The sequence below is a fragment of the Billgrantia zhangzhouensis genome (genome assembly GCF_021404465.1).
Classification (GTDB): domain Bacteria; phylum Pseudomonadota; class Gammaproteobacteria; order Pseudomonadales; family Halomonadaceae; genus Halomonas; species Halomonas zhangzhouensis.
In genome coordinates, this window is record NZ_JABFTT010000003.1 from 111,849 (window position 1) to 227,191 (window position 115,343).

Sequence of the window (115,343 nt, forward strand, 5' to 3'; positions counted from 1 at the left end):
TGCGCTCGATCGAGTTCGCGATGTATCAGTTGAATGCTACGCCAGAGAAGGCGGATCTCACGCCCGAGAATACCCTGGTTATCGTGACCGGCAATTCAAACGGCGGCGGCGCTGCGCTCTACGCTGGCGAGGTCGACGAAGGCGGCCTCATCGATGGCATCGTGGCGGCACAGCCGCAGGTGCAACTCGATCCCGACGAGCGGGTGACGGTCAAGCGGGGCAACACGGTGCGGAAGGGAACGGGACGACCGCTCCTCGACTACTTCACCTATGCGATCCTTTATCAACCCTGCGCCGCTGCGGCGACACCCGACGCGCCCTGGGCGGATCGTGTCATGTTCGCTGAGAACCGCTGCGAAAGCCTGATCGAACGCGGGCTGGTCGAGGCCAAGACAGCCGAGGAGGCAGCGCAGGAGTCGCTTGAGAAGCTTCGCGACTACGGGTGGGAGCCCGAGTCCGACATGCTTCACGCCTCGCACTACGTGATCGCTCCGACAGCGACGGCGATGAAGTATGCGAACTCGCAGGGCCGCTTCGGCGTCGAGGAGCGTCTCTGCGGCTACTCCATCGCTTCGGTGGACGAGGGCGGACATCCGCAGTCGGCGCCGCCCGAGGAACTGGCGCGCATCTTCGCCGTCGCTCCCGGCGGTGCGCCGACCGGCACGATCGACGTGGTGAACGACCGAGATCCGCGCGGGCCGACGCGCGACTTCATCTCTCAATCGCCCAGCACGGGCCTGCTGGACTTCAATCTCGACGGTGCGGTGTGCTTGCGTGAACTCGTGACGGGCGACAGCCCGGAGGCGCGGCGCGTACAGCAGGGTATCGACGAGGTAACCGGAGACGCCGATCTCCACGGCACCCCGACGATCATCGTGCATGGCCGCGCCGATGCGCGGGTACCGATAGGCTTCACCTCGCGCCCTTATCTTGGTCTCAACTCGCTGACCGACGGCGCCGGCAACCTGCACCTCTACGAGCTTACCAATGTCGAGCATTTTAGCGCCGGTCTGCCCGGTTACGCCGAGCGCTTCGTGCCGATCGACCCCTACCACATCGACGCGCTCGAGCTGATGTACGCGCACCTGACGGAGGATGCGCCGCTGCCGCCGAGCCAAGTGGTCCGGCCTGAGGTGACGGCGGACGGCGCCGGAGAGGCGGGTATCGGCCTAGTGTTGCCCACGGTCGCGGCGTCGCCCGATGCCGCAGACGCCATCGAAGTGACGGACGGGCAGGTGACTGTGCCCGATTGAGCCGGAGACCACGCCGCTGCTCGCCGCGAGCGGCGAGCCTATCTGCTCGTCTCCTGTGCCAGTCAGTGGACATCCCTTTCAGCACGGCCACGGCGACGAAGGCGCGCAGTTGCTTGACGCTCGGATTTATTTATAAAGTAAAACAAATATTAAAAACAATTCAATAGTCAAAACATAGCTCACTCTTCATGCTGCTATTTGGGGCAACCCCATGCGCAGCATGACAACAACAAGCCCGCAAAGCCGGGCCCAAAGGAGCCACTCATGAAGCCAACTCTAAAGATGAAAACCCTGCTGACTGCCATGGCAGCCAGCGCTACGCTCGTTACCGCTGCAGCCACCGCTCAGGCCGATGAGCGCCTGCTGATCGGTTCGACCTCCAGTTCGTCGAGCCACTACGGTTACTTTGTCGCCGTCAACCAGATCATCAACAGCCAGGTCGAGGGCGTGAGCGCCTCGGTAGCGGAAACCGGTGCCACCGTCGACAACCTGCGCCGACTGAGCCGCAACCAGATCGACATGGGATTGGTCACCACCAACACCGGCTACCATGCTTACGCTGGCCAGGAGGACTTCGACGGCCGCCCGGTCGACAGTCGCCTGCTGTGGGTCTATACCGTGGCGCCCCAGAACGTGGTGATGCGCCAGGATGCCGATGTCTCGACCCTCGCGGATCTGGAGGGCGTGCGCTTCAACCCGGGCATCACCGGCTCGGCCACCGAGAAGACCACCGAGGCGGTGATGCGTACCCTCGATATCTCGCCCGATTACGTGCGCGGTTCGACCACCGATATCGTCGATGCCATGAAGGATGGCCGGGTGATGGGCTCGGCCAAGTCTGGGGTGGGCAACAAGCTCGATGGTTCGACCATGGACATCGCTACCTTCACGCCGATCAACGTGCTGTCGCTCTCCGAGGCACAGGCCGACACTCTGCGCAGTGAGATGCCCGATCTGGCCGTGGTCGACATTCCCGAGGGCGCGGGGGAGGGCGTTCCGGCCTACACCACCTGGGCCTTCGGCGTGGCCGTGCACGCTCATCCGGACCTCGACGAGGAGACCGCCTACCGGATCGTCAAGGCGGTAATGGAGAACCCCGAGCCCCAGGCCAACGCCTTCTCCGCGGTGCGCGACGCCGACCTGGCGCAGATGACCCTGGAAGTTGGCACTGTGCCGCTGCATGCCGGTGCTGCGCGCTACTTCGAAGAGCAGGGCCTGGATATCCCCGACGCCCTGCAGCCCGTCGAGTAACGGCCCAGAGAGACGATTGCCATGCGCGAGAACATTACCAAGCTGCTGGCCCTCATGTTGGGTGGGCTGATCCTCTACACCTCGGCGACCGGCCCGTTCGAGAGCCTGATCCAGCGGGGCATCTTTCTTGCGCTGGTGATCCTGCTGGGGCTGACGCTCTACCCGTTGGGCGCCGGCAGGCGCTGGCGCCCCCTGGGGCTGGCCTGCGACCTGATACTGGCCACTGGTACGGTGCTGGCCTGCGGCTACGTGGCGATGAACCACGAGCGGATTCTCGTCGAGCTGCCCTGGGCCTCACCACGGGACATGCTGTTCACCGGGGTGCTGGTGGTGGCAGTGCTGGAGCTGTCGCGGCGTGCCATCGGCGTGATCTTCCCGCTACTGGTGCTGGCGGGCCTGGCCTATGCCTGGCTCGGGTCGGCGATACCCGGGCCGCTGGGGCATCGCGGCTTCGATCTCTACTACATCACCGAGACGCTCTATCTCGGCGATCTCGGCGTGTGGGGCATGCTGGTCGGCGTGGCCGCCACTACCATCGCCGCCTTCGTGCTGTTCGGCTGCCTGCTGCTGCACACCGGCGGCGGTCAGACCTTCATGGACCTGGCGCTGCGCATCAGCGGGCGCTCGCCGGGCGGCGCCGCCAAGGTGGCCACCGTGGCCTCGGGACTGTTCGGCATGGTCAGCGGCAGCGCCGTGGCCAACGTAGCGACCACCGGCAACTTCACCATCCCGATGATGAAACGGCTCAAGTACCCGGCGCCCTTCGCTTCGGGAGTGGAGGCGGTGGCTTCCACCGGCGGCCAGATCGCGCCGCCGATCCTGGGGGCGGCGGCCTTCATCATGGCCGAGATCCTCGGCGAGAGTTACCTGCGCATCGCACTCGCCGCGCTGCTGCCGGCGATCCTGTTCTATCTCGGTGTGTTCCTGACCATCCACCTGGTGGCGCAGCGCCGTAATTTGCAGGTGGTGCCCGACGACGAACTGCCCACCTGGCCCGAAGTGCTGCGCCCGGAGCGGATCATTCCGATTTTGGCGGCGCTGGGTGGGCTCTTCTACGGTGTGCTGTCGGGGCGCTCGATCCAGATGGCGGCCTTCTACGGCATTCTGATGACGGTGCTGACCTTCGTTCCTTTCGCCTTGCTGGCGCGCCGGCCGCTGCGCGAGATCGCCGGCAAGCTGCTCTCGGGGCTGATCGATGCCGGCAAGGGCATGGTGATCATCGGCGTGCTGCTGGCCGGGGCCCAGATGTTAGTGGCGATGATCGGCATGACCGGTATCGGCGTGACGCTGGCCAGTCTGATTGTCAACGTGGGCGGGGAGTCGCTGTTTCTGGTGGCCTTCATCGTTGGCGGCGTGTGCCTGATCCTGGGTATGGGCATTCCCACCACGGCGGCCTACGTGCTGGTGGCCTCGGTGTTGGCCCCGGCGCTCACCACCATCGGCGTCGAGCCGCTGATCGCCCATCTGTTCGTGTTCTACTTCGCCACCCTGTCGGTGATCACACCGCCGGTGTGCGTGGCGGTGTTCGTCGCGGCAGGCATTGCCGGTACCAACTGGCTGCCGGCGGCGGGCGAGGCGGTGCGCTTGGCGGCGGCCATCTACGTGATTCCCTTCCTGCTGCTGATCTACCCGGCCCTGGCCGGCTTTGGCAGCGCTTTCGACATCCTGCTGGCCAGCTCCCAGGGCGTGGTATTCGTGCTCGCCTTCGCCTCGCTGATGTCGCGGGTCGCCGTCACCGGTAACCGGCTGCTCGACGTGGCGGGGCTCGGGCTGGTGGTGGGCCTGGCGCTGATTCCCGGCTGGCTGACGACGAGCGCGGCGCTGTTGCTGCTGGTGGCACTCTATGCCCGGCGCCATCAGCGTCTGGCCGCTTCGCCCGCCGCCCCCGGGACTGGTGAGCAGAGGATCGCTGAAAAGAGACCTGACGGGCAGAGCCCCGGTGCCACAGGCATGATGGCCAAGGAGACCCGCTCATGACCTTCCTGCTGGGCAGCGGAGCCGGTTTTTCCGGCGACCGCACCGATGCCGCCATTCCCGTGGTGAGAGAGCTGATTCGCCGTGGCCAGCCCGCCGCGCTGATCTTCGAGACCCTGGGCGAACGCACCCTGGCGGCAGCCCACCGTGCCATGCGCGACGACCCGGCAGCGGGCTACGAGCCATTGTTGGAAGAGCTGCTCACACCGGTGCTGGACGACTGCCTGAAGCATGGCATTGCCATTCTCGGCAACTTCGGCGCGGCCAACCCGGACGGCGCCTGCCGCGTGGTGGCCGAGCTGGCCGCCCGCAGCGAGCGAGGCGGGGCGAGCATCGGCCGGGTGCATGGCGATGACATCCGCGCCCGCCTTGGTGAACTGGACCTGCAGCGCTGGGAGGCGGAGAGTCGTGAGCTGCCTGGCGAGGAGGCGCTGATTTCGGCCAACGTCTATCTCGGTGCTGCTCCCCTGGTCGAGGCACTGGAGTTCGGCGCTGAGGTGGTGGTTTCCGGTCGGGTAGCTGACCCGGCGTTGTTCCTGGCGCCGCTGGTGCATCACTTCGGCTGGGCCTGGAACGACTGGGACCGCCTGGCCGCCGGTATGATGGCCGGCCACCTGGGCGAGTGCGGTGCCCAGGTCACCGGTGGGTATTTCGCCGATCCAGGCGTAAAGGACGTTCCCGGTCTGGCCACGGTGGGCTACCCCATCATCGAGGTGGAAGAAGATGGCACCCTGGTGGTGACCAAGCCTGCCGGTACCGGCGGCATGGTCACTGCGCGCACGGTCAAGGAGCAACTGCTCTACGAGGTGCACGACCCGGCCAACTATTTGACCCCCGATGTGGTGGTGGATCTTTCCTCCGTGCGGGTGGAGGAGCTCGGCCCCGACCGGGTAGCGGTGAGTGGCATTCGCGGCAAGCCGGCGCCGCAGCGTCTCAAGACCACCGTCTGCTACGAGGGCGGCTGGCAGGGCGAGGCAGAGATCTCCTACGCTGGACCCAACGCCCTGGCCCGGGCGCAGCTAGCTGCCGAGGTGCTGCGCGAGCGGCTGACGTTCCGTGCACCGCCGGAGCTGCGTTCGCGGCTGGACATCGTCGGACATGCCAGCGTGTTCGACAGCGATGCCGGCGACCTTCAACGCAGGTTGCTGACCGCGGCCGGCGGCGACTACCGCCTGAGGTTGGCCGCCGAGCACGCCGAGCGGCGCTGGGTGGAGCGGGCCACCCAAGAGCTGCTGGCGCTCTACTGCGCCGGTCCGGCCGGTGGCGGCGGGGTGCGCCGCCAGTTCCAGCGGCGGGTGTGCACGGCCTCCTACTTGGTGAAGCGCAGCGACGTGGAAGCCTTCGCCACCCTGTTCGATGCCACTCTTTTCGAGACGAAGATGGTCAACGAGAGGAGAGTTGCTCATGCCGCACGCTGAAGTGAACGTGCCCGCAAGCCCAGCCAAGGGACACGCCGTACCACTGCATCGCCTGGCCCATGCCCGCGCTGGCGACAAGGGCGACCGGCTCAACCTGGTGCTGTTCGCCTTCGAGCCGCATCACTATGAAACGCTGGTGGAACAGGTCACCGAGGAGCGGGTGCTGGCGCTTTTCGCCCATCGTGGGGCGAGCCGGGTGCGCCGTTACCTGATGCCGGGTCTGGCCGGCATGAACCTGGTGATCGACGACGTGCTGCAGGGAGGGGTCAACGGCGCTTTGAACCTGGATGGGCACGGCAAGACACTCTCCTACCTGCTGCTGGGCATGAGCGTGGTGGTCGATGAGGCATGAGGTTCTGCTGAAGAGAACGGCCCCTGCCCGGGTTCGCATGACTTCGTCATGGGAACCCGGGCAGGGGCCGTTGTTGGGTCCGAGCACTCGGCCAACTAGTGCCGATAGGGGGACGCATCGGCTGTGGCTTGAGCCGACGCTGCCCGTGGGCGGCGGCCGAGCGCTAGACGCTCAGCGCAGCGAGAGCGCGCCGGCGCCGGTATCCTCTCCCACAGCATCGCGATAGGCCTGTGCCTCAACGGCCTCCACCTCGTCGCTGAAGCGCACCAGCAGCGTACAGGAGGCCAGCACCAGCACGATCAGGCCGAGGTAGAACAGTCCCTGCTGGTAGGTGATCGCTTCACTACGGAACAGGAAGGCGGCGGCTACCGCTCCCACGCTGCCGCCGGCGCCGACGATGCCGGCCACCGCGCCGAGGGCCTTCTTGTTGATGAACGGCACCACGCCGTAGGTGGCTCCCTCGGCCATCTGCACGAACAGGCTGAACACCAGCATGATGCCGATGGCATACGAGAGCACGTGCATCTGCGAGAAGGCGACCAGGGCGATGCCCTCGCAGATTAGCGCGATGAACAACCAGCGCACGCGGCCCTTGAGCCCACCGTTGCGGGCGAAGAGGTCGGAGAACACGCCGCCCAGGGTGCGGGCGAAGACGTTCATCAGCCCGAACAGGCCGGCGATGATGCCGGCGGTGGCCAGCGTCAGGTCGAAGTTGTCGAAGAAGTAGATGGCGGCGATGTTGTTGATGGTCAACTCGACGCCGAAGCAGATCGCATAGACCACGAACAGCGCCCACACGCGGATGTCCTTGGCGGCGGACATGAAGCTTTTGCCGGCACTGTTCTCGCCGTTGGCGGGGGGCAGCTCGCCGCGTGCACGCAGTTCGCTGAAGTTGCCGTTCGGCGCGTCCTGGGTGAACAGCCAGTAGCCGATACCGGTGACGAACATCACCACGCCCGGCACCACCATGGCCAGCCGCCAGCCCAGTGTCTCGCTGACGCCGAGCATCAGCAGGCCGGAGAAGATCAGCGGCATCACGATCTGGGTAGTGCCACCGCCCAGGTTGCCCCAGCCGGCACTGGTGGCGTTGGCGGTGCCCACCACGTTGGGGGCGAACATCATGGTGGTGTGGTACTGGGTAATGACGAAGGAGGCACCGATGGCGCCGATCGCCAGGCGCGCCAGCAGGAAGGTCTCGAAGCTGTTGGCGAAACCGATGCTCATCACCGGGATCGAGCCCAGCAGCAGCAGACCGGTATAGGTCTTGCGCGGGCCGAGGCGGTCGCACAGCACGCCGATCAGCAGCCGCACGATCACGGTGATGGCCACCGAAGCAATGATGGTGTTGCCGATCTGGGTCTGGGTCAGGGCCAGGTCCTCGCGTACCACCGCCATCAGCGGGGCAATGCCGAACCAGCCGAAGAAACAGATGTGGAAGGCGAACCAGGAGAAGTGGAAGGCTCGCATCTGCGGGGTGCGCAGGCTCAAGAGACGAATGCGGTTCGCCTTGTTGAGAATTTCCATGGAGTGACCTCATACGGATTGTCGATACAGGTGTTCGCCCTTCTCCGTTGAAGGTCAGGTCTGACGCACTCGTACTTCCTCAGGAAGCCTGGTCCACGCCTACCCAGCAGTTGATATATATCAAGCAATTCGTTTGCCACGTTTTTTGTTTCTTCTTTTAAAACACTGTGTTGTGGCTAAGTTGATGGTTCGCGACCAAGCTGGGTGAGTGGGAGGGTATGGCAAGAATGGTGCAATGCCGCAGAGAAATGCCCCCTGCTGGTGCTGCACGGGGCATGAACAGGCTCGAGGGGCCGGGAATGAAACGAAGCGAACTCAGTTCATGGCCCACTGGGCCGGCTCGTGATCGCAGCTGAGAAAGGCGGAGGTTGCCAGCCACTCGGGGTCGGGGTAATAGACGAACAGGTAGTGATCTTCCTTGATGCTGTCGATCAGCGGATAGGTCACTTCCTGGCGTACCGCAGGGCAGCCGTGGCTGCGGCCCAGCCGGCCGGTCTGGCGAATGAAGGCTTCGCTGACGTAGTCGGCGCCATGGATGACGATAGCGCGCTGGTAGGCCAGGTCGTTGACACCCGATTCCAGCCCTTCCAGGCGCAGCGAGTAACCGTTGCGGCCGTAGTAGCTGTTCATGGTGCGAAACAATCCCAAGCTCGACTGGTAGCTCTCGGGGGTGTTGGAGAAGATCGTAGCCTCGGCGTCGCCCGAGCCACGGCCATGGGAAACCAGCTCCTCGAACAGCAGTTGCTCTTGTGCCAGGTCGAAGACCCACAGGCGCGGCTCGGTGGAGGGGAGTGAGTAGTCGATGACGGCCAGCCGCTCGGCACCGGGTTCGGCACAGGCCAGCGCGCTGGCGGCCAGTTGCAGGACCTGCGGGTCGGCGCGGGGGGCGAGGCGTGTCAGGGTCTGGCCCAGCGGGTGAGTGGCTGCGGGAAAGAGCTTGGCCTGGGCCAGGAAGTCGCCGGCCTGGGCGGTGGCGGGAAGGGTGGTGGGCAGGGTAGCCAACAGGGAAACGGCCATCGGGAGCGAAAGTCGCAGGGACGGTAGAAAGCGCATGACATGCCTATGACGTAAGTACCGCAGGCGGTGGGCGCCGCGCGCGGCAGGTAAGCGTAAACGAGATGAACGGACCCGGCTGGCTTGCAGTCGTGTGCCAGGCACTATTATGAAGAGAGAGGTCAGGAAGGCCAGACCGGCTATCAACGGAGCAGGAGCGAAAGATGCGGTGTATTGCACGGACGGGAATGCTGATGATGCTGCTTGGCTTGGCGCCGATGGCCTGGTCGGAGCTGCAGGGCGAGGCAAGGCCGGAGGGGGAGTCTGGTGTGGCACAGGCGTTGATGCGCCAGGTGGCTACCGAGGAGCCGCGCCTGCAGGGCTTCTATGCCCAGCGCGACTACCGCCCAGCATGGCAGGATGCCGACACCGTGGCGGCATTCACCTCGGCGCTGCATGGCCTCGAGAGCGATGGGCTCCATCCACAGGACTATCGCCCGGATGAGCTGAGATCCCGGTACCGTGCGATCCAGGAGGATGGCGCCAGTGTGGCGGCGCAGGCGCAATACGATCTATTCGCCACCCGGATGCTGTTCACGGCGCTGACCCACCTGCAGCGGGGCAAGGTGGATCCCGAGGCGCTCGAAACCCATTGGGAAGTGCCGGTAGCGGAACCCGACTTCTCTCTCGGTGCGGTGTCCCGCGCAGTGGATCAACAGCGATTCGAAGCGCTGTTCGATGAGGTGAGGCCGGATTTCGTCCCCTACGAGCGGCTGCGCTCGGGGCTGGCACGCTATCGTCATCTCGAGCGGCTCGGCGGCTGGCTGCGCTTGCCGGCGCGCGAGCAGGCGCTGCGTCCGGGCGATGTCGATGATGATGTTGCGCTGTTACGCGAGCGCTTGTCGGCGATAGGCGAACTCGAGCTGATGGCTGTCAATACCGACGCCTTTCCTGACGCTGAAGTCGAGGCTCCCGATGCGCGTCGCTACGATGCCGGACTCGAGGCTGCGGTGAAGCGCTTTCAGCGCCGGCACTTGCTGGAGCCGGATGGTATTGTCGGGCGTCAGACCCTGGAGGCACTCAACGTCCCGGTTGAGCGGCGCATCGATCAGATCCGCCTCAACATGGAGCGCGCCCGCTGGCTGTTGCACGGGCTGCCGGACGCCTTCGTGCTGGTCGATATCGCTGGCTACCGGCTCAGTTATTTCCGGCCCGATGGCGAAGTCTGGCGCTCACGTATCGTGGTGGGCCGACCCTATCGGCGTACACCCTCGTTGCGCTCCGACATCACCCACATGACCGTCAACCCCACCTGGACGATTCCGCCCACCATCCTGCGCCAGGACGTGCTGCCCGCTGTGCGCCGTGACCTTGGCTATTTGTGGCGGGAGCGAATTCAGGTACTGAGCCCTTCCGGACAGCCCCTCGACCCCTGGCGGGTCGATTGGGACAATCCCGGCAACATCGTACTGCGGCAGGCTCCCGGAGCGCAGAATGCCTTGGGACAGCTCGCCATTCGTTTTCCCAACGACCACATGGTCTATCTCCACGACACCCCGGCTCAGGGGCTTTTCTCCCGCGAACAGCGGGCCTTCAGCTCCGGCTGCATCCGCGTCGAGAACATTCGTGAGTTGGCTCAATTGCTGTTCGAGGACACTCGCAGCGAGCATGACATCGAGGCACGCATCGATAGCGGTGAAACGCGCAACGTCTCGCTTGCCAACCGAATGCCGGTCATCATCCATTACTGGACGGTAAACCCGGACGATGACGGCGAGTTCTCGTTCCGCCCCGACATCTACGAACGTGACGACGCCCTGCTGCGGGAACTGGATCGCCCACTGGTGTTGTGAGCCAACGGGCGGGGGAAGAAAGCCCCGGCCACTTCCTGTGGCCGGGGCCGTAGCTAAGCCAGGCGCGCCCCGCAGCGCGGACAGACTTCGCCGGGACTTTCGCTTACACCGGGAGCGGTGCTGGAAGCCGCAACGGCTTCAGTCTTGGGGGCGAAACGTTCCGGGTTGATCGGCACCAGCTTGCCGCGTTCCCAGCGCAGGCCGATGTCCTTGAGCATGCGTGGGTCGCAGTCGCGGAGCAGGGCATCACGCTGGCGATTGGCGTAGAAGCTGCGTACGGCGCGAAGCAGGCGACGGATAGTGCGTAGTGCTGTCATGGTCTCGGTCTCCTTGAGTGGAGGCCGGGAACTTGTGCGCGACAGGCGGGAAAAGTGCTATCCAGGCTTGGCCGCGACAAGTGCCGCGGCCAGCGTCCTTCAAATGTCGTCGTTTCGACGGCCGGCCCACGGCAACAGCAAACGGGTACGCATCGCGTTAATGAATACGCGATGTTGCCGATTTGCCTGATTGCCTAGAAGTAGCCAGCGCATGAGGAACGCGTCTCGATTGAGGGATTGGGATTGTGCCGCATCGACGATGCGACTCTTTTCTTATAGACAAACGCTCAACAAGCGTCAACGGATGAATGGCGCTAGCGCGAGAAACTGCGCATGAGGCGGCTTTCGTACAGAACCTATCGATAGCCCTCGGCCTGCAGCCGAAACAATCTCGCATAGCGGCCGTTCTGGGCCATCAGGCTGTCGTGGTCACCGCGCTCGATGACTTCGCCGTCGTCGATCACGAGGATCTGGTCGGCGGCGTATCCATGGCCGCGGCGGGTTCGTCCAGCACCAGCAGGAGTGCCCGACGGCTGTAGCGAAAGACGCCGAAGAAGGCAGTCAGGCGATTGCTGTTGGCTGGCGGGGAGGGGCAAGGACGAGACGGCGCATGGACTGGGTGAATAGCTCCGTTCGAGAAACGACGCCCTGCTCGGGAGCAGGGCGTCGTGTGCATGCAGCGGTAAGGTCCGAGCTGGCTCAGTCGTCGTCGCTTTCGGCGTCGGCTGAGGTCTGGGCCACCACCGGGCCGGTCTGGCCGGAGCGCAGTGCGGCAAGCAGCGGCTCCGCTTCGCGCTGGAAGGCGACCAGCCGCTCGCCTTCGAGGCTCTGGCTTTCCGGCAGCTCGACCTTCATGGCATCGACGGCGTTGTTGTTGACGATCACTTCGTAGTGGAGATGCGGGCCGGTACTGCGGCCGGTATTGCCCGACAGCGCGATACGCTCACCCATCGAGACGCGATCGCCACGGTTCACCATTGCACGTGAAAGGTGTAGGTAGCGCGTGCGATAGCCGTTGTCATGGCGTACCACGATATAGCGGCCCGCCACCGGGTGGTTGCCGACCTTCTCGACACGACCGTCGGCCGGGGCGATGACCGGGGTACCGATGGGCATGGCCCAGTCAGTGCCGCGGTGCGGGCTGACGCGGCCAGTCACCGGATGCACTCGGCGGGGGTTGAAGCCGGAACTCATGCGGTAGCTGCCCTCGAACGGGTAGCGGCTGAAGGCGGGATCGAGGCTCTGGCCGTCCGGCGTGTAGAAGTTGTTGTCGGCACTGTTGCGCACCAGCGTGAGGTCCATGCGGGCGCCCTGGTACTGGATGGCCAGCACGCGGGAGTCGAAGCTCGCCCCGTCGATGATGTCGGACTCGATCAGCACCTGAAACTCATCGCCGCGACGGGTGTCGCGGCGAAAATCGAGTTTTTTCTCCAGCAGGCGCGAGACCTGGGCGACCTCGGTGCTGGAGAGACCGGTCGCCTGGGCGGAACGAGCGAAGCTGCCGCTTACGCTACCGGCGAACAGCCGCTGGGTGGCTTCGCCGGCACGCTCGATGGTGGCGACGTCGAAACTGTCCTCGTCGCGCTCGAGCATGAAGCCCTCGCGTGCATTCTTCATGATGCGCAGGGCCAGCAGACGTTCCTGCTCGTCGAGCTGATACTCGAAGGTATTACCGACCCGCCAATGGGTCAGTAGACGCTTGTCGGGCATGCTGTCGAGCAGGCGCATGGCCTCGCTGTAGCCCAGGCCGAGTTCGTTCTGGGCAAGCACGGCGAAGGTGTCGCCCTGCTGCACGGTATAGGTGCGCCATTCCGGCACGTAGGGTTCGGCGGCGGCAATCTCGTGATCGAAGTGGATCGGGCTGTCTTCGAACAGCGCCAGCTCTTCGTCCGGGAAATCCTCGTAGGACGTCGCGTTGGCGGCCAGCGCTTCGTCGTCGGTATACGTGTCTTCGAGCATGCCGCTGGCCAGGGTGCCGATCACCAGGGCCATATGCAGTGCCCCCGAATCCAGTTCCGTTGCCAGTACGATGTTGCTGTCGTCCAACCCGGTAGCGGTATCGAACTCGGCAGCGATAGCGGTCGGAGGCTCGGTCGTTTGCTCGGCCTGGGCCATGCTTACGCCGGAGAGGTCGACGATTTCACTGGGCTTGAGCTGAGAGAGAGGGATGTAGTCGCGGGTGGAGTCGATGGCCTGGGTGGCGATTTCGATGGCATCGGCGACGGAGTAGCGTTCGCTGTTGAGAGCGGGGAGGCCGGGTTGGGCCTCGGGCGACAGGGGGAAGAGTACGGTTTGGGGAACTTGCCCCTGACGCTGGGTATTCTCGACGAGGGTAACGATCTTTTGCGTGCCCAGCACGGTCACCATCGTGGCGACGGGTAGCAGTAGCAACTTATGCGTGCGAGGCAGCGAATGGAGGATTCGCAACATTTGTATCGGCCATAAAAAAAGATGACAAGAATATAAAAAGGCACGGGAACCTTAACCCATGATATATGGCCTGCCTAGACTGTACGCACATACAGCAAGACGAACCCAGAACTTCTCTTCCTTGGTTCTGGGCCGTCGCTATATTGTCGAACACTGTTCAACAATGATGTATTGAACGTGGAAAAGGGAAATTAGACAACCCCTTTTTTGGTAATGTTCTGTGGCGGGTGATCAGCCGGTAAAAGTGCCGTTGCGATAATCGCGCAGTGCTTGTTCGATCTCGCCCATGTGATTCATCACGAAGGGGCCGTAGTGGGCTATCGGCTCGCGATGGGGCGTACCCGCGAGCAGCAGACACTGCGCACCTTCGCGGCTGGATAGGCGTAGCGTGTCTCCCGAACCCAGCCGGGCCAGTTGGCCGGCCATGACGTCGGCATCATCGACCTGCAGCGTACCCTCGAAGACATAGACGGCTAGCGTCTCGCTGCCGGCCGCGAGGGTCAGTTCGCCGCCGGCTTCGATTTGCGCATGGGCCACGGCGCCATCTCCCGCCAGGCTCTCCAGTGGGCCCGAAATGCTGTCGCCCGTCACGGACGACCATATGCCACCGAGGGCGATCAATTCCGCGGTCTCCGCCTTCAGGCGCGGCATTTCGCCGCTGCGCACGTCGCGATAGCGTGGCTCGCTCATCTTTTCCCGTGCCGGCAGGTTGAGCCATAGCTGAAAGCCGTGCAGGCCCTGGCTGTCGGTCAGCGGCATTTCGGAATGCACGATGCCACGGCCGGTATGCATCCACTGGGCGTCGCCGGCCTGAATGGTGCTGCTATGGCCCAAATGGTCCTCATGGGTGATACCGCCATGAATGATGTAAGTCAGCGTCTGGATGCCACGGTGCGGATGCGGCGGAAAGCCGCCGATATAGTCATCGGGTTGGTCGGAGCCGAGTTCGTCGAGCATGAGAAAGGGGTCGAGCTCGCCATCGAAACGGTGAATTCGTTGAATGTGCACGCCATCGCCATCCTGGCTGGGGTGGCTCTGGATCAGGCGTTCGATGCGACGAATGCTGGGGCTGGTGACCATGGTCAGGTCTCCCGAAGTGGATATATCTGGCATTCTAGTCCGCTTTTTTCGAAAATTAAGCGCAACGTTTTGCATTCTTCATTCGAGGAAGTCGAATATGTCTCGTGTCACCCTGGCTCAGTGGCAGATGCTCGCAGCGGTCGTCGACCATGGTGGCTTCGCCCGCGCTGCCGAGGCGATCCACAAGAGTCCTTCCACGCTCAATCACGCCGTGCACAAGCTGGAGGAACAGCTTGGCGTGCGGGTGCTGGCACCGGTAGGGCGCCAGGTGCGGCTGACCGAGGCTGGTGAGATGCTGCTGCGCCGGGCACGCCAACTGATCGAGAGTGCCGAGGCACTGGAGGACGTCGCCGGCCGCCTGGCCGAGGGGCTCGAGGCCGAAGTGGTGTTGTCGATCGATCAGATTTTTCCCACCAATGCCTTGGCGGTGGCGCTGAGCCGCTTCTCCGCCGCTTATCCCTACGTGCGCGTGCAGCTCCACGAAACGGTGCTAAATGGTGGCATCGAGATGCTCTATGACGGCCGCGCCGACCTGGCCATCTCGGGACTGGCGGCGCAGGGCTTTCTCGGCGAGCCGCTAGTGACGATCCGCTTCATTGCGGTGGCCCATCGCGATCATGAACTGCACGGGCTGGAGCGCGAACTCGACCTGCGCGACCTGCAGCGTCATCGACAAATGGTGGTGCGCGACTCGGCGCTGCGTCAGTCGATGGATGCCGGCTGGCTCAAGGCGGAGCAACGCTGGACGGTCAGCCATCTCGAGACCTCCATCGACATGGTTCGGCGCTGCCTGGGGTTTGCCTGGCTGCCCGAGACGCGCATTCATGATGACCTGGCAAGCGGCGTGCTTCGCCCGCTGCCGCTTGCGGCCGGCGGTATTCGTAAAGTTCCCATGCAGATGATCTTTCGCGACCGCGACCGGGCGGGCCCCGCGACCCATGCCATGGCCCGGGCGCTACATGGGGCAGTGGCCAGTACCTGTTCGAACCAGGAGTGACCGTTCGCTTTTTTCGACGTGCAGGGCGGAAAAACTGCGCTTGAGCGATGGGCAGGTCGGTTTACTCTGGTTAGCTACATGACCTGCTACCGGAGAACGTGATGGGCCTGTTAATCGACGGTAAGTGGCACGACCAGTGGTATGACACCAAGAAGCATGGCGGCGAGTTCGTGCGCGAGTCGGCTAAGCTGCGTGACTGGGTGACCTGTGACGGCAGCCCGGGCTCCGATGGGCAACGCGCTGTGCCGGCGAAGGCGGGACGCTTCCACCTCTATGTCTCGCTGGCCTGCCCCTGGGCGCACCGCACCCTGATCATGCGCAAGCTCAAGGGGCTGGAGACGGTCGTTGGCGCCTCATGGGTAAGCCCACTGATGCTCGATCAGGGGTGGACCTACCATGAGGATGAGGGCGCGAGCGGCGATCCGGTCAATGGCGTCGAATACCACCGTGAACTCTATACCCTGACCGACCCGCACTACACTGGCCGGGTCACGGTGCCGGTGTTGTGGGACAAGAAGGAAGAGCGCATCGTCAACAACGAATCGGCCGAGCTGGTGCGTATCTTCAATGATGCCTTCGACGAGATGACCGGTAACCGGCTCGACTTCTACCCCGCAGATCTGCGTAAGACCATCGACGCGGTCAACGAGGACGTCTACGAGCACATCAACAACGGCGTCTACAAGTCGGGCTTCGCCACCGAGCAGGCGGTGTACGAGAAGCATGTGACGGCGCTGTTCGAGGCGCTCGACCGCGTCGAGGCGCGTCTTGCCGAGAACCGTTACCTGGCAGGCGGGTGGCTCACCGAGGCGGATATCCGCCTGTTCACCACTCTGGTTCGCTTCGATGCCGTTTATTACGGTCACTTCAAGTGCAACTTCAGGCGCATCGAGGACTATCCCAACCTCTCGAACTACCTGCGCGAGCTGTACCAGTGGCCGGGCGTGGCCGAGACGGTGAACATGGAGCATATCAAGCGCCACTACTACTACAGCCATGACACCATCAATCCGACGCGCATCGTGCCGAAAGGGCCTCTGCTCGACTTCGGGCGGCCGCACGACCGCGAGCGGCTAGCGGGGCAGGGCGTGCGCAAGAAAGGATAGGGTTTCCGCCGCTCCCCGGGAGCGGCGGTGTCGAGCGTTGCCGCTCGCTCAATAGGCGGCATCCGGTTGGTAGAACTCTTCGACGTTGTCGGCAGTGATCAGGTCGGCAGCCAGGATCACTCGTGACGGCACGCCGTGGTACATGTTGCCGAGGCGCTCCCCCTTCACCCCATGCACGGCCAGGGCAATGGCGGAGGCGATCATGTTGGGGGGATAGGTCACCGTGCCGCGTACCATCGGATGATCGTCGCGAATCATCTCGATGACTCGCTGCGAGCCGCCCCCGCCAACGATCAACTGGATGTCGTCGCGCTCATTCTCCTCCACCGCACGCAGAGCGGCGATCAGCACGTCATCGTCACCGGCCCAGATCGCATCGACGTGCGGGTTGCTGCCGAGCAGGTCCTCGGTCACGCTCAGGGCCCGCTGCGGGTTCCAGTCTGTGGTCTGGGAGTCGAGGATGTTGATGCCGGGGTAGTCGGCCATCACCGTATTGAAAGCGTTGACGCGCTGGGAGTTGATCGGGATCGAGGGACCTTCGAGCACCAGGATGTCACCTTGGCCGCCAAGCGCCTCGGCCATGTAGCGTGCCGCGACCTCGCCGAGCCCGGGATTGTCCCCCGCGAGGAAGACGTCCTGTGCCGGCTCTTCCAGCTCGCGGTCGACCACCACCGTATAGATGCCGGACTCGTAGGCTTCGGCGATCACCTGCTGCAGCGTGGCGGGGTTGTGGGGCAAGATCACCAGCGCGTCGATGTTGCGGATCATCAGGTCTTCTACGTTGGAGACCTGGGCAGTACCCGAACTGGCCGACAGTACCGTGAAGCTGACGTCGCCGTACTGTTCGGCCAGTTCCTCGGTGGCCTGCTGTGCCCACCACAGCAGGCCGGCGGTCCAGCCGTGGTCGGCCGATGGCACGGTCACGCCGATATGGTAGTCGTCGGCGCTGGCGGCAAGCGACGTGCCGGCCAAGGCGGTGACCAGAGCAGCCTGTCTGAGAACGCGTGTTATCGTCATTGTTGTCACTCCGTTTCATCATGGTCGAACGAATGGGCTGGCATACCCAGCGATGACGGCACGGCGGTCTCTTTCGCCGACCGTCGCTTCCAGTCAGCCGGTGCGCCGGTACTGCAGCAGCACCGCCAGCAGGATCACGGCCCCTTTGACCAGCCCCTGCAGGTAGGGCGAGACACCGGTCAGGTTGAGCATGTTGTTGATGATGCCGAGGATCAGCGCGCCGATGACCGTGCCCCAGATCGAGCCGCGCCCGCCGGACAGCGCCGTGCCGCCGATCACCACGGCGGCAATGGCATCGAGTTCGTAGAAATAACCGGCGTCGCTGGGGCTGACCGAGTTGAGCCGTGAACTCAACATGATGGCCGCTATGCCCACGCAGACCCCGGCGATGACGAAGGTACTGAGTACCACCCGCTCGACGCGAATGCCGGAGTAGCGCGCCACCTGTGGGTTGGCGCCCACGGCACAGACGTGGCGACCGTAGGGGGTATGGAACAGCAGAATATGGGCGACGATGGCGAGGCCGAAGAAGGCCCAGACCGGAATCGGCAGGCCGAGGAAGAAGCCGCCTCCGATGTTGGAGAAGAACGGGTTGCGGGTAGTCACTTCGGCGGCGTCGGTGAAGTAGAGCGCCAGCGAGCGGAAGATCGACATGCTGGCCAGCGTCACCACGAAGGCGGCCATTCGCCCTCGGGTAACCAGCAATCCATTGAACAATCCGAATAGCGAACCCGCCACCACCGCGGCCAGCATACCGAGGAGCACGGCCTGGATGGGATCGGCGATGGAGTTGACCACGTAAAGCAGCAACACCCCCACCAGGGCCATCATCGAGCCCACCGATAGGTCGATGCCGCCGGCGATGATCACGAAGGTCATGCCGATGGCGATGATGCCGGTGTAAGAGACCTGGCGCATTACGTTGGTGATGTTGCGTGCGTTGAGAAAGTACTCGCTGGCGAGCGACGAGAGCACGAAGAGAATGAGCAGCGCCAGCAGCGGTGCCAGGATGGTGGCGTTGATCGGCAGCCGGCGCAGTCGCTGTAGGCCCAGTTGTGCCATCGGTTTGGAGTTGGAAGCGTCATTCATCTCAATGTACCTCGGCCCCTGCCTGGCCGCGCTGACGTGCACCGGAGGCGTAGAGCATGATGTCCCGTTCGTTGATCTTGTCGTCGTCGAGTTCGGCGGCGATGCGCCCCTCGCGTATCACTAGCACCCGGTTGCACAGGCCGATGATCTCCTCCAGCTCCGAGGAGATGATCAGCACCGCCTTGCCCTGGTCGGTGAGCGAGCGGATCAGCCGATAGATCTGCTGCTTGGTATTGATGTCGATGCCCCGGGTGGGCTCGTCGAGGATCAGCACCTCGGGGTCGATGTCCAGCAGCTTGGCGAGATACACCTTCTGCTGGTTGCCGCCGCTGAGCAGCTGCACCGGGTCGCTGAGTCGCGCCGCCTTGATCGCCAGGCGTTGCTGGTACTCCTCGGCGCGTCGCCGCTCGGCGCGATGACGGATCAGCCCGCGCACGTAGCGTGGCAGGCTCAGCGCGGTGATGTTCTGCATCACATTGAACGACAGCACCAAGCCCTTGCCCTGGCGGTCTTCCGACAGGTAGGCCAGGCCGTTGGCATGTGCTGCGCGCGGTGAATCGATGGTCAGCGGCTTGCCGTTCAGTTCGATCTCGCCGGCACTCTTGCGCCGTAGCCCCATGATCGTTTCGGCGATCTCGGTGCGCCCCGAGCCGACCAGGCCGGAGAGGCCCAGCACCTCGCCGCAATGAAGGGTGAAGTCGATGTCATGCAGCAGGCTGGGCACGCTCAGGCCCCTCACCCGCAGGGCTGCGGCTCCCGGTGTGGCGCGCTTGTCAGGAAAGAGCTGCGACAGTTCGCGGCCGACCATCTTGCAGGCCATGTCCTCTTCGCTGAGCTTGCCGGTAGGGCACAGGTCGATCTGCTGGCCGTCGCGCAGGATCAATAGCCGGTCGCAGAGCTGCTTGACCTCCTTGAGCTTGTGCGAGATGAACAGTACCGCCACGCCCTTGGCGACCAGTGCGCGCACCACGTTGAACAGCACCGCGACCTCGCGGTCGGTCAGCACCGTGGTGGGTTCGTCGAGGATCACGATGCGTGCCTCGTGAACCAGTACCCGGGCCACCTCGACCATCTGGCGCTCGGCCACGCTGAGCCTTTCGATGGGCAGCTCGGGGTCGAGCTCCACTTCCAGCGAGTGCAGCACTTCGCGGGTGCGCTGGCGCATTCGCGCGCGGTCGAGCAGGCCGCCGCGACGAATCTCCTGGCCCAGGAAGACGTTCTCGTAGACCCGCAGGGTCGAGATCAGGTTGAACTCCTGGGGAATCATCGCCACGCCATGGCGGCGGGCCGTGATCGGGTCGAGTGCGCTGAAGGTCTGTCCGTCGAGGATTATCCGGCCGGCGCTGGGCGTATAGACACCGCTGATGATCTTGAGCAGGGTCGACTTGCCGGCGCCATTCTCGCCGAGGATGCCCACCACCTCGCCGGGAGCGAGGTCGAAGGCGATGTCTTCGAGCACCGTGACCGGTCCGAAGCTCTTGCCGATCCCTCCCAGGCGCAGGATGGGGCGGCTCATGGGGCGCCTCCCGCACCTTGCAAGGCGGTCCAGGCGCCTGCCGCGCGGCTAGAGGCAAGCGTGGCGGCGATGAAGTGCATGCCGTCGACGCCATCCTCCACGCCCGGCAGCCAGGGCGTTTCAGTACCTTCGTTGAGGCCGTCGCTGAGCGCCTGGTAGAGGTTGGCAAAGGCTTCCAGGTAGCCCTCCGGGTGACCACCGGGAATACGAATGCCACGGGCGATGTCGGCGCCGAGCCGGTCGTCGCGGCGCGTCAGGCGCTGGGCCGGGCCGTCGAGCGGGGAGAAGTGGAGCTCGTTGGGCGACTCCTGCGCCCAGCGCAGGCTCGCCTTCTCGCCCACCACGCGGATGCTGAGCCCGTTCTCGAAGCCGGGGGCGGTCTGGCTGGCCCACAGCATGCCCCTGGCGCCGCCGACGAAGCGCAGCAGGGCGTGGACGTTGTCGTCGAGCTCGCGTCCCGGCACGGCGTTGAACAGCTCGGCGCTGACCTCGCTGACGCGCTGACCGCAGATGAACTGGGCCAGGTGGAAGGCGTGCACGCCGATATCGCCCAGGCAGCCCGTCGCCCCGGCCCTGGCCGGATCCAGGCGCCATGCGGCCTGGCGGTTGTCCGGCCCGGGCGCCTCGCTGAGCCACTCCTGGAGGTACTCCACCTGCACGCTGCGAATGCGCCCCAGCTCACCGCGAGCCACCAGCTCGCGGGCATGCTGGACCAGTGGGTAGCCGACGTAGTTATGCGCCAGCACGAAGCGCTTGCCGCTGGCTTCGACGGCGGCCGCCAGTTGCTGCGCCTCGTCCACGCTCAGCGTCATCGGCTTCTCGCAGATCACATGCCTGCCCGCTTCCAGGCAGGCCAACGCCGCCGGGAAGTGCAGGTGGTTGGGCGTGACGATGGCGACGACCTCGGCGCCATCGCTGCGCTCCGCCTCGCCGGCCAGCAGGGCCTGGTAATCGGCATAGCAGCGTGACTCGGCGACGCCCAGCTCACGGGCAGTGGCCCGGTTGCGCTCGAGCTGCGACGAGAAGCTGCCGGCCACCAGCTCGAAGCGATCGTCCATGCGCGCGGCGATGCGATGCACGCCGCCGATCAGCGCGCCCTGGCCGCCGCCGACCATGGCCAGCCGTAGCCGCCGCGTCGTCTCGTTGCATGATGTTGCGTTCATGTCCGGTCTCCTCGGGTCAGTCGAGCCCCAGCAGGGCGCGATTGGCTTGGCGGTCGGTGCCGGCGTCGGCGAAGTCGTCGAAGGCGCGATCGGTCACCCGAATGATGTGCTCGGCAACGAACCGGGCCCCCTCGGCGGCTCCCTGTTCGGGGTGCTTGAGGGCGCACTCCCACTCGATCACCGCCCAGCCTTCGAAGTCGTACTGCGCCAGGCGCGAGAAGATGCCCTTGAAATCAACCTGGCCGTCGCCCAGCGAGCGGAAGCGCCCGGCGCGCTCCACCCAGGAGCTGTAGCCGCCGTAGACGCCTTGCTGGGCGGAGGGGTGGAACTCGGCATCCTTGACATGAAACATGCGGATGCGCCGGTGGTAGCGATCGAGGAAGGCCAGGTGGTCGAGCTGCTGCAGCACCATGTGCGACGGGTCGTAGAGGATGCAGCAGCGCGGGTGCTCGTCGACCGCGGCGAGGAAGCGCTCGAAGGTGATGCCGTCGTGAAGGTCCTCGCCGGGGTGTATTTCGAAGCAGAGGTCGACGCCTTCGCTGTCGCAGACGTCGAGAATCGGCTTCCAGCGCGTGGCCAGTTCGGCGAAACCCTCCTCCACCAGGCCGGCGGGACGCTGCGGGAAGGGATAGAGGAAAGGCCACAGCAGCGCACCGGAGAAAGTGGCCAGCGCATTCAACCCCAGGTTGGCGCTGGCCCGGGCGGCGAGCTTGAGCTGCTCCACGGCCCAAGCCTGGCGCGCCTCGGGGTCGCCGTGCAGCTCGGCCGGCGCGAAGCCGTCGGACAGACTGTCGTAGACCGGATGCACTGCCACCAGTTGCCCCTGCAGGTGGGCGGAAAGCTCGGTGATGACCAAGCCGTGCCCGGCCAGCATGGCCTGGAGTTCCTGGCAGTACTCCTGGCTTTCGGCGGCGCGCTCCAGGTCGAACAGGCGCTTGTCCCAAGTAGGGATCTGAACACCTTGGAAACCCAGCCCGGAGGCCCAATGGGCGATGCCTTCCAGGTTGTCGAAGGGCGGCTCGTCGCCGACGTACTGTGCCAGGAACAGGGCCGGCCCCTTGATGGTTTTCATTGAGCACCTCGCGTGTCGGTCTTGCCGGGCGCGGGCGGAAGCCTGCCGGAAGATGTCTGGTGAATGTAATGGATTACATTGCAGCAGCAAGGTCAACGAGGGTCAAGGCAGTGCCAAGGGTTGTCGAAGCAGCGAATGGAGGCCGCACGGATAGGTGAAATGCGTTGGCTGCGGGCTTGGTTACCCATCAAAACTTGGTAATAGGACGCAGGGTCTTCGACTAAAGAAGGAGGCCTCGAGCCGCTCATGCAGTGCGGCCGAGAGGAGTCGTGGAAGATGCACTGGCCCATGTTCTGGTGTAACGCTTTACATTCCAAGGATAGCCAACTCACAATAAGATGAGCGTGGCGGGACGGTGCCGGCCACGGCGTTACCGCGGCGGGACGACCTCGTTATGCTAAAAGCCAAGCCAGCAGCCAAGCGAACTCTCTCCATGCCCACGATCAAGGACGTCGCCAAGGCGGCAGGCTGTTCCACGGCTACCGTGTCACGGGCGCTGGCCAACCCCGAGAAGGTCACGGAGGCCACCCGGCAGCGTGTGGCGCGTGCCATTGCCGAGGTCGGCTATGCCCCCAATGTAGCGGCACGCAACCTGCGCCGTGCCGAGTCGCGAACGATCGTCACGCTGCTGCCTGACATTTCCAACCCGTTCTTCTCCGAGATTATCAACGGCATGGAGGAGGTGGCTCACCAGGCTGGCTACCAGGTACTGATCGGCGATTGCGAGCGCGACCCGGCCAGGGCCGAGGCTTATTTCAACCTGCTGCCGACCAATCAGGCCGACGGCATCATTCTGCTGACCTCCGACATTCCCCGTGCGCTGGTCAGTCACGCCGACGCCCGTGTGGATTCGCCGCTGGTCATGGCCTGCGAATCCTTCTCCGACATCGACCTGCCGACCGTCGCCATCGACAACTATCAGGCCACTGCCCACGCCATCGATTATCTGGTTTCGCTGGGCCACGAGCGTATCGCCTCTGTCTCCGGCCCTGCCGACAACCCTATTTGTTGCGATCGAACCCTCGGGTATCGAGACACGCTGGCCGCCCGGGGTTTGTCGGGTTCGGCGCGGGTAGTGGAGGGCGACTTCGGTTTTCGCTCGGGCTATCAGCAGGGGCTGGCACTGCTCGAGGACACCGTTGCACGGCCCAGCGCGATCTTCTGCCATAGCGACGAGATGGCCATCGGCGTGCTCAAGGCGGCCCGTCAGCTCGGCATTGGCGTGCCCGAGGCACTCTCGGTGGTGGGCTTCGACAACATCGGCTTCAGCGAGTACTGCGAGCCGGAGCTGACCACCGTCAGCCAGCCCCGTCACGAGATCGGCCAGCAGGCGATGCGCATGCTGTTGAGCATCTTGGCAGGGGAGGGCGTGGTGCGACGGCAGATCCTGAGCACGCAACTCATCGTACGCAAGAGTACCGGGCGGCCGGCCGACTGATCGCTGCGCTATGGCCTGCGTTGCTTCGCCAGCCACCTGTCCAGCGCATTGGCGAACTCGCGCCGGTCGGCCTCGTTGTAGCCCTTGGGGCCGCCGGTATGCTCGCCGCTCGAGCGCAGGGTTTCCATGAAATCCCGCATCTGTACCCTGGCGCGAATGTTGTTCTTGTCGAGGATTTCGCCGCGAGTGGTCATCACCGCTGCGCCCTTGTCGATGGCCACCAGGGCTAGCGGCAGGTCGGAGCTGATCAGCAGGTCGCCGGGCTCGAGGCGGGCCACGATCTCGTTATCGGCGGCATCGAAACCATGGCTCACCGACAGCGACCTGACCCACTTCGAGGGCGGCAGGGGCACGGCGTGATTGGCAACGAACCAGGCCATGGTGGTAGTACGCTCCGCGGCGCGTACGATGATCTCGCGTGCGACCTTCGGGCAGGCATCAGCATCAACCCATAGTGTGGGCATGAGCGCTCCTCATGAGACGGGGGCAGGATAATAGCATGCACCCAGCTTTCACCGATCAATCGATCAGGCCGTGTTCATCATAGAAAGGGAAGGGGCCGGGATAATCGCCAATGAAGCCTTGGTGAGTCACCAGGCCGTGGGTGAAGCTCCACTGGTGCAGCAAATAGCCCGGTGGCTCGAGGTGAAAGCCTGAGGGGCCGCCTGGTTCGAGATCCAGGCTGACCTGGTGAGATACACCGGGACAGCTCATGGCCAGGGTGCCGGCGAAGCGTGTCTGAATCGCGCGATGCAGGTGGCCACAGAGTACCCGCTCCACTTGGGGGTGGCGCGCGATCACCTCCGCCAGAGCCGTCGGCTCGCGCAGGGGCTGACGGTCCATGTGGGTGATGCCGCTGGTAAAAGGATGGTGGTGCAGCATCACCAGGGTGGGAAGCTCGGGCCGCTTCTTCAAGGTCTCGTCAAGCCAGCCTAGGCGTTCGGCGCAGAGTTCGCCATGGGGTAGCCCGGGCACGCTGGAGTCAAGTCCTATCAGCCGCACCGGATGGTCTTCCACGACCCATTGCAGGAAACGAGGGTGCTGAAAAAGATAATCGTGCTGAGCGAAGGCATCGCGCATGGCGGCGCGATCGTCGTGGTTACCGGGAATCAGGTAATAGGGCGCATGGAGCTTCTCCAGCAACGCCTTGCAAGCGGCGTACTCCTCGGGGCGGCCAAAGTCGGTCAGGTCGCCGCTGATCAGTACCAGCTCCGGTGAGGGCGTCAGTGTATTGAGGGTCTCGATGGCCCGCTGCAACGCTCTGGCGGTGTCCACTTGGCGGTAAGAGAGGCGCCCATTGGTCTTGATGTGTGGATCGCTGATCTGGGCAATCAGAAAATGCTTGCTTGAGTTCGGGTCATGCATGGTTTGCCTCCAGGTTCTTGGCCGGACACGCATGACGCTCGGGATGAAACAGGATTTCTGGTGGTAGCAGGAGACCAATGGGCTCATCAGTACGCCACTGGCGGCGCGAAGCGGTCTCAACCTGTAGGAATGTGTTGTTGCCAAGGTCTACCAACAGACGCTGGCTTTGGCCAAGAAAGATGCTCTGTCGCACCTCGCCTCTCAAGTCAGTGTTGCCATCCGCCGCTATCTGAATGTCTTCTGGACGGCAATAGACTGCTTCCACTCCAGTGAGGTGCGGTGCGTGCAGTTCGCCTCCGCTCACACGCAAGCGGTGGTCAGCCAGAGTGGCGTGTACCTCCAGGCGGTTGACGGCGCCTATGAAATCCGCCACGAAGGTGCTGGTAGGGCGATGATAGATTTCCCTGGGTGTGGCGAGTTGGGCGATGCGCCCCGCTTGCATCACGGCGATACGATCGCCCAGAGCCATGGCCTCGGCCTGGTCGTGGGTAACGTAAACGGCAGTAGTACCAAGCTCTCGTAGTAGTTGGCCGATTTCCAGGCGAAGCCGGTCGCGCAGTTTCGCGTCCAGTGCTGCCAGTGGTTCGTCAAACAGCAATACCTTTGGCCGCACAGCAATGGCTCGTGCCAGCGCCACGCGCTGTTTCTGGCCGCCGGAGAGTTCGTGAATGCGCCGCGTGTCGAAGCCCTGGAGATCGACCATGGCCATCACCTCGACCAGCCGTTGGCGGATCGCATCGCGGGACAAGCCTTTGATCCGTAGGCCGTAGGCAATGTTGTCGGCAACGTTCATGTTGGGAAAGAGTGCATAATTTTGAAATACCATGCCTACGTCGCGTTTCTCGATGGGCAGGGCGGTGACATCACGCTCGCCGAAGCGGACGCGACCGCCGGCGTCCGGGCTTTCCAGGCCGCTGATGATGCGAAGGGTGGTGGTCTTGCCGCAACCGGATGGGCCGAGCAGGACCAGGGTTTCGCCAGCGGCGATAGTGAGATTCAGCGGGTGCAGTGCAACCTGGCCGCCGGGAAAGGTACGTCCGCACCCTTCGAGAGTAATGGAGGTGGAAGTCATGGCGTTCTCGAACGATTGGCGAAACGCCCTGCCCATTGGATTACGACAAGTAGAGGCAGGGTCATGGCGAGAAAGATCAGCGTGTAGGCAGAGCCGATTTCCAGCCGCATTGAGGCGTAGCTGTCGGCCAGGCCTACCGGCAAGGTCTTGTTGAGCGGCGTGTGCAGCATCCAGGTGATGTTGAATTCTCCGATGGAGAGCGTCACCACCATCAGCGCTCCGGCGAGTATGCCGCCTACGCAGTTAGGCACCACTACGCCGAGGAAGCGTTGCCTGAAGCCGGCGCCAAGACTGGCGGCGGCCTCCTCCAGCTCAGCCAGCCGGGCGCCACGCATCACTGCCAGCACCGGGCGGATCATGAACGGCAGGGTGAAGAGAACATGCCCGATGAGGATAAACAGCCAGCTCTCGCGGAATCCTCGCATGTGACCGTAGGCCAGCAGCAGGGCCAGCGCCGTCGCCAGCCCTGGTATTGCCACCGGTAGCAGCAATGCCTCCTCGATGGCGTTGGCCCAACGGCGCTTGCTGCGCAGCAAGCCGTATGCCGCGGGCACGCCAAGCAGCACGGTGAAGCACAGGCAGGCCAGGGCGAGCCGGATAGAGAGCCAGATGGTATCGGCGTAGAGTGCCCACACCTCTTGCACCCAGCGTAGTGTCAGGCCGCTCTCCAGGCCGACGAAATAGTTGGCGGTGAGCCCGGCCATGACCGACATGATCACCGGTACGATCATGAACAGGCACACCGTTAGGGTGAAGCCCAACTGCAGGCAGAAGCGTAAGCGGCTCATGCCGGTGCTCCCAGGCTGGTGTCGGCCAGCTTGCGGGACAGGCTCAGCGCCAACCAGGTGATTGCGCCGAGCACTACCGAGAGCGCCGCGGCCATGGCGAAGTTGGCGTAATTGGTAAACTCGCCGTAGATCGTCAGCGGCATGATGCTCATTCTGGTGCCCAAGGTGAAAGCAGTGCCAAAGGCACCCATGCTGGTGGCGAAGCAGATCGCCGCAGTGGAAAGCAGGGCTGGCGCGATGCCGGGTATTATCACATCGCGAGTGACCCGCCAGGGGCTGGCACCCAGTGAGCGTGCGGCCTCCTCCAGGCTGCGGTCCAGGGTTTCACAGGCCGCCATTACGGTAGTGATGACGCGGGGGATGGAAAAGTAGAGATAGCCGACGAATAGACCCGAGAGGGAGTAGGCGAACATCCAGCGCTCGTCGAACAGCCACATGCTGAATTGTGCCAAGGCGCCCTGACGCCCTCCCAGCATGATGACGAGAAAGCCCACCACCACACCGGGAAAGGCCAGCGGGAAGGTGAGAATGGCGACCAATACCGCCTTGCCGGGAAAGGAGTGGCGGGCGAGAAAGAAGCCTGCCACGCCGGCGATCAGAACGGCCAATGCCGAGACTGCCAGCGATATCCCCAGGGTGGTGCCCAGGCTGACGAGGTACTGGCGCTGGGTGAGGATGGCGAAGTAAGCGCTCATACCGCTGGCCCGGTCAAGCTCCGTTCCCATTACCACCAAGCGAGTGAAGGGCAGTAGCCAGAAGGCGCCGAACACCGCCATTGCCGGCGCCAGGGTGAACAGCGCCAGCTTTCGCTGGCGCCGGTTTACCTGCTGGAGCATCAGCGCACCTCGGTCTGATAACGCTCGGAGAAGCCTCGCTGTGCCTCGGCCATGGCGTCGTAATCCACGGTCTTGGCGCGGGCATAGTCGCTGTCGGGGAGGAATACTTCGCGAGCCTCCTCGGAGATGGCGCTTTCGCGCACCGGGCGCAGGTAGGCGTTCGCCCACACCGCTTGTCCCTGATCGGACAGCACGAAGTCCAGCACCGCACGGCCGTTGTCGGGATTGGGACCGTTCTTCACCAGGCTCATCACGTAGGGCACTACCACACTGCCTTCCTCGGGAATCACGAACTCCACGTTCGCACCGTCGCTGTGGCGGGCTCGGTAGGCGTTGAAATCGTAGTCGAGCAAAATGGGAATCTCGCCGGAAAGCACCCGTGCGTAGCTGGTCTGCTGCGGCACGATGGGCTGGTTGTCGGCAAGTTCGTTGAAATAGTCGATAGCCGGAGTGAAGTCATCCATGTCACCGCCGAGAGCCAGGTTGATGGCCACTGCGCCGACATAACCAACGAAGGCACTGGCAGGATCGAGGTAGCCGACCATGCCGCGATATTCGGGCTTGAGCAGGTCGGACCAGGAGGTGGGAACGGGTGCGCCATCGAGAGCATCGACGTTGACCATCAGTCCCATGGTGCCGGAGTGGATAGTGAACCAATGGCCCTCTGGATCTTTGAGTCCATCAGGAATTTCGTCCCAATGCGAGGGCTGGTAGGGCTCGATGACGTCCTCTTCCATGGCTTGGATGCCGAAGCTGACGCCGTAGTAGACGACATCCGCTACGGGATTGTTGCGCTCGGCGACGAGTTGAGCCAGCGATTGGCCGGAGTTCTTGTTGTCCTGCGGCACGTTGATGCCGGTTTCCTGTTGGATCAGACGCAGTTGGGAACCCCAGTCGGCCCACTCCGGGGGGCAGTTGTAGCAGATCGCATTGCCGCTGGCCTGCGCGGCGGAGGAAAGTCCGCTGATGCCTAGCAGGGCGGCAGCCAGCAGGGTATGGCGTAGACGTGGAAAGGTCATGGTGTGTTCCTCTAAGGATCGTAGGGTTCTGGGGCTTGGCGGGATGCCGGAAGTGCGCCGGCGCTTTCGCCCTCACGCAGGACGTGGGGCAGGGGGAGCGGCTGTGGGGTCGCTCCCCGTATCAGGGCAAGCAGGGTGTCCACCGCTACGCGACCGAACTCGGCGCGGGGCTGTACCACGGTGGAGAGCGAGGGATAAAGATGACGACCAAGCTCGATGCCATCGAAGCCCATCACCGACAAGTCTCCTGGCACTGAGCGTCCGCTGCGTCGTAGTTCGCCGATCAGACTGATGGCCAGCAAGTCGTTGGTGCAGAGCACGGCCGTCAGTCCTTCAGTCCCTCCCAAGGCGGGTGCCAGTCGGGATAGGGCGACCTGGGTGTGGCGGGGCATTTCGATCAAGGCAAGAGGCGTGAGGCCAGCGGCCTCCATGGCCTCGCGGTAGCCCTCGTGGCGCAGCCGGGCACGGTCCGATTGCAGTAACGGGCCGCCGATCATGCCGATGCGTCGATGGCCCTGGGCGATGAGGTAGCGGGTCGCGTCGGCCATGGCGGCGCGATTGTCCACCCCAACAGAAGGAAAGCATGGGGCGACGGGAGGGTTGTGCACCAGGAGGCAAGGCGTGCTCTCCCGGCGTAGCTTGACGAGCACCGCGCTGTGGTCCGCCTCGGCCACGGTGAGGGCCAATCCGTCGACCCGTTGACGTAACATCTCCTCGACGATGGCTTCCTCTCGGCCAGGGTCGTAGCCGCTCGTGGTGACGATCAAGGAATAGCCAGCGGCTCGAGCTGCCTCCTCCATGGCCTGCAACTGCTCGGCGAACACCGGGTTGTCGAGGCTGGGGACCATGACGCCGAGCATCCGGGTGGCACGGGTGCGCAACTGTTGTGCCACCTTGTTGGGACGAAATCCGAGAACACGGGCCGCTTCCATCACACGCCGGTGGGTTTCGGGGCGTAGGCTTTCCGGCGAGGAAAAGGCCCGGGCCGCCGTGGCCCGGGAGACCCCTGCTAGTTTTGCCACGCTGAGCAGGTTTGCCATTCACCACCTCATCATATTCGTGAACACAATGAGATCGATCTCATTACGCTACTGACTGACTGTAGATGCACCTAATGACGAAACGATGATGATCGAGTGGCAGTTCGGTGGCAGTCACGCAAGGGCGATAACGCTGGCAAGGCGGCATGCGGCGTGATAGCATGCGCCCTCCTCGCATGTGCTGACCCCGCCATCATGACGATTCGCTCCGTATGCCACGCGTACGAGAGGCAATCACCGAGACGACAGCCATTGCTGCCGCGTCCGAGATGTGAAGATGGAGCGCTACAGGATGCCGCCAATCGGGCGACATCGGCGCAAAAAGGTCGCCACAGCGGTTCGTGTCCAAGGAGACGAGCCGGATGCCAGGTGCGACCGGCGTCCACGTAAAACGTGATCGCTCTGTCTGGGCCAAATCGGTCGGATGACAGGGCTACCGACCATGCCGCATGGCTGTGTCGGGGATGCCTCAATGTGATTGCCGGCGAGTGCCGGCCTACCAAGGTGTGATTGATGACCTCGACTTCTGTCGCCTCGCCGAGCTTCGGCGATCTTGCTCTGCTGCCTGCCGTTCTTGCCGCTGTAGAAACACTGGGTTACGAAACTCCTTCACCAATTCAGGCACAGACCATTCCGGCGCTGCTGGAAGGGCGTGACATGCTGGGCCAGGCCCAGACCGGTACCGGCAAGACCGCGGCCTTTGCCCTGCCGTTGCTGTCGCGTCTCGAGATGACCCGACGTGAGCCCCAGGTGCTGGTGCTGGCGCCGACCCGCGAGCTGGCCCAGCAGGTGGCCGTCTCCTTTACCAAGTACGGCCAGAATTTGCAGGGCCTGGAAGTGGCCACCCTGTGCGGTGGCCAGGAATATCGTGAACAGTTGGGTGCGCTCAAGCGTGGCGCCCAGGTGGTGGTGGGCACGCCGGGTCGGGTGATCGATCACCTCGACCGTGGCAGCCTCAAGCTCGACGGCCTCTCCTCCCTGGTGCTGGACGAAGCCGACGAGATGCTGCGCATGGGCTTTATCGATGACGTCAAGCGCGTGGTCGCCGATACCCCGCAGGATGCCCAGCGCGTGTTCTTCTCCGCCACCCTGCCGGCCGAGATCGAGCGCATCGTCAACCGCTACCTGGTCGATCCGGTCAAGGTCGCCATCGAGTCGCGCACCACCACTGCCGAGAGTATCGAGCAGCGCTTGGTGCGGGTCGACGGCGGTGCCAAGCTGGAAGCGCTGGCGCGTATCCTCGAGGTCGAGCCGGTGGACGCCGCGATCGTCTTCGTGCGTACCCGGGCGGCCTGCACCACGTTGATGGAGCAGCTCTCCACTCGCGGCGTGAACGTGGCCAGCCTCTCCGGCGACCTGGACCAGAGCCTGCGTGAGCGCACCATTCAGCGCCTCAAGCGCGGCAAGATCGACGTGCTGATTGCCACCGACGTGGCCGCCCGCGGCCTCGACGTGCCGCGCATCACCCACGTGATCAACTACGACCTGCCCCAGGACAGCGAGGCCTATACCCACCGTATCGGTCGTACCGGCCGTGCCGGTCGCGAAGGCGTGGCGATCACCTTCGCCGGCTTCCGCGAAGGCCGCAAGATCGGCTGGCTGGAGCAGGCCACCGGACAGCGCATGACCGAGATGGCGCTGCCCGACGAGGCCGCCATCCGCGCTCACCGCGACGAGGTGTTCCACCAGCGCGTCATCGCCGCGCTGACTGCCGGCGCCGACGAGCAGCGTGCACTGGTCGAGCGCCTGGTAAGCGAGGGCTACGACCCCATTGAGCTGGCCTGCGCCTTTGCCGCCCTGGCACGCGCCGACGAGGCACCCATCGGTCGCCTCCAGGCGCCGCGCAAGGAGCGTGCCGACCGCGGTGATCGTTCCCCGCGCGATGGCAAGTCGCCGCGCCGCGATCGTGGTCCGAGCGAGGGCATGACCCGTTACCGTGTCGCCGTCGGTCACAAGGATGGCGTCAAGCCGGGCCAGCTGGTCGGCGCCCTGGCCAACGAGGGTGGCATTGAAGGTTCGCGGATCGGTCGCATCGACATCCGCAATGCCTTCTCGGTGGTGGAGCTGCCGAGTTCGCTGCCGCCGAGCATTCTGGCCAAGATGGCCCGCGCTCGCGTCGCCGGTCGTGCGCTTGAGATCAGCGAAGACAGCGGTGCGCCCGAGCGTGCCCCGCGCCGTCGTCGCGAAGACGGCGATGCGCCGGTGCGTCGCCGCACCAGCGCCTAAGCGCAGCGTTCGCCACTAGCGGCGAACACGATCCAAGCCCAGGTCGGAAAAACCGACCTGGGCTTTTTTGTGTCGGCTTGGCAATTGCCATACTACCATACTAGTATGTTCAGAATTGGCGATGACAAGACGGAGTGGTGCCATGACGACCCCCCTGCAAGCCCTGTGGCAGGAAGCGCGCGACGACGGTTCGGTTCGCCAGAGGCTCTATCGGGTGCTGCGCCAATCGATCATCCGCATGGTGCTGGCCCCCGGCCAGGCCTTGTCGGAGAAGGAGCTGGCCGACACCTTCTCGGTAAGCCGTCAGCCGGTGCGTGAAGCTTTCATCCGGCTGTCGGAGGCGGGATTGGTGGAGGTTCGTCCGCAACGCGGTACCTACGTGGTGCGGATTTCCCGGAAGGCTGTGCTCGAGGCACGCTTCGTGCGCGAGGCGATCGAGGTGGCAGTGGCCCGTGCCGCGGCCGAGGAGGGGGTGGCAGCGTACACCCTGGACGAGTTGCGCGAGCTGATCGAACGCCAGCGCCGCTGTATCGAGCCCAACGATTACGACCGCTTCTTCAAGCTCGACGAGGCCTTCCATCGTTCGCTGTCGCTGGGGGTGGGGCACACTGCGGCATGGCGCGTCACCGAGGAGGTCAAGGCACAGCTCGATCGGGTCCGCTACCTGAGCATTCCCGAGTCGACGCCGATCGCCAAGCTGACCGACCAGCACGCGATGGTCGTCGAGGCCATTGTCGAGCGGGACCCCGAAGCGGCTGGCCGGGCCATGAGTATTCATCAGCGCGAGATTCTGCACTCGCTGCCGGAACTCATGCGTCGCTTCCCAGAGATGTTCGACGGGGACTCCCCAAGGAGCCATCACCATAAATCCATAGCCAGCAAGTACTGAGCAAGACGCCAGACCACTCGAAGTAACAACCACAACACACGTCAGGAGGCTCACATGAAAACCACCGTCATCGCAGCGGCCATCGTTCTGACCGCCAGCGCCAACCTGGCCCACGCGGCCTATCAATTGAATCTTTCCTCGGCGCTCAGCGCCCAGGACCCCATCGTCCAGGCCATGGAGGAAGCCAGCCAGGCCATCGCGGAGCGCTCCGATGGCGAACTCACCGTGCGTGTCTTCCCCAATAGCCAGCTCGGTTCCGACGAGGACGTGGTCGAACAGATTCGTAGCGGCGCCAATGTCGCGGTGCTGATCGATGCCGGGAGGCTTGCGGAGTACCAGCCGGAGCTGGGCATTCTCAGCGCGCCCTACCTGGTCGAGGAACACGCCGACTATGAACGCATCACCTCGTCCGCGCTCTACCAGGATTGGGTCGAGAGCCTGGCCGACAGCAGCGGCCTGCGCTTGCTCAACTACAACTGGTTCCAGGGGTCCCGCCACATGCTGACCCAGAAGCTGGTCGAGACACCCGACGACCTGCGAGGGGTGCGTGTACGCACCATCAACTCACCGGTGTGGCTGCGCACCATCGAATCGATGGGCGCTACACCCACGCCGCTGCCCTGGTCGGAGGTCTACTCCGCGCTGCAACTGGGAGCAATCGACGGCGCCGAGGCGCAGCTCACCGCCGCCGAGGGCCAGAACCTGCATGAGGTGATCACCCACATCGCCTTGACCGGCCATATCCATCTGATGACCGGTCTTGCCACGTCCGAGCAGTGGTACCAGTCGCTGCCGGAAGAGCTGCGCACCATCCTCGACGAGGAGCTACACAATGCGGGGGAGGCCGCCAGCCGGGCTACTGCCGATGCTCAGGATGCCGTGCGCGAGCGCATGGAGGCGGAGGGCGTGACTTTCACCGAGGTGGATGTCGAGCTGTTCCGCGAACGCGTTGCCGGCGTCTACGAGGAGCTTGGCTACGACCAGTACCGTGACCAATTGACCGCGGGAGAGTGAGCCTGACGGCCCTTGTCGCTATGGCGGCAAGGGCTGATCGACTCGCACGTTGTTCCATGGAATCGGCCGGCCGCGTTCCGGCACCGAGGATCTTCGACATGTGGTACTGGTACGACCGACTCGAAGCCTGGCTAGCCGTCGTGCTGCTGGGCGCGACATCCCTGACCCTGCTGGTAAGCTCGACGGCACGCGCCATCGGTCAGCCCTTCGCCGGGGGGGCCGAACTGGCCCAACTGCTGTTCATCTGGACCGCTGTGCTGGGTGCCGATATTACCTTGCGCCATGGCGGGCAGGTGCGTATCGATGCCCTGGCGGTACGCCTGCCGCTGACGCTGCAGCGTCTGGTCACCGGGCTGTGCCTGGTGCTGATGCTGGGGTTTCTGGCCCTGCTCGTGCGTTACGGCTTTCCCCTGGCGCTCTCCAACTGGCAGCGCCCGATGGGGGTGGCCGGGTTGAGCTACGGCTATATCACTCTGGCGCTGCCGGTGGGGGCCAGCCTGATGATCGTTTCCCTGCTGCGTCGCGTGGCGGCCAAGGGCATCGTGCTGAGCCTGGTGCCGGATGACGACAGCGTGGAGGGAGCATCATGACTGCTGCTCTGCTGCTGGGCCTGGGGTTGGTGCTGATGGTCATTGGCATGCCCGTTGCCTTTGCCATCGGTATTGCCGGGTTCACCTACTTCTTTCTGCCCGAGACTTTCCTGCCCACCAACATCGGGGCACAGCGCATCGTCTCTGCTACCCAATCGTTCCCGCTGCTGGCGGTGCCACTGTTCATCTTCATCGGCCACTTGATGAATGCCAGTGGCATCACTCCGCGCTTGATACGGCTCTCCACGCTGCTGGCCGGCTGGATGAGCGGCGGGCTGGCCCAGGCCAGTATCGTGCTCAGTACCTTGATGGGTGGCGTGTCGGGCTCGGCGGTGGCCGATGCCGCCATGCAGTCGCGGGTGCTGGGGAAGGGCATGATCAAGGAGGGCTACAGCCCCGGGTTCTCCGGCGCGGTGCTCTCCATCGGCGGGTTGATCACCGCCACCATTCCGCCGAGTATCGGCCTGATCCTCTACGGCTACCTGGGCGAGGTCTCCATCGGGCGGCTGTTCATCGCCGGCGTGGTGCCAGGCTTTCTGCTGATGGTAGCGTTGATGGTGACGACCTTCTTCGTGGCCAAGCGCCGCGGCTACGCGCCGGTACGCGAGGGGCTGCCGTCGGGCCGAGAGGTGCTCAAGGCCGCACGCAGCAGTATCTGGGCACTGCTGTTTCCGGTGTGGCTGCTGGTGGGCATCCGTTACGGCCTGTTTACCCCCACCGAGGCGGGGGCCTTCGCTGTGGCCTATGCGCTGCTGGTGGGCTGCGTGATCCATCGTGAGATGGGGCTGCGCGAGGTACTCACGGCGATGCATGCCAGCGTGCGCGATATCGGCATGATCATGCTGATCATCATGTTCTCGGGAATCATCGGCTACGTGGTCTCCTTCGAGCGGGTGCCGCAGACCATCGCCGAGCTGACCCTGGGTGTCTTCTCCAGCCAGGCCACGCTGCTGCTGACCCTCGCCGTACTGTTGGTGCTGCTCGGTATGCTGCTCGAGGCCACGGTGGTGGTGATGCTGCTCACGCCGATCCTGGTGCCGGTGATCAAGGCGGCCGGCATCGATCCGGTGCACTTCGGCCTGCTGATGATGACGCTGGTGACCTTCGGCGGCATGACCCCACCGGTGGGGATCTCGATGTACACCGTGTGCGGCATCCTGCGCTGCTCCTTCTTCGATTACAGCCGTGAGCTACTGCCATTTGCCTTGGCGGTATTCGTGGTGGTGCTCGGCATCATCTTCTTCCCCGACATCGTGCTGTTCCTGCCCAACATGCTGATGGGCTGAGCCTGAACGAGCGATAACTATGGAGGGTTCAATGGACTTCACCGACAAGATCGCTTTCATGGGACCGGACTTCCTGCTCAAGAACGAGCCGGCACGCCGGCTCTACCACGAGCATGCCGCGGCCATGCCGATTTGCGATTACCATTCGCACCTGAGCCCAGAGGAAATTGCCGGCGATGTGCGCTTCGACAACCTCACCGAATTGTGGCTCAAGGGCGATCACTACAAGTGGCGGGCAATGCGCATCGCCGGTATAGACGAGCGGCGCATTACGGGTGAAGCAGGTGACCGCGAGCGCTTCCAGGCCTGGGCCGAAACGGTGCCGCACTGCCTCGGCAACCCGCTCTACCACTGGACCCACCTGGAGCTGCGCCACCCGCTGGGTATCGAGAACACGCTGCTCTCACCGGCCACCGCCGAGGAAATCTGGACCACCGCACGCGAGCGGCTGGCCACCCCACAACTGAGCGCCCAGGGTATCCTCGAGCGCTTCAAGGTGCGCACCGTGTGTACCACCGACGACCCGGTGGATGATCTCGCCCTGCACCGGCGGCATGCCGGGAACGGGGCAATGCCCGCCATGCTGCCGACCTTCCGCGCCGACGCCGTGCTCAAGATCGATCAGCCCGACTTCGCTGACTACCTCGGTGAGCTGGAGCGTGCCAGTGGCGTGCCCATCCGCGGCTACGACGATCTGCTCGAGACGCTGTACCAGCGCCTCGAGCACTTCGCCGCCCACGGCTGCTGCCTCTCCGACCACAGCCTGGAGAAACCGGTGTTCGTTCCGCCGCCGAGCGCGGCCGAACTCGACCGGATGATCGATCGCCGCCGCCGTGGCAAAACGCTCAGCGGCGACGAAAGCGCCGCCTTCACTACCGCGGTGCTGCTGTGGCTGGGGCGCGAGTACGCCCGCCGTGGCTGGGTGATGCAGCTCCACCTCGGCGCGCTGCGCAGCCTGAGCCAGCGCGGCTTGGCCGAGATCGGCGCCAACAGTGGCTTCGATGCCATCGGCGACGTCACCTACGCCGAACCGCTGGCGGCGATTCTCGATGCGCTGGACCGCGAGCGGGCGTTGCCTCGTACCGTGGTCTACAACCTCAACCCTCGCGACAACGAGATGCTGGCGAGCCTGGTCGGCTCATTTTCGAGCGACGGCATCCCCGGCAAGCTGCAGTTCGGTGCCGCCTGGTGGTTCAACGACCAGCGCGACGGCATCGAGCGTCAACTCGTGACTCAGATGAACTTCGGCCTGCTGCGCCACTTCGTCGGCATGCTCACCGATTCGCGCAGCCTCTTGTCGTTCTCCCGCCACGACTACTTCCGCCGCATCTTCTGCCAGATGCTCGGTGCGCAGATCCAGCACGGCGAGCTGCCGAACGATCTCGACCGTATCGGCGAGCTGGTACGGGCGGTGTGCTACGACAACGTGCAGCGCTACCTGTTCCAGAGATAACGATAGAGACAACGGCCAACCCCCCATGACTGCGACGGAATACCCATGAAAATCAGCGACGCCTATGTGATCGTCACCTCGCCGGGGCGCAACTTCGTCACCCTCAAGATCGTCACTGAGTCGGGCACCTACGGCATCGGCGACGCCACCCTCAACGGACGCGAGATGGCGGTGGTGGCCTATCTCGAGGAGCACGTGATCCCCGCCCTGATCGGGCGTGACGCCAGCCGCATCGAGGACATCTGGCATTACCTCTACCGTGGGGCCTACTGGCGCCGTGGGCCGGTGACCATGGCGGCGGTGTCGGCGGTGGATCTGGCGCTGTGGGATATCAAGGCCAAGGCGGCGGGCATGCCGCTCTATCAGCTGCTTGGCGGCAAGAGCCGCGAGCGGGTGATGACCTACGCCCATTGTACCGGCAAGGACATCGATAGCTGTCTCATCGAGGTGGAAAAGCATGTCAAGCTCGGCTATCGCGCCGTGCGGGTGCAGGCCGGCGTGCCCGGCATCCCCACCATCTACGGCGTGGCCAAGCGCGAGGGCGAGCGCTACGAGCCGGCGGACGCCGAGCTTCCCGCCGAGCACGTATGGAGTACCGAGAAGTACCTCAACCATGTGCCCAAGCTGTTCGCTGCGGTGCGCGAGCGCTTCGGCGACGAACTGCACGTGCTGCACGACGTGCATCATCGGCTGACGCCCATCGAGGCGGCGCGCCTGGGCAAGATGGTGGAGCCCTACCACCTGTTCTGGCTCGAGGACTGCGTGCCGGCCGAGAACCAGGAGAGCTTTCGCCTGATTCGCCAGCACACCACCACGCCACTGGCGGTGGGGGAGGTGTTCAACTCGATCCACGACTACCGCGAGCTGATCGAGAACCAGTGGATCGACTACATCCGCACACCGCTCTCCCACGGTGGCGGCATCACCCATATGCGGCGGATCGCCGATCTGGCCGGGCTCTACCACGTGCGCACCGGCTTCCATGGGCCGACGGACCTGTCGCCGGTGTGCTTGGGTGCGGCGGTCCACTTCGACACTTGGGTGCCCAACTTCGGCATTCAGGAGCACATGCCCCATACTCCGGAGACCGACGCCGTCTTCCCACACGATTATCGCTTCGAGGATGGCCATTTCCTGGTCGGCGAAGCACCGGGGCACGGCGTCGACATCGACGAGGAACTGGCCAAGCAATACCCCTACAAGCGTGCCAGCCTTCCGGTCAATCGGCTGGAAGACGGCACCTTGTGGCACTGGTGAGGAGAGCGCACCGATGAAAGCCTTTCAGGTCAACGCACCACTGGACTATGCCATCGCCGAAGTCGAGGCGCCCCGTGCTGCTACCGGCGAGGTGCTGGTGAAGGTAGCCTTCGCCGGCATCTGCGGGTCCGACATGCACATCATCCACGGTGACAATGCCTTCGTGCGCTTTCCTCGCATTACCGGGCACGAGTTCGCCGGCACGGTCGAGGCACTCGGTGAGGGCGTCGGAGGGATCGAGATCGGCGCCCGGGTGTGCATCGACCCGGTGGTCAGTTGCGGGCGGTGCTACCCGTGCCGCATCGGCCGCCCCAAACGTGTGCAGGGCGCTGCAGGTAATCGGTGTGCACCGCGACGGCGGCTTCGAGGAGTGGGTCAACGTGCCGGCGGCCAACGTCCACTTGCTGCCCGAGGGCCTGGGGCTGGAAGCCGGCGCGCTGGTGGAACCCTATTCCATCGCGGCCAACGTGCTGGAGCGGATGCAGCCGCTGCGCGGCGACCGCCTGGTGGTCTATGGCGCCGGGGTAATCGGGCTGACTATCCTGCAGATGGCTCGCGCCCTGGGTATCGAGGACATCACCGTCATCGACCTGATCGAGGAGCGCCTGGCCACGGCCCGTGAACTTGGTGCCACGCGCACCTGGCACGGCAAGGAGGATGTCGAGGCCGCGGCGCGTGAGTTGACCGGCGGCGAGGGCATTCCGCTGATCGCCGATGCCGCCTGCGTGCCGGCGCTGCTGCCGCAGATGTTGCGTATCGCCTCGCCGGCGGGGCGTATCGGCCTGCTCGGCTTCAACCCCACCCCCAGCGATCTGGTGCAGTTGGAGGTGATCAAGAAGGAGCTGACCCTGGTCGGCTCGCGGCTCAACAACCGCAAGTTTCCGGAGGTGCTCGAACGCATGGCCTCGGGGCGTCTCGATCCGCTGGCGCTGGTCAGCCACCGCCTGCCCTTCGACGACATGCCCGGGGCCATCGACATGCTCGACCATCATCCTGAAAGGGCTCGCAAGGTGCTGATCGGCATCGGTGCCGACATCCGCGCCTGAGCCAGCTCGACGCAGCAGACATCGCCACGGCGATGCACATAACAGCAATAACCGCTTGAACAGCAGAACAAGGAGCTACGCCATGATCAAACGACTCATTATCGGCGCCGTCCTCGGGACGGCCCTGATGGCCAGCCAAACCGCGCTTGCCGCCGACGTCACCCTGCGCTTCGGCCACCTGGCTAACGAGCAGAACATCTGGCACCAGGCCGCCGTGCGCTTCAAGGAGCTCGTCGAGGAAAATTCGGATGGGCGCATCGAAGTGCAGATATTTCCCAACGAGCAGCTCGGCAACGAGATGGATGTGATCAACAGCATCCAGCTCGGTACCGCCGACATCACCATCACCGGCGAGAGCCTGCAGAACTGGGCGCCCAAGGCGGCGATGATGGCCGTGCCCTATGCGTTCCGCGATGCCGAGCATCTTCGCCAGGCGGTGGAGAGCGAGATCGGCGAGCAGATCGAGGCGCAGATTACCGAGCGTGCCAACCTGGTGCCGCTGGCCTGGTTCGAGCGTGGGCCGCGTGAGCTGACCTCCAACCAGCCGATTCGTCATCCCGACGATCTCGACGGCATTCGCCTGCGCGTACCCAATGTGCCGCTGTTCGTCGACACCTGGGAGGCGCTGGGTGCGCGGCCCACGCCGATGGCCTTCAGCGAGGTGTTTACCGCCCTGCAGCAGAACACCATCCAGGCCCAGGAGAACCCGCTCAGCCTGATCGAGAGCGCCAGCTTCAACGAGGTGCAGGACTACGTGAACCTGACCGGCCACGTACGTAGCTGGATCTACGTGGTGATCGGCCGCAACCGCCTCGAGAGCATGCCCGAAGAGCTGCAGCAGGTCGTGCGCGAGGCGGCCCAGGAAATGCAGGTCTACCAGGCCGAGCTGTTCGAGGAGGACCAGCAGCGCCTGGAGCGTGCCCTGCAGGAGCGTGGCATGGAGTTCATCGAAGTCGACACCGAGGCATTCGCCGAGAAGGCGCGGCCGGCGGTGGAAGCAGCCCTCGACGACGAGCAGCGCGCGCTGTTCGACGCCATCCAGAACCTGTGATCCACCCGGGCGGGTCCGTGCCCGCCCACTCTCCACGGGGTCGACGAGCCCCAGCGAGGAACGCCAATGGATATTACCCCGCAGCGTAGCGATGGCGAGCAAGTGGTGGCTAGCCTCGACGCCCTGTCCGCGGTGCCCAGGCTCGGAGGGCCGCTGGGCCGCGTCATCGGTTGGGTGGACACCTTCTTCGTACTGCTCGCCAATCTGGCCCTGGTAGGGATCGCCGCGACCATGCTGCTGCAGATCTCGGGCCGGCTGTTCCTGCCGTTCACTCTGTCCTGGACCGAGGAGCTGTCACGCTACCTGTTCATCTATATGGTGGCTCTGGCGGCCGGGGTGGCGATACGCCGGCATCGGCACGTCAACGTCGAACTCTTCCATCACCGGCTCGGGCTGCGTACGCGCGCTGCCTACCAGGCGCTGATCTGCCTGCTGGTCGGCGGCTTCGCCCTGATGGTGCTGCCCGCCGCCTGGCAGTTTGCCCAGAACGGCGCCTGGCAGACCTCGCCCACCCTGAGGGTGCCCATGCTCTACATCTTCTTTTCTACCGTGCTGCTGTTCGTCCTGGTGCTGTTCTATAGCGCCGTCGGCCTCGTCGAAGGCCTGGCCGCGGCATGGCGTCCGCCCGTCGACGGCGCCCGCGAGGAGGCATCATGGAAGTGATGGTGCTCTTCGGCGTGTTCCTGTTGCTGCTGGTGCTGGGGCTGCCCATTGCCTTTGCCTTGGGCATCTCGTCGCTCGCCTACCTGCTGCTGGAAGGCATCTCGCTGACCATCGTGCCGCAGCGCATGTATTCGGGTATCGATACCTTCGTGCTGCTTTGCATTCCCGGCTTCGTGCTGGCCGGTAACCTGATGAACGTGGGTAACATTACCGAGCATATCGTGCGCTTCTCCAACGCCGTGGTCGGTCATATCCGCGGTGGCCTGGGCCTGGCCAATGTGGGCGGCTCCATGATCTTCGGCGGTATCTCGGGCACCGCGGTGGCCGATGCTGCCAGCATCGGCTCGGTGATGATCCCCGGCATGGCGCGCTCTGGCTACGACAAGCCGTTCGCTGCCGCCGTCACCGCAGCCTCGTCAACCATTGGCCCGATCATCCCGCCCAGCGTGCCGATGATCATCGTCGGTTCACTGGCCGGCGTCTCGGTGGGGCGCATGTTCCTGGCCGGGGCCGTGCCCGGCCTGCTGTTGGGCGTGGCGATGATGATCACCGTCTACTTGCTGGCGGTGAAGCGCGGCTATCCCAAGGAGCGTCGCGCCACCCTGCGCGAGCTGCTGCGTGAGGGGCGCACGGCGTTCTGGGCGCTGCTGATGACTGTGATCATTCTCTACGGCATCATCGGCGGCTTCTTCACGCCGACTGAGGCATCGATTGTTGCCAGTCTCTATGCGCTGGTGGTGGGCATGTACGTCTACAAGGGGCTGACCTGGCGCAAGTTGCCGGCGATTCTCACCGACACCGTACTGACCTCATCGGCATTGCTGCTGCTGGTGGGCCTGGCCAACCTGTTCGGCTGGATCCTCACCAGTCAGCAGATTCCCCAGACGATCGCTGCCCTGATCATGGCGGTCAGCGACAACCCGATCATTGTGATCCTGATCCTCAACCTGATCCTGCTGTTCGTCGGGGCTTTCATGGAGACCATCGCCGCGCTGATCATCCTGTTCCCGGCGCTGCTCGGTGTGGCCACCGGGGTGGGTATGGACCCGGTGCACTTCGCGGTAATGGCGGTGCTCAACCTGATGATCGGCTTGACCACACCGCCGGTGGGGGTGTGCCTGTTCGTGGTTTCGGGCATCGGCAAGCTACAGATGCTCACCGTGGCCCGTGCCATCCTGCCGTTCCTGGCCTGTAACCTCGTGGTACTGCTATTGGTGGCCTACGTGCCGGCCATCTCGCTATGGCTTCCCGACCTGTTGATGGGGGCAAGATGAACGACGTGACACGCGTGCCTGCCGCTGCGCCGAGCGGGTGCATCAGCATCGTCCACCTGGGATTGGGCGCTTTCCACCGCGCCCACCAGGCGGTCTACCTGGAGCGCTATCGGCAGCGCAGCGGCGACGACGCCTGGGGCGTGAGCAGCGCCAACCTGCGTGGCGGCGTGGCGCTGGTGGATGCCCTGCGCGACGCCGACTATCACTACCATGTCGCCGAATACGCCGACCGTGACCACATCACCCTGCGCGAGATCGGCGTGATCGAGGAGGTCCTGTTCACTGGCCGAGACTCTTCGGGCCAGTGGGGACGCGATCTCACAGCGCTGCTCACACGCCTAGCCTCGCCCGACACGCGGCTCGTCACCCTGACGGTGACCGAGAAGGGCTATTTCCTGAGTCCCGCCGAGGGCACCTTGCTGCGTGACGACCCGCTGATCGCCCATGACATCGAGCATCCCCAGGCACCGCGTACCGTGCCGGGACTCCTGGTCGAGGCACTGGCCCGGCGGCGCAGCGCGGGAATCCCGCCGTTCACGGTACTGTGTTGCGACAACATGCCGAATAACGGCCAGCGCACACGAGCGGCGGTGATGCAGCTTGCCGCCTGTCGCGATGGCGAACTTGCCGCCTGGATCGAGCGCGAGGTGGCGTTCCCGTGCAGCATGGTCGACCGCATCGTGCCGGCCATGACCGCGGCCGACTTCGCCCGCCTGGCCGAGCTGGGCGTCGACGATCCCAATGCCGTAGTGGGCGAGGCCTTCTCTCAATGGGTGGTGGAGGACGACTTCCCCCTCGGCCGACCGGCCTGGGAGTCCGAGGGCGTGGAGATGGTCGCCGACGTGGCGCCGTTCGAAACCATGAAGCTGCGCATGCTCAACGGCAGCCATTCGCTGCTCGCCTACCTGGGCGCGTTGGAGGGTATCGAGACGGTGTTCGACGCGGTGAGCCGCGACGATCTGATGGCACTGCTGCATCGCTACATGCTGCATGAGGCGGCACCGACCTTGGCGATGCCTGCCGGCACCGACCTCGAGGGCTATGCTGAACAGCTGCTCTATCGTTTCGCCAACGACAGCCTGCGTCATCGTCTGCACCAGATCGCCATGGATGGCTCGCAGAAGCTGCCCCAGCGTTGGCTGCACGGCGCCCTGGCGCGGCTAGAAGCGGGAGGCGAGGTACCGTGTATCGCACTTGGTCTTGCGGCATGGATCCGCTACACCGCTGGAAGCGACCTGCACGGTAATGTCCATGCCGTTGACGACCCCATGGCGGACACGTTCGCCTTGCTGCACGAAACCCATGGTGAGGATCATGAAAATCTGGTGCTGGCCTTTCTCGAACTCGATGCCGTGGTTCCCCCGGCGTTGGCCGAGCACTCCGGCTTCGCGGCGGAGGTGGTGTCGGCCTACCGCTGCCTGACGACGCTTGGCCTAGACACCGCGCTTGCGCGACTCGATGCATCCACCTGATAGGGAGAGGTTCGTCATGGAACACACCTGGCGCTGGTTTGGCCCCAGTGATCCGATCACCCTCGACGAGATTCGCCAGACCGGTGCCACCGGCATCGTTACGGCGCTGCACGAAATACCCAACGGCACGGCCTGGCCGCTCGAGGCCATCACCGAGCGCAAGGCGACGATCGAGGCGGCGGGGCTGACCTGGTCGGTGGTGGAGAGCGTGCCGGTACACGAGGCGATCAAGCAGGGCACGCCCGAGCGCGAGCGCTACATCGCTGCCTATCAGGAGACCCTGCGCAACCTGGCGGCGTGCGGTATCGACACCGTCTGCTACAACTTCATGCCGGTGCTCGACTGGACCCGCACCGACCTCGCCTGGCGCCTGCTAGATGGCGGCCTGGCGCTGCGCTTCGATCAGACGGCCTTCGCCGCCTTCGATCTCTACCTGCTCGAGCGCCCCGGCGCCGAGGCCGAGTACACCGAGGCCGAACGGGCCGAGGCCAGGCACTATCTCGATGGCCTCGACGCCGCCGGGCGCGAGGCGCTGATCGATACCATCATCGCCGGCCTGCCGGGGGCCGAAGAGCACTACACTCTGGCGCGCTTCCAAGAGGCGCTGGACGCCTATGCCGACATCGACGCCGAGCGCCTGCGTGAGCATCTTGGCCATTTCCTGCGCGCTATCGTGCCGGTAGCCGAGGAAGCCGGCGTGCGACTCGCCATTCATCCGGACGACCCGCCGCGTCCGCTGTTCGGCCTGCCGCGGGTGGTCTCCACTCCCGAGGATGCCCATTGGCTACTCGATGCGGCGCCGAGCGAGGCCAATGGCCTGACGCTGTGCACCGGCTCCTACGGTGTGCGCGAGGACATCGACCTGGCCGCCATGGCGCGCCGCTTCGGCCCGCGCATCTACTTCGCCCACCTGCGCTCGACCCGGCGCGAGGCCGCCGATCCGCGCACCTTCCACGAGGCGCATCACCTTGGCGGCGACGTCGACATGGTGGCGGTGATCGCTGCCCTAGTGAAGGAGGAGAGGCGCCGCGAACGCGAGGGTGGGCCGCGCCTGCCGCTGCGGCCGGATCATGGCCATCATATCCTCGACGACCAGCGCCGCGACACACGCCCGGGTTATCCGCTCTACGGGCGTCTGAAGGGGCTCGCCGAGCTGCGCGGCGTGGAACTGGCGGTGCGGCGGCTGACGAGCTGAGAGCTGCTGGAGAAAACGACAAGGCCCCCGCCGAACGCTCGGCGGGGGCCTTGTCGTTGCCGGCAGCGCCTCTATTTTCCGGGTGCGGCGACCTGGCCTGTTGTGAGGGCCGCATCGGGAACCTGCTCCATGCGGCGGCGCTCTTCGTTGAGCATTTCCAGCGCCTGTTCGGAGGTCACTCGGGAAGCAGGCGTGAGCAGGCTGACCGCCACCCCTGCGACGAGCGCCACCGATACCGCCGGTATGCTCGGGTTGCCCCAATAGGCGCTCCAGTCTGCGTTGGCGATGATCGCCAGCGACGTCGCCGAGGCGCTGGCCAGGGTGGCGACCGCGCCCTGCCAGTTGTAGCGCGGCCAGAAGCGACCCAGCAGGGCACAGACGAAGAGCCCGGCCATGATAGTGGCGATCATGCGGGTAATGTAGGTGATCACGTTGTCCGACGTCAGGGCGAACGCCAGCGCCAGGCCAATGGTGGCGACCAGGGCAATGCGGGAGAAACGCACCACGTTATGGGCTGAGGGCGCCCGGCCCGTGACCAGCACATAGAGGTCGCGCATCAGCGTGGAGACCCCGGCGATGGCATCCGAGCTGGCGCTGGACATGGTCGCCGAGAGCCCAGCCACCAGCAGCAGCAGGCCGAGCCCAAGGGGCAACACCTCGGTGGCCAGGAAGGGGAAGGCGTAATTGCTGTTCTCGAGGCCGGGATTGAGCGCATGGGTGGCCATGCCGATGATCGCCGGGATGATCGAGAAGCCCAGGTAGAGCACGCCGGTGATCACGAAGGAGCGGCGCACCGAGGAGACCGACTCGCCGGAATAGATGCGCTGGCGAAACGAAGGGGTGGCGAGTACGCCGACGGCGATTACTGCCGCCAGCGACAGCGCCGGCAGGCCGCCAATTGCCCCGATGCCGAGGAAACTGGCCGCACCCGCATTCATTCCGGCGGTCAGCCCCGAGAAGCCGCCGACCTCGACCAGGGCGAGCACGGCCATGAGCAGGAAGCCGGCGAAGAGAATGATCGCCTGCACGGTATCGGTCCACACCACGGCGAAGTAGCCACCGATCACGCAGTAAATGCCGAAGCCCAGTGCCACCAGGACGCGCGCGGTGTTGAGGTCGATGCCCGCCATCCAGGAGAGATAGAGCCCGCCGCCGAGGATATGCGCGCCCAGCCAGCCGATACAGGCGATATAGATCAGCAGCGCCACCAGGTTGCGTACCAGGCGATTGGCGCCCACGTAGTAGGCGAGTTCCTCGCTCATGGTCATGAAGCGAAGCTGGCGCACCGGGGCGAACAGCAGCGCCAACAGCAGCACGCCGACGGCGCCGCCGATGCCATACAGGGCGCCGGCCCAGCCGTTGGCGTAGCCGAACCCCACCGCGCCCATGCTCGAGCCGGTGCCGACCATGGTCGCCACGGTGGAGCCGATGGTGAGGAAGAGCGGAACGCTGCGTCCGCCGAGCAGGAAGTCGTCACCGCTGCCGCGCTTGTGGCGGGAGATCCACCAACCGAAACCGATCATGGCGATGACGTACACCACAAAGGTGCCAAGGAATATCTGACTGTTCATGGTAGCCTCTTATCGTTGTTTGCCCGACCGTTGCCGCGGTCGGGGTAAGCAATGTCACGATCGAAGGCGGGGTGGTCTTGTCTTGTGAGGCCCCGCCGGCGATCCGGTGCCGTGCCCTTGCCGGGGTACGGCACCCCCTTTCTTACATCCGGTCGGCCCGGAAGCACTTCACATCCACCTCCACCTTGCAGTCCACGACCAGGTCCTGGACGCTGCAGATGCGCGCCGGCGGGTTGTCGCCGAACACGTCGCGGAACACCTTGTTGAACGACGAGAAATAGCGGGCATCGGTGAGCACTGCCGTGACGTGCACCACATCCTCCACGCCGTAGCCGGCTTCGCGCATGATCGTCAGGCAGTTGTCGAAGGCGAGCCGGGTCTGCTCGACGATGCCGCCCTCGACCACTTCTCCATCTCGCATCGGTGTCTGGCCGGAAACGTAGAGCCAACCGCCGGCTTCCACGGCGCGGGCGAACGGCAGCTTTTGTCCACCGGTGCCGACGCCGCCTTCGACGCCGTATCGAGTAATGCTCATGAGGATTTCTCCGTAAGGGGGTGGTGGGGGAGGTGTGTGTCGCTGATTCGACTCGTGCGGCGCAGCATGCGCCCGGCGCGCTCGCCGGTAGCCGCTCCCTGGCGATACCCGATGACGCCGTTGACCATGACCATCTCGATGCCCCGTGCCGGGGCGATGGGGGTGTCGTAGTCGGCGATATCGGCGAGGGTTTCGAGGTCGAACAGCGTCAGATCGGCAAAGGCCCCTTCTCGGATCACGCCGCGATCGACGAGGCCGAAGTTGGCGGCTGACAGGCCGGTCATCTTGCGTACCGCTTCGGCCAGGGGCATCAGGCCCAGATCGCGGCTGTAGCGTGCCAGCACCCGGGGAAAGGCGCCCCACAGCCGTGGGTGCGGATGCGGATCGTTGGGCAACCCGTCCGACCCGACCATCGAGAGGGGATGAGCCAGTACCCGGCGCATGTCCTCCTCGCTCATGTTGTGGTAGACCGCCCCGGCCGGCTGCAGGCGCCGCGCTGCGTCCAGCAGGGAGACGTTCCAGTCGGCGGCGATATCAGCAAGCGGCCGGCGAGCCTGCTCGGGGTGCGGCTCGGACCAGGTAATGACGATCTCGATCTCGTCGGTGACCTGCCCCAGATCGAGGGTCGAGGAACCCGCCGTATAGGGGTAGCAGTCACAGTGCGCGCACTGATGGCGGGCCGCCTGTTCGAGCTTTGCCAGGGCATGCGGTGCGCCGCCCCAGTTGCCGGCGCCGGCACACTTCAAATGAGAAATCACCAGCGGCACCCGGCCGTGACGAGCGGTAGCAAAGGCTTCGTCCATGGCCTCGAACAGCCCGGCGAACTCGTCGCGCAAGTGAGTGGTATAGACGCCGCCGGCCTGCCCCACGGCGGTCACCAGCGCTTCCATCTCCGCCGTGGGGGCATGGAAGGCGTTGCGGTAGGCGAGCCCCGAGCTGAGCCCCAGGGCACCTTCATCCAACGCCTGGCGCAGCAGGCGCTCCATCTCGGCAATCTCTGTGCCGCTGGTGGGACGGGCGAAATCGTCCATCACCTGGCTACGCAGACTGGTATGTCCCACCAGGGCGGCGACGTTGACGCTGGGAGTCGCTGCCTCAACCGCCTCGGCATAGGCGGCGAAGCTCGCATAGCGGAAATCCTCGGCCTGACCCAGCAGGTTCATGGGATCGGGCACCTCACCGGCAAGTGCCACGGGGCTGGCGCTGATGCCGCAGTTGCCTACCACCACCGTAGTGACTCCCTGGGAGAGCTTGGGCAGCATCTCGGGAGCGCGGATCACATTGGTGTCGTCGTGGGTGTGTACGTCAATGAAGCCCGGTGCCAAATAACGACCGCTGGCGTCGACCTCGCTGGCGGTTCCGGTCGTGGCACCATCCAGATCGCCCACGGCGACGATACGATCGCCGCATACGGCCACATCGGCCCGAAAGGGGGCGGCGCCTGTACCGTCGACGACCTGGGCATTACGGATCAGCAGATCGTAGCGCATGTCAGTCTCCCAGCGGCTGGCGGTTGTCGCCGCCGCGATGGGCGTCCAGGGTCAGTTTCAGGCGGCGCAGCTTGTCGCGTGAACGCTCGCGGTGACGCAGGGCCAGCTCCAGGGCCAGCACGTCGATGGCGGCGAGCATGGCGTAGCGAGAAGCCGAAGGGTGGTAGATGAAGTCGGTCTCGCGGGCCGCTATCGGCAGCACCACGTCGGCATTCTCCGCCAAGGGTGAGCCCTGGGAAGTGATGGCCACTACCTTGGCGCCGTACTGGCGGGCAATACGTGCCGATTCCACCATTTCCGGCGTATAGCCGGTCACCGAGAGCACCACCACCACATCCTCTGGGTCCAGGGTGGAGGCCACCATGCGCGGCAGCAGGGCCTGGGGGTAGGCGCTGATCGCGTAGCCGAGGCGTACCAGGCGGAACTGAATCTCTTGCGCCAGCATGCTGGAGCCGCCGCCGGCGCCGAAGACGAGAATCTGGCGGGCGCCGTCGAGACGCTCCACGGCGCCGGCCACGTCGGCTTGGGCCATGAGGTCGCGGTTCACCGCCAAGGTTTGGGTGGCGATCTCGTAGACCACCGCAGGGCCGTCTTCGGGAGCCGCCTCCTGGATGAAGCGCCGGCCCGCAGCCAATGCCCGGGTCAGTCGAGTCTTGAGATCGCGTACGTTGCTGCAGCCTACGGCGCGGGCGAAGCGGGTCACGCTGGCATCACTCACGCCGGCCCGGGCGGCGATCTCGCCGATGCTGGCCTCGGTGACGAAGTCGATGTCTGAGAAGATCAGCTCGGCGACTTTCTTTTCAGCCTCACGCAGGCTGGCGAAGTCCGCCGTAATGCGGGAAAGGATATCGATCTCTTGGCTCACCAAAGGGCTCCTGTCTCTTGCCTCGCTTGAAAAGTATGTTAGTTTCTAACTTTTAGTCAAGCATGTGTGAAAATAACTATCAGGTGCGCAGCAAGCGAGCAAGCAAGAGAGACGAGGGGCTACAGGAATGCGTGAAACGGAGAACAGTGTGGTGGCAAAAGAGGCTAACCGGGGTAATGCCGAGCGGGGAGGCGTCGACAAGGGCACCGTCGAGCTGAGGCCCGACCTGCTGAGCGGGGTCAGTCTACCGGCTGCGGTGATCCATGAGGCACCGCTAGCGCACAACCTGGCGTGGATGCAGCGCTTCGCCGAGGCGCATGGCGCTCGCCTGGCGCCGCACGGCAAGACCACCATGACGCCGGCCCTGTTTCGACGTCAGTTGGAGGCGGGGGCGTGGGGCATCACCCTGGCCACCGCGCCCCAGTGCCGCGCTGCCTTCGCCCATGGCGCGCGACGCCTGCTGATGGCCAATCAGCTGGTGGGGCAGGCCAACATGGCCATAGTGGCTGGGTTGCTTGAGGCCGGTGCCGATTTCTACTGCGTGGTGGACGGGGTCGAGAACGTGCGCCAATTGGGGCGCTTCTTCGAGGAGCGGGGGCTGCGCCTGGTAGTGCTGATCGAGCTGGGTGTACCAGGAGGGCGTTGCGGCTGTCGCGACCAGGCGGGCGTGGAGGCACTGGCCGAGGCCATCGCGGCCGAACCGGCACTGGTCCTCGCCGGGCTGGAAGGCTACGAGGGGGTGGTGCACGGTGACGATCCCGCCGCTGCGGTGAGTGCCTATGCCCAGCGCCTGGTCGAGGCCGCCCTGGCGCTGGAATCGGCGGGGCATTTCGAGGTAGACGAGCCCATCGTCACCGCTTCCGGTTCGGCCTGGTATGACCTGATTGCCGAAGCGTTCCAGGATGCCTCGCTGCAGAATCGCTTCGTGCCGGTGCTGCGCCCGGGCTGCTATGTGGTGCACGACCACGGCCTCTACCGTGAAGCCCAGCGCGATGTGCTGGTGCGGCGCCCCGACCTGCAGCATGGGCTCGAGCCGGCGCTGGAAGTGTTTGCCCAGGTGCAATCGCTGCCCGAGCCGGGCCTGGCAATCATCGCCCTGGGCAAGCGAGACATCGGCTTCGACCAGTTGCCGGTGCCCCTGCGCCGCTACCGCGAGGGAGGCGCTGCGAATGCAACGCTCTCCGTCGCGGGATGGCAGGTGACCAAGCTGATGGACCAGCACACCTTCGTGCGCTTGCCCGAAGACGCCGATGATGTCGCCATTGGCGACATCATCGCCTTCGGCGCCTCTCACCCGTGCCTGACTTTCGACAAGTGGCGCCAGCTACTGCTGGTGGATGAGACGCTGGAGGTTAGGGACAGCCTGTCCACCTGTTTCTAGCCGCCTTGAGGCCTTTAGTGCTGCCTCAGCCCTCGCGCTTGCCGTCCACCAGCCGCGAGACCTTCCAGGGGTTGCCGTCACGCAGCGGCTGCGGCAGCAAGCCCTGCGGCAGCGCCTGGTAGCACACCGGGCGCAGGAAGCGGAAGATCGCGGCGCTGCCCACCGAGGTAGTGCGGCTGTCGGAGGTGGCCGGGTAGGGCCCGCCGTGAACCATGGCGTGACACACCTCGACCCCGGTCGGCCAGCCGTTGGCCAGAATACGCCCCGCCTTGCGCTCGAGGATCGGCAGCAGCTGTTTCGCTGCATCGAGGTCGCCGTCGTCCATCTGCAGGGTGGCGGTGAGCTGACCTTCCAGGTGAGCCGCGACGCGCTGCATCTCGCTGACGTCGGCACACTCGATCACCAGCGAGGTGGCACCGAATACCTCTTCCTGCAGCTCGGGCTCGGCGAGGAAGTCCTGGGCGGCGGTGACGAACAGCCCGGCCTGACAGGCATGGGCGGTCTCGCCGACCTGGCCGCGGGCCGCTTCCCTGACGTTGGTGTTCGATGCCAGTCGGTCCACGCCCTGTTCATACGCTGCGTGGATGCCCGGGGTGAGCATGGTCTGGGCGGCGCTCTGTTTGACCGCCTCGCCCGCGGCCTCGACGAAGGCGGCAAGCTCGGAGCCCTTCACCGCGATCACCAGCCCGGGGTTGGTGCAGAACTGGCCGGCGCCCATGTTGAGCGAGGCGACGAAGCCCTCGGCAAGCTTCTCGCCGCGCGCCTTGAGCGCCTCGGGCAGCAGGAACACCGGGTTGATCGAACTCATCTCGGCGTAGATCGGAATCGGCTGAGGGCGGTTCTGGGCGGTTCTCATCAAGGCCGTGCCGCCGCTGCGCGAGCCGGTGAAGCCGACCGCCTGGATGCGCGGATCACTGACCAAGGCCTGGCCGATCTCGCTGCCCGAACCGAACAGCAGCGAGAACACCCCTTCCGGCAAGCCACTTCTCTTGATCGCTTTCTGCACGGCACGACCGACCAGCTCGGAGGTGCCGGGGTGGGCGGAGTGGCCCTTGACGATCACCGGGCAGCCGGCAGCCAGTGCTGAGGCGGTATCGCCGCCGGCCACGGAGAAGGCCAGCGGGAAGTTCGAGGCGCCGAACACAGCGACGGGACCGAGCGGGATATGACGCTGGCGCAGGTCGGCGCGGGGCATCGGCTCGCGCTCGGGCAGGGCCGGGTCGATGCGTACGTCGAGCCACTCGCCGGCGCGCACCACCGAGGCGAACAGACGCAGCTGGCCGCAGGTGCGGCCGCGCTCGCCTTCGAGGCGCGCCCGGGGCAGGCCGGTCTCGGCCATGGCGCGCTCGATCAGCTCGTCGCCGATGGCCTCGATCTCGCTGGCGACCGTCTCGAGAAACGCCGCGCGCTCCTCGAGCGTCGTTTCGCGGTAGGTGCCGAACGCCGCCTCGGCCAACGCACAGGCGCGCTCGACCTCAGCCTGGGTGCCGCCGGCATAGGTGGGTGCGAGCTGCTCGCCGGTAGCGGGGTTGACGGCGTGAATGGGCGTGGAACTGCCGCTGACGGCCTCGCGGCCGATCAGCATCTTGCCTTCCAGGGGCATGACGAACTCCTTGCTGCTCAGAGCGATTTCACTTCGATGGTTGCTTTGCCTGCCTCGAAGCGTAGTGGATTGCGCAGGGGACGACCGAACTCCGGGAGGCTGATTTCGAAGCGGTCGCCATTCTGGGTCTGAATGCCGTCGGCGAAGCTCAGGGTGGCGGTGCCGAAGAAGTGCACGTGAACATCGCCGGGGCGCCGGAAGCCGGCATACTTGAAGTGGTGATGCTCGAGGTTGGCCAGGCTGTGGGCCATGTTGGCTTCACCGGTGAGGAAGGGCTTTTCCCATAGGGGTTCGCCACTGCGCACGATGCGGCTAGTACCTTCCAGATGCTTGGGCAACTCGCCGATCAGAAGTTCCGGGCCGAAGCTGCAGGCGCGCAGCTTGGAGTGGGCGAGCCACAGGTAGTTGAAGCGCTCGGTGACGTGATCGGAGAACTCGTTGCCGATGGCGTAGCCCACGCGCCAGGGCTGGCCGTCGTCGCCGATCACGTAGAGCCCGGCGAGCTCCGGCTCCTCGCCGGCGTCTTCGGCAAAGGCGGGCACCGACAGCGCTGCCTCGGGGGGCACCACGCAGCTGCCGTCGCCCTTATAGAACCACTCCGGCTGGGCGCCGGTCTCGCCGAGGGCGGGTTTGCCGCCTTCCACACCCAGCTTGAACATGCGCATGGAGTCGGTCAGCTCGCTCTCAGCGGCCTGAGCCTTGGCATGCATCGCTGCGCGGGTATCGGCGCTACCCAGATGGGTGAGACCGGTACCGGTCACCAGGCAGTGGGCCGGGTCGGGATGGGTCAGCGGCGGCAGCAGGCGTTTCTCGTCGATCAACTGCTGGTAGTCGGTCAGCGCTTCGCCGAGGCGTGCCTCGACGACCTGAGTGAGCGGCTGGCCGGTGTCGATGGCGATACGCGCCAGGGCGTAGGTGCCGCCGTCGATGGCGATCGGCCGCACCGCGTCAGGGCTTTCCACTACGGCTACCCGCAGGTGGTTCTGGTCGAGATACTGGATCAAGCGCATGCGAGGGTCCCTTAATGGCTTGGAAGCAGTTGCCGCGTAGGGCGGTGAGGTCGGGTAGCCACCGCCCCCGCGCTTTTTGATTGGGGGCGTCGAGATATTGGCTGGGTCAGTCGTTCATGGTGTCTTCGACGATCTGCTGGATCTCGGCAATCAGGTCCTCACCGATGCGCGGCGCCCACTGGTCGTAGACGGGCTGTACCGCATCTTGAAAGGCAGCGATCTGGTCGTCGTCGAGGCGGGTGACTTGCATGCCGCGCTCCTCGAGCTGATCACGGGCCCAGTCGTCGTACTCGGTGGCCAACTGGATCTCGTAGGCTGCTGCCTCCTGAGCCGCTTCCCGTACCAACTCCTGATAGACAGGGTCGAGGCGGTCCCAGGTGCGCTCGGACATCATGATGATGAATGGGGTGTAGACGTGGCGTGTTTCGGAGCCGTAGTCCTGCACCTCGTGGAAATTGGAGGTCAGAATGGTGCTCCAGGGGTTCTCCTGGCCGTCGATGACACCTTGTTCCATGGCCGAGAAGACCTCACCGAAGGCCATTGGCGTGGGATTGGCGCCTAACGCTTCCCAGATGCTCAGTTGGACCGGGTTCTCCATGGTGCGAATGGTCAAGCCACTGACGTCGAGTCCGGCAATATCGTCGGGGGATTCGACCGGCCGCACACTATTGGTCAGCTGGCGGTAGCCGTTCTCATGATAAGCAAAGGCCTTGATGCCGGTACCCTCGAACTTGTCGAGCAGGCCAAGGGCGACATCGCTTTCCAGTACGGCGATTGCCGCTTCACGCGTTGGCAGCAAGAATGGCAGGTCGAAGACGGCGAGTTCCTGGACGTAGGTGGTCGCTGGCGAGGTCGAGGGTATGGTCATGTCCAGCGAGCCGGTCTGGAGCATCTCCATCATCTGCGCATCGTCGCCGAGCTGGCTATTGGGGAAGACATTGACGGTCAGGCGACCTTCGGTTCGTTCGGAGAGAATGTCGCCGAAATACCGGGTGGAAATATAGAGCGGTGAGGTCTCGGCCAGGCCAAGGCCGACGCGTATGGTATGGGAGCCGAGATCCTCGGTGACCACCTCGCCCTCGATGGGAGGCGGGTCAGACAGGTTGGGCGTCGTGGCGTAGACCGGGCTGCTGCCAAGGAGCGTGGCGCCGGCCACTGCCAGAGTAAGCTTCCAGGGGTGGTGCATGTTTGAGTCTCCATGCGCAGTGCCGCTTGGGGTGGTGCTTCCAGCGTCTGTTGGGCTGCGCGGTGCATTCTTGTTGTCGGGTATCACGATAACGACAGGGAGGTTGTTCACCCGGCCTGGGGTAGAATGTCGGACTTATTCTTCATTTGTTCAACATATACTTTTGTATGTATCGACTAGAAAGATGCGGGCAGCGTAAGGTCAGCTATAAAAGGCTAATATTTGCTACCAGCATCCGCCGAGGGTTAAGCGCCAATGGGCCACTTGAGCACGCTGTCACATCGTCAACAGGGGCTGCTACTGACCGGTGGCGGGGCGCTGATCATGGCGCCCGATGCGCTGCTGATAAAGGTTGCAGATCTTCCCGATGCAGAGATCCTCATGTGGCGCGGATTTCTCTCGGCACTGGGTTTCTTGCTGATTGCTTTGGTGCGCTATGGCCGCGGTACCTGGGCGGCCTACCGCCGCTGTGGCTGGACCGGCATCGCCGTGGCGTTGTTGTTCAGCCTTACCACCTGCGGCTTCGTGCTGGGTAACCAATACACCAAGGCGGGTAACGTGCTGATGATCCTGGCCGGCGCACCGTTGATCGCAGCGGCGCTATCCTGGGCGATTCTCAAGGAGCGGCTGCCGCGTCGAACCTGGCTGGCGATCTGGCTGTGCATGGCGGGTATTGCCATGATCGCGCTGGGCGATGCGGGAGCCGGCTCCTGGGTGGGCAACGCCTTCGCCCTGATGGCGGCCACCACCCTGGCCATCAATTTCACGCTATGCCGTACGCGTCCTGGCATCGATATGAGCCCGATGCTGGTTTTCAACGGCCTGATCGTCGGTAGCGTAGCCGGGTTACTGTGGTTCACCGGCAACGAGCCGGCACTGCCGACGACGAATCAGCTCGCCGTGGTGGTCCTGCTGTGCCTGGTCATCGTGCCCTGCGGGGTGACCCTGCTGCAGCGGGGGCCACTCTATCTGCCTGCCGCCGAAGTTGGCCTGTTGCTATTGCTGGAGGTGGTCGTGGGCACCTTGCTGGCCTGGTGGATCCTCGCCGAACAGCCGGCACCGATGGCAATGATCGGCGGCGTCCTGGTGCTCGGCACTTTGTTTGCCAAGGGGTTCTATGAACGCCGGCTGGAGCTGAGGCTGCGTGCAGGCGTCGACCCGGCGTTGCGAGCACCGACAGACCGGTCGAGTGCGTCGTGATTTTCAGGAGACGCATACTTACCTGCTTTTTTCCTTATGTTTCTACCACAAGGCACCGTCATGTCTGATTTCACTATTGGCCTGGTAGGGGTGGGCAAGATCGTTCGCGATCAGCATCTTCCGGCCCTGGCCAAGAGCCGCGATTTTCACTTGGTCGCGACGGCGGATCCTCACGCCCACCACGACTCGGTGCCCGGCTACGCTGCATTGGGCGAGATGCTCGAGGCGCATCCCGAGCTAAAAGCCGTGGCAATCTGCACGCCGACTCACCTGCGCTACTCGCAGGCGCGTATCGCGCTGGAGCAGGGCAGGAGCGTACTGCTGGAGAAGCCGCCTGGGGCGACCCTGAGCGAGGTCGAGGATCTGATCGAACTGGCCGAGCGCCAGGGCTGCACCCTGTTCGCGGCCTGGCACTCGCGCTTCGCCCCGGCCGTGGCGCAGGCCCGCGAGTGGCTGAGGGTGCGGCGCATAGAGCGGGTCGAGATCGACTGGCGGGAAGACGTCCGGGTATGGCATCCCGGTCAGGCCTGGATCTGGGAGCCGGCTGGCATGGGGGTGTTCGACCCCAGCATCAACGCGCTGTCGATTGCCACCGAGATATTGCCGCGCGCCTTTTTCCTGCGCGATGCGCGGCTGTGGGTGCCGAGCAACTGCCAGGCCCCCATCGCCGCAGCGCTGACCTTCAGCGATACCGAGGGCACGCCGATCGTGGCCGACTTCGATTTTCGCCAGCCGAACCCGCCGATCTGGAGCATTCACGTCGAGACCGACGCGGGACGGCTCAGCCTGCTGCAGGGAGGCTGTCGGTTGGAACTCGATGGTCATTGCCTGCTCGACGCCGAGGAGCATGAATACCCGGGACTCTATGCCCGATTCGCCGAGCTGATCCGGGATCAACAAAGCGATGTGGACCTTGCGCCTCTGCGGCATGTGGCGGATGCCTGCCTCGCCGCCTGGCGCGAGCCGACGGAGCCCTTCATCGAATGAGCTAAAGCAGTCCTTGCTGGCGCTGGTGGGCGACCAACTCCCGTACCATGCCCATCAGCGTCGCTGCCCCAGGGGAGGGGCGGCGACGCCTCAGGCTGACCAGGCCGAATGGCTGCACACTGAGCCGTTGATGGAAGGGCAGGATGCGAAAGCGCGTCGGGGCGCACAGCAGCTCGGCCACCTGGCGTGTGGTGGCGGTGATCGTATCCGAGCGGTCGATCAGCGCCAGCGCCACCAGTATGTCGGTGGTATCGACGATCTGCGCCGGGGGTTCGATGGCGTGATAGAGAAACAGCGCGTCGACACGCTGGCGCATCAGCGCCCCTTGCGGCTGTAGCGCCCACGGGTAGGCGGCCATTGCCTCCAGCGTAAGCGGCTCGGCCCCCGACAGGGGGTGACCCTCGCGGCACACGAAGCAGATCTCCTCCTCGCCGATTTCCTCGAACACGAATGGGTCGGTCGAGAACCCGGCCGGTATCCGGGTAATGGCGAAATCCAGCTCACCTTCCAGCAGCCTCGGCACGAGCCGCTTGCTGACGTCGACCTCGACGCTGACCTTGAGCCTGGGGTGGCTACGGTGTACCCGTTCGATGGCGCTGGCCAGCAGGGTCACCGCCGGCGCCATCACCGTGCCGATAGCCACCTTGCCCGCGTTGCCCTCGAACAGGGCGTTCAACTCCTCGCCGGTGTTGTGAAGCTCGGAGAGCATGGCCTGCGCGTGCCGTACCAGCACCTCCCCATACCAGTTCGGTTCCAGACCGCGTGGGTGGCGGTCGAAAAGCCTGACCCTAAGTTGGGTCTCGATATCGCCTAGCAGCTTCGAGGCCGCCGGTTGGCTGATGCCCAACTGGGCAGCCGCGCGATGCAGGTTGCGCTGCTCGTCCAGGGCCAGAAAGAGCTGCAGATGGCGCAACTTTAGTCGTGCCTGCAGGAACCAGTCGTCATCCAGCGTGCGCATGGTGCCTCTCCGCTTCGCTTATTGATAACAATTTATATATCACTCTTTGGTGGATTTTGTATTGGTTGGTTATGTCAGGTCTATCTACTGTAGCGGCTGTATCCGCAACGACTACGTCGCTCCGATAACAACAATTCCAGGATCAAGGAGAAAGATCATGCCACTCACGTACGCCTCGATGCGCAGTAGCGGTGGGCGCCTGTTGCAGAGCGCAGGCGCCGCCATTTTGATGCTGGGCGTGGCCCAGGCGCATGGCAGTGCCGAGGACATTTCCGATGGTGCGACCGAGCGCGGCGTCGACAAATCCGTGTTTGGCCAGCTACCCGACGGTCGCCAGGTCGACGTTTACCGCTTTACCAATGCCAACGGCATCGAGATGCGTGTCACCAACTACGGCGGCATCATCCTCTCGCTGAAGACCCCGGATATCGAAGGCAAATTCGACGACGTCGTTCTGGGTTTCGATTCGCTGGAAGCCTACCTCTCCGATGAATACCGTCAGGCCAATCCCTATTTCGGTGCCCTGATAGGGCGCTATGGCAATCGCATCGCAGGCGGCGAGTTCTCACTGGATGGCGAGACCTACACCCTGGCGACCAACAATGGCAGCAACCACCTGCACGGCGGGGAGCAGGGCTTCGACAGGGTACTATGGCAGGCCGAACCGTTCGAGAGCGAGGAAGGGGCCGGCCTGGTTCTGCGCTATACCAGCGAAGACGGCGAGGAAGGTTATCCGGGCAAACTGGAAACCGAGGTGACCTACACCCTGACCGATGCCAATGAATTTATCGTCGATTACCAGGCGACGACCGACAAGGCGACGCCGGTCAACCTGACCCAGCACAGTTACTTCAATCTCGCGGGAGAGGGCCGCGGCAGCATTCTCGATCATCACCTGACGATCCATGCCGACGCCTTTACCCCGGTGGACGAAACGTTGATCCCCACCGGTGAGATTCGCTCGGTCGAAGGTACGCCCTTCGACTTTACCCAGGCTACCGCGATCGGCGAGCGCATCGAGCAGGATAACGAGCAACTGACGTTCGGCAAGGGCTACGACCACAACTTCGTGCTCGCCGAGCAGACTGCGTCTTCCAGTGAGCCTGTGCTGGCCGCCAGGGTGTGGGAACCAGAGAGCGGGCGCCTGCTGGAGATCACCACTACCGAGCCGGGCATCCAGTTCTACTCGGGTAACTTCCTTGCCGGCGACCTGACGGGCAAGCGGGGCCAAGCCTACGAGCACCGTTCAGGGTTCGCACTGGAGACCCAGCACTACCCCGATTCCCCCAACCAGGCCGACTTCCCCTCGACGATTCTCGAGCCGGGAGAGACCTATCGCTCACGCACGATCTATCGATTCTCCGTCCAGGAGACTGCGGGCTCGTGACGCTGAGTTAGAACGTCAACAACAACATCCGAAGAGACGTAGGAGTACGACATGTCCATGACAAAGACCTTCACTCGCCTGGCTCTTGGCGCCAGCCTGGCGCTCGGCACCGTCGGTGCGGCTCAGGCTGCCGATGAGGACGTCCGCATCGGCTTCATCGTCAAGAAGCCCGAACAGGCGTGGTTCATCAACGAGCAGCAGGCGGCGACGCAAGTCGGCGAGGAACTGGGCTTTCGCGTCGTCCGGCTGGGCGGTGAGGACGGCCAGGGGGTGCTCAGCGCCATCGACAATCTCTACTCACAAGGTGCTCAGGGCTTCGTCATCTGCCCGCCGGACGTACGCCTTGGGCCGGCAGTCATGAACCGTGCCAACCAGTACGGCATGAAAGTGATCACGGTCGACGATCAGTTCGTGGATGGCAACGGCGAGCCGCTCGAGGGTGTGCCGCACCTGGGCATGTCGGGGTACAAGATCGGTCAGCAGGTCGGCGAGGCGATTGCCGCTGAAATGGAGGCGCGTGGCTGGGACCCGCAGGAAGTCGCGGCTCTGCGTATCACCAACAATGAGCTGCCTACCGCCAAGGAGCGCACTGACGGTGCCACCGATGCGCTGATCGAATGGGGTTTCCCCGCCGAGAACGTCTTCGATGCACCCCAGCAGAATACCGACACCAATAGCGCCTTCTCGGCCGCCTCGCCGGTCATCTCCCAGCGCGGTAATTTCGAGCACTGGATCATCTACGCCCTCAACGAGGAGAGCGTGTTGGGTGGTGTCCGTGCCACCGAGCAGTACGGTCTTTCCGCTGACGACGTGATCGGCGTGGGCATCAATGGTTCCGGGGCGGCCTTCGCCGAGTTCTCGCGCAGCAACCCGACGGGGTTCCACGGCACCGTGGCGGTGAGCTCCACCCAGCATGGGCGCCAGACAGCGGAGAACCTCTACCGCTGGATCGTCGAAGGCGAGGAGCCGCCGGCCAACACCGAAACCTCAGGCACCCTGATGACGCGCGACAACTGGCAGGACGTACGCGCCGAACTCGGGCTGTGAACGTGACGGAAGGCGGTGACCGGGAGAGCGGCATGACTGAACCCTATCTTCAATTCGACGGCATCAGCGTGGTCTTTCCCGGCGTGCGGGCACTGGACAAGGTCAGCTTCGGCGCCCGCTCCGGCCAGGTGCATGCGTTGATGGGCGAGAACGGCGCCGGCAAGTCGACCCTGCTCAAGGTACTGAGCGGGATCAATCGTGTCACGGAGGGGGCGCTGTGGATCGGCGGCGAGCGCCATGTGTTCGCCAACGCCCGTGAAGCGCTCAGCCGGGGTATCGCCATCATCTACCAGGAGCTGACCCTGGCCCCCAACATGTCGGTGGCCGAGAACCTCCTTCTCGGCCAGTTGCCGGCTCAGCATGGCTTCATCGACCGGCGCCGGCTGCGTGAGCGGGCAATGCGCATGCTCGAGGAACTCGGAGAGGGCAGCATTCACCCTTCGACCAAGGTGCGTGATCTCTCCATCGGCCAGCAGCAGATGATCGAGATTGGCCGTGCGCTGCTGCGCGACGCCCGCATCATCGCTTTCGACGAGCCCACCAGCAGCCTGTCGGTGCAGGAGACGCGCCAGCTCGAGCGCATCGTCGCCCGGCTGCGCGACGAGGGTCGCGTGGTGCTCTACGTGACCCATCGCATGGAGGAGGTGTTCAAGATGTGCGATGCGGTCACCGTGTTCCGCGACGGCAAGCACATCCGCACCCACGAGAGCCTCGATGCGTTGGATCACGACACCCTGGTCAGCGAGATGGTCGGCCGCGACATCGAGGACGTCTATGGCTATCGGGAGCGCGAGCAGGGCGAAGTGATGCTCGAGATCGAAGGTATCCAAGGCAGGGGACTGAAGGCGCCGGTGAGCTTCGAGGTGAAGCGCGGCGAGGTGTTCGGCCTGTTCGGCCTGGTGGGGGCAGGGCGCAGCGAGCTGATGCGGCTGGTATGCGGCGCCGAGACCGCCAAGGCGGGCGAGGTGCGCTTCCAGGGCACGGCGCGGCGCTTTGCAAGCCCCGGCGAGGCCATCCGCATGGGCATCGCCATGTGCCCCGAGGATCGCAAGTCGCAGGGCATCTTTCCCGTTGCCAGCGTCGCCGACAACCTCAACATCAGCTGTCGACGCTTCTTCAAGCGTTGGGGACTGCTGCGCGATCCGCGGCGTGAGCGGGCCAATGCCGAAGACTACATTCGGCGGCTGAGCATCAAGACCCCGGGGCCGCGCGCACCTATCGGCAAGCTCTCCGGCGGCAATCAGCAGAAGGTGATCCTGGCGCGCTGGCTGGCCGAGAAGATCGATCTGTTCGTGATGGATGAACCCACCCGTGGCATCGACGTCGGCGCGCGTCGCGACATCTATAACCTGCTTTTCGAGCTGACCGAGCAGGGCAAGAGTGTCGTGGTGATCTCAAGCGACCTGGCCGAGGTGAGCTCCATCTGTGATCGCATTGGCGTGATGCGAGACGGTGCGCTGGTCGACATCGTGCCGCGCCGTGAGGCTACCCAGGAACGCCTGCTGGGGCTGGCGCTGCCCGCCTGATTTTCCGAACGATTTTTCGACAAGAGTCATCTGAGGGACTGCCCATGACCACCCACAAATTCGCTGAGGGAGACGGCGGCACGGCCGCGGCACCCCCGCGCCGCGGGCTGCCCAAGCCCCTGCGCACCCTGCTCGACACTTCGGGGCTGATCGCCATCTTCGTGATCCTGTTCATTGCCTTGGCGGTATTCATTCCCGGCTTTCTCACCGGGCGCAACATGGTGGGGCTGCTGCTCTCCATCACCCTGATCGGCACCATCGCCACCACCATGATGATGGTGCTGGCACTGGGCGAGGTCGATCTGTCCGTCGCCTCCATCGTCGCCTTCGCCGGTGTCGTCGCCGCCGTGGTCACCTCGGCCTCGGGCAGCGTAGTGATCGGCGTGCTCGGCGGCGTGCTTGCCGGGGGCGCGGTAGGGACCTTCAACGGCTTCGTGGTGGCCAAGTTCGGCATCAATTCGTTGATCGCCACGCTCGCCGCCATGGAGTTCGTGCGCGGCCTGGCCTACATCACTTCCCGCGGTGATGCGGTGATGATCACGGTGCCCGAGTTCTTCGATCTCGGCAGTGCCTCATTCCTCGGCCTGACCCTGCCGGTGTGGACCATGATCGCCTGCTTCGTGATCTTCGGCGTGCTGCTCAATATGACCGCGTTCGGGCGCAACGTGCTGGCCACCGGCGGCAACGCCGAGGCGGCGGCGTTGGCCGGGGTCAATGTGCGCCGTCTCAAGATCATCGTCTTCGGCCTGCAGGGCGTGGTGGCCGGCATTGCCGGTGTACTGCTCGCCTCGCGCATGGGGCTCGGCGATCCCAATACCTCGATGGGCCTGGAGCTTGCCGTCATTTCTGCCTGCGTGCTGGGCGGCGTGGCGCTTTCCGGCGGCGTGGCCACCATCACCGGCGTGCTGGTGGGCGTGCTGATCATGGGCTGCGTGCAGAACGCCATGGGCCTGCTCAACGTGCCCACCTTTTATCAGTACCTGGTACGCGGCGCGATCCTGCTGTTGGCGGTGATGTTCGATCGCTGGAAGCAGACCCGACGCCAGCGTGCTTGACCCTTCGGTTTCAGGAGACCTCGTATGACCGACCGCAAGCGTCCCTTGCGCAGCGCCCAGTGGTTCGGCACCGCCGACAAGAACGGCTTCATGTACCGCAGCTGGATGAAGAACCAGGGCATCCCGGACCATGAGTTCAAGGGCAAGCCGATCATCGGCATCTGCAACACCTGGTCGGAACTTACGCCCTGCAATGCGCACTTCCGCAAGCTGGCCGAGCACGTCAAGAAGGGAGTGCTCGAAGCGGGGGGCTACCCGGTGGAGTTCCCGGTGTTCTCCAACGGCGAGTCACTGCTGCGGCCCACGGCGATGTTCACCCGCAACCTGGCGAGCATGGACGTGGAGGAGTCGATTCGCGGCAATCCGTTGGATGCGGTGGTACTGCTGGTGGGCTGCGACAAGACCACGCCGGCGCTGTTGATGGGCGCGGCGAGCTGCGACATTCCGGCCATCGTGGTGACCGGCGGGCCGATGCTCAACGGCAAGCACGAGGGCAAGGACATCGGTTCGGGCACCGTGGTCTGGCAACTCTCCGAGCAGGTCAAGGCGGGCAAGATCTCGATTCACGACTTCATGGCCGCCGAGGCCGGCATGTCGCGCTCGGCGGGCACCTGCAACACCATGGGCACGGCCTCGACCATGGCCTGCATGGCCGAGTCGCTGGGCACCTCGCTGCCGCACAACGCGGCAATCCCCGCGGTGGATTCCCGGCGCTACGTGCTGGCGCACCTCTCCGGCAATCGCATCGTCGAGATGGTGGAGGAGGATTTGCGCCTGTCGAAGATCCTGACCAAGCAGGCCTTCGAGAACGCCATCCGCACCAACGCCGCGATCGGTGGCTCGACCAACGCCGTGATTCACCTCAAGGCGATTGCCGGGCGCATCGGCGTTGAACTCGACCTCGACGACTGGAGCCGCGTCGGTCGCGGCACGCCGACCATCGTCGACCTGCAGCCCTCGGGGCGTTTCCTGATGGAGGAGTTCTATTACGCCGGCGGCCTGCCCGCGGTGCTGCGCCGGCTGGGCGAGGCCGACCGCTTGCCGCACAAGGAGGCGCTGACGGTCAACGGCAGGACCCTGTGGGACAACGTCAAGGAAGCGCCGCTCTACAACGACGAGGTGATTCGCCCGCTGGATAAACCCCTGCGCGAGGACGGCGGCATGTGCGTGCTGCGCGGCAACCTGGCACCGCGCGGGGCGGTGCTCAAGCCCTCGGCGGCGAGCCCCGAGCTGATGACCCATCGCGGCAGGGCGGTGGTGTTCGAAGACTTCGACGACTACAAGGCGCGCATCAACGATCCCGCTCTCGAGGTCGATGCCAGCAGCGTACTGGTGATGAAGAACTGTGGGCCGCGCGGCTATCACGGCATGGCCGAGGTCGGCAACATGGGCCTTCCCGCCAAACTGCTGGAGCAGGGCGTGACCGACATGGTGCGCATCTCCGATGCACGCATGAGCGGCACCGCCTATGGCACCGTGGTTTTACACGTGGCGCCGGAGTCCGCCGCCGCCGGGCCGCTTGCCGCGGTGCGCAGTGGCGACTGGATCGAACTTGACTGTGACGCCGGCAAGCTGCACCTGGATATCGGCGACGCCGAGCTCGAGGCGCGTCTGGCCGAGAGCGATCCCACTGCCGCGTCGCGCCGTATCGCCAGCGATGGCGGCTATCGCCAGCTCTACATAGAGCGGGTACTGCAGGCCGACGAGGGCTGCGACTTCGATTTTCTGGTCGGGTGTCGCGGTGCCGAGGTGCCGAGGCATTCGCATTGAACCGGCTGGGAGGAGAGCGACGTATGGTCGACGGTTCGATGATCCAGTGCGTATGGCGGGGCAGGGCGCAACTGGGCGAAGGCCCGCTCTGGTGTGCCGAGCGGGGGGAAGCCGGTCAACTGCTGTTCGTCGACATTCTGGGACGCACCCTGCATGTACACGATTTCGCCAGCGGCAGGACCCGCAGCTGGCCGCTGGATGAGGCGTGCTGCTGGCTGGCACCGCGGGCCGACGGTGACGGCTTCATTGCCGGGCTCGCCTCACGGCTGGTGCACCTGCGTCTCGACGAGAATGGGCCGCGTATCGTCGACGCCTGGGCCACGCCCGAAGAGCCGGCGGGCAACCGCTTCAACGACGCGGCGGTGGACGCCCAGGGGCGTCTCTGGTTCGGTTCGATGCGTGAGAACGAGAAAGAGAGTGGCGAGCCGGGCCAAGGAGCCTTCTATCGCCTCGACGCCGCTGGTCTGCGCCGGGTTGACCATGGCTACGGCGTCGCCAATGGCCCCGCCATCAGCCCCGACGGCAGGACGCTCTATCACAGCGACACGGTGGCCGGCATCGTCTACGCCTTCGATCTCTCGCTGGAAGGGGGGCTTTCCGGCAAGCGCGAGCACCTGCGCTTCCATGGTGCCCAAGGCTATCCGGATGGCATGACCTGCGACGTTGAGGGTGGCCTCTGGGTCGCTCATTGGGGCGGCGGGCGAGTCAGCCGCTTCCTGCCTGACGGCACGCTGGACGAGACCCTGATCCTGCCTGCCTCGCGGGTCACATCCTGCGCCTTTGGCGGCCCCGAGCTGGACCAGCTCTATATCACCACCGCGGCCGATGGCCGTGAACAGGAGGCGCTGGCGGGTAGTCTGTTTCGCGTGGCTCCCGGGATTCGGGGTCTCTCATCGCCGATGTTTGCTGCCTAGTCGGGGGCGAGCCAACTCCCCAACGTCCCATCCCCCGGCTCGATGCCCAGCGCGTCGGCCGTATCCTGCAGCACGTCTCGCGCGGCCTGGAAGGCCTCGCGAGGCTTCCGGGCGCGGATTGCCTCCATCACCAGGCGATGACGTTCGAAGCTCGCCTCGGGGTCGGCGGTGCTGTCGTTCGAGGTTTCCACCAGCATGTGAATCGAGGGACGCAGGATATGCGAGAGCTGGGCCCAGACGATGTTGTGGCTGGCCTTGAAGATGGCCACGTGGAAGGCGACGTCATGATCACTGTAGCGCTGCCGCTCCTCGGCACTCTCGGCGTGCAGGTAGCGGTTCATGCCTTCCAGCGCCTCCTCGATGGCGACCAGATCGAGGGCCTTGGCGCGGCGTGCCGCCGTCATCGCCACATAGGGTTCGACGTCCAGGCGGAAGGCCAGTATCTCGCGCTGGATGCGCGGGTTGGGCGAGGCATAGCGGGTCATCCATTCGGTCACTGACGGGTCGAGGATGTTCCACTCCTCATAGTCGCGCACCTTGGAACCGTGGCCGGAGATTCGCGCGATGATGCCGACATCGACCAATTGACGCAGGTCGCTTCTCACCGCCGAGCGGTTGATGGCGAACTGCTGGCAGAGGTCAATCTCCTTGGGGACGAAGTCGCCGGGCTGATAGCGCCCGGAAAAGATGGCTTCGGCGAGATACTCCGCCACGCTGGGCCGGACAGGTTTGGTGGGGCGCTTGGGTGGCGTCGCAGTCATGGCAGCTCATGTCGATGATTTTGCCGCCTAAAGTGTCATATGTTCAACATACTCGCAATACTGCCTAGGTCGCAACGACAGGGCACGAAATGCGCCCTGTCGTTGCGTCGGTTCTCATCGGACGAGGCCTAGGCTTCGTCTGAAAAGTCGGCGAGCGAAGGCCAGACACTTTCCGGACGAAGCCTAGCGGCGATGGGCTCGCCATTGGCGAATGCCAAAGGTCCAGGGCGGCAGCTTGTCGGAGCGGTCGACGCGATTGACCAGCGCCCCCAGTGCCGGTGTGGCGATGGTCACGCTGTCGCCGATATGGTGGGTGAAGCCCTGGCCCTCGCCGTCGCGATCCTGAATCGGCGAGAACATGGTGCCAAGGAACAGCATGAAGCCGTCCGGGTACTGGTGGTGGGCGCCGACGGTTTGGCGTACCAGATCGAGCGGATCGCGGCTGATCTCGCGCATGTCGCTCTCGCCTTCGAGCAGGAAGCCGTCGTCCTTGCCCTCGATGCGCAGCGTCACGTGAGCCTGGCGCACGCTGTCCAGCGTGAAGCGTTCGTCGAACAGACGGATGAACGGGCCGATGGCGCAGGAGGCGTTGTTGTCCTTGGCCTTGCCCAGCAGCAGGGCGCTGCGGCCCTCGATGTCGCGCAGGTTGACGTCGTTGCCCAGTGTGGCGCCCTTGGCGTGTCCCTTGGCATCCACCGCCAGCACGATTTCCGGCTCGGGGTTGTTCCATTCGGAGGCCGGGTGCAGGCCCACGCGGGCACCAAAGCCCACCGACGAGAACGGTTGCGCCTTGGTGAACACCTCGGCGTCGGGGCCGAGCCCCACCTCCATGTACTGGGACCAGGCGCCGCGCGCCTGCAGCGCCGCCTTGAGGGCCATGGCCTCGTCGGAGCCCGGGGCGATGCGCGACAGATCCTGGCCGATCATCTCGTTGAGTTCGCTGCGCAGCTGGCTGGCCTTGGCGGCGTCGCCGCCGGCCTGCTCCTCGATCACCCGCTCCAGCAGGCTCACGGCGAAGGTCACGCCGCAGGCCTTGATCGCCTGCACGTCGCAGGGGGCGAGCAGGTAGGGGGTGATTTGCGGTTCGGCCAGCGAGTTCTGCAGCAGGGCCGTGGCGGGGCCCAGCGATTCGCCTTCGGCACGCCGCACGAAATCGGCGGCATCGTCGCGGTCGAGCAGGTCGGCCATGCAGTCGCACTGGGCGGAAATGTCGATGACCTCCCCTTGGCGCACCACCACCAGTGCCGGCCCCTCATCGCGCCATACGCGCCCCACCAGCAGGGCCTGCTCCACATCCTGGGGAAGATAAGCGTTCGTCTTGTTGTCGTTCACGTCTCATGCCTCGCGTTTGCCATCGACCAACCGTGACACACCCCAGGGGTTGCCGTCACGCAATGCCTCGGGCAGCAGCCCCTGCGGCAGCGCCTGGTAGCACACCGGGCGCAGGAAACGGAAGATCGCCGCGCTGCCCACCGAGGTGGTGCGCGAGTCGGAGGTGGCCGGGAACGGGCCGCCGTGGACCATGGCGTGACACACCTCGACCCCGGTGGGCCAGCCGTTGGCCAGGATCCGGCCCACCTTGCGCTCGAGGATCGGCAGCAGGGCTTTCGCTGCCTCGAGGTCGGCGTCGTCCATCTGCAGGGTGGCGGTGAGCTGGCCTTCGAGCCGGCTGGTCACGCGCTTCACTTCTTCCAGGCCGGCGCACTCGATCACCAGCGAGGTGGCACCGAATACCTCCTCCTGCAGCTCAGGATCGGCCAGGAAATCCTCGGCTGCGGTGGCGTAGAGCCCCGCCTGGCACGGATGGGCGGATTCGCCCACCTGGCCGCGGGCCACTTCCCTGACCTTACCGTTGCCGGAGAGCCGGCCCACGCCCTGCTCGTAGGCCGCGTGGATGCCCGGGGTGAGCATGGTCTGGGCGGCGCTGCTCTTCACGGCATCGCCCGCCGCCTCGACGAAGGCGTCGAGCTCTGGGCCCTTCACCGCAATGACCAGGCCCGGGTTGGTGCAGAATTGCCCGGCGCCCATGTTGAGCGAGGCGACGAAGCCCTCGGCGAGCTGGGCGCCGCGAGCGCGCAGCGCCTCGGGCAGCAGGAATACCGGGTTGATCGAGCTCATCTCGGCGTAGACCGGGATCGGCTGGGGGCGGGCCTGGGCAGTCCTCATCAAGGCCGTACCGCCGCCACGGGAGCCGGTGAAGCCGACGGCTTGTATGCGCGGATCACTGACCAGAGCCTGGCCGATCTCGTTGCCCGAACCGAACAGCAGCGAGAACACGCCTTCCGGCAAGCCACTTCTCTTGATCGCTTTCTGCACGGCACGACCGACCAGCTCGGAGGTGCCGGGGTGGGCGGAGTGGGCCTTGACGATCACCGGGCAGCCGGCAGCCAGTGCCGAGGCGGTATCGCCGCCGGCCACGGAGAAGGCCAGCGGGAAGTTCGAGGCGCCGAACACAGCGACGGGACCGAGCGGGATATGACGCTGGCGCAGGTCGGCGCGGGGCATCGGCTCGCGCTCGGGCAGGGCCGGGTCAATGCGTACGTCGAGCCACTCGCCGGCACGTACCACCGAGGCGAACAGGCGCAGCTGACCGCAGGTACGGCCGCGCTCGCCCTCGAGGCGTGCCCGGGGCAGGCCGGTCTCGGCCATGGCGCGCTCGATCAGTGCGTCACCGATCGCCTCGATCTCGCTGGCGACCGTCTCGAGAAACGCCGCGCGCTCCTCGAGCGTCGTTTCACGGTAGGTGCCGAACGCCGCCTCGGCCAACGCACAGGCGCGCTCGACCTCGGCCTGGGTGCCGCCGGCATAGGTGGGTGCGAGCTGCTCGCCGGTAGCGGGGTTGACGGCATGAATGGGCGTGGAACTGCCGCTGACGGCCTCGCGACCGATCAGCATCTTGCCTTCCAGGGACATGGTGGGCTCCTACGGTTGTTGTCGATGAATGACTCGGACCGACGGGCGCATTTCCAGACGCCCGGGAGTATCCTGCGCGAGGTGCCGACTAAGTTCAATCTCTTAACTTATATGTTGAGTTGGACTTTGGTCGCAGTGTCCTGGCCGGACAAGGTCGACAGGGCACGAAGTTAACCTTGGATGATCCTGGCCGCCGGAGCAAGAAAGGGAGAGCCAGAGCCTGACACTAGGTCAGGTCGCTCGGACCGTGAATGATGCTGGCCAGAACCTGGGCCGCGGCGCCGCGGGCGGCGATGAAGGTGGAGTCCTCGATCACCCGCAGGGGGACCTGCTGGGTCGTGCCCAACAACCTGTTCTGATTGGCCTTGAAGTAGGCGAGGGCGGGAGACAGCAACGCGTCGCCGAGCCGGGTCAGTGAGCCGCCCAGCACGATTTCCGAGGGGTTTTGGGTATGGTGAAGATTGAGCAGCAGAATGCCCAGCGCTTCGCCGGCCCGACGCAGCGTGACCTGCACGTCGGGGTCATTCAGGCGGGGCAGCAGGGTTTCGATGAGGTCCTGCTCTTCGGCGATGCCCAGCGCGGCCCGGATCGACCAGCCGCTGACCAGGGTTTCGGCACAGCCGCGGTTGCCACAATGGCAGTAGAGGCCGCCGGGTTGCAGCACGGTGTGGCCTATCTCTCCGGCCAGGCCCTGAACGCCGCGGGTCACCAGGGGCAAGTGGCTGCCTTCGACCATGCCACTCCCGATCCCGGTGCCGGCGCTGACGTACATCAGCGATTCGGGGATGTTGCCGGTGCGGAAATAGAGCTCACCGAAGGCGGCCGACTTGGCTTCGTTGTCCATCAGCCAGGTGCCTTCCAGGTGCGGCAGGTGAGGGCGCAGCAGGTCGAGAAAGCGAATGTCGCGCCAGCCCAGGTTGGGCGCCAGGCGTAGTACGGATTTGCCCGGTGCGATGGGGCCTGGTAGTGCGACCCCAAGCCCCAGGCAGTGACGACCCTTCACCGAGGCAGTGCGCATCAGCCCGTGCAGCAGCTCCGCGAGTAGTTCGGCGGTGACCTCCGGCGTGGTGGGAACGAGGTGTTCGTGGTGTGACTCGAGCACCTGGCCGGAGAGGGTGCAGGCGACCAGGCGCAGGCCGTGCACGCCCACTTCGGCGCCGAACAGGACATGGTTGTCGTCATTGAGGTGCAGGGCGCGCCCCGGGCGGCCGCCGCTGCTCTTCTGCAGCTCGCCCTCGCGCAGCCAGCCCTGATGCAGCAGCGACTGTACGCCGGCGCCGACGGTGGCCTTGGTGAGTTGGGCCAAGGTGGCGATGTCGGCCCGGGTGAGTCCGGGAGTACGACGTACCAGTTCGAGGATGGCGCTGCGATTGAGCCGTTTGAGGAAGTGTAGGTCGCCCGCTTTGTGCTGGTAGCTGGTTGACATGTGAATGAAGCCCTGCAATTGGCACATCGGGACGCCGCGGAAAGTGAAAGCCGAACGTGTTTCGTCGCGCATCGATGATGCCATTCGATAGGGAGGCGCGCGAGGTTTCCACCAAGACGTTCACGATGCGGATGTCGTCGGTTGGTTGCAAGATTAAACGAATTCCGATTCATCATCTACGCTCCTATCGGCCGAAGCGTGCCCAACAGTAAGACGTAACTGTTCTTTCCCGGTGAATAAAAAGGGTTTAGACCAACGTCTCATTGTCGCTTTGCAAGGTGATGTTCATTCTCCAATTAGTAAATAGAAAAAACTAAGTGGAGAGAGCATGAACAACGACGCGGCGCGTTACCCCAGCCTCGAGCAGCGGGTGGTCTTCATTACTGGCGGCGGTAGCGGCATCGGCGCTGAACTGACCCGATCCTTTCATCGGCAGGGGGCTCGAGTCGCTTTCGTCGACATCGATGATGCCGCCAGCCAGGCGCTGGTGGAACAGCTCAAGGCGGAAACCGATCGGGCGCCGTATTATCGTCACTGCGACATACGTGATGTCGCGGCCCTGCAAACCGCCATCGCTGACGTCGGTCGGGAGTTGGGGCCCATCCATACCCTGGTCAACAACGCTGCCAACGACGATCGCCATACCTGGCAGGAGGTCGACGTTGCCTATTGGGACGAGCGCATGTCGCTCAATCTAAGGCCGATGTTCTTTGCCGCTCAGGCGGCGGCGCACCAGATGATCGAGGCCGGTGGTGGCGCGATCATCAACTTCGGCTCGATCAGCGTGCAGATGGCCATCCCCGAGTTGTCGACCTATGTCACCGCCAAGGCGGCGGTACATGGCCTGACCCGCAGCCTGGCGCGTGACCTGGGGCGCTACGGCATCCGCGTCAACACCCTGGTGCCCGGCTCGATCCTGACCGAGCGTCAGTTGCAGAAGTGGATCGGCCCCGAAGAGGAGGCATCGATCCAGGCCCATCAGTGCCTGAAGCTGCGGCTCGAGCCCAGGCACATCGCCCCCACCGTCCTGTTCCTGGCCAGCGCTGATAGCGCCGCGATAACGGGCCAGGAGATAGCCGTGGATGGCGGCTGGGGCTGATTTTCATTGCAATGATTTTCTCAAAACAAGAGGTGCACCATGCGCTTACAACACAACAAGGAGCACGCCATGCACATGTCAGAACAACGCTTGCCACTGCCGGCGCGCGGCAGGCGCTGGTTGGCCGCGGCGCTTGCCGTTTCTTCCGGGCTCGCGGCGTTCGCTGCGGCAGCCGATACCACCGTGCGGGTACTGCGGGTCGAGATCAGTGACGTCGAGAAGCAGTACTACGCCGATGTCGTCGCCGAGTACGAGGCGCAGAATCCGGGCGTCAACGTAGTCTTCGAATACATCGCCAACGAGGCCTACAAGACGCGCCTGCCCACCCTGCTGCAATCCAATCAGCGCCCCGACATCTTCTACAGTTGGGGCGGTGAGGGGCTGCGCGACCAGGTCGAGGCCGGCTTCGTGCGCGACCTCACCGAAGAGATGCAGGACGGTTGGCAGGATCTCTACCCCGAGTCGGCCGTGCGCGCCTTCACGCTTGACGATCGCGTCTACGGCGCGCCGCTCTACGCTACCGTAGTGGGCTTCTGGGCCAACACCGCTCTGACCGAACAGGCTGGCGTCGACATCGAAGCCATCGAGACCTGGGAGGACTTGCAGGAGGCGGTGACCACCCTGCGCGAAAGCGGCGTCACCCCCGTCGTGGTGGGTGGCCAGGATGGCTGGCCGATGCACTTCTACTGGGGTTACCTGGCCACGCGCCTGGCCGGCGGCGAGGGCATCGAAATGGCCAAGGAGGGCGCGAACGGTGGCTTCGAGGGCGAGCCCTTCGTGCGCGCCGGCGAGCTGTTGCAGGCGTTCGTCGAACTCAATCCCTTCCAGTCGGGCTTCATGGCGACCTCCTACGAGCGCGCCAGTGCCATGTTTGGTGATGGCGAAGCGGCCCTGCACCTGATGGGCGACTGGGATTACATCCCCTCCAAGGAGCGCTCGATGACGGGCGAGGGCGTGCCCGACGAAGATCTCGAGTTCATTCGCTTTCCCCGGGTGGACGATGGTGTGGGCAACGATGACAGCTTTGGCGGCATGAACGGCTTTGCCGTGACCCGTGACGCCTCCGACGAGGCGGTCGACTTCCTGCGCTTCCTGCTCAATGAGGAGAACCAGCGCGAGGCCGCCCGACTCGGCATCTTCGTGCCGGTAGCTCACGGCTCCGAGGAGGAGCTCGACACGCCCTATGCACGCAAGGTGGCGCAGATCCTCAGCGAGTCGAACTTCCATCAGGTGTTTCTCGACCAGGCGCTGGGTACCTCGGTTGGCGCCACGGTCAACGACATCAGCGGCGACCTGGCCCTGGGCGAGATCACGCCCGAGAAGGCGGCCGCCCAGGTCGAAGAGGCCTGGATGTTCCGCTGAGCCGTTCGCTGGAAACATTCACGAATCCTGAGCCTGCCCGGTGCCGCGCTCACGCTGCGCCGGGTCCCGTTCTCCGAAGGGAAACCCTCATGAGTACCCTGACCCGACCTGCCGTGCACAGGAGAAGCAATGCCGATCGCTTCCGGCAGGGGCTGGCCAGCGGCAAGTTCACCGCCGTGCTGATCCTGCTGCCGCCGGCGCTGATCCTGTTCTCGCTGTTCGTCATCCTGCCGCTGGCCGATGCCGCTTACTATAGCGCCTTCTCCTGGAACGGCTATGGCACGCCGACCAACTTCGTCGGCACCCAGAACTACGAGCGGCTGCTCGACCACTCGGTGTTCCATACCGCGCTGTGGAACACTGCCAAGCTGATTCTCGTCTCCCTGGTCGTTCAGATGCCGCTGGCGCTGGGCCTGGCGCTGCTGGTGTATCGCAAGACACCGACCAACACCCTGTTCCGGCTGGTGTTCTTCCTGCCCTACATTCTCGCCGAGGTGGCCGCCGGGCTGATCTGGAGCTTTGTCTTCGATGGCGACTACGGCATCACCGCCTTCATGTTCCAGGCCTTGGGGCAGGAGTCGGTCTATGTGCTGGCCGACCGCCAGTGGGCCTTTCCGGCCATCATGACGGTAATCGTGTGGAAGTACTTCGGCTTCCACATGATGATATACATCGCCGCGCTGCAGAGCGTACCCAAGGACCTGATCGAGGCGGCCAAGCTCGAAGGGGCCAAGCCGCGCCAGGTGGCCCTGTTCGTACAGATTCCGCTGATCAAGCATGCCATCGTGGTGAGCGGCTTCTTCGCCATCATCGGTTCGCTGCAGATCTTCGACATCATCATCCCGATGACCAACGGCGGGCCGTCCAACTCGACCCATACCATCGTCACCTACCTGTACACCTTCGGTTTGTCGCGGCTCAACATCGGCTTCGGTAGCGCCGCCGCCGTGGTGCTGTTCGTGCTCGCCATCGGCATCGCGCTGTTCTACCAGCGCGCCACGGCGAAGGAGGAGCGCCCATGAGCAGTGCGACCTTCCGCAACACGCTGCGCGTGATCGTATTGATCCTGGTGGCCAGCCTGGTCCTCGGCCCGCTGCTGGCCTCCTTCTTCGGTGGCTTCAAGACCAACGCCGAGCTGCGCACCAATCCGTTGTGGCTGCCTGATGCCTGGAATCCGCAGAACTACGTCGCGATCTTCCTCGACGGCAATTTCTGGCGCTACATGGGCAATTCGTTCTTCATCTCGTCGATGACGGTCTTGCTCACTCTGGTAGTGGGCGCGGCGGCGGCCTACGTGTTCTCGCAGATCCGCTTCTTCGGCTCGAGGATGATCCACTCCTACCTACTGCTGGGGCTGATGTTCCCCTTCGCCGCGGCGATCCTGCCGCTGTTCATCAAGGTGCGCGATCTGGGCCTGCTGGATACCTACTGGGCGGTGATCCTGCCGCAGACCGCCTTCGGCCTGTCGCTGGCGATCCTGCTGTTCAAGGCGTTCTTCGATCAGCTGCCCAAGGAACTGTTCGAGGCCGCCTACGTCGATGGCTGCAGCTACCTGCGCTTCTTTTGGTCGTTCACCCTGCCGCTGTCGACGCCGATCCTGGCCACCGTGGGGGTATTCGTTTTCGTGCAGAGCTGGAACAACTTCCTGCTGCCGCTGGTGGTGCTCAACGACCGCGCCATCTACACCTGGCCGCTCGGCATGATGCAGTTCCAGGGCGAGTACCTGACCCAGTGGAACATGATCCTGGCGTTCGTGACGCTGACCATTACGCCGGCGGTGATCTTCTTCCTCGCCGCGCAGAAATACATCGTGGCCGGGCTGACCGGCGGCTCCGTCAAGGGATGACACCGATGGCCGATAACATCCGCAATCCGATTCTCCCCGGCTTCAATCCCGACCCCTCGATCTGCCGGGTCGGCGAGGACTACTATATCGCCACCTCCACCTTCGAGTGGTACCCGGGCGTGCAGATTCACCATTCGCGGGATCTGGCCAACTGGCAGTTGGTCAGCCGTCCGCTGGCCCGGGCCACCCAGCTCGACATGCGCGGCAATCCCGACTCCTGCGGCATCTGGGCGCCTTGCCTGTCCTATGCCGACGGCCTGTTCTGGCTGATCTACACCGACATGAAGCGCTACGAGGGCAACTTCAAGGATGGCCACAACTACCTGGTCACCGCACCCAGCATCGAGGGTCCCTGGAGCGACCCGGTGTATCTCAACGCCAGCGGCTTCGATCCCTCGTTGTTCCACGACGACGATGGCCGCAAGTGGCTGGTCAACCTCAAGTGGGACTATCGCCAGCGCGAGGGCGGCGACCGCTTCGGCGGCATCCTGCTGCAGGAGTACGACGCCGAGCGCCGACGGCTGGTCGGCCCGATACACAACATCTTTGCCGGCACCGGAATGAAGCTCACCGAGGGGCCGCACCTCTATCGCCGTGACGGCTGGTACCACCTGCTGGTGGCCGAAGGCGGCACCGGCTATGACCACGCCGTGACCATGGCTCGCTCGCGCGAGATCGCCGGCCCTTATGAGGTGCACCCGGACAACCCGGTGCTGACCAGCCGCCACGACCCGGACAACCCATTGCAGCGCGCCGGCCACGCCGACCTGGTGGAAGCGCCCGATGGAGAGACTTTCATGGTGCACCTGTGCGGACGGCCGCTGCCCGGCACGCGCCGCTCGCCGCTGGGGCGCGAGACGGCGATCCAGCGTGTCGAGTGGGGCGAGGATGGCTGGTTGCGCCTGGCTCATGGCGGCAATGCTCCGGCGCTCGAGGTCGCCATCTCTGGTGCTAATACCGGCGTGGAGCAGCGTAGGCCGGCGGCCGACGAAACCTATGAATTCAAGCCCGGTGCGTTGCCGGCGGACTTCCAGTGGCTGCGCACACCCGAGCCCGAGCGGCTGTTCTCGCTCGACGCCCGGCCCGGCTACCTGCGCCTGTTCGGCCGCGAGTCGGTCGGCTCCTGGTTCGAGCAGGCGCTGGTGGCACGGCGCCAGGACAGTTGGCACTGCAGCGCCGAGACCGAACTCGAGTACGAGCCCGACGACATCCAGCAGTTTGCCGGGCTGATCGCCTACTACAACCGCTTCAAGTTCCACTATCTCGCGGTGAGCCTGAACGACGCGGGCGACCGGGTGCTCAGCGTGATGAGCTGCCACGACGAATGGCCCAGCGGGCAGCTCGACATCGCCGAGGCTGGCGTGATGCTCGAGGCCGGCCTGCCGGTGCGCCTCGGCCTCGACATTCGCGAGCGCGAGCTGCAGTTCCGCTTCGCCCAGGGCGACGCCGACTGGCAGTCGATCGGCCCGGTGCTGGACGCCGGCCTGCTCTCGGACGAGGGCAGTGGCCGCGCCCACGGCTACTTTACCGGCAACTTCCTGGGCATGGCGGCCCACGACATCAGCGGACGCGCGACACCGGCCGACTTCGCCGGGTTCCGCTACTGTCGCAACGCCCGCTGATCCCGTTTTTGCCCACAACCAAACAAACAGGCACGCTATGGCTGAAGTAACACTGGTCGAAGTCGAAAAGACCTTCCGTGGCAAGACCACGGTAATTCCCAACCTCAACCTGCAAATCGAAGACGGTTCCTTTACGGTGCTGGTGGGGCCCTCCGGCTGTGGCAAGTCGACCCTGCTGCGCATGATCGCTGGTCTCGAGACGGTAACCCGCGGTGCGATTTCCATTGGCGGGCGCGACGTCACCACCGCCGAGCCCAGTGACCGTGATATCGCCATGGTGTTCCAGTCCTATGCGCTCTACCCGCACATGACGGTAGCGCGCAACATCGACTTCGGCATGCGCCTGGCCAAGGTGCCCGCCGAGGAGCGCCGCGCCAAGGTAGCCGAGGCGGCGCGCCTGCTCAACCTGGAAGAGCTGCTCGAGCGTAAGCCGGCCGAGCTCTCCGGTGGACAGCGCCAGCGTGTGGCCATCGGTCGCGCCATCGTGCGCAACCCCGGTGTGTTCCTGTTCGACGAACCGCTCTCCAACCTCGACGCCGCCTTGCGCAACCGCATGCGCGTGGAGCTGGCCGAGCTGCACCAGCGGCTCGATGCCACCATGGTGTACGTCACCCACGACCAAGTCGAGGCGATGACCCTGGCCGACTGCATCGTGGTGATGAACGCCGGCCAGATTGAGCAGGTCGGTACGCCGATGGCGCTCTACCAGCGTCCCGAGACGCTGTTCGTGGCCGGTTTCATCGGCTCGCCGAAGATGAACCTGATCGAAGGCGACGTGGCCAAGGCCTATGGCGCCACCACGCTCGGCATCCGCCCGGAGCACCTCGAGGTGAGCCATGAGGCAGGGGAGTGGCGCACCCAGGTGCGGGTAGTCGAGATGCTCGGTGCCGATGCCTTCGCCTATGTCGACAGCGAGGCCACCGGCCCGCTCACCGTGCGCCTGCCGGGCGATGCTGAGGTGCGCAGCGGCGATGTGCTCCACCTGACGCCGCGTCATGAGCTGCTGCACGCCTTCGGCAACGATGGACGACGCTTGCCGGATGAGGCACTGGCCAAGCCTCAGGCCAGCATGGCCTGAGCCGGGAGCAGCGCGATGACGACGATCACCCTGGATAACGGCAGGTTGCGACTGGTGGTCAACCCGCGGGTCGGTGGCTCCGTGGTGCGCTTCGACAGGTTGACTGCACACGGCCCCGAGCCGTTGATGCGTCCGGGCAGCGAGGCCGAATGCGACCCTAACCGGCTGGCCATGTATCCGTTGGTGCCATGGTCCAACCGTATCGGCGGAGGCGGTTTCAGGTGGCAAGGTCGCCACTACCCGCTTGCGGCCAATCTGGACGGTGAGCCCCTGCCGATTCACGGCGATGGCTGGCAACGGGCCTGGCAGGTGGAAGAGCAGGGCGCTACGTGGCTGCGGCTTGGCCTGCGCTCGGTGCATCAGCCCCCGTTCGACTACCGGGCGGAGCTGACCTATCGCCTGACGGACGACACGCTCGAGGTGTCCCTCGCCGTGACCCACCTGGGAGAGGCGCCGGCTCCCTACGGGCTGGGCTTGCATCCCTGGTTTCCGCGCAGCGCAGGCGTACGGCTCGTCGCCGCCGCCGAAGGCGTGTGGGAGGTCGATGCCGACCAGCTTCCCACCCGCTGGCGGCAGCTCTCCGCCGCAGAGGCGTGGAACTTCTCCCGTGGCGCCACGCTGCCCGATGGCCGGATCGACAACCTTTTCACCGCTTGGAACGGCCGGGCCGAGCTGAGTTGGCCCGAGCGCGGTGTGACGCTAGAGGTGCGTGCCGATACCTCGCGCTACTTGGTTTTCTCACCGGGGGAGCAGGCGGATTTCTTCTGCTTCGAGCCGGTGTCCCATGACGTCGACGCCCACCGCTTCGCCGACTCTTCCTCCCAGGGCCTTGCTTCCGAAGGGGCGGGCCTGGTGACGCTGGGGGAAGGAGAGTGTTGCGAAGTGCGCTGCCGCTTCCGCTGTCACTCCGCTGACTGAACTCACGTTCGATATCCGCTTTGACGACCAAGGAGACAACACGCATCGCTTAGATACTTAGTTCAGACTTATTACCAATAACAAGCAGCGCCATCATTCACAGGAGCAAAACAATGAACACAATAGCGAAAGCGCCAACTCACTCCATCTACTCCTTCTCCCGCCTGGGCCTGATCGGGCTTGGCTGCCTCGCCTTTGCCAGTGCACAGGCGCAGGAGGTGTCGACCTCCGGCATCGACTTCACCGGCTATGCCCGATCCGGCGTCGGCAACACCGCCGGCGGTGGCGACCAGGCCTGTTTTCGGGCCAACGGTGCGGGGGCAAAGTACCGCCTGGGCAACGAGTGCGAGACCTACGCCGAGCTGGGCCTGGGCGCCACGCTGTTCGAAGAGGGCGACAGGTCGTTCTATTTCAACAGCATGGTGGGCTATTTCTCGAATCAGCTGAACGATTCCGAGGACACCGAGGTCTCCCTCCGGCAGTTGTACGTGCAGGGCAACAACGTGGTCGACGCCCTGCCCGGCGCCACCCTGTGGGCGGGCAAGCGCTTCTACCGCCGCCACGACGTACACATCAACGACTTCTTCTACTGGGACTCCACCGGCCCTGGCGGTGGTATCGAGAACATCGACGTGGGCACCGGCAGGCTGCACCTGGCGTGGATGCGCGCCACGGGCACCGACGATACCGAATACCCCGATGCCGACAACCGCATCTCCAACGACACCCTGGACATTCGCTGGTCGGACATCTCCGTCAATCCCGGCGGCTCCCTGGTGCTGGGCTACAACTACGGTCGTGCCCAGTTGAGCGAAGCCCAGGAGGCCTACTACCAGGGCAGCGAGGCCAAGCGGGGCCACATGGTGACCCTGCAGCATCAACAGGACAACTGGTTCGGTGGCACCAACAAGCTGGCGCTGCAGTATGCCACCGACGGCATCATCAACGCCGGCACCGGCCAGGGGCGCATGAATGCCGGGGTTTCCCCGGACGTGCCCGGCGGCGAGATGTGGCGCGTGATCAATCACGGCAACGTGTGGCTCGCGCCCGACAGGCTCGATCTCCTCTATGCGGCCATCTATGAAGCAAAGCGCTTCGACGACGACTCCGGGGCCACCTGGATGTCGCTCGGCGTGCGTCCGACCTACTACTGGACGAACCACCTGAGCACGGCACTGGAGCTCAGCCATGACTACGTCGATCCCGAGAACGGCGACCCCAGCCGTCGCCTGACCAAGGCCACCCTGGCGCAGCAGTGGTCGGCAGGCGTGGGTGGCTTCGCCCGACCTGTCATTCGTGCCTTCGTTACCTATGCGGACTGGAATGGCGATGCCTTCCAGGCGAATCGCACCAGCCGCTCCATCGATGCGGGCGCGGCGGGCGATGCCATCAACATCGATGACAGCGACGGTGTGACCTTCGGCCTGCAGATGGACGTGTGGTGGTAACGCGCTCTCGGGCCCCTTCATCGCGGGGTTTCTTCCCTTTGGCGCCCTGACGGGCGCCCTTTTTGCGGAGTACTTGTCATGCAGGAACGCAAGGTAATGAGCCGCTCGGCCTATATCTTCATGATCTGCTGCATCGCCGCCATCGGCGGCTTCCTGTTCGGCTTCGACAGTGGCGTCATCAACGGTACGGTCGATGGCTTGCAGGCCGCGTTCGGTTCCGACAGTGTGGGGACCGGCTTCAACGTCGCTTCGATGCTGCTCGGCTGTGCGGTGGGCGCCTTCTTCGCCGGGCGCCTGGCGGACCGCTTCGGTCGCCGCACGTTGCTGATCGTGGCCGCGGTCTTCTTCCTCGTCAGCGCCTGGGGCTCGGGTGTTGCCGGAGGCTCCCTGGAGTTCGTGATCTATCGTGTGCTGGGCGGCATGGCGGTGGGTGCCGCCAGCGTGATGACCCCGGCCTACATCAGCGAGGTGGCGCCTGCCGCCTATCGCGGGCGGCTTGCCACCATTCAGCAGGTGGCGATCATCTCGGGATTGTTCGTGGCCTTTCTCAGCAACTATGTGCTGGCTCACGTGTCGGGCTCGGCGATGGCCGAACTGTGGCTGGGTTTCGCCACCTGGCGCTGGATGTTCTGGATCGAGCTGCTGCCGGCGACGGTGTTCCTGCTGGCGCTGCTGTTCATTCCGGAGAGCCCGCGCTACCTGATCAGCAGCGGCCGACAGGGCGAGGCACGCCGCGTGCTGGGGCTGGTGATGCCCGAAGGGGAAGTGAGCGCCAAGATGGCGGAGATCGACGCCACCCTGGCTCGCGATCACAAGCCACGGCTGCGCGACGTGCTCGACCGTACCACCGGCAAGGTGCACGGCATCGTCTGGGTGGGTATCGGGCTGGCCGTGTTTCAGCAACTGGTGGGCATCAACGTGGTGTTCTACTACGGCGCCGTGCTGTGGCAGTCGGTGGGCTTCTCAGAGGCCGATGCGCTGCTGATCAACGTCATCTCGGGAGCGGTCAGCATCGGCGCCTGCCTGCTCGCCATCGCCCTGATCGACAAGATCGGACGCAAGCCGCTGTTGTGGGCGGGCTCGGTAGGCATGGCCATTACCCTGGCCTGCATGGCCTTCGCCTTCTCCACGGCCACCCTGGTCGATGGCCGCCTGCGCCTCGGCGACGACATGGGCGTATTCGCCTTGCTGGCCGCCAATGCCTACGTGTTCTTCTTCAATGTCTCCTGGGGGCCGGTGATGTGGGTCATGCTCGGTGAGATGTTCCCCAACCAGATGCGTGGCTCGGGCCTTGCCATTGCCGGGCTGTTCCAGTGGCTGGCCAACTTCGGCATCACCATGACCTTCCCCATCATGCTGGCATCGATCGGCCTGGCGGGCGCTTACGGATTCTACGCCCTGTGCGCGGTGGTATCGGTCTTCTTCGTGCTGCGCCTGGTCAAGGAGACGCGGGGCAAGGAACTCGAGGAGATGGCCTATGAATGACGCTGATGGCTCATCTCGTGTATCACTGTCTGCACGACAACCGACACTCAGGCCAAGACGCCGACTCGCATGAGGAATGGACATGACCCAACGCAAGATCACGCCCGACCAGCTGCGCTCGCGCTGGTGGTTCGACAACCCTGAGCACCCGGGCACCACGGCGCTGTGCATCGAACGCTACATGAACTACGGCATCACCCTGGAGGAACTCGCCAGCGGCAAGCCGATCATCGGTATCTGCCAGTCGGGCTCCGACCTGACGCCGTGCAATCGACACCACATCGAGCTGGTGAAGCGGGTCAAGGACGGCATTCGTGCCGCCGGCGGAGTGCCGTTCGAGTTCCCGCTGCATCCGATCCATGAGAACGCACGGCGACCCACCGCCGCGCTCGACCGCAACCTGGCCTACCTGGGCCTGGTCGAGGTGCTGCACGGCTATCCGCTCGACGGCGTGGTGCTCACCACCGGCTGCGACAAGACCACCCCGGCGAGCCTGATGGCGGCGGCCACGGTCAACATTCCCGCCATTGTGCTCTCCGGCGGGCCGATGCTCAACGGCTGGCGCGGGGCCGACCGGGTCGGCTCCGGCACCATCATCTGGGAGCTGCGCAAGCGGCTCGCGGCGGGCGACATCGACTATGCCGAGTTCCTCGCCCGGGCCACCGACTCGGCGCCCTCTGTGGGCCACTGCAACACCATGGGCACCGCTTCGACCATGAACTCCATGGCCGAGGCGCTGGGCATGAGCCTGCCCGGCTCGGCGATGATTCCGGCACCTTACAAGGAGCGCGCGATGGTGGCCTATGACACCGGTGCGCGCATCGTCGACATGGTGTGGGAGGACCTGCGCCCCAGCGACATTCTCATCCGCGAGGCGTTCGAGAACGCCATCGTGGTGTGCTCGGCGCTGGGCGGCTCATCCAACGCACCAATCCATATCAACGCCATCGCCCGCCATTCGGGCATCGAGCTGAGCAACGACGACTGGCAGGCGCTGGGGCATGCGATTCCGCTGCTGGCTAACGTGATGCCCGCCGGGGCCTATCTCTCCGAGGAGTTCTACCGTGCCGGTGGCGTGCCGGCGATAGTCAACGAGCTGCTCGGTGCCGGTAAGCTCCACGGCGAAGTCCTTACCGTCAATGGTCGAACACTCGCCGACAACTGCGCCGGGCGCGAGACGCAGGATCCCGAGGTGATACGCCGCTACGACAATCCGCTGGTCGAGCAGGCCGGCTTCCTCAACCTCAAGGGCAATCTGTTCGATTCGGCGCTGATGAAGACCAGCGTGATCTCCGCCGACTTCCGCGCGCGTTTCCTCTCCAATCCCGACGATCCCAACGCCTTCGAGGGCAAGGTGGTGGTATTCGACGGCTCGGAGGACTACCACGCGCGCATCGACGACCCGGCCCTCGACATCGACGAGCACACCATTCTGGTGATGCGCGGGGCCGGCCCGGTGGGTCACCCCGGCGGTGCCGAGGTGGTCAACATGCAGCCCCCCGAGGCGCTGATCAAGCGTGGCATCGAGTCGCTGCCGTGCCTGGGTGACGGGCGCCAGTCGGGTACCTCCGGCTCGCCGTCGATCCTGAATGCCGCCCCCGAAGCAGCCACCGGCGGTGGCCTGGCGCTGCTCGAAGACGGCGACCGCCTGCGCGTCGATCTCAACCGCGGCGAAGTGCGCCTGCTGATCGACGAAGCCGAGATACAGGCGCGACGTGAACGGCTCGAGCAGCAGGGCGGCTATCGCTATCCCGGGCACCAGACGCCGTGGCAGGAGATTCAGCGCACCTTGGTGGAGCCGCTCGACCGCGGCATGACGCTGGCAGGGGCTACTCAGTACCGCGACGTGGCCCGCCAGAGCCCACCGCGGGACAACCATTGAGGCAAAGGGAATTCACTGAGCGAACGGAGACGAGTGATGCAAGACGGTGTGATCGAAGTGGCGGTAGCGCTCGACATGAGCCTGGGCGAGAGCCCTGTGTGGTCGGTGGCGCGCCAGGCCCTCTACTGGACCGACATCAACAACGGCCATGTCTATGCCTGGTGTCCGCAGAAGCGCGGGGCACCGACGCGTACCGAACTGGGCGAGAAGGTGGGTTGCGTGGCGCTCGACGAGGCGGGGCTGGTGGTCGCTACCGCCTCGGGCATCTTGCGCCTGCCCGAGAGCGGCGAGCCCGAGCGATTGGCCGACAATCCTGAGTGGAAAAAAGAGTGGCAACAAGCGGGGCAGGGAAACCGCTTCAACGACGGCCGCTGCGACGCCGCCGGGCGGTTGTGGGCGGGCACTATCGATGCCGAAGAGTCGAACGCCAGCGCGGCGCTCTACTGCCTCGACCGGGGCGAGCTTACTCGGCGGCTAACGGGCATCGGCATCTCCAACGGCTTGGCCTTCAGCCCCGACCGACGCTGGCTCTACCATACCGACTCGCTGACCCGGCGCATCCTGCGCTACCCCTTCGACGTCGATAGCGGCACGCTGGGGGAGGGGCAGACCTGGGTCGATCTGGAAACGCTGGGCTTGCCCGGCGTGCCCGATGGTGCGGCGGTGGACAGCGAAGGCTGCTACTGGAGCGCGCTCTACGACGGCGGGCGCATCGTGCGCTTCACGCCCGAGGGTGAGCTGGTGGCGGAGCACCCGGTGCCGTGCCCGCATCCGACCATGGTGGCCTTCGGCGGCCCCGATTTGCGCACGCTCTACATCACCACGGCCACTCAGCATCTGGATGCCGAGGGCAAGGCGCGCTGGCCGCAGGCCGGCAGCCTGCTGCAGATGAGAACGGGGGTGGAGGGGCTCGCCGAGCCCGGCTTCGGTGGCTAGCCCCCCGCCAGCCGCCGCCCCAGCGCCTGCATGAAGCGGCTGCCCGCCGCGAGCTGTTCGATCTCGATGTATTCGTCGGGCTGGTGCGCCTGGCGAATGCTGCCGGGGCCGCAGATCACGGTGGGCAGCCCTACGCGCTGGAACTGTCCGGCCTCGGTGGCATAGGCCACTGCGCCGCTGGACTGCTCGCCGAGCAGCTCGCGGCACAGGTCGAGCACCTCGGCGTTATTGTCGTCGGCCAGCGCTGGCACCGTGAGATTGAGTGCCTCGGTGACGATGCTCGCCTCGGGGGCGCGGCGCTGCATCTCGGCCTCGAGTTCGACGGCATAGGCATCCACCCGCTCGAACAGCGTCTCGAAGCGGTCGCTGGGCAGGTGGCGAATTTCCCACTCGAAGGTGCACTCCCGCGCCATGATGTTGATCGCGGTGCCACCGGCGATCTTGCCCACGTGCAGGCTGGAGTGGGCGACGTTGAAGGCCTCGTCGATGCGACCTTCGGCGCGCAGTTCACTCATCACGTCCTCGATTTTCGTGACCAGGCGTGCGGCGACGTGAATCGCCGAGACGCCTTGGTCGATCTGGCTGGAGTGCGAGGCGCGACCGGTCACGGTGGTGCGCAGGTTGGTGGCGCCCTTGTGGGCCACCACTGGCTGCATCAGGGTCGGCTCGCCGACGATCACCGCCGCGGGGCGTGGGTGGTCGGCCATCAGCCGCTCAATCATACGCGGCGCACCGATGCAGCCCACCTCCTCGTCGTAAGAGAGTGCCAGGTAGATCGGCTTGTCCAAGCCACGCTTCAGCCATTGGGGCAGTTCGGCCAGGGCACAGGCGATGAAGCCCTTCATATCGCAGGTGCCGCGTCCGTAGAGCTTGCCGTCGCCCTTGTCGACCAGGGTGAACGGGTCGGTCGACCACGGCTGGCCGTCGACTGGCACCACGTCGGTATGGCCCGAGAGCACCACACCGCCTTCCACCTCCGGCCCGATGCGTGCCAGCAGGTTGGCCTTCTTGCCGTCGTCGCTTTCCACCCGCCAATGCTCGACCTCGTGCTCGTCGAGGTAGCCCTCTACGAAGGCGATCAGTTCGAGGTTGGAATCGCGGGAAACGGTGGCAAAGCCTACCAGGCGTTCGAGCATCTCGGTGGCGGTCATGATTCTCTCCTTCGGGGCATTGCCTGAAGCCTAACACGCCTGCAGCTCGCAGCGGATGGTCGTCTCCAGCTTAGCATGACAAAAGCCTGGCTCAATCGAATTTGGTAGTGCTATTGAAATTGGCTATTGCTGCGGTGTGGAAAATCAAGTCTCCCTCTTTCGCTTTCGCTGATATACCTATTCTCACGATACAGCCACATTGCACGACAGCACGGCAACAAAGGGAGAGTATCATGGACCAGAAAATCGACAGCAGCGCAGGCAAGTGTCCCGTCATGCACGGGGCGCGCACCAAGAAGGGCGACACCGGCAACGCCAATCAGGACTGGTGGCCCAACCAGCTCAATTTGAACATTCTTCACCAGCATGCGCCGAAGTCCAATCCGCTGGGCGAGGCGTTCGACTACGCCGAGGCGTTCAAGTCCCTCGACCTTCCCGCCGTCAAGCAAGACCTTGAAGCGCTGATGACCGACTCTCAGGAGTGGTGGCCGGCGGACTACGGCCACTACGGTCCGCTGTTCATCCGCATGGCCTGGCACAGCGCCGGAAGCTATCGGGTGGGTGACGGGCGTGGCGGCGCCGGTACCGGCACCCAGCGCTTCGCGCCGCTCAACAGCTGGCCCGACAACGGTAACCTGGACAAGGCGCGGCGCCTGCTGTGGCCGATCAAGCGCAAGTACGGCAACAAGCTCTCCTGGGCCGACCTGTACATCCTGGCGGGCAACGTCGCGCTGGAATCCATGGGCTTCAAGACCTTCGGCTTTGCCGGCGGGCGTGAGGATGTCTACCAGCCGGAAGAGGACATCTACTGGGGCGCCGAGGACGAGTGGCTGGCTACCAGCGACCACGCCAAGAGCCGCTATTCCGGCGAACGCGACCTGGAGAACCCGCTGGCCGCGGTGCAGATGGGCCTTATCTATGTGAATCCGGAAGGGCCGGACGGCAACCCGGACCCGCTGGCCTCGGCCAGGGACATCCGCGAAACCTTCGGCCGTATGGCGATGAACGACTACGAGACGGTGGCCCTGACCGCCGGCGGCCACACCTTCGGCAAGGCCCACGGCGCGGGTGATCCGGTCAACGTTGGCCCCGAGCCGGAGGCGGCGCCCATGGAGGAGATGGGCTTCGGCTGGAAGAGCGGCCACAAGAGCGGCAAGGGCCGCGACACCATCACCAGCGGCCTGGAAGGCGCCTGGACCCCGACGCCGACGAAGTGGGACATGAGCTACTTCGACGTGCTGTTCGGCTACGAGTGGGAGCTCACCACGAGCCCGGCGGGCGCCAAGCAGTGGGCGCCGAAGGGGCTTGCCGACAAGGACCACGCACCGGACGCCGAAGATGCCTCGAAGCGTGTGGGTATCATGATGTCCACCGCCGACATGGCCATGCGTGAGGATCCGGAGTACCGCAGGATCTCCGAGCACTTCCACAACAATCCGGACGAGTTCGCCGATGCCTTCGCCCGCGCCTGGTTCAAGCTGACCCACCGCGACATGGGGCCGAAGGCGCGCTACCTCGGTCCGGAAGTGCCGACAGAAGAACTGATCTGGCAGGATCCGGTGCCCGCCGTGGACCATGAGCTGATCGATGCCCGGGACATCGCCAGCCTCAAGAGCAAGATTCTCGGTTCGGGCCTGAGCGTTGCCGAGCTGGTCTACACCGCCTGGTCGTCGGCATCCACCTTCCGTGGCTCCGACATGCGCGGTGGGGCCAACGGTGCGCGTATTCACTTGGCCCCGCAGAAGGACTGGGAAGCCAACCAGCCCGAGCAATTGGCCAAGGTGCTCAAGACGCTGGAAAGCATCCAGAGCGACTTCAATGCGCTGCAGTCCGGCAAGAGGGTCTCGCTGGCCGACTTGATCGTGTTGGGTGGCGCTGCCGCCATCGAGAAAGCAGCCAAGGATGCCGGTCACGCCATCGAAGTGCCGTTTACACCGGGGCGTACCGACGCCAGCGACGAGCAGACCGATGTCGAATCCTTCGAGTGGCTGCGCCCCGAGGCCGACGGCTTCCGCAACTACTGCCGCGCTCGCTTCACCGTCTCCGACGAGGAGATGCTGATCGACAAGGCGCAGCTGTTGGGCCTGAGCGCACCGGAGATGACCGTGCTGGTGGGTGGGCTGCGGGTGCTCGAGGCCAACTACGGCAACGCGCGCCACGGCGTGTTCACCGACCGCCCCGGCACCTTGACCAACGACTTCTTCGTCAACTTGGTCGACATGGGCACCCAGTGGCAGCCGGCCTCGGCGGAGGCCGACGTGTTCGAGGGTCGCGACCGCAAGAGCGGCGAGCTGAAGTGGACCGGCACCCGCGTCGATCTGGTGTTCGGTTCCAACTCGCAACTGCGCGCGATCAGCGAGATCTACGCCCAGGACGACGCCAAGGAGAAGTTCGTTCAGGACTTCGTCGCCGCCTGGAACAAGGTAATGAACGCGGATCGCTTCGATTTGTCCTGACGTCCGAGCGAAGGCGACGTGACGGAGGCGCCCCGACAACGGGCGCTTCTTAATTTGTTTACGAAACGCATTTTTTCGACACGTCATGCCAATATGTCGATGTGATAAACATGTCTCTCAAACATGTTTAAAAAATCCGTTTTTTTCGACACGTCCTCTGGATATGTCGATGCCTTCGACATAAGCTGACGATGTGTCGATTTTTCAGGAAGAAATGAACATGAGCTGGCGTCCCGATCAGCCCTACAATGACTTACCGCCGCTGCCCCCCACCGAAGAGCTCGAAAGGCCAGCCGTGCTGAAGGCCTGCATTCCGGCTAGGGCGGCACTGGCGGAACTGAAGCAAGCGGGTGAGCTGCTGCCCAACCAGGGGCTGCTCGTCAACCTGCTGCCCTTGCTGGAAGCCCGCGACAGCTCCGAAATAGAGAACATCGTCACTACCACTGACAGGCTCTTCCAATTTGCCCAGGAGGATACCCACGCTGATCCTGCCACCAAGGAGGCGCTGCGCTATCGTACCGCGCTGAGCCATGGTTACCGCGAGCTGGCCAGGCGGCCGTTGTGCACCAATACTGCGGTGGAGATCTGCAGCACCATCAAGGGCGCCGAAATGGAGCTTCGGCGGGTGCCGGGCACCACCCTGGCCAACCAGGCCACGGGCGAGGTGATCTACACCCCGCCCATGGGAGAGGAGGCGCTGCGCAGATTGCTGGCGAACTGGGAAAGCTATCTCCACGAGGAGGATGGCGTCGATCCCCTGATCAAGATGGCCGTGGCTCACTACCAGTTCGAAGCGATCCACCCCTTCACCGACGGCAATGGGCGTACGGGCAGAGTGCTTAACATCCTCTATCTGATCGAGCAGCAGCTGCTGACACTGCCGATCCTCTACCTCAGTCGCTTTATCGTGCTGCATAAGCCTGACTACTACCGCCTGCTGCTGGCCGTGACTCGCGAGGGGCAGTGGCAGGAGTGGCTGCTTTATATGCTCAAGGCCGTGGAATACACGGCCCGCTGGACCACCGACAAGATTGCGGCGACCCGCACGCTGATTGAGGATACGACCCGCCATATCCAGCAGCAGTTGCCCAAGGTCTACAGCCATGAGCTGGTGCAGGTGATCTTCGAGCAGCCCTACTGCCGAATCAATAATTTGGTGGAGCGTGACATTGCCCGGCGCCAGACCGCTTCCAGCTATCTTCAGCAGCTATGCGATATCGGTGTGCTTAAGGGGGTCCGAGCCGGGCGAGAAAAGCTGTTCGTGCATCCCAAGCTGGTCCGCCTGATGACCGAAGACAGCAATGAGGTCGTGCCTTACCCGGCGTCATGAGGCCGCTGATTCAAATAGTGACGCGGCTTATTTTAATTTCAGCCTCAAATTCAAATAAGGCCGGCTTTGCCGGCCTCGAACGGAACACGACATGCCCCAGTGTTTTCTGAAAGAGTCAGGTCAGCTGTCTGTATGCTGTAATCAGTCTTCAAACTCTGGAGAGTGACATGCTCAACCGTTCCGCCCTGCTGCTGCGCTACAAGACTCCTGCCGTGCAGTGGATCAACGACGCTGACCCCGCGCCGGGCAGCACTCCAATCACCGAAGCCGAGGTCAATCGCGATCGCACCGTCTACCTGGTCAGCGATGAGGTAGCCGAATCACTCGAGGAGGTCAGGCGGTGGATCAAGGCCAACTGGCGCAACCTGTTCGAGTCGGAACTGGAGGAGTGGTACACCGATCCGGCGCTGTGGCCGAAGCGTACCCTGAAACGCTTCGATGAGTGGTTCGAGGTCGAGTGCCACAGCGTGATGATCGATACGCAGGGAACGCCCATTATCGATGATGAGGCGTCAGACTGATCAGCGAGGTTCCATGAAGCCCTTTTCCATACTGATGATTCGCCTGCTGGGTCTCTATCTCTTCCTGAAGACTCTGTTCTCAGTGCTGCCGGCGCTGTTCATCCCGAATGTTGGTGAGTTCTGGACCGGAGAAATGCTGCCGGTGTTGATCGCCACGGTGATGGTGCCGATGCTGGGCGGGGTGCTGCTATGGTGCTTCGCGGGTAGTCTGGCGGACAGATGGCATGGCGATTCGGATTCGGCCGTCGCTGTTACGGATGAGGATCTGGTGCGTGCCGGCACCTTCCTGATAGGCGTCTATCTGGTGGTACGCCATGTTGGCATGCTGGTGGGGGCTTACTCTACCACTGGCGCCGTGGCCTACGATGCCCTGGTCATCGTGGTGGCGGGTCTTTGCATGATACTGGGCGGAGGCGCAATCGTGGCGCTCTACCACAGGGTCAAGACCCTCGGCGTGGATCGGTAGCGAAGGTTTGGCATCCCGGCTATCATGGCGGCGTACCGATCATCCGTTCCAGCTCGCGGTTGAAGGCATCTGGTTTGGCCATGTGCAGGAAGTGGTCGGTGCCTTCCATGATCACGGCGTCGAATTCGGCCAACAGTTGCCGGTTGGCTTCGACGTCGGTCGGCCACAGGTCGGCATTGATGGCGACTACCGGCACGGTCAGTTCTTGGAAGTGCTGCGCCGCTTCCCCATCGATGTGGCGTGTTCCCATGTCCTGGAATGCACTGAGGGCAACGTCTGGCACAGCGGCTGCCATGTCCCGTATGACCCAATCGCGTAGCGTGGCATCGGTCTCTTCGACGAACATCGTAGCCGTGAAATGATGCGCGGCGTCGGTAAAGTTTTCCTGCATTGGTGCCAGCATTTGCTCGAGATCGGACTGGGTCATTTGCGGTGCGACATGGTGAAAGGTATCGACACCCACGATCCCGATGACGCGTTCCGGCATGAGTCGTGCCGCTTCCACGGCGACCGGTCCGCCCATGGAGTGTCCGATGAGGAGGGCCTGTGCCACGTCCAGGTCCTCCAGCACCGCTTTGACATCCTCGCCGAAGGCCGGCATGGTGAAATCTTCGCGCGCCAGGCCGGAATGGCCGTGGCCGGCGAGATCGATCGTCACCACCCGATGTTGGCGCGAGAAGTGCGGCACCTGCCCGCGCCAATAGCGTCCGTCGCCGCTCCACCCATGAATGAACACGAGCGTGGGTTCGCCGCTGCCCTGTACCTCATAGGCGATCGGTACGCCGTCTGCCGACTCGGTCATTCGCGGCCAGTTCACCTCGGCTGCCAGCGCCTGGCCCGCCAGTGCCAGCAGCAGCGTCAGGCCCAGGCAACGCATGCCGTGCAACGCCAACTCCTTCATGCTGCCCCCTTCAATCTTTCCATGACTCATGCAGCATAGCCGAGGCAGGCCGCCTATCGACGTCTCTTCGAGCGGCTAGACACTCACCAACCTCCCGCTCAGTAGCGGCTTGTGGGTCTCAACTCCTCCTCGACGGGTCTCACCTCGATGGTGCCAAGCCGCGCTGACGGCCAGCCGGCAGCAATCTCCAGGGCTTCCTCTTCTGACACGACCTCGATCAAGAAGAAACCGCCTAGCTGCTCCTTGGTCTCGGCAAAGGGCCCATCGGTCATGATGAGTTCGTCATTACGAATTCTCAGGGTGTGAGCCTTGGTGGCGCTCTGCAGGGCGTTGGTCAGGACCAGTTTGCCCTGTTTCTGCAGGTCGGCCACATAATCCAGGGTTTCCTGTAGTAGCTCATGCCACTGGGCCTCCGTCATTTCGCTGAATATTCGCTCTTCCTCATAGGCGAGACAGAGGTACTTCATGGGGAAACCCTCACGTTTGGAATGCTGATCCGTAGAAGATGCCGCACGGGATGGACCAGCGCAATGAGCCGTGAAGGATGACGAGACGTCAAAGGCTGACCAACCTCGCCCGACTGGTGCCATTCCCCAGCGGTTCCACCTGGATCTGTACCGGAATTCTTTCGTGCATCTCCTGTACGTGGGAGATCACGCCGACACGGCGGCCGAGTGTCTGTAAGCCGTCCAGCGCTTCCATGGCCAGTGCCAGCGACTGCGGGTCGAGGCTGCCGAAGCCTTCGTCGATGAACAGCGATTCGATGAGGAGTTCGCCGGAGGCCATGGAGGCGAGTCCCAGCGCCAGGGCCAGCGAGACGAGGAAGGTCTCGCCGCCCGAGAGCGAGTGCACCGAGCGACGCTCGTCGCCCATGTCGCGGTCCTCCACCAGCAGGCCGAGTTCGCTGCCGCCGCGGACCAGCCGGTAGCGGCGGCTGAGGTTGGCCAGGTGAAGATTGGCGTGTTCCAGCAGTTGCTCCAGGTTGTAGGCCTGGGCGATACGGCGGAAGGTCTTGCCGTCGGCGGAGCCGATCAGCTCACTGATGCGTCCCCAGCGCACCTGTTCGACACGGGCGGCTTCCAGCTCGACCTGGCCCTCCTGCTGGCGCGCGCGGCGGCGGTCGTCGTCGCGCAGGACGTGAACGGCGTCATCGCGCAGTTGCTGGGCTTCCTTCAGCTGTGGCGCGAGATCCTGACGCTCGACGGCCAGCGCCTCATGGCGGCTGGCGATCCTCGCTTCGGTGGCTTCGCTCAGTAGCGCCTCGTCGCTATCACCAGCGTCGCTCAGTGCCAGGACGTGGCGGTGCTCGATCAGCGCATGGCGGCGCTCGCCAAGGCTTGCCTTGGTGCGCTGACGCGCCTCGTCGGCCTCATTCAGTTCACGCTCCTGGCGCTCGGCTTCCTCCTCGGGCTGTGCCAGCAGCCGGGTCAGCGTGGCATCGTCCAGCTGCGGATGGGCCTGGCGCCACTCGGTCAGTTCCCTTTCCAGTGTGGCGCCTTCCTGGATGAGCTGCTCGATGCGCTCGGCTTCGTGATTTGCCTGTTGGGTGAGTCGTGCCTGCTCGCGCTCGGCACCATGGCAGCGCTCGATGGCCTGGTCGCGCTGCTGGCGAGCGGCCTCCTGGTGCGCTTCCAACTGCCGTTGCCACGTGTCCGGCGAGGCGTGTTCGCCGAGCAGGGCCTTGAGCCGGCTGGCGAGATCGCTGTGCTGCTGGCGCAGGGGCGGGAGCTGCTCCGCGAGCCTGCCGGTTTCCTCTTCCAGCGAGGCCCGCCGGGCCTCGAGCTGGGCGAGCTCGAGTTCGCCCTGGTGCAATGCCTGTTCCAGCGGTGCGATCTCGTCATCGGCGCGGGCCAGTGCCTGCAGCGTGGCTTGCTGCCGCTCGCGCGCCGCTTCGCTCCGTTGACGTTGATGGCTCAGCCAGGCGTCGCGTTCGGCGCTGTCGATGGCCGTCAACTCGGCAAACAGCGAGTGATCCGCCAGGACCTGGTGTGCCTGGACCCGGCGCGCTTCGGCCTCGTGAAGCTCCTGGCGGCAGCGCGTGATGGCCGCCAGGACGGCGCGGTACTCGCCCTCGAGTTCGTTGCGTGCCAGTTGGGCCTGCTCGAAGGCCTGCCTGGCCTCGTTCAACTGTTGCTCTTCCTGCGCCTGCTGGGCGGCGAGCTGCGCCGCTTCAGGGGTGGCAGGCGGCTGGTGACGGAAAGGGTGGTCGCGTCCACCGCAGACCGGGCAGGGTTCACCCTCCCTCAGCGCTTCCCGCAGCCGTACCACGCTCTCGCTGCGGGCAGCGCGGCTGCGCTGGATGAAGTCGCTCAGGGTGCGGTGGTGGCGCTCGCATTCGTCCAGCCGCTCTCGGGCGGCCTTGCCTTGGGTGACCAGCTCGGCCTGGCGCGCTTCGTCGTCGCTGGTACGCTTGGCCAGCTGCTGCCGGGCTTGCTCGGCGCGGCAGGCCTCCTGCCATCGCCCTTCCAGCTCGCTCAGCGCCAGGCTGCGCCGTGCGGCCTGGTCATGATCCTGCTGGGCTGCCTGGCGTGCCGCGTCGAGTCGTTCGTGGCGGCCCATCAACTGGCGCAAAGTGGCCTGCCATTCGTCGCGTCGCCGTTTGAGTTCGAGCTGCCTGGCCTGGGCCGCCTCGCGCTGGTTGGCCAATGCCTCGCTCTGCTTGTGGCACTCCCCGTGGCGTGTCTCGATGTCGGCCAACTGGCGCTCCACGGTCGCCAGCGCCTGGGCGTGTTCGCGCGCCTGGCGCAGAGCGGGTTCGGCCTGCTGGCGGGCCTCGCTGGCCTCGGCCAACGCCTGAGCGGCCTGGTCGCGTTCCTGCTGGGCTGCTTGCTGGGTGGCCTTGGCCCGTTCGAGATCCTGGCAGGTCCGGCCGTGGGCCTGTTCCAGCGTGGCGATCTCGCCGGGCAGCGCGGCCTGGCGCAGCAGGCGGTGGCGTTGGGGAGCGAGCAGCCGGCGACATTCACGATCGGCGCGGGCGTCGGCCAGCGCCTGCCAATGCGATAGCGCCCGGTCGTGCTGATGACGGCCCTCGGCATGGGCCTGGCGGAGCCTCTGGTCGTCGAGGTGCCACTGCTGGCGGGCGTCGAGCTCCTTGGCTTGATGCTGCAAACCAGCCAGAGCCTGCTCGGCGGCCTCGGCATGGCGCTCGAGCTCGGCGCGGGCCTCGGACTCGGCGGGAAGATCGTCGGCAAGCCGGGCCTGCAGGGCATCGACGCGCTTCTTCGCTTCGCTGGCACGGCGATAGGCCGCCATGGAGATCCGCGAATACTCGGCGGTGCCGGTCAAGCGTTCCAGCAGGTCGCTGCGCTCGTTGTCGTCGGCCTTGAGGAAGGCGGCGAACTCGCTCTGGGCCAGCAACACGGCGCGGGTGAACTGATCGAAGGTGAGACCCAGACGCTCCGGCAGCAGGCGGTCGAACTCACGTTTCTGGGCGGTGAGCAGGCGATCGTCGTCGAGATCGCGTAGCGACTGCTCGACGGTCTGCAAGCGGCCGCTGGCCTTGTCCCGTGCGCGGCGCACGGCCCAGCGGGCGCGGTAGCGGCGCCCGTCGCGGCCGAGAAAGTCGACCTCGGCATGGCCACTGGCGGTACCCCGGCGCAGCAGGGTTCGCGGGTCGGCGGTGCTCACCGTTTCGCCCTCCACGTCGGGTAGCGGGGCGTCGCGTACCGGCGCCTGGCGCAGCCGCGGGGTGTTGCCGTAGAGCGCCAGGCACAGGGCGTCGAGCAGGGTACTCTTGCCGGCCCCGGTGGGGCCGGTGATGGCGAACAGGCCGGCATCGCTGAGCGGCGACGCCGTGAAGTCGAGTTCCAACGGGCCGGGCAGGGAGGCCAGGTTGGCCAGGCGCAGGGCGAGAATCTTCATGAGCGGCCCTCCCCGGCAGTTTCCTCGCCGTCGGCATCGAGCACATCCTGCAGCAGCCGGTCGAAATCGGCCATGACCTCGGTCCCGGGGGCCTCGCCCCACTGTTTTTCCCAGGTGCGCTGAAATAGCTTTCTCGGCCCCAGCTGCTGCAGATCGACTCGCTCCGGCCTGCCTTCGGCAGCGTGCTGAGGCAGGCGCCGCTCCAGGCGCAGCAGCCTCACGGCCTTGCCTTCCAGCACGGCTTCCACCTGGGCGCGTAGGTCGGGTACCGGGGCGCTGAGTTCGACACGCACTTCCAGCCAGGGCCAGCGCTCGCGCGGCAGGGTCGGGTCGTCGGGCAGTGCCTCGAGCTCGGCCAGCACGGTAGCGAGTTCATCGGGACCGACACGATACATGGCCACCGGGCGCGGTACGGGAATCGCTTCCGTGGCGGCGAGGCTTTCGCCCTCCAGCACCGCCTCCACTACCTGATGAGGATACGTTACCTCGCTGAAGTCGAGCGGCAGGGGGCTGCCGCTGTAGCGGATGCGTGCCTCACCCACCTGCTGGGCGCGGTGCAGGTGGCCCAAGGCCACGTAGGCGATATCGGAGGAAAAGAGGCCGGCGGAGATCGACTCCTCGCCGCCGATCACGATGGGGCGTTCGCTCGCCTCGGAAACGGCGGCGCCGTGCAGGTGGGCGTGGCTCATGGCCACCAGTGCCTGGCCGGGCGCCCGGTGCTGGCGTGCAGAGGCGATCAGCTGTTCATGCACGCGGGAAATGCCGGCCACATAGTCATTGCGAGCGTCGTCATTGCGTTCTCCATTCTCCACTTCGCCGGGGCGGACAAGGCCGGTCACCTCGGCGGGGCGCAGGAAGGGCAGTGCCAGGCACCAGGCGCATGTTTCGCCGAAGGCATCGGTGAGCGGTACCAGCAGGCGCTCGGTGTCGAGCGAGCCGTCGGGAAGCCAGCTCACCCGGCCCAGGGCATGGGCGCGCAGGCGGCGCATCAGCGGCGCTGGCAGCTCGATGCGGTTGCCGCTGTCGTGGTTGCCGGCGATCAGCACGATATCCAGCATCGGCAGGCGCTCGTGGGCGGCGACGATGAAGTCGTAGAGCAGCGCCTGCGCCTGCAGCGACGGGTTGACCACATCGAAGACGTCACCGGCGACGAGCAGCGCGTCGGCTTCGCGGGCGACGAGGGTGTCGAGCAACCAGTCGAGGAAGACGCGATGTTCGGCGAGGCGCTCCTGGCCGTGAAAGGTCTGGCCCAGGTGCCAGTCGGCGGTGTGGATCAGCTTGATCACGGTATCCCTCGTCGTCGGTTCTGCACCGATGATACACGAATGCCCCACGGCCTCGTCGCCGTCGACCGGCCTTGGGAAGTGTGCTGCAACCGCCTACACTGCCGAGCAGCTCACCTTGTGCAAGGAAGCAAGTTTCTCAAGCCGACGAAGGACGCCGAGATGACGCCACTACATGAATGGACCCCCACCCCGGAGAAGGCCATCGCGCTGCAGCGTGAGCTGGCTCCCCGCATCGAGCGTGAGGATCGGCTGGGGCCGGTGCGCCATATCGCTGGCGTCGACATCGGCTTCGAGCAGGAAGGCGAGATCACCCGGGCGGCAATCGTGGTGCTGGCCTGGCCCGGCGACCCCGTGGCCGGTTTCGAGGTGGTGGAGCAAGTGGTGCACCGTGAGCCGACCCGCATGCCTTACATTCCCGGACTGCTCTCCTTCCGCGAGGTTCCGGCGGCGCTGGAGGCCTTCGGCAAGCTCGTTACACGTCCCGAGCTGGTGATGGTCGACGGCCAGGGCATCGCCCATCCGCGGCGTCTCGGCGTGGCCTCTCACCTGGGGCTGTGGCTCGACCTGCCAACCATCGGCGTGGCCAAGTCGCGGCTGTGCGGGGTACATGATGAAGTGCCCGAGCCGCGCGGAGAATGGACGCCGCTACGCCATCGCGGTGAGACGATCGGCGCGGTGCTGCGCACGCGGGTGGGTGTCAAGCCGCTGTTCGTCTCGCTGGGGCATCGCATTACGCTGGCGACCTCGCTCGACTGGGTGGTGAAATGCCTGGGCCGAACCAAGCTGCCGGAGCCGACCCGGCTGGCCGATCGGCTGGCCTCGAGGCGAGGGCCCATGCCGCGACCGGCGGATTGAAGCCGCGCCCGGCATCGGCTCGGGTATACTGGCTCTTTCCGCCATTACCTGAGCCTGCCAATGTCTGAATCCCTGACGCCCGCCTGCGCCGCCACCCGTGCCTGGGTGGAAGGCTTCGTCGTGGCCCACAACGTTTGCCCCTTTGCACGGCGGGAGTTCGTAAGCGATTCCATCTGTTTCGTCGAGGTAGCGGCGAACGAGTGGGAGCCGGCCCTAGAGACGATGATCGAGGAGTGCCGTCGGCTCGACGTCACACCCGGGATCGAGACCACGCTGATGGTCCTGCGCCCGGGGCTCGAGGATTTCGACGACTATCTCGATTTCCTCGCCGTGGCCGAGGCGCTGCTGATCGAGCAAGGCTACGAGGGGATCTATCAGCTCGCCAGCTTTCATCCCGACTACTGCTTCGAAGGCGCGACGGAGGATGATCCGGCCAACTTCACCAATCGCTCGCCCTGGCCGATGCTGCACCTGCTGCGCGAAGCGGGCCTGGAGCGCGCCTTGGCGCACTATCCCGACCCCGAGGCGATTCCCGAGCGCAACATCGAGACCATGCACCGGCTCGGCGGTGAACGCCTGGCTGCCACACTGGCAGCGCTGCGTGATAGGGCCGATAAACGCTAAACGATATCCAGCGGCTCCTTGTGTCGGGGCGCCGGAAAGGCTTCCTCGAGCCGGGCCAAGGCCTCGTCGTTGAGCTCGACCGCCAGTGCCCCGGCATTCTGCTCGACGTGCCGCGGTTGGACCGCCTTGGGAATGGCGATGACGTTGCGCTCGCCCTCCACGGGGCGAACTGCCCAGGCCAGCAGTAGCTGGGCGGGGGTAATGCCGAGCCCGTCGGCTACTTCTCTCACCACCGAGTGGCCGAACAGGTCCTGGCGCAGCTTGCCGGCTTGGGCCAGCGGACAGTAGGCCATCAGCGGCATGCCTAGGCGCTGCATCAATGGACGCAGGGCGTATTCGATGCCGCGTGAGCCAAGGTGGTAGAGCACCTGGTTGACGGCACAGGTGTTACCGTCGGGCAGGCCGTGCAATGTCGCGAGTTCGTCCGCGTCGAAGTTGGAGACGCCGAAACGGAGAATCTTGCCCTGCGCGTGCAGCCGCTCGAATGCCTCCAGGGTTTCCTCGAGCGGAATATCGCCTGACCAGTGGAGCAGGTAGAGATCGAGGCGGTCGGTGTCGAGCCGCTTCAGACTGCGCTCGCAGGCGGCAATGGCACTGTCGCGTCCGGCGTTCCACGGATAGACCTTTGAGACCAGGAAGGCCTGGTCGCGGCGCCCGGCCAGCGCTTCGCCGACCACTTCCTCGGCGCCGCCGTCGGCGTACATCTCGGCGGTGTCGACCAGCGTCAGGCCCAGTTCCAGGCCGTGCTGCAGGGCACGCACCTCGTCACGGCGTGGCACCAGGTTTTCTCCCATATACCAGGTGCCCTGGCCGATGGCAGGCAGCTCTAACGCCGATTCATGTGCAGTGGCGGGTAAGGTCACGTGGGGGTTGCGGTGATCGGTCATGGCTAGCTCATAAGTATATTTTGGAAAATATTTTCAAAATTATTCGCCAAAGAGATGGCGAAGACAAGTCGATGCGCTATGGTGAGGAAGTGGTGATGTCCCATGGACGTCATCGCCCAATCCTTTGGCCAGTTCTCGTATCGCAAGGAGTCGACCCACATGAGTATCAAGAAAACCGGTAGCGCTGTCTGGGAGGGTAGCCTCAAAGAGGGCACGGGTCAGGTTTCGACCGGAAGTGGCGCGCTCAAGGACGTGCCCTACAGCTTCGGCAAGCGCTTCGAAGGCGAACCCGGCTCCAATCCCGAAGAGTTGATCGGTGCCGCCCATGCCAGCTGCTACTCCATGGCACTATCGATGATCATGGGCGAGGCCGGCCTGACCCCCGAGCGCATTGCCACCGAGGCCACCGTGACCCTCGAGCAGGATGCCGGTGGCTTCAGTATCACCAAGATCCATCTCACGACCCGGGTACGCAGCCCCGGTGCCGACGACAAGGCCTTTCATGGCGCGGCTGAAAAGGCGAAGGAGGGCTGTCCGGTCTCCAAGCTGTTCAAGGCCGAAATCACCCTGGATGCCAGCCTGGAGAACTGAAGGCGCTTCGCTCGGTTCGCAGCGGCCACCTACGGGTGGCCGCGCTGGTTTCAGCACCCACTAGGCCGAAGGCATGGTACGGCGTGCCGCCTCGACCAGAGCGCGAACCAGCCGCTGCTGGGGGCGATTGAAGACCAGCCACTCGGGATGCCACTGCACGCCGATCAGGAACTCATGGTTGCGCGACTCGATACCCTGGACCAGCCCGTCGCGATCGCGAGCGACGATCTCGATGCCTCGCCCCGCCTCTTGCACGGCCTGGTGGTGCAGGCTGTTGATGCGGCACCAGCTCACCTTGAGGATGCGGTGGAGCTGGCTGTCGGCAACGATATCCACCGTCTTGCGCGGCAGCACGGTGCGCCGGCGCTTGAGACCCTCGTGAGTGGTGTAGATATCCGGATCCAGTGTGCCGCCGAGGTGAACGTTGAGCATCTGAGCGCCGCGACAGATGCCCAGTACCGGCTTGCCTTGAGGGATGAAACGCTCCATCAGCTCGAGTTCGAGTTCGTCGCGCTGAGGGTCGAGGCGCACGTCGAGCTGGACTTCGCCGCCGTAAAGGTGGGCCTGGATGTCATCGCCACCGCCGATGATCAGACCGTCCAACGCCTGTGGCAAAGGACGGGAAGGGGAGAGCCGCAGCGGCCTGCCACCGTGTCGCCATACGGCGAACCAATCGAACCACCAGGCAATGCGACTCTTGTAATCCGATGTGGTAATGCCGATGAGCGGACGCGTCATGAGGGCGGGCGGACCTCCTTGATCCAGTGGCGTAGCCTGCCGACCATGCGAGTCATGAGCGATTGCGTATGCAGGTTGACGTAGCGCCCGGCGCGTTCGAGCAGTTCCTTGCGATCCGCGGCGAGGCGTTCCACCGCGACCCAGCGGTTCCATTCCACCACCGCGCCCCAACCGCGCTGGGACAACTGGGCGTTAGGCAAGCGATAGTGGAACGTGGGCCGTGGCTTGATCAAATCGTTGCGGAACAGCTCGTTGGGGTAATCGGGGCGCAGGTAGGCTAACAGCGGGTAGAGATCGAGTTCGCGATTGCGCGTGGGATTGAAGCTGACGTAATCGGCGATCAGTGTGTCCAGGTCCGGTGCGTAGTCGGGGTCGAGCACATGCAGGATGTAGTGCTTGGGAAAGGGATTGGCGTGTGGCAGCACCTCTCGGGTGATATCGACATCGATCTCCTTGCGCAACCAGGCTGCCATCAACAGAAAGGCGCGCAACTGGCGCAGGATGGCGTCGGGCTCCAGGCTGGCCGCCTCGGGATTGAGATGCAGGCCGAAGCCGTACAGCAGGCTGGCGTCGGTGCCCTTGGCGCCGTGAGCGTTGAGTGCGGCAAACAGCTTGTCGAGTTCGCTCAGCTCGTTCCAGGGCACCGGCGGGCAGACGATCTCGGTCGGTACCAGGCCGGTGACCACGTCGCCGATCAGCTCTCGAGTCTTGTTGTGGAAGTCCAGGCGCATCTGATGACGCTGGCGTTCCCATTCGGTGTCGTGTCGCGGTATCTCCTGCAGCAGCCTGGTATCGGGGTGGGCGTACTGGGTATCGAGTTCGATGACGAAGTCGCCCCAACGCGTAGCCTCGACCCGTAAGCGATGCGGGCTGATCAGTTGCAGGTCGCCACCGAATAGGTCGCGTACCAGCTCGCCGGTTTGCTGAGGAGGAAGTCCGGCGAATTCTATCTCGACGCCAACCCGTCGAGTCCTGCCTTGGGCATTCAGAGGCTCGGGTGGTGATTGCGGCAGCATGAAGGCATCCTGTGCGACTCGAGAGTCTGAACGCCAGCCTAGCACAGAGCGGCGGTCAGTCGGAGTGATCTGAGGCCGTTCGCCCAGGTGCACGATAAACGGAACAAGGGAGTAATCGATGCCAGACGTGTTTTCCTCGCGTGACAATGGCGGGCTCTGGCGAAGGACGATTCGCAGCGGGCTGCTGCTCGTGTTGGCGCTATTGCTGGCTGGACCGCTGCAGGCCCAGGGGCTTCCACTCGGTGGATTGGCTCAGGAGGAGTCGCCTCGGGGCGAGACGCATGACGCCGAAACGTTCCAGCAGTCCTTGAACGAAGTGATTGCCACGCTGGAGGATGAGGAACGGCGCGGTGCCCTGCTCGACGAGCTGCGCGACATCCAGCAGGCCCACGGCGAGAGTATGGAAGAGGACGGCACGCTCCAGCGTCAGGGATTGCTTGGTGCACTGGCCGAAACGCTCGGTGAGTTGGGCGAGCAAGCCGAGGCGGGAGAATCTCCCCTCAATGAATGGCAGCGTCAGCTGGAGCAGGGCTGGGCCGATCTCAGCGCACTGGTGGTGCAGACCGGGACGCCGCAGTTGCTACGCTCGGCATTCGACGGCGCCCTGCTATTGGGCATCTGGATGGCCGCTCTGGTCGCTCTCATCGCGTTGGGCAGGAGACTGTTCGCGCGCCGCGATCTGCCCCTCGACCTGCCGCGCGAGCCTCGCGGCTGGCTGCTGGCACTGCACTTCCTGCGCCGCATGCTGCCTTGGGCGCTGTCATTCGTCATCATCATGGGCTTGACCCAGGTACTACCGGCCAACCCTGGACACACCCTGGCGCTGGTCATTGCCTACCTGGCCCTATGCGGGCGCACCCTGTCGGTCATCGTCGAATGCGTGGTATCGGTGTTCACCCGTGGCCATCGCTACCCGGCCGTGAGGATGCTCCAGCAGCAGGGGCTGCGCATGCTATTCCTGATCGGCGCGCTGATCGCGCTCGGCGATGCGCTGAATGCGGCGCGGCTCTCCTGGCAGGTTGGAGAAGAGCTGGCGGCGCTGGGTTCGGTCCTGGCCAACATGCTCGCGGCACTGCTCAGCATTCGTTTCATCTTCAAGTTCAAGCGCCCGATCAAGCACTTGATCCGCAATCGCTCATGGAAGGTGCGGCGCGAAGGCGGCACCGCCATCGAGATGGCCCGTATCGTCGGTCGGTTGTGGCACGTGCCGGCACTGCTGATGGTAGTGGGCTCGCTGTTGGCCATCTTCATCACCGTGGGCGATGTCGGGGCGGCCTTGGCGCGTTCGATCATCTCGGCCGCGCTGCTGGTATTGACCCTGGTGGTGACGCGGCTGATCCAGCGTCATAGCGAGAGGCGTACCCGGCGGCGTCGGGTCAGCGAGTACCGTCGCCGTCTCGAACGCTTCGGCTATGCCCTCTCGCACGTGACGGCCTGGATCGTGTTTGCCGAGCTGTCGTTGCAAGTGTGGGGCGGCTCGTTGTTCGGCCTGGGCCGCGAGGGTGTGGCCGGGGTGCGTATCGGCCAGGCATTGCTGGCGTTGGGCTTCACGGTACTGCTGGCCTGGCTGGCATGGATATTTGCCGATACCGCCATTCAGCGCGCGTTGGTCTCTTCCGCCCGCTCACGGGGCCGGCGTGTCAACCAGGCTCGCGCCCAGACCATCACGCCGATGATCCGCAACGTGATTTTCGCCACCATCGTGCTCATCGCTGCCATCGTCGGTTTGGCCAATCTGGGGGTCAACGTCACACCGCTACTGGCCGGTGCCGGCGTCATCGGCCTGGCCGTGGGCTTCGGTGCCCAAACCCTGGTACAGGACCTTATCACGGGGATTTTCATCATCGTCGAGGACTCACTGGCCGTGGACGACTTTGTCCAGATCAACGGGCACATGGGCACCGTCGAGGGGCTGACCCTGCGCACCGTGAGGCTGCGCGACCTGGACGGCATCCTACACATCATCACCTTCAGTGCCATCCAGTCGATTCACAATATGTCACGCCACTTCGGTATCGCACTGATGCGTATCCGCATTCCGCATACCATGAAAATCGACGCTGCCATCACCTTGATGCAGGAGACCGCCCAGGAGCTGCGCCAGGACCCGATGATGCGTCATCACATCTGGTCACCGCTGGAGATGCAGGGCATCGACCGGTTCGACGAGGGCGCTGCCGTGCTGCGCATGCGCTTTCGCACCGCACCTGTCATGCAATGGGACGTAGCGCGTGCGTTCAATCTGCTGCTCAAGCAGCGTATGGAGGCGCAGGGCCTCGATCTCGGCATGCCGCGCTTGAGCGTGAGCATGGAAGGCCAGCCTGGCGAGGCGCCTGGCACCGATGAAGAGGCGACGATGCCGCGCGATGCCAAGGGGCGGGCGCCCGGCGAAGCCGGTATCGCCGACCCGGAGGGATCGACCAGCCCCTGGCGCTCCTCGCCGGACTCCTCCTGAGTTGAGGCACATGCCGCTAGTGTGAGCCGGCCCGAGATGGAAAGCGGGCCGGCATTGCCCGTACCATGACAATCATTCGGCCTGACAATGGCCTCGGGCCGTACAAGGAGCCGCGACGACGTGATCACCGTCGAACGCAAGGACAGCTTTCATCTCAAGGTTTCCCGTGTGCTGCAGGAGGAGACGTCACATCGGCTGGACTTGTTCCTGTTCGTGCCGGGAGAGCTCGGCCTCAACGAACATGTCATCTCCGAGGATGCCTTCTACTACAGGGCGATCCACGTCAAGCGGACCTATTACAGCGACAAGCACCACCTGCCGCTGGTGCTCAGCCGCCTGGCCAGCCGTGGCAGGCTGAGTACCGAGCAGTACCGCCTGAGCCTGAGTCTTTATGCCTACCAATACGTGGTGGCGCTCGAGCGTGCGACCCAGACGCTACTCGATACCGCAAGACGCGTGCAGCAGGTCGAACGTCATGCCGAGAAGCCCGAGCGGGGGGAGTCGCAGGCCGATGAAGGCAACGCCGAGGATAGTGACGGTGAGTTCTCGGAGCGGATCGTGTCCGCCGGTTTGCAGGAGCGCCTCGAGGAGCTGTGCGAGCTGGCCCAGGGTATCCTGCGCCGTCTGCGTCGCAATCAGCCGAGCGAGGAGAGCCTGCACAAGTACTACGCCAACATCGACAACTATCTCTCGTGGTTCACCGAACAGCGCCTGCTAGCGCTGGTCGCTCACCTGCCGCGGGGGCGCGGCTACCGCACCATTCGTGAGCGCCTGCTGGAGATCGGCCAGGCCGAGGCTGCGCACCGCGAGCAGGCCGAATACAACGCCAGCCGGGTGGTGCGCGATCCTACGCGCATGTCCAACAAGATGCGCCTGTTGCGGCGCCTCATCGAGTACCCCGTGACTCTGAAGCAGCAGAACCAGGAGTTGGGCGGTGCCGAGCAGAAGGCGGTCAAGGGCCTGGCCACCGGCGTGGTGATGATCTTCGTCTCGCTGGGGCTGCTCCAGGCTCGTGACACCGTGGGTAACGTCACCGCGCTGTTCGTGCTGGCCATGGCGGTGCTTTATGCCATGCGCGAGGTGTTCAAGGATGATTTGCGCAATACGCTATGGCGTTGGCTACGCAAGGGGCGGCCCAAGTGGCGCCGGCAGTATGTCGATGCGACCAGCAACAAGCTGGTAGGACGCCAGCTCGAATGGTTCGACTACAAGCGCTTTGGCAAGCTCGACGAGGAGATCAAGCGTGTGCGCAAGCGCAATGTGGCCCAGCGTGAGGAGGTGGTGCTGCATTACCGTTCAAGTTCACGCATGTCGCCGACGCGCTTTCTCAGCGGCTACGAAAAAACCCACGAGACCCTTTCGATCGACCTGTCGCTGCTAACCCGGCTCATGGACAAGGGCAGCCATCATGTCTATCGGCTCAAGGATGGGCAGGTTTCCCGCGAGTCGGTCGAAAAGCGCCATCTGCTTAACCTGGTGATACGGGAAGAGGTGGCCAACGCCGAGCCGATCCTGCAGCGCTGGAAGATCGTCATGAGCCGGTCACGCATCGTCGATGTGGTCAGGGTGCATCAGGAGGGGGGACAAGCTCACTGATGCGACGGATGTGGTGGTAGGCAGCAGGGCGGCCAAGGGGCCGCCCTGTTCGTTTCTGACGTGCATCTGCCGGAAGGAAGGTCAGGCGATCTGTTTTAGCGCGGCTTCCAGATGGGTCAGGCTGCGTTCGCGGTTATGCAGCTTGTCGAGGCCGAACAGGCCGATCCTGAACGCCTGGTAGTCGGCACCTTCGTCGCACATCAGCGGCACGCCGCCGGCGACCTGGAGTCCGGCGGCGCCGAACTTGGTCACGATGCCGGGATCCTCGGTATAGCAGACCACCACGCCCGGGGCCTCGAAGCCCGGTGCTGCCACGCTGCGGTAGCCGTAGCGGGCCAGTAGCTCGCGCACTCCCTGGCCCAGCGCCCACTGCTCCTCGCAAACACGCTCGAAGCCGTACTCGGCGGTCTCGTGCATGATGTCGCGCAGCCGGGCCAGACCGTCGGTGGGCATGGTGGCGTGATAGGCATGGCCGCCGTTCTCGTAGGTCTCCATGATCGAGAGCCACTTGCGCAAATCGCAGGCAAAGCTGGTGCTGACAGTCTGCTCGATGCGCTCGCGGGCCGCTTCGGAGAGCATCACCATGCCGCAGCAGGGCAGGCCGCTCCAGCCTTTCTGTGGCGCGCTGACGAGGACGTCGATGCCCAGTTCGACCATATCCACCCACAGCGTGCCCGAGGCGATGCAGTCGAGTACGAACAGGCCGCCGATGTCATGTACCGCCGCCGCGACCCGCTTCAGGTAATCGTCGGGTAACAGCAGGCCAGCGGAGGTCTCGACATGGGGCGCGAATACCACCCCTGGCCGTTCTTCGCGAATGGTGCGCTCGACCTCCTCGATGGGAGCCGGAGCGAAAGGGGAGTGCGGATCCTGCGGGTCCAGACGGCGCGCCTTGAGCACCGTGGTCGAGGCGGCAATGGCACCCATTTCCAGGATTTGCGACCAACGATAGCTGAACTGGCCGTTGCGGATGATCAGGCAGTGCCGGCTGGTGGCGAACTGACGGGCCACGGCCTCCATGCCGAAGGTGCCGCTGCCGGGCACGATCACGGCACTGCGTGCCCGGTAGACTCTCTTGAGAGTCGCCGAGACGTCACGCATCACACCCTGGAAGCGCTGGGACATATGGTTGAGCGAGCGATCAGTATAGACCACCGAGTACTCGAGCAGGCCATCGGGGTCGACGTCGGGCAACAGGCCGGGCATTGCTTTCTCCCTTCGGTGCGTAGCTGTGTCTTCGAGCTAATGTCTTCGAATTAGTGTCTTTGAACCGAAGAGGATATGTCCTTTCCCGGCCATGGGCCAGTGCAGGGGGAATGGAAACACAGGAAACTAGGCCATCGGGCCGCACCATACCCCGGTTGGTGCGACCCGAGGTGGCCGACACTGCGAGTCGATAGCCCGCGATGTCGGCGCGATTGGGCTCACTTGTGGCAGAAATAGACTCTGGCTGGCGGAATGTTGATCGGCTCGAAGGTGCTCTCCACTCGGGTGAAGGTCTGGCGCAGGTCGGACGACACCTTGGGCGAGAACTGATAGATCAGCATCGCTCCCTCCGGTCCCAGAGCTTCATGGCTACCCTTGAGGATGCGCTCGCGGATCTCTGCGGGCATGGTGCTGAAAGGAAGGCCGGCCACCACGTAATCGGCAGCGGGCAGGCCCAAGCGCTCCAGTTCGGCCAGGATCGTTTCGGCCGAGCCGGCGATCACCTTGAGGCGCGGATCGGACAGGGAACGGTTGAGGAAGTCGACGAAGTCATCGTTGGTTTCGATCACCACGAGCGTGGCGTCGGGATGCAAGCGGCTGAGGATCTCTCGGGTAATGGTGCCGACTCCAGGACCGTACTCGACGACAACCCGGGCCCGCTCCCAGTCGACCGGTTCCAGCAAGCGGCGTACCAGGAAGGACGAGCTGGGAATGATCGAGCCGAGCATGCGCGGATGCTTGAAGAAGTTACGGGCGAACAGCGTCAGTTGGGCTCGTCGCTCGGGGCCTGCCAAGACCGAGGGTCGCTCTTGAACCGCCATGGGCATTCCTCCTTCAGTATTTGCTGAATATGCCTCCACTCTAGGCCAGCCTGCGCCGACGTGAAAGACTGGGGTGCTTCGTGGCGGTGCGCTACTTCGTTCGCCAAGGCATGGCTGGCTGGCTTGGATACACTTACGTTTAATTATAGTTTACGAAGGTTGTTTAATATACTTGACGTGATGTGAGGCGATTTTTCGCTTGAAAATGGAGAAATTTTGAGCGAATGTCATAAATTATTGACGCTGATCGCACATCCATCGTGCCGCCGGGTGCAACAATGCCTCATAACAATACCAGCGATTCGAACGACTACTCATCACCAGCCTTGATCACCTTCGAAGGGGTACAAAAGACCTACGATGGCGAAAATCTGGTCGTCAAGGACCTCAACCTGACGATCCGCCAAGGTGAGTTCGTCACCCTGCTCGGCCCGTCCGGGTCCGGCAAGACCACCTGCCTGATGATGCTCGCGGGCTTCGAAGTACCTACCAGCGGCGACATTTTCCTGCGCGAGCAGCGCCTCAACAGCGTACCGCCCCACAAGCGCAACTTCGGCATGGTCTTCCAGAATTACGCGCTGTTTCCGCACATGACGGTAGAGGAGAACATCCGCTATCCACTCAAGACGCGCAAGATGCCGGCCGCCGAGGCCGATCGCAAGGTGGCGCGCATCCTCGACATGATCCAACTGCGCGACTTCGCCAAGCGCCGGCCGACCCAGCTCTCCGGCGGCCAGCAGCAACGGGTGGCACTGGCTCGTTCACTGGTATTCGAGCCTCAACTGGTGCTGATGGACGAGCCGCTGGGGGCACTGGACAAGCAGTTGCGCGAGCAGATGCAGTTGGAGATCAAGCATATTCACGACCAGCTCGGGCTCACCGTGGTCTTCGTCACTCACGATCAGAGCGAAGCCTTGACGATGTCGGATCGGGTGGCGGTGTTCAACGATGGTGTCATCCAGCAGATCGATACGCCCAGCAATCTCTACGAACACCCCGCCAATGCCTTCGTCGCCCAGTTCATCGGCGAGAACAACACGCTGACAGGACGCATCGAGTCGGTGGAAGGGCCGCAGTGCCGGGCTCGCTTCGGCGATGGGTTCATTACCGGAGCGCTGATCGGCTCCGGTCTCGCCGTGGGCGATGCCACCCGGCTGTCGATTCGCCCCGAGCGGGTCAAGCTCAACGGCTCCGCACGGCAGCTGCCCAACCGGCTTCAGGCCCGCGTACGTGAATTCATCTATCTGGGAGATCACCTGCGGGTGCGCTGCGAGCTGGCTGGCAACGACGAGTTCATGGCTCGTGTTCCCGTGGATGACTTCGAGACCGGCATGCAGCCGGGAGACATGGTAGAGCTGGGCTGGCGCGACGAGGACGTACGCGCGCTCAACGCCTCCTGAATTCGGGTATCAGCCTGCAGGGACGCAATGCTTCGGTCATATCACATCAATAACAAGGCCCATCAGGCCGGGAGATAGAAAAATGACGCACAACCGCTTCCCGCTATCCCGCATCAGCCGTGGCATCGCCCTCGGCAGCCTGGTCACCCTCGGCTTGGCGGTATCCGCCAACGCCCAGGCGTTGACTGTCATTTCGTTCGGTGGCGCATCGGGCCAAGCCATGGAGAAGGCCTACTATGGTCCCTTCGCCGAACAGACCGGTATCAACCTGACCCCGGGCGATTACAATGGCGAGCTATCGCGCATTCGCGCCATGGTGGAGACCGGCAACGTCAGTTGGGACCTGGTGGAGATGGAGTCCCCCGAGCTGGTGCGCGGTTGCTTCGAGGGTCTGTTCGAGCCCATCGACTGGCAGCGTCTTGGCCTGGGTGGCGAACTGATCGATGCGGCCTTCGACGAGTGCGGTGTGGGTACCTTCGTGTGGTCGACGGTGCTGGCCTATGATGCCGATGCATTGGGTAGCGCACCGACCTCCTGGGCCGACTTCTGGGACGTCGAGCAATTCCCGGGGACCCGCGGGCTGCGTCGTGGCGCCAAGTACACCCTGGAATTTGCGCTGATGGCCGACGGTGTCGCCGCCAGCGAGGTATACGACGTGCTACGCACGCCGGAGGGCGTCGATCGCGCCTTCGCCAAGCTCGACGAGATCAAGGACCACATTCAGTGGTGGGAGGCGGGTGCCCAGCCGCCCCAGTGGCTGGTTTCCGGTGACGTGGCGATGACCTCTGCCTACAACGGCCGTATCGCCGCCGCACAGGAAGAGGGCAGCAACCTCGAGATCGTCTGGAACGAGAGCATCTACGACCTTGACTACTGGGCCATCGTGGCCGGCAGCGAGCATGTCGATGAAGCCTACGACTTCATCCAGTTTGCCAGTCAGCCCGAGAACCAGGCGGTCTATTCCAGCGAGATCCCCTACGGCCCCGTACATCCGGCGGCCATCGAGCAACTGGACGATGCCCAGGCCCGGCGCATGCCGACCCACGAGGAGAACATGGTAGGGGCGTTGGCCATCGATACCGGCTTCTGGGTCGATCATGGTGAAGAGCTGGAGCAACGCTTCAGCGCCTGGGCGGCCCGCTGAGCGACGCCGAGCGGCGGCCTTGGGCCGCCGCTAGCCCTGCTTTCACTTCGGGCCCGCCCTAGGGCTGGGCCCGGCACGCTTGAACCATGGGGTAGGCGATGTCTGCGAACCTGTCGGCAACCCTATCGCCGGCGAAGCCTGGCGGTAATCTCAAGGCGCAGTTACGCCGTGCCGAACGGCTGCGCAAGCTCAAGGCCATTGGCCTGGTGGCGCCGCTGGCGCTGTTTCTGATTGTCGTCTTCGTGGTACCCATTGGCAACATGCTGTGGCGCAGCGTCGACAACACCGAACTCGATTCGGTGATGCCGCTCACGGCAGAGGGGCTGCGCCACTGGGACGGCAGCGGGCTGCCGGACGAGGCCACTCTGGCCGCCTTCGCCGCCGAGCTGCGCGATTCACGTCAGGGCGGTGGGCTGGGTCGCATCAGCCGGCGCCTCAACTACGAGGATTCCCGTTATCGCAGCCTGTTGATGAATACCCTGCGTGGCCTGACGACGGTGGATGCGGTCGGCCCCGATACCGATTGGGTCGCGACCCTGACCGAGATCGATCCCGCCTGGGGGGAGACCGAGACCTGGCTCGGTATTCAGCGTACCGCGCCCACCACCACCGACCGCTACCTGCTGGCCTCGCTCGATCTGCAGCGTGGCGCCGACGGTGAGCTACAGCGCATCGCCGAGCGCGAGCGTATCTATATGGCGGTATTCCAGCGCACCTTGATCATTGCCGGCGGGGTGACGCTGATCTGCCTGGTGCTGGGATTTCCGCTGGCTTACCTGCTGGCCACGCTGCCGGCCAAGACCAGCAACCTGCTGATGATCCTGGTGCTGCTGCCATTCTGGACCTCGTTGCTGGTGCGCACCGCGGCCTGGATCATCCTGCTCCAGTCCAATGGACTGGTGAACCAGAGCCTGATCGTCACCGGGCTGATCGAATCGCCGCTGCAACTAGTGTTCAACCGGATCGGTGTCTTCTTCGCCATGGTGCACATCCTGCTGCCGTTCATGGTGCTGCCGCTGTACAGCGTGATGAAAGGGATCTCACCGAGCTACCAGCGCGCTGCGATATCGCTTGGCGCCCACCCCTTCGCCGCTTTCTGGCAGGTCTACGTGCCGCAGACCATTTCCGGTGTGGCGGCGGGCACCATCCTGGTCTTCATCATGGCACTCGGCTACTACATCACACCGGCGCTGGTGGGTGGCCCGGCCGACCAGATGGTCAGCTACTACGTGGCCTACTACACCAACACCACCAATAACTGGGGCATGGCCGCGGCACTGGGTAGCTTGCTGCTGGTGGTCACGCTGCTGCTCTATCTGGTTTACCACCGCCTGGTGAACCGCAAGCAACTGATCAGGAGCTGAGCCATGTCGCTGCCTCCCTATGCTTCGCCGGTGGAGAAAGTATGGTTCTGGACGTTTCGCCTGTTCTGCGGTCTGGTACTGCTGTTTCTGATTGCGCCGGTACTGGTGATCATTCCGCTGTCGTTCAGTAGCGGTTCCTTCCTCTCCTATCCGCTTCCAGGCTTCTCGCTGCGCTGGTACGAGGCGATCTTCACCTCCGCGGCATGGATGGGAGCACTGAAGAACAGCCTGATCGTGGCGCCGCTGGCCACGTTGCTGGCGATGATCTTCGGTACCCTGGCCGCGGTGGGCCTCAACCGCGCTGACTTCCCCGGCAAGGGGGCGATCCTGGCGCTGCTCATCTCGCCGATGGTGGTGCCGCTGGTGATCGTGGCGGTCGGCATGTATTTCTTCTTTGCCCAGGTCGGGCTGCTCAACTCCTATACCGGCTTGGTGCTGGCCCATACGGTATTGGGCGTGCCCTTCGTGGTGATCACCGTCAACGCTACGCTGCAGGGCTTCGACTTCAACCAGATGCGCGCCGGAGCTAGCCTTGGCGCCGACCCAGTGCGGGTGTTCTTCACCGTGGTGCTGCCGCAGATCGTGCCCGGTGTGGTATCGGGCGGGTTGTTCGCCTTTGCCACCTCCTTCGACGAAGTGGTGGTGGCGCTGTTCATTGCCAGCCCCACCGAGCGTACACTGCCGATCCAGATGTTCTCCGGCATCCGCGAGAACATCAGCCCGGCGATCGCTGCCATGGCCACCATCCTGATCCTGATCTCGACGCTGCTTTTGGTTACCATGGAGCTGCTGCGACGACGCAGTGAGAGGTTGAGGGGCAACTCCTGAGCCATTCGCCGCATTCGTCTGTCACTGCGCCCCGTACCGCGGGGCGCAGTCGTGTCGGTGTCCAAGAGCGTTGGTGTTCGGGCACGTGAGAGTCGGAGTCCCTGCGTGAACGATTTCCTGATCATTGGTGGCGGCGTCATCGGCATGCTGACCGCCTGTCAACTGGCCGAGGCTGGCCATGGCGTCACCCTGGTGGAGCGGGGCTACTGCGGCCAGGAAGCCTCCTGGGCCGGCGGCGGTATCGTCTCGCCGCTCTACCCCTGGCGCTACAGCGAGCCGGTGTCGCAGCTTGCTCGAGGCGCGGGAGAGCGTTATGCCGAGATGGCGGCGATGCTGCTAGATGCCACCGGTATCGATATCGAGTACCGCCAGAAGGGACTGCTCTACCTGCGGGTGGAGGACGCTGAGCAGGCTTTCGCCTGGGCGCAGCGGCAGGACTGGCCGCTGGAAAAGGTGGAGGCTCCCTTCATCTATGCCAAGGAGCCCTGGCTGTGCGAAGGGATAGATGAGGGCTTGTGGATGCCGACACTGGGTAGTGTGCGCAACCCGCGACTGTGTCGGGCGCTACGCACACGCCTCGAGGCGCTACCCAGCGTTCTCCTGATGGAGCAGGCCACCGTGCAGCGGTTGATCGTCGAACGGGGGCGTGCTTGCGGTGTCGAGACCGAGCAGGGGCGCGTCGAGGCTGGTCGGGTCATTCTTTGTGGCGGAGCCTGGAGTAGCGTGCTGCTGGCCGAGCACGACGTGGCGTTGCCGGTGCGGCCGGTAAAAGGTCAGATGATGCTGTTCGCCACGCCACCGATGGCGGGAGGGCGTCAACTGCTCAAGCGTGTGGTACTGAGCGACGGTCGATATCTGATACCGCGTGGCGACGGTCGGGTGCTGGTCGGCTCCACCCTCGAGCAGACCGACTTCGACAAGAGCACCACCGCGGAGGCTCGCGAATCGCTGTGGCACAGCGCCGTTGCCATGCTGCCGGCCCTAGCCGACTGCAGGGTGGAGCAGCACTGGGCCGGACTGCGCCCGGGTGCCCCGGATGGTATCCCCTTCATCGGCGAGGTGCCGGGCATCGCTGGGCTCTTCGTCAATGCCGGGCACTATCGCAATGGACTGGTGCTGGCCCCGGCGGCAACCCGACTGCTGGTCGATCTGCTGCTGGGGCGCGAACCGGCTATCGACCTCGCACCCTACCGGCCCGCGTGCCTGGGCGGGGCCGGCAGGACAGGTGCCTAACCGCGCTCGGCGGCCTGGATCGCCGTCAGCGCGATGGTGTAGACGATGTCGTCGACCAGGGCACCGCGTGAGAGGTCGTTGACCGGCTTGTTGAGGCCTTGCAGCATCGGCCCCACGCTGACTACCCGTGCACTGCGCTGCACCGCCTTGTAGGTGGTGTTGCCGGTGTTGAGATCGGGGAACACGAACACCGTGGCACGGCCCGCCACGGGAGAGTCCGGCGCCTTCTGGCGGCCCACGCTCTCGATGGCGGCGGCGTCGTACTGCAGCGGGCCGTCGATCAAGAGGTCCGGGGCCAGCTCGCGGGCCAGCTGCGTGGCCTGGCGCACCTTGTCGACGTCGGCGCCGCTGCCGGACTCCCCGGTCGAATAGCTGATCATGGCCACCCGCGGCTCGATGCCAAAGGCCTGGGCGGAGCGCGCGCTCTGGATGGCGATCTCGGCCAGTGCCTCGGCGTCGGGGTCCGGGTTTACAGCACAGTCGCCGTAGACCACCACCTGCTCCGGCAGCAGCATGAAGAAGATCGACGATACCTGGCGATAGCCGGACGCGGTCTTGATCAACTGGAAGGCGGGGCGAACGGTGTTGGCGGTGGTATGAACGGCGCCGGAAACCAGGCCGTCCACTTCATCGAGCTGCAGCATCATGGTGCCCAGCACCACGTTGTCCTGCAGCTGATCCTCAGCGGTGAGCTCGTTCACCTTGCCTCGCCGGCGCTCCACCATGGGTGCCACGTAGCGGCTGCGAATGAGCTCGGGGTCGAGGATCTCGAGCCCTTCCGGCAGCTCGATCCCGCGGTTGCGGGCGACCTCCTCGACCTCCTCGCGGCGGGCCAGCAGCACGCAGTTGGCGATGCCGCGACGCTGGCAGATGGCGGCGGCCTCCACGGTACGCGGCTCATTGCCTTCCGGCAGGATGATGCGCCGGTTGGCGCGCTGGGCCAGCTTGACCAACTGATGACGAAAAGCCGAAGGCGACAGACGCCGTGCAAAGCCACGGCTCAGGTGGTCCTTGAGCCACTGCAGGTCCAGGTGGCCGGCGACGAAACGCGTTACCTGCTCGGCGCGCTCCAGGTCGTCCATGGGTATGTCGTTGCTCATCCGGCCCAGATTCTTGGCGGTGGTGAAGCTGTCGGTATCGACCGCCAGCACCGGCATGCCGGTCTTCAGTGCCGGGCGGCACATCTCGATCATGTTGTCGTTGGGCATGAAGCCGTTGGTCAGCAGCACGCCGGCCATGGGGACGCCGTTCATGGTGGCCAGCGCCGAGGCCAGTACGATGTCGTCGCGGTCACCCGAGGCGACGATCAGGCTCCCCGGGCGGAATACGTGCAGGGCATTGGCGGCGCTGCGGGCACATAGGCTGGTGGAGAGCACGCGGCGGTTGGCGGCGTCACCCTCATGCAGGAACCTGGCGTCGAGCGCCCGTGCCACATCGACCACTCGCGGTGCGATCAATGCGGGGTTGTAGGGCACCACGCCGATCAGGTGGAAGCGGTCGGTGGCCAACACCGGCGAGTGACGGCGCAACTCGGCAAGGAAATCGTCATCGAGCAGCACGCTGCTGGTGCCCGGGGCCAGGGCCGGCTCCTCGGCGCCGGGCAGATTCTGCATGCGCATCAGGATGCAGCCCAGGGTCCGTGTGGAACCCACTCCGCCGAAGGCTTGTGCGTGCATGTCGAGCTGTTCGGCCAAGGCACCGGGGGCGGCGGCATCGCCACTGCCGACCAGGACGATACGCGCGTTGAGCGCATGGGCCAACTGGGCGTTGAGCTGGGTGGCGTAGGTGCCGTGGGCGGTGGGGACCACCCCCTCCACCACGATCAGGTCCGGTGTGGTGCCGTCGTGGCCGTCCATGGTCTGATCGAAGAGCTCGATGACCTGCTCCATCAGCACATCGAGACGGTCCTGGCGCAGCAGGCGCTCCATGTCGGTCTGGGCGATGGGGGCCGGCGGGCGCAGATCGAGGGTGCT

The 115,343-nt window shown here is 64.7% G+C and carries 95 protein-coding genes and 1 pseudogene (2 of these 96 cut by a window edge); 56 read left to right on the forward strand and 40 right to left on the reverse strand.

Annotated features, from left to right (window positions below; translation table 11 throughout):
* The 5 genes from HOP51_RS04295 to HOP51_RS04315 all read left to right on the forward strand — a co-directional run.
* On the forward strand, positions 1-1,253 hold the 3' portion of the coding sequence (locus HOP51_RS04295; RefSeq protein WP_234272728.1) for a D-(-)-3-hydroxybutyrate oligomer hydrolase. Its footprint begins 760 nt before the window's first position; only the last 1,253 of its 2,013 coding nucleotides appear in the window; the start codon falls outside the window, past its left edge; its stop codon occupies positions 1,251-1,253.
* A 264-nt stretch (positions 1,254-1,517) separates the two neighbouring features.
* The gene (locus HOP51_RS04300) at positions 1,518-2,504 is read left to right on the forward strand and encodes a TAXI family TRAP transporter solute-binding subunit (protein WP_234272729.1); all 987 of its coding nucleotides are present in this window, start codon (positions 1,518-1,520) and stop codon (positions 2,502-2,504) included.
* A 21-nt stretch (positions 2,505-2,525) separates the two neighbouring features.
* Positions 2,526-4,481 carry a TRAP transporter permease gene (locus tag HOP51_RS04305; protein ID WP_234272730.1) on the forward strand — a complete coding sequence of 652 codons (1,956 nt, stop codon included), beginning with the start codon at positions 2,526-2,528 and terminating at the stop codon, positions 4,479-4,481.
* A complete protein-coding gene (locus HOP51_RS04310; protein ID WP_234272731.1) occupies positions 4,478-5,896 on the forward strand; it encodes an acyclic terpene utilization AtuA family protein in 1,419 nt (472 codons plus the stop codon). Before HOP51_RS04305 ends, HOP51_RS04310 begins: the two co-directional genes overlap by 4 nt.
* A complete protein-coding gene (locus HOP51_RS04315; protein WP_234272732.1) occupies positions 5,883-6,248 on the forward strand; it encodes an AtuA-related protein in 366 nt (121 codons plus the stop codon). Before HOP51_RS04310 ends, HOP51_RS04315 begins: the two co-directional genes overlap by 14 nt.
* Before the next feature lie 171 nt (positions 6,249-6,419).
* Here the strand turns inward: HOP51_RS04315 and HOP51_RS04320 are convergent, their stop codons facing one another.
* Positions 6,420-7,772 carry a NarK family nitrate/nitrite MFS transporter gene (locus HOP51_RS04320; protein ID WP_234272733.1) on the reverse strand — a complete coding sequence of 451 codons (1,353 nt, stop codon included), beginning with the start codon at positions 7,770-7,772 and terminating at the stop codon, positions 6,420-6,422.
* A 315-nt stretch (positions 7,773-8,087) separates the two neighbouring features.
* Positions 8,088-8,789, reverse strand: a complete 702-nt coding sequence (locus HOP51_RS04325) for a murein L,D-transpeptidase catalytic domain family protein (RefSeq protein WP_234272734.1) — start codon at positions 8,787-8,789, stop codon at positions 8,088-8,090.
* A gap of 200 nt (positions 8,790-8,989) precedes the next feature.
* On the opposite strand from HOP51_RS04325, the gene HOP51_RS04330 reads away from it, so the two are divergent.
* Complete coding sequence (locus HOP51_RS04330) at positions 8,990-10,618, forward strand: L,D-transpeptidase family protein (protein WP_234272735.1); 1,629 nt, start codon at positions 8,990-8,992, stop codon at positions 10,616-10,618.
* 53 nt (positions 10,619-10,671) lie between these two features.
* Here the strand turns inward: HOP51_RS04330 and HOP51_RS04335 are convergent, their stop codons facing one another.
* From HOP51_RS04335 to HOP51_RS04345, 3 genes are all read right to left on the reverse strand, one after another.
* Positions 10,672-10,935 (reverse strand): hypothetical protein, encoded by a 264-nt coding sequence (locus HOP51_RS04335; protein WP_234272736.1) that lies wholly within the window; start codon positions 10,933-10,935, stop codon positions 10,672-10,674.
* Between the two features lie 699 nt (positions 10,936-11,634).
* Positions 11,635-13,365 (reverse strand): peptidoglycan DD-metalloendopeptidase family protein, encoded by a 1,731-nt coding sequence (locus tag HOP51_RS04340; RefSeq protein WP_234272737.1) that lies wholly within the window; start codon positions 13,363-13,365, stop codon positions 11,635-11,637.
* Between the two features lie 231 nt (positions 13,366-13,596).
* On the reverse strand, positions 13,597-14,478 hold the full coding sequence (locus HOP51_RS04345; RefSeq protein ID WP_234272738.1) for a pirin family protein: 882 nt from the start codon (positions 14,476-14,478) through the stop codon (positions 13,597-13,599).
* Positions 14,479-14,542: 64 nt separating this feature from the next.
* On the opposite strand from HOP51_RS04345, the gene HOP51_RS04350 reads away from it, so the two are divergent.
* Together HOP51_RS04350 and HOP51_RS04355 are read left to right on the forward strand one after the other, a co-directional pair.
* Positions 14,543-15,442 (forward strand): LysR family transcriptional regulator, encoded by a 900-nt coding sequence (locus HOP51_RS04350; protein WP_234272739.1) that lies wholly within the window; start codon positions 14,543-14,545, stop codon positions 15,440-15,442.
* Positions 15,443-15,543: 101 nt separating this feature from the next.
* Positions 15,544-16,548, forward strand: a complete 1,005-nt coding sequence (locus HOP51_RS04355) for a glutathione S-transferase family protein (protein ID WP_234272740.1) — start codon at positions 15,544-15,546, stop codon at positions 16,546-16,548.
* A gap of 48 nt (positions 16,549-16,596) precedes the next feature.
* Here the strand turns inward: HOP51_RS04355 and HOP51_RS04360 are convergent, their stop codons facing one another.
* The 5 genes from HOP51_RS04360 to HOP51_RS04380 form a co-directional block, all read right to left on the reverse strand.
* On the reverse strand, positions 16,597-17,565 hold the full coding sequence (locus HOP51_RS04360) for a substrate-binding domain-containing protein (protein WP_234272741.1): 969 nt from the start codon (positions 17,563-17,565) through the stop codon (positions 16,597-16,599).
* A gap of 93 nt (positions 17,566-17,658) precedes the next feature.
* Positions 17,659-18,654 (reverse strand): ABC transporter permease, encoded by a 996-nt coding sequence (locus HOP51_RS04365; protein WP_234272742.1) that lies wholly within the window; start codon positions 18,652-18,654, stop codon positions 17,659-17,661.
* A 1-nt stretch (position 18,655) separates the two neighbouring features.
* A complete protein-coding gene (locus HOP51_RS04370; RefSeq protein WP_234272743.1) occupies positions 18,656-20,170 on the reverse strand; it encodes a sugar ABC transporter ATP-binding protein in 1,515 nt (504 codons plus the stop codon).
* On the reverse strand, positions 20,167-21,333 hold the full coding sequence (locus HOP51_RS04375; RefSeq protein ID WP_234272744.1) for a Gfo/Idh/MocA family protein: 1,167 nt from the start codon (positions 21,331-21,333) through the stop codon (positions 20,167-20,169). The genes HOP51_RS04370 and HOP51_RS04375 overlap by 4 nt, the downstream gene beginning before the upstream one ends.
* A 16-nt stretch (positions 21,334-21,349) precedes the next feature.
* Positions 21,350-22,405 (reverse strand): sugar phosphate isomerase/epimerase family protein, encoded by a 1,056-nt coding sequence (locus tag HOP51_RS04380; RefSeq protein ID WP_234272745.1) that lies wholly within the window; start codon positions 22,403-22,405, stop codon positions 21,350-21,352.
* A 433-nt stretch (positions 22,406-22,838) separates the two neighbouring features.
* Here HOP51_RS04380 and HOP51_RS04385 point away from each other — a divergent pair, with 433 nt between their 5' ends.
* A complete protein-coding gene (locus tag HOP51_RS04385; protein WP_234272746.1) occupies positions 22,839-23,843 on the forward strand; it encodes a LacI family DNA-binding transcriptional regulator in 1,005 nt (334 codons plus the stop codon).
* Between the two features lie 8 nt (positions 23,844-23,851).
* Here HOP51_RS04385 and HOP51_RS04390 read toward each other — a convergent pair whose 3' ends face one another.
* From HOP51_RS04390 to HOP51_RS04420, 7 genes are read right to left on the reverse strand one after another with little or no spacing between them, the layout of a single operon-like run.
* Entirely contained in the window at positions 23,852-24,307 is a 456-nt protein-coding gene (locus tag HOP51_RS04390) for a YaiI/YqxD family protein (RefSeq protein WP_234272747.1), read from the reverse strand.
* Between the two features lie 55 nt (positions 24,308-24,362).
* Positions 24,363-25,208 (reverse strand): phosphodiesterase, encoded by an 846-nt coding sequence (locus HOP51_RS04395; protein WP_234272748.1) that lies wholly within the window; start codon positions 25,206-25,208, stop codon positions 24,363-24,365.
* Positions 25,201-26,280 (reverse strand): ABC transporter ATP-binding protein, encoded by a 1,080-nt coding sequence (locus HOP51_RS04400; RefSeq protein ID WP_234272749.1) that lies wholly within the window; start codon positions 26,278-26,280, stop codon positions 25,201-25,203. The genes HOP51_RS04395 and HOP51_RS04400 overlap by 8 nt, the downstream gene beginning before the upstream one ends.
* Entirely contained in the window at positions 26,277-27,068 is a 792-nt protein-coding gene (locus tag HOP51_RS04405; protein ID WP_234272750.1) for an ABC transporter permease, read from the reverse strand. Before HOP51_RS04405 ends, HOP51_RS04400 begins: the two co-directional genes overlap by 4 nt.
* The gene (locus tag HOP51_RS04410) at positions 27,065-27,904 is read right to left on the reverse strand and encodes an ABC transporter permease (RefSeq protein WP_234272751.1); all 840 of its coding nucleotides are present in this window, start codon (positions 27,902-27,904) and stop codon (positions 27,065-27,067) included. The genes HOP51_RS04405 and HOP51_RS04410 overlap by 4 nt, the downstream gene beginning before the upstream one ends.
* Positions 27,904-28,923 carry an ABC transporter substrate-binding protein gene (locus HOP51_RS04415; RefSeq protein ID WP_234272752.1) on the reverse strand — a complete coding sequence of 340 codons (1,020 nt, stop codon included), beginning with the start codon at positions 28,921-28,923 and terminating at the stop codon, positions 27,904-27,906. Before HOP51_RS04415 ends, HOP51_RS04410 begins: the two co-directional genes overlap by 1 nt.
* Positions 28,924-28,934: 11 nt before the next feature.
* On the reverse strand, positions 28,935-29,963 hold the full coding sequence (locus HOP51_RS04420; protein WP_234272753.1) for a substrate-binding domain-containing protein: 1,029 nt from the start codon (positions 29,961-29,963) through the stop codon (positions 28,935-28,937).
* Between the two features lie 513 nt (positions 29,964-30,476).
* Here HOP51_RS04420 and HOP51_RS04425 point away from each other — a divergent pair.
* From HOP51_RS04425 to uxuA, 13 genes and pseudogenes are all read left to right on the forward strand, one after another.
* Positions 30,477-32,189 carry a DEAD/DEAH box helicase gene (locus tag HOP51_RS04425; protein ID WP_234272754.1) on the forward strand — a complete coding sequence of 571 codons (1,713 nt, stop codon included), beginning with the start codon at positions 30,477-30,479 and terminating at the stop codon, positions 32,187-32,189.
* Positions 32,190-32,331: 142 nt separating this feature from the next.
* The gene (locus tag HOP51_RS04430) at positions 32,332-33,078 is read left to right on the forward strand and encodes a GntR family transcriptional regulator (protein ID WP_234272755.1); all 747 of its coding nucleotides are present in this window, start codon (positions 32,332-32,334) and stop codon (positions 33,076-33,078) included.
* 54 nt (positions 33,079-33,132) lie between these two features.
* Positions 33,133-34,092 (forward strand): C4-dicarboxylate TRAP transporter substrate-binding protein, encoded by a 960-nt coding sequence (locus tag HOP51_RS04435; RefSeq protein WP_234272756.1) that lies wholly within the window; start codon positions 33,133-33,135, stop codon positions 34,090-34,092.
* Between the two features lie 98 nt (positions 34,093-34,190).
* Entirely contained in the window at positions 34,191-34,682 is a 492-nt protein-coding gene (locus HOP51_RS04440; protein ID WP_234272757.1) for a TRAP transporter small permease, read from the forward strand.
* Positions 34,679-35,968 carry a TRAP transporter large permease gene (locus HOP51_RS04445; protein WP_234272758.1) on the forward strand — a complete coding sequence of 430 codons (1,290 nt, stop codon included), beginning with the start codon at positions 34,679-34,681 and terminating at the stop codon, positions 35,966-35,968. Before HOP51_RS04440 ends, HOP51_RS04445 begins: the two co-directional genes overlap by 4 nt.
* Positions 35,969-35,999: 31 nt before the next feature.
* Positions 36,000-37,421 (forward strand): glucuronate isomerase, encoded by a 1,422-nt coding sequence (gene uxaC / locus HOP51_RS04450; protein WP_234272759.1) that lies wholly within the window; start codon positions 36,000-36,002, stop codon positions 37,419-37,421.
* Between the two features lie 45 nt (positions 37,422-37,466).
* Entirely contained in the window at positions 37,467-38,678 is a 1,212-nt protein-coding gene (gene manD, locus HOP51_RS04455; protein WP_234272760.1) for a D-mannonate dehydratase ManD, read from the forward strand.
* A 13-nt stretch (positions 38,679-38,691) separates the two neighbouring features.
* Positions 38,692-39,724: pseudogene (locus HOP51_RS04460) on the forward strand (zinc-binding alcohol dehydrogenase family protein).
* A gap of 82 nt (positions 39,725-39,806) precedes the next feature.
* Entirely contained in the window at positions 39,807-40,775 is a 969-nt protein-coding gene (locus tag HOP51_RS04465; RefSeq protein WP_234272761.1) for a TRAP transporter substrate-binding protein, read from the forward strand.
* A gap of 66 nt (positions 40,776-40,841) precedes the next feature.
* Positions 40,842-41,438, forward strand: coding sequence for a TRAP transporter small permease (locus tag HOP51_RS04470; protein ID WP_234272762.1), 597 nt, complete (start codon positions 40,842-40,844; stop codon positions 41,436-41,438).
* Positions 41,429-42,712, forward strand: a complete 1,284-nt coding sequence (locus HOP51_RS04475; protein WP_234272763.1) for a TRAP transporter large permease — start codon at positions 41,429-41,431, stop codon at positions 42,710-42,712. Before HOP51_RS04470 ends, HOP51_RS04475 begins: the two co-directional genes overlap by 10 nt.
* On the forward strand, positions 42,709-44,184 hold the full coding sequence (locus tag HOP51_RS04480) for a mannitol dehydrogenase family protein (protein WP_234272764.1): 1,476 nt from the start codon (positions 42,709-42,711) through the stop codon (positions 44,182-44,184). Before HOP51_RS04475 ends, HOP51_RS04480 begins: the two co-directional genes overlap by 4 nt.
* Positions 44,185-44,200: 16 nt before the next feature.
* A complete protein-coding gene (gene uxuA, locus HOP51_RS04485) occupies positions 44,201-45,379 on the forward strand; it encodes a mannonate dehydratase (RefSeq protein WP_234272765.1) in 1,179 nt (392 codons plus the stop codon).
* Between the two features lie 71 nt (positions 45,380-45,450).
* On the opposite strand, the gene HOP51_RS04490 is transcribed toward uxuA, so the two are convergent.
* The 4 genes from HOP51_RS04490 to HOP51_RS04505 all read right to left on the reverse strand — a co-directional run bounded on the left by HOP51_RS04490 (position 45,451) and on the right by HOP51_RS04505 (position 49,840).
* Positions 45,451-46,950, reverse strand: coding sequence for a sodium:solute symporter family protein (locus tag HOP51_RS04490; protein WP_234272766.1), 1,500 nt, complete (start codon positions 46,948-46,950; stop codon positions 45,451-45,453).
* 142 nt (positions 46,951-47,092) lie between these two features.
* On the reverse strand, positions 47,093-47,485 hold the full coding sequence (locus HOP51_RS04495) for a RidA family protein (protein ID WP_234272767.1): 393 nt from the start codon (positions 47,483-47,485) through the stop codon (positions 47,093-47,095).
* Positions 47,482-48,975 (reverse strand): N-acyl-D-amino-acid deacylase family protein, encoded by a 1,494-nt coding sequence (locus tag HOP51_RS04500; RefSeq protein ID WP_234272768.1) that lies wholly within the window; start codon positions 48,973-48,975, stop codon positions 47,482-47,484. Before HOP51_RS04500 ends, HOP51_RS04495 begins: the two co-directional genes overlap by 4 nt.
* 1 nt (position 48,976) lies before the next feature.
* Positions 48,977-49,840: a MurR/RpiR family transcriptional regulator gene (locus HOP51_RS04505; RefSeq protein ID WP_234272769.1), complete on the reverse strand. Its 864-nt coding sequence runs from the start codon at positions 49,838-49,840 to the stop codon at positions 48,977-48,979.
* Positions 49,841-49,991: 151 nt separating this feature from the next.
* Between HOP51_RS04505 and HOP51_RS04510 the strand changes: the two genes are divergently transcribed.
* On the forward strand, positions 49,992-51,221 hold the full coding sequence (locus HOP51_RS04510) for an amino acid deaminase (RefSeq protein ID WP_407061777.1): 1,230 nt from the start codon (positions 49,992-49,994) through the stop codon (positions 51,219-51,221).
* Positions 51,222-51,246: 25 nt separating this feature from the next.
* On the opposite strand, the gene HOP51_RS04515 is transcribed toward HOP51_RS04510, so the two are convergent.
* From HOP51_RS04515 to HOP51_RS04525, 3 genes are all read right to left on the reverse strand, one after another.
* The gene (locus HOP51_RS04515; protein ID WP_234272770.1) at positions 51,247-52,824 is read right to left on the reverse strand and encodes an aldehyde dehydrogenase (NADP(+)); all 1,578 of its coding nucleotides are present in this window, start codon (positions 52,822-52,824) and stop codon (positions 51,247-51,249) included.
* 17 nt (positions 52,825-52,841) lie between these two features.
* The gene (gene araD1 / locus HOP51_RS04520) at positions 52,842-53,834 is read right to left on the reverse strand and encodes an AraD1 family protein (RefSeq protein WP_234272771.1); all 993 of its coding nucleotides are present in this window, start codon (positions 53,832-53,834) and stop codon (positions 52,842-52,844) included.
* A 106-nt stretch (positions 53,835-53,940) separates the two neighbouring features.
* Entirely contained in the window at positions 53,941-55,020 is a 1,080-nt protein-coding gene (locus HOP51_RS04525) for a TRAP transporter substrate-binding protein (RefSeq protein ID WP_234272772.1), read from the reverse strand.
* 255 nt (positions 55,021-55,275) lie between these two features.
* Here HOP51_RS04525 and HOP51_RS04530 point away from each other — a divergent pair, with 255 nt between their 5' ends.
* Together HOP51_RS04530 and HOP51_RS04535 are read left to right on the forward strand one after the other, a co-directional pair.
* Positions 55,276-56,220, forward strand: a complete 945-nt coding sequence (locus HOP51_RS04530; protein WP_234272773.1) for a DMT family transporter — start codon at positions 55,276-55,278, stop codon at positions 56,218-56,220.
* Positions 56,221-56,280: 60 nt separating this feature from the next.
* Entirely contained in the window at positions 56,281-57,207 is a 927-nt protein-coding gene (locus HOP51_RS04535) for a Gfo/Idh/MocA family protein (protein ID WP_234272774.1), read from the forward strand.
* 1 nt (position 57,208) lies between these two features.
* On the opposite strand, the gene HOP51_RS04540 is transcribed toward HOP51_RS04535, so the two are convergent.
* The gene (locus HOP51_RS04540) at positions 57,209-58,165 is read right to left on the reverse strand and encodes a LysR family transcriptional regulator (RefSeq protein ID WP_234272775.1); all 957 of its coding nucleotides are present in this window, start codon (positions 58,163-58,165) and stop codon (positions 57,209-57,211) included.
* A gap of 157 nt (positions 58,166-58,322) precedes the next feature.
* Between HOP51_RS04540 and HOP51_RS04545 the strand changes: the two genes are divergently transcribed.
* Genes HOP51_RS04545 through HOP51_RS04570 form a run of 6 tightly spaced genes read left to right on the forward strand, consistent with a single transcriptional unit; the run spans position 58,323 to position 65,864 of the window.
* Positions 58,323-59,552 carry an aldose epimerase family protein gene (locus HOP51_RS04545; protein WP_234272776.1) on the forward strand — a complete coding sequence of 410 codons (1,230 nt, stop codon included), beginning with the start codon at positions 58,323-58,325 and terminating at the stop codon, positions 59,550-59,552.
* A gap of 51 nt (positions 59,553-59,603) precedes the next feature.
* Positions 59,604-60,599, forward strand: a complete 996-nt coding sequence (locus HOP51_RS04550) for an arabinose ABC transporter substrate-binding protein (RefSeq protein ID WP_234272777.1) — start codon at positions 59,604-59,606, stop codon at positions 60,597-60,599.
* Between the two features lie 32 nt (positions 60,600-60,631).
* Positions 60,632-62,125, forward strand: coding sequence for an L-arabinose ABC transporter ATP-binding protein AraG (gene araG, locus HOP51_RS04555; protein ID WP_234272778.1), 1,494 nt, complete (start codon positions 60,632-60,634; stop codon positions 62,123-62,125).
* Positions 62,126-62,169: 44 nt separating this feature from the next.
* Entirely contained in the window at positions 62,170-63,180 is a 1,011-nt protein-coding gene (gene araH, locus HOP51_RS04560; RefSeq protein WP_234272779.1) for an L-arabinose ABC transporter permease AraH, read from the forward strand.
* A gap of 24 nt (positions 63,181-63,204) precedes the next feature.
* Positions 63,205-64,950, forward strand: coding sequence for an IlvD/Edd family dehydratase (locus tag HOP51_RS04565; RefSeq protein WP_234272780.1), 1,746 nt, complete (start codon positions 63,205-63,207; stop codon positions 64,948-64,950).
* A gap of 23 nt (positions 64,951-64,973) precedes the next feature.
* The gene (locus tag HOP51_RS04570) at positions 64,974-65,864 is read left to right on the forward strand and encodes an SMP-30/gluconolactonase/LRE family protein (protein ID WP_234272781.1); all 891 of its coding nucleotides are present in this window, start codon (positions 64,974-64,976) and stop codon (positions 65,862-65,864) included.
* Here HOP51_RS04570 and HOP51_RS04575 read toward each other — a convergent pair.
* The 4 genes from HOP51_RS04575 to HOP51_RS04590 form a co-directional block, all read right to left on the reverse strand.
* Positions 65,861-66,625: a FadR/GntR family transcriptional regulator gene (locus HOP51_RS04575; RefSeq protein WP_234272782.1), complete on the reverse strand. Its 765-nt coding sequence runs from the start codon at positions 66,623-66,625 to the stop codon at positions 65,861-65,863. The genes HOP51_RS04570 and HOP51_RS04575 overlap by 4 nt on opposite strands.
* 183 nt (positions 66,626-66,808) lie before the next feature.
* A complete protein-coding gene (locus HOP51_RS04580) occupies positions 66,809-67,957 on the reverse strand; it encodes a fumarylacetoacetate hydrolase family protein (protein WP_234272783.1) in 1,149 nt (382 codons plus the stop codon).
* Between the two features lie 3 nt (positions 67,958-67,960).
* Positions 67,961-69,538: an aldehyde dehydrogenase (NADP(+)) gene (locus HOP51_RS04585; RefSeq protein WP_234272784.1), complete on the reverse strand. Its 1,578-nt coding sequence runs from the start codon at positions 69,536-69,538 to the stop codon at positions 67,961-67,963.
* A gap of 226 nt (positions 69,539-69,764) precedes the next feature.
* Complete coding sequence (locus tag HOP51_RS04590; protein ID WP_234272785.1) at positions 69,765-70,964, reverse strand: ROK family protein; 1,200 nt, start codon at positions 70,962-70,964, stop codon at positions 69,765-69,767.
* 328 nt (positions 70,965-71,292) lie between these two features.
* Here HOP51_RS04590 and HOP51_RS04595 point away from each other — a divergent pair, with 328 nt between their 5' ends.
* From HOP51_RS04595 to HOP51_RS04645, 11 genes are all read left to right on the forward strand, one after another.
* On the forward strand, positions 71,293-72,063 hold the full coding sequence (locus tag HOP51_RS04595; RefSeq protein WP_234272786.1) for an SDR family NAD(P)-dependent oxidoreductase: 771 nt from the start codon (positions 71,293-71,295) through the stop codon (positions 72,061-72,063).
* 75 nt (positions 72,064-72,138) lie between these two features.
* Complete coding sequence (locus HOP51_RS04600) at positions 72,139-73,425, forward strand: ABC transporter substrate-binding protein (RefSeq protein WP_234272787.1); 1,287 nt, start codon at positions 72,139-72,141, stop codon at positions 73,423-73,425.
* An 89-nt stretch (positions 73,426-73,514) separates the two neighbouring features.
* The gene (locus HOP51_RS04605) at positions 73,515-74,447 is read left to right on the forward strand and encodes a carbohydrate ABC transporter permease (RefSeq protein WP_234272788.1); all 933 of its coding nucleotides are present in this window, start codon (positions 73,515-73,517) and stop codon (positions 74,445-74,447) included.
* Positions 74,444-75,271 carry a carbohydrate ABC transporter permease gene (locus tag HOP51_RS04610; protein ID WP_234272789.1) on the forward strand — a complete coding sequence of 276 codons (828 nt, stop codon included), beginning with the start codon at positions 74,444-74,446 and terminating at the stop codon, positions 75,269-75,271. Before HOP51_RS04605 ends, HOP51_RS04610 begins: the two co-directional genes overlap by 4 nt.
* A 5-nt stretch (positions 75,272-75,276) precedes the next feature.
* Positions 75,277-76,893 (forward strand): glycoside hydrolase family 43 protein, encoded by a 1,617-nt coding sequence (locus HOP51_RS04615; RefSeq protein WP_234272790.1) that lies wholly within the window; start codon positions 75,277-75,279, stop codon positions 76,891-76,893.
* 37 nt (positions 76,894-76,930) lie between these two features.
* Complete coding sequence (locus HOP51_RS04620; RefSeq protein ID WP_234272791.1) at positions 76,931-77,971, forward strand: ABC transporter ATP-binding protein; 1,041 nt, start codon at positions 76,931-76,933, stop codon at positions 77,969-77,971.
* Positions 77,972-77,986: 15 nt separating this feature from the next.
* Positions 77,987-78,889, forward strand: a complete 903-nt coding sequence (locus HOP51_RS04625) for an aldose 1-epimerase (protein ID WP_234272792.1) — start codon at positions 77,987-77,989, stop codon at positions 78,887-78,889.
* Positions 78,890-79,002: 113 nt separating this feature from the next.
* The gene (gene lamB / locus HOP51_RS04630; protein ID WP_234272793.1) at positions 79,003-80,337 is read left to right on the forward strand and encodes a maltoporin; all 1,335 of its coding nucleotides are present in this window, start codon (positions 79,003-79,005) and stop codon (positions 80,335-80,337) included.
* 78 nt (positions 80,338-80,415) lie between these two features.
* Positions 80,416-81,822 carry a sugar porter family MFS transporter gene (locus HOP51_RS04635; protein ID WP_234272794.1) on the forward strand — a complete coding sequence of 469 codons (1,407 nt, stop codon included), beginning with the start codon at positions 80,416-80,418 and terminating at the stop codon, positions 81,820-81,822.
* Between the two features lie 82 nt (positions 81,823-81,904).
* Positions 81,905-83,704 (forward strand): IlvD/Edd family dehydratase, encoded by a 1,800-nt coding sequence (locus HOP51_RS04640; protein WP_234272795.1) that lies wholly within the window; start codon positions 81,905-81,907, stop codon positions 83,702-83,704.
* 36 nt (positions 83,705-83,740) lie between these two features.
* Entirely contained in the window at positions 83,741-84,640 is a 900-nt protein-coding gene (locus HOP51_RS04645; protein WP_234272796.1) for an SMP-30/gluconolactonase/LRE family protein, read from the forward strand.
* Here the strand turns inward: HOP51_RS04645 and argE are convergent.
* Positions 84,637-85,791: an acetylornithine deacetylase gene (gene argE / locus HOP51_RS04650; protein ID WP_234272797.1), complete on the reverse strand. Its 1,155-nt coding sequence runs from the start codon at positions 85,789-85,791 to the stop codon at positions 84,637-84,639. The two genes, HOP51_RS04645 and argE, sit on opposite strands and share 4 nt — an antisense overlap.
* A gap of 233 nt (positions 85,792-86,024) precedes the next feature.
* Here argE and katG point away from each other — a divergent pair, with 233 nt between their 5' ends.
* The 4 genes from katG to HOP51_RS04670 all read left to right on the forward strand — a co-directional run bounded on the left by katG (position 86,025) and on the right by HOP51_RS04670 (position 90,564).
* On the forward strand, positions 86,025-88,247 hold the full coding sequence (katG, locus tag HOP51_RS04655) for a catalase/peroxidase HPI (RefSeq protein WP_267957611.1): 2,223 nt from the start codon (positions 86,025-86,027) through the stop codon (positions 88,245-88,247).
* Positions 88,248-88,467: 220 nt separating this feature from the next.
* Positions 88,468-89,577 carry a protein adenylyltransferase Fic gene (gene fic / locus HOP51_RS04660; protein WP_234272798.1) on the forward strand — a complete coding sequence of 370 codons (1,110 nt, stop codon included), beginning with the start codon at positions 88,468-88,470 and terminating at the stop codon, positions 89,575-89,577.
* Between the two features lie 167 nt (positions 89,578-89,744).
* A complete protein-coding gene (locus HOP51_RS04665; protein WP_234272799.1) occupies positions 89,745-90,098 on the forward strand; it encodes a hypothetical protein in 354 nt (117 codons plus the stop codon).
* A 13-nt stretch (positions 90,099-90,111) separates the two neighbouring features.
* Entirely contained in the window at positions 90,112-90,564 is a 453-nt protein-coding gene (locus HOP51_RS04670; protein WP_234272800.1) for a hypothetical protein, read from the forward strand.
* Between the two features lie 22 nt (positions 90,565-90,586).
* Here the strand turns inward: HOP51_RS04670 and HOP51_RS04675 are convergent, their stop codons facing one another.
* The 4 genes from HOP51_RS04675 to HOP51_RS04690 all read right to left on the reverse strand — a co-directional run bounded on the left by HOP51_RS04675 (position 90,587) and on the right by HOP51_RS04690 (position 96,612).
* The gene (locus HOP51_RS04675; RefSeq protein WP_234272801.1) at positions 90,587-91,465 is read right to left on the reverse strand and encodes an alpha/beta fold hydrolase; all 879 of its coding nucleotides are present in this window, start codon (positions 91,463-91,465) and stop codon (positions 90,587-90,589) included.
* 98 nt (positions 91,466-91,563) lie between these two features.
* Positions 91,564-91,932 carry a YciI family protein gene (locus tag HOP51_RS04680; protein WP_234272802.1) on the reverse strand — a complete coding sequence of 123 codons (369 nt, stop codon included), beginning with the start codon at positions 91,930-91,932 and terminating at the stop codon, positions 91,564-91,566.
* A gap of 88 nt (positions 91,933-92,020) precedes the next feature.
* Entirely contained in the window at positions 92,021-95,326 is a 3,306-nt protein-coding gene (locus HOP51_RS04685) for an AAA family ATPase (protein WP_234272803.1), read from the reverse strand.
* A complete protein-coding gene (locus HOP51_RS04690; protein WP_234272804.1) occupies positions 95,323-96,612 on the reverse strand; it encodes an exonuclease SbcCD subunit D in 1,290 nt (429 codons plus the stop codon). Before HOP51_RS04690 ends, HOP51_RS04685 begins: the two co-directional genes overlap by 4 nt.
* Before the next feature lie 159 nt (positions 96,613-96,771).
* Between HOP51_RS04690 and nfi the strand changes: the two genes are divergently transcribed.
* Positions 96,772-97,467: a deoxyribonuclease V gene (nfi, locus tag HOP51_RS04695; RefSeq protein WP_234272805.1), complete on the forward strand. Its 696-nt coding sequence runs from the start codon at positions 96,772-96,774 to the stop codon at positions 97,465-97,467.
* A 60-nt stretch (positions 97,468-97,527) separates the two neighbouring features.
* Complete coding sequence (locus HOP51_RS04700) at positions 97,528-98,091, forward strand: DUF1415 domain-containing protein (protein WP_234272806.1); 564 nt, start codon at positions 97,528-97,530, stop codon at positions 98,089-98,091.
* Here HOP51_RS04700 and HOP51_RS04705 read toward each other — a convergent pair.
* On the reverse strand, positions 98,088-98,978 hold the full coding sequence (locus HOP51_RS04705) for an aldo/keto reductase (protein ID WP_234272807.1): 891 nt from the start codon (positions 98,976-98,978) through the stop codon (positions 98,088-98,090). The genes HOP51_RS04700 and HOP51_RS04705 overlap by 4 nt on opposite strands.
* Before the next feature lie 159 nt (positions 98,979-99,137).
* Here HOP51_RS04705 and HOP51_RS04710 point away from each other — a divergent pair, with 159 nt between their 5' ends.
* Positions 99,138-99,569 (forward strand): OsmC family protein, encoded by a 432-nt coding sequence (locus HOP51_RS04710; protein WP_234272808.1) that lies wholly within the window; start codon positions 99,138-99,140, stop codon positions 99,567-99,569.
* Positions 99,570-99,629: 60 nt separating this feature from the next.
* On the opposite strand, the gene HOP51_RS04715 is transcribed toward HOP51_RS04710, so the two are convergent.
* Positions 99,630-100,307: a gamma-glutamyl-gamma-aminobutyrate hydrolase family protein gene (locus HOP51_RS04715; RefSeq protein ID WP_234272809.1), complete on the reverse strand. Its 678-nt coding sequence runs from the start codon at positions 100,305-100,307 to the stop codon at positions 99,630-99,632.
* Positions 100,304-101,323 (reverse strand): amidoligase family protein, encoded by a 1,020-nt coding sequence (locus HOP51_RS04720; RefSeq protein WP_234272810.1) that lies wholly within the window; start codon positions 101,321-101,323, stop codon positions 100,304-100,306. Before HOP51_RS04720 ends, HOP51_RS04715 begins: the two co-directional genes overlap by 4 nt.
* Before the next feature lie 118 nt (positions 101,324-101,441).
* On the opposite strand from HOP51_RS04720, the gene HOP51_RS04725 reads away from it, so the two are divergent.
* Together HOP51_RS04725 and HOP51_RS04730 are read left to right on the forward strand one after the other, a co-directional pair.
* Entirely contained in the window at positions 101,442-103,778 is a 2,337-nt protein-coding gene (locus HOP51_RS04725) for a mechanosensitive ion channel domain-containing protein (protein WP_234272811.1), read from the forward strand.
* 120 nt (positions 103,779-103,898) lie between these two features.
* Positions 103,899-105,374, forward strand: coding sequence for a hypothetical protein (locus tag HOP51_RS04730; RefSeq protein WP_234272812.1), 1,476 nt, complete (start codon positions 103,899-103,901; stop codon positions 105,372-105,374).
* Positions 105,375-105,455: 81 nt separating this feature from the next.
* Here the strand turns inward: HOP51_RS04730 and HOP51_RS04735 are convergent, their stop codons facing one another.
* Both HOP51_RS04735 and HOP51_RS04740 read right to left on the reverse strand, forming a co-directional pair.
* Complete coding sequence (locus HOP51_RS04735) at positions 105,456-106,580, reverse strand: aminotransferase class V-fold PLP-dependent enzyme (RefSeq protein ID WP_234272813.1); 1,125 nt, start codon at positions 106,578-106,580, stop codon at positions 105,456-105,458.
* A 218-nt stretch (positions 106,581-106,798) separates the two neighbouring features.
* Positions 106,799-107,401 (reverse strand): class I SAM-dependent methyltransferase, encoded by a 603-nt coding sequence (locus tag HOP51_RS04740; RefSeq protein ID WP_159550661.1) that lies wholly within the window; start codon positions 107,399-107,401, stop codon positions 106,799-106,801.
* 278 nt (positions 107,402-107,679) lie between these two features.
* Here HOP51_RS04740 and HOP51_RS04745 point away from each other — a divergent pair, with 278 nt between their 5' ends.
* The 5 genes from HOP51_RS04745 to thiO all read left to right on the forward strand — a co-directional run bounded on the left by HOP51_RS04745 (position 107,680) and on the right by thiO (position 113,370).
* A complete protein-coding gene (locus tag HOP51_RS04745) occupies positions 107,680-108,801 on the forward strand; it encodes an ABC transporter ATP-binding protein (protein WP_234272814.1) in 1,122 nt (373 codons plus the stop codon).
* A gap of 82 nt (positions 108,802-108,883) precedes the next feature.
* Positions 108,884-109,945 (forward strand): ABC transporter substrate-binding protein, encoded by a 1,062-nt coding sequence (locus tag HOP51_RS04750; protein ID WP_234272815.1) that lies wholly within the window; start codon positions 108,884-108,886, stop codon positions 109,943-109,945.
* Between the two features lie 98 nt (positions 109,946-110,043).
* The gene (locus tag HOP51_RS04755; protein ID WP_234272816.1) at positions 110,044-111,309 is read left to right on the forward strand and encodes an ABC transporter permease; all 1,266 of its coding nucleotides are present in this window, start codon (positions 110,044-110,046) and stop codon (positions 111,307-111,309) included.
* Between the two features lie 3 nt (positions 111,310-111,312).
* On the forward strand, positions 111,313-112,137 hold the full coding sequence (locus HOP51_RS04760; protein ID WP_234272817.1) for an ABC transporter permease: 825 nt from the start codon (positions 111,313-111,315) through the stop codon (positions 112,135-112,137).
* Positions 112,138-112,242: 105 nt separating this feature from the next.
* Entirely contained in the window at positions 112,243-113,370 is a 1,128-nt protein-coding gene (gene thiO, locus HOP51_RS04765) for a glycine oxidase ThiO (protein WP_234272818.1), read from the forward strand.
* On the opposite strand, the gene pta is transcribed toward thiO, so the two are convergent.
* Positions 113,367-115,343, reverse strand: partial view of a phosphate acetyltransferase gene (pta, locus tag HOP51_RS04770; RefSeq protein WP_234272819.1) — the 3' portion only. It continues 198 nt past the right edge of the window; the window shows 1,977 of its 2,175 coding nt (coding positions 199-2,175); the start codon falls outside the window, past its right edge — the gene reads right to left on this strand; it ends in the stop codon at positions 113,367-113,369. The two genes, thiO and pta, sit on opposite strands and share 4 nt — an antisense overlap.

Excerpts from the sequence above, each read along its gene's own strand:
- HOP51_RS04365 (WP_234272742.1), bottom strand. The coding sequence starts at position 18,654 with ATGAATGACGCTTCCAACTCCAAACCGATGGCACAACTGGGCCTACAG.
- HOP51_RS04360 (WP_234272741.1), bottom strand. The coding sequence starts at position 17,565 with ATGACGATAACACGCGTTCTCAGACAGGCTGCTCTGGTCACCGCCTTG.
- HOP51_RS04725 (WP_234272811.1), top strand. The coding sequence starts at position 101,442 with ATGCCAGACGTGTTTTCCTCGCGTGACAATGGCGGGCTCTGGCGAAGG.
- HOP51_RS04530 (WP_234272773.1), top strand. The coding sequence starts at position 55,276 with ATGGGCCACTTGAGCACGCTGTCACATCGTCAACAGGGGCTGCTACTG.
- HOP51_RS04535 (WP_234272774.1), top strand. The coding sequence starts at position 56,281 with ATGTCTGATTTCACTATTGGCCTGGTAGGGGTGGGCAAGATCGTTCGC.
- araH (WP_234272779.1), top strand. The coding sequence starts at position 62,170 with ATGACCACCCACAAATTCGCTGAGGGAGACGGCGGCACGGCCGCGGCA.
- HOP51_RS04490 (WP_234272766.1), bottom strand. The coding sequence starts at position 46,950 with ATGAACAGTCAGATATTCCTTGGCACCTTTGTGGTGTACGTCATCGCC.
- HOP51_RS04605 (WP_234272788.1), top strand. The coding sequence starts at position 73,515 with ATGAGTACCCTGACCCGACCTGCCGTGCACAGGAGAAGCAATGCCGAT.
- HOP51_RS04380 (WP_234272745.1), bottom strand. The coding sequence starts at position 22,405 with ATGAAAACCATCAAGGGGCCGGCCCTGTTCCTGGCACAGTACGTCGGC.
- HOP51_RS04745 (WP_234272814.1), top strand. The coding sequence starts at position 107,680 with ATGCCTCATAACAATACCAGCGATTCGAACGACTACTCATCACCAGCC.
- HOP51_RS04310 (WP_234272731.1), top strand. The coding sequence starts at position 4,478 with ATGACCTTCCTGCTGGGCAGCGGAGCCGGTTTTTCCGGCGACCGCACC.
- HOP51_RS04700 (WP_234272806.1), top strand. The coding sequence starts at position 97,528 with ATGTCTGAATCCCTGACGCCCGCCTGCGCCGCCACCCGTGCCTGGGTG.
- HOP51_RS04345 (WP_234272738.1), bottom strand. The coding sequence starts at position 14,478 with ATGCCAGATATATCCACTTCGGGAGACCTGACCATGGTCACCAGCCCC.
- HOP51_RS04440 (WP_234272757.1), top strand. The coding sequence starts at position 34,191 with ATGTGGTACTGGTACGACCGACTCGAAGCCTGGCTAGCCGTCGTGCTG.
- HOP51_RS04330 (WP_234272735.1), top strand. The coding sequence starts at position 8,990 with ATGCGGTGTATTGCACGGACGGGAATGCTGATGATGCTGCTTGGCTTG.
- HOP51_RS04610 (WP_234272789.1), top strand. The coding sequence starts at position 74,444 with ATGAGCAGTGCGACCTTCCGCAACACGCTGCGCGTGATCGTATTGATC.
- HOP51_RS04550 (WP_234272777.1), top strand. The coding sequence starts at position 59,604 with ATGTCCATGACAAAGACCTTCACTCGCCTGGCTCTTGGCGCCAGCCTG.
- katG (WP_267957611.1), top strand. The coding sequence starts at position 86,025 with ATGGACCAGAAAATCGACAGCAGCGCAGGCAAGTGTCCCGTCATGCAC.
- HOP51_RS04350 (WP_234272739.1), top strand. The coding sequence starts at position 14,543 with ATGTCTCGTGTCACCCTGGCTCAGTGGCAGATGCTCGCAGCGGTCGTC.
- HOP51_RS04670 (WP_234272800.1), top strand. The coding sequence starts at position 90,112 with ATGAAGCCCTTTTCCATACTGATGATTCGCCTGCTGGGTCTCTATCTC.
- HOP51_RS04760 (WP_234272817.1), top strand. The coding sequence starts at position 111,313 with ATGTCGCTGCCTCCCTATGCTTCGCCGGTGGAGAAAGTATGGTTCTGG.
- HOP51_RS04500 (WP_234272768.1), bottom strand. The coding sequence starts at position 48,975 with ATGCGCTACGATCTGCTGATCCGTAATGCCCAGGTCGTCGACGGTACA.
- HOP51_RS04755 (WP_234272816.1), top strand. The coding sequence starts at position 110,044 with ATGTCTGCGAACCTGTCGGCAACCCTATCGCCGGCGAAGCCTGGCGGT.
- HOP51_RS04335 (WP_234272736.1), bottom strand. The coding sequence starts at position 10,935 with ATGACAGCACTACGCACTATCCGTCGCCTGCTTCGCGCCGTACGCAGC.
- HOP51_RS04715 (WP_234272809.1), bottom strand. The coding sequence starts at position 100,307 with ATGACGCGTCCGCTCATCGGCATTACCACATCGGATTACAAGAGTCGC.
- araG (WP_234272778.1), top strand. The coding sequence starts at position 60,632 with ATGACTGAACCCTATCTTCAATTCGACGGCATCAGCGTGGTCTTTCCC.
- HOP51_RS04685 (WP_234272803.1), bottom strand. The coding sequence starts at position 95,326 with ATGAAGATTCTCGCCCTGCGCCTGGCCAACCTGGCCTCCCTGCCCGGC.
- HOP51_RS04735 (WP_234272813.1), bottom strand. The coding sequence starts at position 106,580 with ATGCCCGGCCTGTTGCCCGACGTCGACCCCGATGGCCTGCTCGAGTAC.
- HOP51_RS04540 (WP_234272775.1), bottom strand. The coding sequence starts at position 58,165 with ATGCGCACGCTGGATGACGACTGGTTCCTGCAGGCACGACTAAAGTTG.
- HOP51_RS04645 (WP_234272796.1), top strand. The coding sequence starts at position 83,741 with ATGCAAGACGGTGTGATCGAAGTGGCGGTAGCGCTCGACATGAGCCTG.
- araD1 (WP_234272771.1), bottom strand. The coding sequence starts at position 53,834 with ATGCGCTTGATCCAGTATCTCGACCAGAACCACCTGCGGGTAGCCGTA.
- HOP51_RS04620 (WP_234272791.1), top strand. The coding sequence starts at position 76,931 with ATGGCTGAAGTAACACTGGTCGAAGTCGAAAAGACCTTCCGTGGCAAG.
- HOP51_RS04740 (WP_159550661.1), bottom strand. The coding sequence starts at position 107,401 with ATGGCGGTTCAAGAGCGACCCTCGGTCTTGGCAGGCCCCGAGCGACGA.
- HOP51_RS04445 (WP_234272758.1), top strand. The coding sequence starts at position 34,679 with ATGACTGCTGCTCTGCTGCTGGGCCTGGGGTTGGTGCTGATGGTCATT.
- HOP51_RS04575 (WP_234272782.1), bottom strand. The coding sequence starts at position 66,625 with ATGACTGCGACGCCACCCAAGCGCCCCACCAAACCTGTCCGGCCCAGC.
- HOP51_RS04625 (WP_234272792.1), top strand. The coding sequence starts at position 77,987 with ATGACGACGATCACCCTGGATAACGGCAGGTTGCGACTGGTGGTCAAC.
- lamB (WP_234272793.1), top strand. The coding sequence starts at position 79,003 with ATGAACACAATAGCGAAAGCGCCAACTCACTCCATCTACTCCTTCTCC.
- HOP51_RS04355 (WP_234272740.1), top strand. The coding sequence starts at position 15,544 with ATGGGCCTGTTAATCGACGGTAAGTGGCACGACCAGTGGTATGACACC.
- HOP51_RS04390 (WP_234272747.1), bottom strand. The coding sequence starts at position 24,307 with ATGCCCACACTATGGGTTGATGCTGATGCCTGCCCGAAGGTCGCACGC.
- HOP51_RS04515 (WP_234272770.1), bottom strand. The coding sequence starts at position 52,824 with ATGCCCCTGGAAGGCAAGATGCTGATCGGCCGCGAGGCCGTCAGCGGC.
- HOP51_RS04385 (WP_234272746.1), top strand. The coding sequence starts at position 22,839 with ATGCCCACGATCAAGGACGTCGCCAAGGCGGCAGGCTGTTCCACGGCT.
- HOP51_RS04405 (WP_234272750.1), bottom strand. The coding sequence starts at position 27,068 with ATGAGCCGCTTACGCTTCTGCCTGCAGTTGGGCTTCACCCTAACGGTG.
- HOP51_RS04615 (WP_234272790.1), top strand. The coding sequence starts at position 75,277 with ATGGCCGATAACATCCGCAATCCGATTCTCCCCGGCTTCAATCCCGAC.
- HOP51_RS04370 (WP_234272743.1), bottom strand. The coding sequence starts at position 20,170 with ATGAGCCGCCCCATCCTGCGCCTGGGAGGGATCGGCAAGAGCTTCGGA.
- manD (WP_234272760.1), top strand. The coding sequence starts at position 37,467 with ATGAAAATCAGCGACGCCTATGTGATCGTCACCTCGCCGGGGCGCAAC.
- HOP51_RS04470 (WP_234272762.1), top strand. The coding sequence starts at position 40,842 with ATGGATATTACCCCGCAGCGTAGCGATGGCGAGCAAGTGGTGGCTAGC.
- HOP51_RS04315 (WP_234272732.1), top strand. The coding sequence starts at position 5,883 with ATGCCGCACGCTGAAGTGAACGTGCCCGCAAGCCCAGCCAAGGGACAC.
- HOP51_RS04680 (WP_234272802.1), bottom strand. The coding sequence starts at position 91,932 with ATGAAGTACCTCTGTCTCGCCTATGAGGAAGAGCGAATATTCAGCGAA.
- HOP51_RS04635 (WP_234272794.1), top strand. The coding sequence starts at position 80,416 with ATGCAGGAACGCAAGGTAATGAGCCGCTCGGCCTATATCTTCATGATC.
- HOP51_RS04565 (WP_234272780.1), top strand. The coding sequence starts at position 63,205 with ATGACCGACCGCAAGCGTCCCTTGCGCAGCGCCCAGTGGTTCGGCACC.
- HOP51_RS04465 (WP_234272761.1), top strand. The coding sequence starts at position 39,807 with ATGATCAAACGACTCATTATCGGCGCCGTCCTCGGGACGGCCCTGATG.
- HOP51_RS04665 (WP_234272799.1), top strand. The coding sequence starts at position 89,745 with ATGCTCAACCGTTCCGCCCTGCTGCTGCGCTACAAGACTCCTGCCGTG.
- HOP51_RS04435 (WP_234272756.1), top strand. The coding sequence starts at position 33,133 with ATGAAAACCACCGTCATCGCAGCGGCCATCGTTCTGACCGCCAGCGCC.
- fic (WP_234272798.1), top strand. The coding sequence starts at position 88,468 with ATGAGCTGGCGTCCCGATCAGCCCTACAATGACTTACCGCCGCTGCCC.
- HOP51_RS04425 (WP_234272754.1), top strand. The coding sequence starts at position 30,477 with ATGACCTCGACTTCTGTCGCCTCGCCGAGCTTCGGCGATCTTGCTCTG.
- HOP51_RS04415 (WP_234272752.1), bottom strand. The coding sequence starts at position 28,923 with ATGACCTTTCCACGTCTACGCCATACCCTGCTGGCTGCCGCCCTGCTA.
- HOP51_RS04375 (WP_234272744.1), bottom strand. The coding sequence starts at position 21,333 with ATGAACGCAACATCATGCAACGAGACGACGCGGCGGCTACGGCTGGCC.
- HOP51_RS04410 (WP_234272751.1), bottom strand. The coding sequence starts at position 27,904 with ATGCTCCAGCAGGTAAACCGGCGCCAGCGAAAGCTGGCGCTGTTCACC.
- nfi (WP_234272805.1), top strand. The coding sequence starts at position 96,772 with ATGACGCCACTACATGAATGGACCCCCACCCCGGAGAAGGCCATCGCG.
- HOP51_RS04480 (WP_234272764.1), top strand. The coding sequence starts at position 42,709 with ATGAACGACGTGACACGCGTGCCTGCCGCTGCGCCGAGCGGGTGCATC.
- HOP51_RS04545 (WP_234272776.1), top strand. The coding sequence starts at position 58,323 with ATGCCACTCACGTACGCCTCGATGCGCAGTAGCGGTGGGCGCCTGTTG.
- uxaC (WP_234272759.1), top strand. The coding sequence starts at position 36,000 with ATGGACTTCACCGACAAGATCGCTTTCATGGGACCGGACTTCCTGCTC.
- HOP51_RS04495 (WP_234272767.1), bottom strand. The coding sequence starts at position 47,485 with ATGAGCATTACTCGATACGGCGTCGAAGGCGGCGTCGGCACCGGTGGA.
- HOP51_RS04420 (WP_234272753.1), bottom strand. The coding sequence starts at position 29,963 with ATGGCAAACCTGCTCAGCGTGGCAAAACTAGCAGGGGTCTCCCGGGCC.
- HOP51_RS04340 (WP_234272737.1), bottom strand. The coding sequence starts at position 13,365 with ATGTTGCGAATCCTCCATTCGCTGCCTCGCACGCATAAGTTGCTACTG.
- HOP51_RS04475 (WP_234272763.1), top strand. The coding sequence starts at position 41,429 with ATGGAAGTGATGGTGCTCTTCGGCGTGTTCCTGTTGCTGCTGGTGCTG.
- HOP51_RS04590 (WP_234272785.1), bottom strand. The coding sequence starts at position 70,964 with ATGTCAACCAGCTACCAGCACAAAGCGGGCGACCTACACTTCCTCAAA.
- HOP51_RS04305 (WP_234272730.1), top strand. The coding sequence starts at position 2,526 with ATGCGCGAGAACATTACCAAGCTGCTGGCCCTCATGTTGGGTGGGCTG.
- HOP51_RS04395 (WP_234272748.1), bottom strand. The coding sequence starts at position 25,208 with ATGCATGACCCGAACTCAAGCAAGCATTTTCTGATTGCCCAGATCAGC.
- HOP51_RS04705 (WP_234272807.1), bottom strand. The coding sequence starts at position 98,978 with ATGACCGATCACCGCAACCCCCACGTGACCTTACCCGCCACTGCACAT.
- HOP51_RS04640 (WP_234272795.1), top strand. The coding sequence starts at position 81,905 with ATGACCCAACGCAAGATCACGCCCGACCAGCTGCGCTCGCGCTGGTGG.
- HOP51_RS04325 (WP_234272734.1), bottom strand. The coding sequence starts at position 8,789 with ATGGCCGTTTCCCTGTTGGCTACCCTGCCCACCACCCTTCCCGCCACC.
- HOP51_RS04600 (WP_234272787.1), top strand. The coding sequence starts at position 72,139 with ATGTCAGAACAACGCTTGCCACTGCCGGCGCGCGGCAGGCGCTGGTTG.
- HOP51_RS04675 (WP_234272801.1), bottom strand. The coding sequence starts at position 91,465 with ATGAAGGAGTTGGCGTTGCACGGCATGCGTTGCCTGGGCCTGACGCTG.
- HOP51_RS04300 (WP_234272729.1), top strand. The coding sequence starts at position 1,518 with ATGAAGCCAACTCTAAAGATGAAAACCCTGCTGACTGCCATGGCAGCC.
- HOP51_RS04570 (WP_234272781.1), top strand. The coding sequence starts at position 64,974 with ATGGTCGACGGTTCGATGATCCAGTGCGTATGGCGGGGCAGGGCGCAA.
- HOP51_RS04525 (WP_234272772.1), bottom strand. The coding sequence starts at position 55,020 with ATGCACCACCCCTGGAAGCTTACTCTGGCAGTGGCCGGCGCCACGCTC.
- HOP51_RS04595 (WP_234272786.1), top strand. The coding sequence starts at position 71,293 with ATGAACAACGACGCGGCGCGTTACCCCAGCCTCGAGCAGCGGGTGGTC.
- HOP51_RS04400 (WP_234272749.1), bottom strand. The coding sequence starts at position 26,280 with ATGACTTCCACCTCCATTACTCTCGAAGGGTGCGGACGTACCTTTCCC.
- HOP51_RS04585 (WP_234272784.1), bottom strand. The coding sequence starts at position 69,538 with ATGTCCCTGGAAGGCAAGATGCTGATCGGTCGCGAGGCCGTCAGCGGC.
- HOP51_RS04720 (WP_234272810.1), bottom strand. The coding sequence starts at position 101,323 with ATGCTGCCGCAATCACCACCCGAGCCTCTGAATGCCCAAGGCAGGACT.
- argE (WP_234272797.1), bottom strand. The coding sequence starts at position 85,791 with ATGACCGCCACCGAGATGCTCGAACGCCTGGTAGGCTTTGCCACCGTT.
- uxuA (WP_234272765.1), top strand. The coding sequence starts at position 44,201 with ATGGAACACACCTGGCGCTGGTTTGGCCCCAGTGATCCGATCACCCTC.
- HOP51_RS04710 (WP_234272808.1), top strand. The coding sequence starts at position 99,138 with ATGAGTATCAAGAAAACCGGTAGCGCTGTCTGGGAGGGTAGCCTCAAA.
- HOP51_RS04750 (WP_234272815.1), top strand. The coding sequence starts at position 108,884 with ATGACGCACAACCGCTTCCCGCTATCCCGCATCAGCCGTGGCATCGCC.
- HOP51_RS04320 (WP_234272733.1), bottom strand. The coding sequence starts at position 7,772 with ATGGAAATTCTCAACAAGGCGAACCGCATTCGTCTCTTGAGCCTGCGC.
- HOP51_RS04430 (WP_234272755.1), top strand. The coding sequence starts at position 32,332 with ATGACGACCCCCCTGCAAGCCCTGTGGCAGGAAGCGCGCGACGACGGT.